The organism is Sphingomonas sp. VDB2, assembly GCF_047946695.1.
Taxonomy (GTDB): domain Bacteria; phylum Pseudomonadota; class Alphaproteobacteria; order Sphingomonadales; family Sphingomonadaceae; genus Sphingobium; species Sphingobium bisphenolicum.
Genome location: NZ_CP159615.1, coordinates 169,214 through 282,718 on the forward strand (window position 1 = coordinate 169,214; position 113,505 = coordinate 282,718).

107 protein-coding genes and 1 other annotated feature (2 of these 108 only partly in view) are annotated in these 113,505 nt (G+C 62.3%); of the genes, 58 read left to right on the forward strand and 49 right to left on the reverse strand.

The window, feature by feature from the left end; translation table 11 throughout:
• A protein-coding gene (locus ABT375_RS00865; RefSeq protein WP_261935092.1) for an SRPBCC family protein crosses the window boundary here: on the reverse strand, nucleotides 1-372 show its 5' portion. Its footprint begins 207 nt before the window's first position; 372 of the gene's 579 nt are visible here — the first part of the coding sequence; the start codon lies at nucleotides 370-372; the stop codon falls past the left edge of the window.
• A gap of 248 nt (nucleotides 373-620) precedes the next feature.
• On the opposite strand from ABT375_RS00865, the gene ABT375_RS00870 reads away from it, so the two are divergent.
• The 13 genes from ABT375_RS00870 to ABT375_RS00930 all read left to right on the forward strand — a co-directional run bounded on the left by ABT375_RS00870 (nucleotide 621) and on the right by ABT375_RS00930 (nucleotide 14,083).
• Nucleotides 621-758 carry a hypothetical protein gene (locus ABT375_RS00870; protein ID WP_416463723.1) on the forward strand — a complete coding sequence of 46 codons (138 nt, stop codon included), beginning with the start codon at nucleotides 621-623 and terminating at the stop codon, nucleotides 756-758.
• Nucleotides 759-770: 12 nt separating this feature from the next.
• Nucleotides 771-1,052, forward strand: coding sequence for a DUF2231 domain-containing protein (locus tag ABT375_RS00875; RefSeq protein ID WP_416463724.1), 282 nt, complete (start codon nucleotides 771-773; stop codon nucleotides 1,050-1,052).
• Entirely contained in the window at nucleotides 1,052-2,350 is a 1,299-nt protein-coding gene (locus tag ABT375_RS00880) for a PQQ-dependent sugar dehydrogenase (RefSeq protein ID WP_416463725.1), read from the forward strand. The genes ABT375_RS00875 and ABT375_RS00880 overlap by 1 nt, the downstream gene beginning before the upstream one ends.
• Before the next feature lie 48 nt (nucleotides 2,351-2,398).
• The gene (locus tag ABT375_RS00885) at nucleotides 2,399-3,487 is read left to right on the forward strand and encodes a catalase family protein (protein WP_416463726.1); all 1,089 of its coding nucleotides are present in this window, start codon (nucleotides 2,399-2,401) and stop codon (nucleotides 3,485-3,487) included.
• A 79-nt stretch (nucleotides 3,488-3,566) separates the two neighbouring features.
• Nucleotides 3,567-5,498 carry a methyl-accepting chemotaxis protein gene (locus ABT375_RS00890; RefSeq protein WP_416463727.1) on the forward strand — a complete coding sequence of 644 codons (1,932 nt, stop codon included), beginning with the start codon at nucleotides 3,567-3,569 and terminating at the stop codon, nucleotides 5,496-5,498.
• A gap of 2 nt (nucleotides 5,499-5,500) precedes the next feature.
• Nucleotides 5,501-6,889, forward strand: a complete 1,389-nt coding sequence (locus ABT375_RS00895) for a chemotaxis protein CheW (protein ID WP_261935087.1) — start codon at nucleotides 5,501-5,503, stop codon at nucleotides 6,887-6,889.
• Nucleotides 6,886-7,989, forward strand: coding sequence for a chemotaxis-specific protein-glutamate methyltransferase CheB (gene cheB, locus ABT375_RS00900; RefSeq protein ID WP_416463728.1), 1,104 nt, complete (start codon nucleotides 6,886-6,888; stop codon nucleotides 7,987-7,989). The genes ABT375_RS00895 and cheB overlap by 4 nt, the downstream gene beginning before the upstream one ends.
• Nucleotides 7,986-8,840, forward strand: a complete 855-nt coding sequence (locus tag ABT375_RS00905) for a CheR family methyltransferase (protein ID WP_261935085.1) — start codon at nucleotides 7,986-7,988, stop codon at nucleotides 8,838-8,840. Before cheB ends, ABT375_RS00905 begins: the two co-directional genes overlap by 4 nt.
• On the forward strand, nucleotides 8,840-10,768 hold the full coding sequence (locus ABT375_RS00910) for a chemotaxis protein CheA (protein WP_272799627.1): 1,929 nt from the start codon (nucleotides 8,840-8,842) through the stop codon (nucleotides 10,766-10,768). The genes ABT375_RS00905 and ABT375_RS00910 overlap by 1 nt, the downstream gene beginning before the upstream one ends.
• Nucleotides 10,765-11,025: a hypothetical protein gene (locus ABT375_RS00915; RefSeq protein ID WP_416463729.1), complete on the forward strand. Its 261-nt coding sequence runs from the start codon at nucleotides 10,765-10,767 to the stop codon at nucleotides 11,023-11,025. The genes ABT375_RS00910 and ABT375_RS00915 overlap by 4 nt, the downstream gene beginning before the upstream one ends.
• Nucleotides 11,026-11,088: 63 nt before the next feature.
• Entirely contained in the window at nucleotides 11,089-11,472 is a 384-nt protein-coding gene (locus ABT375_RS00920; RefSeq protein ID WP_272799626.1) for a response regulator, read from the forward strand.
• Entirely contained in the window at nucleotides 11,469-12,107 is a 639-nt protein-coding gene (locus ABT375_RS00925; protein ID WP_272799625.1) for a chemotaxis protein CheX, read from the forward strand. Before ABT375_RS00920 ends, ABT375_RS00925 begins: the two co-directional genes overlap by 4 nt.
• On the forward strand, nucleotides 12,107-14,083 hold the full coding sequence (locus tag ABT375_RS00930) for an ATP-binding protein (protein ID WP_416463731.1): 1,977 nt from the start codon (nucleotides 12,107-12,109) through the stop codon (nucleotides 14,081-14,083). The genes ABT375_RS00925 and ABT375_RS00930 overlap by 1 nt, the downstream gene beginning before the upstream one ends.
• A 49-nt stretch (nucleotides 14,084-14,132) precedes the next feature.
• Here the strand turns inward: ABT375_RS00930 and ABT375_RS00935 are convergent, their stop codons facing one another.
• From ABT375_RS00935 to ABT375_RS00975, 9 genes are all read right to left on the reverse strand, one after another.
• Complete coding sequence (locus ABT375_RS00935; RefSeq protein WP_261936758.1) at nucleotides 14,133-15,215, reverse strand: alpha/beta hydrolase family esterase; 1,083 nt, start codon at nucleotides 15,213-15,215, stop codon at nucleotides 14,133-14,135.
• A 120-nt stretch (nucleotides 15,216-15,335) separates the two neighbouring features.
• A complete protein-coding gene (locus ABT375_RS00940) occupies nucleotides 15,336-18,467 on the reverse strand; it encodes a DEAD/DEAH box helicase (protein ID WP_416464955.1) in 3,132 nt (1,043 codons plus the stop codon).
• Nucleotides 18,464-19,060, reverse strand: a complete 597-nt coding sequence (locus tag ABT375_RS00945) for a PRC-barrel domain-containing protein (RefSeq protein WP_416463732.1) — start codon at nucleotides 19,058-19,060, stop codon at nucleotides 18,464-18,466. Before ABT375_RS00945 ends, ABT375_RS00940 begins: the two co-directional genes overlap by 4 nt.
• 160 nt (nucleotides 19,061-19,220) lie before the next feature.
• Entirely contained in the window at nucleotides 19,221-20,408 is a 1,188-nt protein-coding gene (locus tag ABT375_RS00950) for a DUF2252 family protein (RefSeq protein WP_416463734.1), read from the reverse strand.
• 864 nt (nucleotides 20,409-21,272) lie between these two features.
• Nucleotides 21,273-21,665: a response regulator gene (locus ABT375_RS00955; RefSeq protein WP_416463736.1), complete on the reverse strand. Its 393-nt coding sequence runs from the start codon at nucleotides 21,663-21,665 to the stop codon at nucleotides 21,273-21,275.
• A 62-nt stretch (nucleotides 21,666-21,727) separates the two neighbouring features.
• A complete protein-coding gene (locus ABT375_RS00960; protein ID WP_261935077.1) occupies nucleotides 21,728-22,825 on the reverse strand; it encodes a PAS domain-containing protein in 1,098 nt (365 codons plus the stop codon).
• A gap of 205 nt (nucleotides 22,826-23,030) precedes the next feature.
• Nucleotides 23,031-25,715: a hybrid sensor histidine kinase/response regulator gene (locus ABT375_RS00965; protein ID WP_272800175.1), complete on the reverse strand. Its 2,685-nt coding sequence runs from the start codon at nucleotides 25,713-25,715 to the stop codon at nucleotides 23,031-23,033.
• 291 nt (nucleotides 25,716-26,006) lie between these two features.
• Nucleotides 26,007-26,174, reverse strand: coding sequence for a hypothetical protein (locus tag ABT375_RS00970; RefSeq protein ID WP_261935076.1), 168 nt, complete (start codon nucleotides 26,172-26,174; stop codon nucleotides 26,007-26,009).
• Between the two features lie 40 nt (nucleotides 26,175-26,214).
• Nucleotides 26,215-26,940 (reverse strand): Crp/Fnr family transcriptional regulator, encoded by a 726-nt coding sequence (locus tag ABT375_RS00975; protein WP_261935075.1) that lies wholly within the window; start codon nucleotides 26,938-26,940, stop codon nucleotides 26,215-26,217.
• 344 nt (nucleotides 26,941-27,284) lie between these two features.
• Between ABT375_RS00975 and xth the strand changes: the two genes are divergently transcribed.
• Nucleotides 27,285-28,094 (forward strand): exodeoxyribonuclease III, encoded by an 810-nt coding sequence (xth, locus tag ABT375_RS00980; RefSeq protein ID WP_416463738.1) that lies wholly within the window; start codon nucleotides 27,285-27,287, stop codon nucleotides 28,092-28,094.
• Entirely contained in the window at nucleotides 28,094-28,594 is a 501-nt protein-coding gene (locus ABT375_RS00985) for a cupin (protein WP_416463740.1), read from the forward strand. Before xth ends, ABT375_RS00985 begins: the two co-directional genes overlap by 1 nt.
• A gap of 66 nt (nucleotides 28,595-28,660) precedes the next feature.
• Here ABT375_RS00985 and ABT375_RS00990 read toward each other — a convergent pair whose 3' ends face one another.
• A complete protein-coding gene (locus ABT375_RS00990; protein ID WP_261935072.1) occupies nucleotides 28,661-29,026 on the reverse strand; it encodes a hypothetical protein in 366 nt (121 codons plus the stop codon).
• A complete protein-coding gene (locus tag ABT375_RS00995; protein ID WP_261935071.1) occupies nucleotides 29,019-29,579 on the reverse strand; it encodes a transcriptional regulator in 561 nt (186 codons plus the stop codon). Before ABT375_RS00995 ends, ABT375_RS00990 begins: the two co-directional genes overlap by 8 nt.
• 149 nt (nucleotides 29,580-29,728) lie before the next feature.
• On the opposite strand from ABT375_RS00995, the gene ABT375_RS01000 reads away from it, so the two are divergent.
• Nucleotides 29,729-29,935 carry a hypothetical protein gene (locus tag ABT375_RS01000; RefSeq protein WP_261935070.1) on the forward strand — a complete coding sequence of 69 codons (207 nt, stop codon included), beginning with the start codon at nucleotides 29,729-29,731 and terminating at the stop codon, nucleotides 29,933-29,935.
• Between the two features lie 77 nt (nucleotides 29,936-30,012).
• Nucleotides 30,013-30,474 (forward strand): pyridoxamine 5'-phosphate oxidase family protein, encoded by a 462-nt coding sequence (locus tag ABT375_RS01005; protein WP_272799620.1) that lies wholly within the window; start codon nucleotides 30,013-30,015, stop codon nucleotides 30,472-30,474.
• 34 nt (nucleotides 30,475-30,508) lie between these two features.
• On the opposite strand, the gene ABT375_RS01010 is transcribed toward ABT375_RS01005, so the two are convergent.
• The 7 genes from ABT375_RS01010 to ABT375_RS01040 form a co-directional block, all read right to left on the reverse strand.
• The gene (locus ABT375_RS01010; RefSeq protein ID WP_416463742.1) at nucleotides 30,509-30,772 is read right to left on the reverse strand and encodes a DksA/TraR family C4-type zinc finger protein; all 264 of its coding nucleotides are present in this window, start codon (nucleotides 30,770-30,772) and stop codon (nucleotides 30,509-30,511) included.
• Nucleotides 30,773-30,831: 59 nt separating this feature from the next.
• A complete protein-coding gene (locus ABT375_RS01015) occupies nucleotides 30,832-31,128 on the reverse strand; it encodes a hypothetical protein (protein WP_261935067.1) in 297 nt (98 codons plus the stop codon).
• Nucleotides 31,115-34,387 (reverse strand): error-prone DNA polymerase, encoded by a 3,273-nt coding sequence (locus ABT375_RS01020; RefSeq protein WP_416463744.1) that lies wholly within the window; start codon nucleotides 34,385-34,387, stop codon nucleotides 31,115-31,117. Before ABT375_RS01020 ends, ABT375_RS01015 begins: the two co-directional genes overlap by 14 nt.
• Complete coding sequence (locus ABT375_RS01025; RefSeq protein WP_416463746.1) at nucleotides 34,387-35,937, reverse strand: DUF6504 family protein; 1,551 nt, start codon at nucleotides 35,935-35,937, stop codon at nucleotides 34,387-34,389. Before ABT375_RS01025 ends, ABT375_RS01020 begins: the two co-directional genes overlap by 1 nt.
• Before the next feature lie 178 nt (nucleotides 35,938-36,115).
• Entirely contained in the window at nucleotides 36,116-36,892 is a 777-nt protein-coding gene (locus ABT375_RS01030; protein ID WP_272799618.1) for an ImuA family protein, read from the reverse strand.
• A gap of 231 nt (nucleotides 36,893-37,123) precedes the next feature.
• Nucleotides 37,124-37,549 carry a DUF1810 domain-containing protein gene (locus tag ABT375_RS01035; RefSeq protein WP_272799617.1) on the reverse strand — a complete coding sequence of 142 codons (426 nt, stop codon included), beginning with the start codon at nucleotides 37,547-37,549 and terminating at the stop codon, nucleotides 37,124-37,126.
• The gene (locus ABT375_RS01040) at nucleotides 37,546-38,163 is read right to left on the reverse strand and encodes an SOS response-associated peptidase (protein ID WP_261935063.1); all 618 of its coding nucleotides are present in this window, start codon (nucleotides 38,161-38,163) and stop codon (nucleotides 37,546-37,548) included. The genes ABT375_RS01035 and ABT375_RS01040 overlap by 4 nt, the downstream gene beginning before the upstream one ends.
• A gap of 45 nt (nucleotides 38,164-38,208) precedes the next feature.
• Here ABT375_RS01040 and ABT375_RS01045 point away from each other — a divergent pair, with 45 nt between their 5' ends.
• Complete coding sequence (locus tag ABT375_RS01045; protein WP_261935062.1) at nucleotides 38,209-38,742, forward strand: SOS response-associated peptidase family protein; 534 nt, start codon at nucleotides 38,209-38,211, stop codon at nucleotides 38,740-38,742.
• Nucleotides 38,743-38,748: 6 nt separating this feature from the next.
• Nucleotides 38,749-39,339 (forward strand): alpha-ketoglutarate-dependent dioxygenase AlkB, encoded by a 591-nt coding sequence (locus ABT375_RS01050; protein WP_261935061.1) that lies wholly within the window; start codon nucleotides 38,749-38,751, stop codon nucleotides 39,337-39,339.
• 105 nt (nucleotides 39,340-39,444) lie between these two features.
• Here the strand turns inward: ABT375_RS01050 and ABT375_RS01055 are convergent, their stop codons facing one another.
• The gene (locus ABT375_RS01055; RefSeq protein WP_416463749.1) at nucleotides 39,445-41,304 is read right to left on the reverse strand and encodes an AsmA family protein; all 1,860 of its coding nucleotides are present in this window, start codon (nucleotides 41,302-41,304) and stop codon (nucleotides 39,445-39,447) included.
• A gap of 77 nt (nucleotides 41,305-41,381) precedes the next feature.
• Complete coding sequence (locus ABT375_RS01060) at nucleotides 41,382-42,038, reverse strand: sigma-70 family RNA polymerase sigma factor (protein WP_261935059.1); 657 nt, start codon at nucleotides 42,036-42,038, stop codon at nucleotides 41,382-41,384.
• Between the two features lie 257 nt (nucleotides 42,039-42,295).
• Here ABT375_RS01060 and ABT375_RS01065 point away from each other — a divergent pair, with 257 nt between their 5' ends.
• The 7 genes from ABT375_RS01065 to ABT375_RS01095 all read left to right on the forward strand — a co-directional run bounded on the left by ABT375_RS01065 (nucleotide 42,296) and on the right by ABT375_RS01095 (nucleotide 52,098).
• Nucleotides 42,296-42,826, forward strand: coding sequence for a hemerythrin domain-containing protein (locus ABT375_RS01065; RefSeq protein WP_261935058.1), 531 nt, complete (start codon nucleotides 42,296-42,298; stop codon nucleotides 42,824-42,826).
• Between the two features lie 83 nt (nucleotides 42,827-42,909).
• Nucleotides 42,910-43,377, forward strand: a complete 468-nt coding sequence (locus ABT375_RS01070) for a hypothetical protein (protein WP_416463751.1) — start codon at nucleotides 42,910-42,912, stop codon at nucleotides 43,375-43,377.
• Nucleotides 43,378-43,851: 474 nt separating this feature from the next.
• The gene (locus ABT375_RS01075) at nucleotides 43,852-45,555 is read left to right on the forward strand and encodes an ATP-binding cassette domain-containing protein (RefSeq protein WP_416463753.1); all 1,704 of its coding nucleotides are present in this window, start codon (nucleotides 43,852-43,854) and stop codon (nucleotides 45,553-45,555) included.
• A 264-nt stretch (nucleotides 45,556-45,819) separates the two neighbouring features.
• Nucleotides 45,820-46,371 (forward strand): RNA polymerase sigma factor, encoded by a 552-nt coding sequence (locus ABT375_RS01080; RefSeq protein ID WP_416463755.1) that lies wholly within the window; start codon nucleotides 45,820-45,822, stop codon nucleotides 46,369-46,371.
• Nucleotides 46,368-47,411: a FecR family protein gene (locus tag ABT375_RS01085; RefSeq protein ID WP_416463757.1), complete on the forward strand. Its 1,044-nt coding sequence runs from the start codon at nucleotides 46,368-46,370 to the stop codon at nucleotides 47,409-47,411. Before ABT375_RS01080 ends, ABT375_RS01085 begins: the two co-directional genes overlap by 4 nt.
• 95 nt (nucleotides 47,412-47,506) lie before the next feature.
• A complete protein-coding gene (locus ABT375_RS01090) occupies nucleotides 47,507-50,059 on the forward strand; it encodes a TonB-dependent receptor domain-containing protein (protein ID WP_416463759.1) in 2,553 nt (850 codons plus the stop codon).
• Nucleotides 50,060-50,070: 11 nt separating this feature from the next.
• On the forward strand, nucleotides 50,071-52,098 hold the full coding sequence (locus ABT375_RS01095) for an Atxe2 family lasso peptide isopeptidase (RefSeq protein WP_416463761.1): 2,028 nt from the start codon (nucleotides 50,071-50,073) through the stop codon (nucleotides 52,096-52,098).
• 18 nt (nucleotides 52,099-52,116) lie between these two features.
• Here ABT375_RS01095 and ABT375_RS01100 read toward each other — a convergent pair whose 3' ends face one another.
• From ABT375_RS01100 to ABT375_RS01110, 3 genes are read right to left on the reverse strand one after another with little or no spacing between them, the layout of a single operon-like run.
• Complete coding sequence (locus ABT375_RS01100) at nucleotides 52,117-53,832, reverse strand: asparagine synthase-related protein (protein ID WP_416463763.1); 1,716 nt, start codon at nucleotides 53,830-53,832, stop codon at nucleotides 52,117-52,119.
• 1 nt (nucleotide 53,833) lies between these two features.
• The gene (locus ABT375_RS01105) at nucleotides 53,834-54,493 is read right to left on the reverse strand and encodes a lasso peptide biosynthesis B2 protein (RefSeq protein ID WP_416463764.1); all 660 of its coding nucleotides are present in this window, start codon (nucleotides 54,491-54,493) and stop codon (nucleotides 53,834-53,836) included.
• A 48-nt stretch (nucleotides 54,494-54,541) separates the two neighbouring features.
• The gene (locus tag ABT375_RS01110; protein WP_416463766.1) at nucleotides 54,542-54,685 is read right to left on the reverse strand and encodes a benenodin family lasso peptide; all 144 of its coding nucleotides are present in this window, start codon (nucleotides 54,683-54,685) and stop codon (nucleotides 54,542-54,544) included.
• Nucleotides 54,686-54,904: 219 nt separating this feature from the next.
• Here ABT375_RS01110 and ABT375_RS01115 point away from each other — a divergent pair, with 219 nt between their 5' ends.
• From ABT375_RS01115 to ABT375_RS01150, 8 genes are all read left to right on the forward strand, one after another.
• Entirely contained in the window at nucleotides 54,905-55,804 is a 900-nt protein-coding gene (locus ABT375_RS01115; protein ID WP_416463768.1) for a toprim domain-containing protein, read from the forward strand.
• A 34-nt stretch (nucleotides 55,805-55,838) separates the two neighbouring features.
• Nucleotides 55,839-56,156, forward strand: a complete 318-nt coding sequence (locus tag ABT375_RS01120) for a ParB/Srx family N-terminal domain-containing protein (protein ID WP_416463769.1) — start codon at nucleotides 55,839-55,841, stop codon at nucleotides 56,154-56,156.
• A 19-nt stretch (nucleotides 56,157-56,175) separates the two neighbouring features.
• Nucleotides 56,176-57,888, forward strand: coding sequence for a ParB/RepB/Spo0J family partition protein (locus tag ABT375_RS01125; protein WP_416463771.1), 1,713 nt, complete (start codon nucleotides 56,176-56,178; stop codon nucleotides 57,886-57,888).
• Nucleotides 57,889-58,037: 149 nt separating this feature from the next.
• On the forward strand, nucleotides 58,038-62,360 hold the full coding sequence (locus ABT375_RS01130; protein ID WP_416463772.1) for a strawberry notch-like NTP hydrolase domain-containing protein: 4,323 nt from the start codon (nucleotides 58,038-58,040) through the stop codon (nucleotides 62,358-62,360).
• Between the two features lie 181 nt (nucleotides 62,361-62,541).
• The gene (locus ABT375_RS01135; protein ID WP_416463773.1) at nucleotides 62,542-63,732 is read left to right on the forward strand and encodes a DUF932 domain-containing protein; all 1,191 of its coding nucleotides are present in this window, start codon (nucleotides 62,542-62,544) and stop codon (nucleotides 63,730-63,732) included.
• Nucleotides 63,733-63,791: 59 nt separating this feature from the next.
• Nucleotides 63,792-64,025: a hypothetical protein gene (locus tag ABT375_RS01140; protein ID WP_416463774.1), complete on the forward strand. Its 234-nt coding sequence runs from the start codon at nucleotides 63,792-63,794 to the stop codon at nucleotides 64,023-64,025.
• A 77-nt stretch (nucleotides 64,026-64,102) separates the two neighbouring features.
• The gene (locus ABT375_RS01145) at nucleotides 64,103-64,540 is read left to right on the forward strand and encodes an antitoxin Xre-like helix-turn-helix domain-containing protein (RefSeq protein ID WP_416463776.1); all 438 of its coding nucleotides are present in this window, start codon (nucleotides 64,103-64,105) and stop codon (nucleotides 64,538-64,540) included.
• The gene (locus tag ABT375_RS01150; RefSeq protein WP_416463778.1) at nucleotides 64,527-65,237 is read left to right on the forward strand and encodes an RES family NAD+ phosphorylase; all 711 of its coding nucleotides are present in this window, start codon (nucleotides 64,527-64,529) and stop codon (nucleotides 65,235-65,237) included. Before ABT375_RS01145 ends, ABT375_RS01150 begins: the two co-directional genes overlap by 14 nt.
• A 32-nt stretch (nucleotides 65,238-65,269) precedes the next feature.
• On the opposite strand, the gene ABT375_RS01155 is transcribed toward ABT375_RS01150, so the two are convergent.
• Complete coding sequence (locus ABT375_RS01155) at nucleotides 65,270-69,217, reverse strand: PIN domain-containing protein (RefSeq protein WP_416463779.1); 3,948 nt, start codon at nucleotides 69,215-69,217, stop codon at nucleotides 65,270-65,272.
• Between the two features lie 464 nt (nucleotides 69,218-69,681).
• Between ABT375_RS01155 and ABT375_RS01160 the strand changes: the two genes are divergently transcribed.
• From ABT375_RS01160 to ABT375_RS01175, 4 genes are all read left to right on the forward strand, one after another.
• Nucleotides 69,682-70,146 (forward strand): DUF736 domain-containing protein, encoded by a 465-nt coding sequence (locus ABT375_RS01160; RefSeq protein ID WP_416463781.1) that lies wholly within the window; start codon nucleotides 69,682-69,684, stop codon nucleotides 70,144-70,146.
• 85 nt (nucleotides 70,147-70,231) lie between these two features.
• On the forward strand, nucleotides 70,232-71,236 hold the full coding sequence (locus ABT375_RS01165; protein ID WP_416463783.1) for an SLOG family protein: 1,005 nt from the start codon (nucleotides 70,232-70,234) through the stop codon (nucleotides 71,234-71,236).
• Nucleotides 71,236-71,451 (forward strand): DUF6117 family protein, encoded by a 216-nt coding sequence (locus ABT375_RS01170; protein WP_416463784.1) that lies wholly within the window; start codon nucleotides 71,236-71,238, stop codon nucleotides 71,449-71,451. Before ABT375_RS01165 ends, ABT375_RS01170 begins: the two co-directional genes overlap by 1 nt.
• 94 nt (nucleotides 71,452-71,545) lie before the next feature.
• Nucleotides 71,546-71,776, forward strand: a complete 231-nt coding sequence (locus ABT375_RS01175; RefSeq protein WP_416463786.1) for a hypothetical protein — start codon at nucleotides 71,546-71,548, stop codon at nucleotides 71,774-71,776.
• A 23-nt stretch (nucleotides 71,777-71,799) separates the two neighbouring features.
• Here the strand turns inward: ABT375_RS01175 and ABT375_RS01180 are convergent, their stop codons facing one another.
• A complete protein-coding gene (locus ABT375_RS01180; protein WP_416463788.1) occupies nucleotides 71,800-72,279 on the reverse strand; it encodes an SRPBCC domain-containing protein in 480 nt (159 codons plus the stop codon).
• Between the two features lie 455 nt (nucleotides 72,280-72,734).
• Between ABT375_RS01180 and ABT375_RS01185 the strand changes: the two genes are divergently transcribed.
• Complete coding sequence (locus ABT375_RS01185; protein ID WP_416463789.1) at nucleotides 72,735-73,715, forward strand: DUF2493 domain-containing protein; 981 nt, start codon at nucleotides 72,735-72,737, stop codon at nucleotides 73,713-73,715.
• A gap of 83 nt (nucleotides 73,716-73,798) precedes the next feature.
• On the opposite strand, the gene ABT375_RS01190 is transcribed toward ABT375_RS01185, so the two are convergent.
• On the reverse strand, nucleotides 73,799-74,149 hold the full coding sequence (locus ABT375_RS01190) for a hypothetical protein (protein ID WP_416463791.1): 351 nt from the start codon (nucleotides 74,147-74,149) through the stop codon (nucleotides 73,799-73,801).
• Between the two features lie 487 nt (nucleotides 74,150-74,636).
• Here ABT375_RS01190 and ABT375_RS01195 point away from each other — a divergent pair, with 487 nt between their 5' ends.
• The 9 genes from ABT375_RS01195 (at nucleotide 74,637) to ABT375_RS01235 (ending at nucleotide 82,705) form a co-directional block, all read left to right on the forward strand.
• Nucleotides 74,637-74,891, forward strand: coding sequence for an antitoxin (locus ABT375_RS01195; RefSeq protein ID WP_416463793.1), 255 nt, complete (start codon nucleotides 74,637-74,639; stop codon nucleotides 74,889-74,891).
• A complete protein-coding gene (locus ABT375_RS01200; RefSeq protein ID WP_416463795.1) occupies nucleotides 74,888-75,211 on the forward strand; it encodes a type II toxin-antitoxin system RelE/ParE family toxin in 324 nt (107 codons plus the stop codon). Before ABT375_RS01195 ends, ABT375_RS01200 begins: the two co-directional genes overlap by 4 nt.
• Before the next feature lie 430 nt (nucleotides 75,212-75,641).
• Complete coding sequence (locus ABT375_RS01205) at nucleotides 75,642-75,890, forward strand: pilus assembly protein HicB (protein ID WP_416463797.1); 249 nt, start codon at nucleotides 75,642-75,644, stop codon at nucleotides 75,888-75,890.
• A gap of 454 nt (nucleotides 75,891-76,344) precedes the next feature.
• Nucleotides 76,345-78,324 (forward strand): pilus assembly protein, encoded by a 1,980-nt coding sequence (locus ABT375_RS01210; RefSeq protein WP_416463799.1) that lies wholly within the window; start codon nucleotides 76,345-76,347, stop codon nucleotides 78,322-78,324.
• Complete coding sequence (locus ABT375_RS01215) at nucleotides 78,321-78,938, forward strand: TadE/TadG family type IV pilus assembly protein (RefSeq protein WP_272799641.1); 618 nt, start codon at nucleotides 78,321-78,323, stop codon at nucleotides 78,936-78,938. The genes ABT375_RS01210 and ABT375_RS01215 overlap by 4 nt, the downstream gene beginning before the upstream one ends.
• Nucleotides 78,935-79,585: a TadE/TadG family type IV pilus assembly protein gene (locus tag ABT375_RS01220; RefSeq protein WP_416463801.1), complete on the forward strand. Its 651-nt coding sequence runs from the start codon at nucleotides 78,935-78,937 to the stop codon at nucleotides 79,583-79,585. The genes ABT375_RS01215 and ABT375_RS01220 overlap by 4 nt, the downstream gene beginning before the upstream one ends.
• Nucleotides 79,586-79,600: 15 nt before the next feature.
• A complete protein-coding gene (locus ABT375_RS01225) occupies nucleotides 79,601-79,879 on the forward strand; it encodes a hypothetical protein (RefSeq protein WP_261935116.1) in 279 nt (92 codons plus the stop codon).
• Between the two features lie 57 nt (nucleotides 79,880-79,936).
• Nucleotides 79,937-82,027 carry an EAL domain-containing protein gene (locus ABT375_RS01230; protein WP_416463803.1) on the forward strand — a complete coding sequence of 697 codons (2,091 nt, stop codon included), beginning with the start codon at nucleotides 79,937-79,939 and terminating at the stop codon, nucleotides 82,025-82,027.
• A 168-nt stretch (nucleotides 82,028-82,195) separates the two neighbouring features.
• Nucleotides 82,196-82,705: a transposase gene (locus tag ABT375_RS01235; RefSeq protein WP_261935114.1), complete on the forward strand. Its 510-nt coding sequence runs from the start codon at nucleotides 82,196-82,198 to the stop codon at nucleotides 82,703-82,705.
• Between the two features lie 47 nt (nucleotides 82,706-82,752).
• Here the strand turns inward: ABT375_RS01235 and ABT375_RS01240 are convergent.
• Nucleotides 82,753-83,891, reverse strand: a protein-coding gene (locus tag ABT375_RS01240) for an IS3 family transposase (RefSeq protein WP_416463805.1) whose coding sequence is annotated in 2 segments (ribosomal slippage) — nucleotides 82,753-83,633 and nucleotides 83,633-83,891 — 1,140 coding nt in all. Because the reading frame shifts where the segments join, the coding sequence is not laid out codon by codon here.
• Nucleotides 83,892-84,056: 165 nt separating this feature from the next.
• On the opposite strand from ABT375_RS01240, the gene tnpB reads away from it, so the two are divergent.
• The 3 genes from tnpB to ABT375_RS01255 all read left to right on the forward strand — a co-directional run bounded on the left by tnpB (nucleotide 84,057) and on the right by ABT375_RS01255 (nucleotide 84,853).
• A complete protein-coding gene (tnpB, locus tag ABT375_RS01245) occupies nucleotides 84,057-84,266 on the forward strand; it encodes an IS66 family insertion sequence element accessory protein TnpB (RefSeq protein WP_416463807.1) in 210 nt (69 codons plus the stop codon).
• A 125-nt stretch (nucleotides 84,267-84,391) separates the two neighbouring features.
• Nucleotides 84,392-84,694, forward strand: a complete 303-nt coding sequence (locus ABT375_RS01250; protein ID WP_416463809.1) for a hypothetical protein — start codon at nucleotides 84,392-84,394, stop codon at nucleotides 84,692-84,694.
• Nucleotides 84,695-84,730: 36 nt separating this feature from the next.
• Nucleotides 84,731-84,853, forward strand: coding sequence for a hypothetical protein (locus tag ABT375_RS01255; protein ID WP_416463810.1), 123 nt, complete (start codon nucleotides 84,731-84,733; stop codon nucleotides 84,851-84,853).
• Nucleotides 84,854-84,874: 21 nt separating this feature from the next.
• On the opposite strand, the gene ABT375_RS01260 is transcribed toward ABT375_RS01255, so the two are convergent.
• Nucleotides 84,875-85,090 carry a hypothetical protein gene (locus ABT375_RS01260; RefSeq protein ID WP_416463812.1) on the reverse strand — a complete coding sequence of 72 codons (216 nt, stop codon included), beginning with the start codon at nucleotides 85,088-85,090 and terminating at the stop codon, nucleotides 84,875-84,877.
• A gap of 208 nt (nucleotides 85,091-85,298) precedes the next feature.
• A complete protein-coding gene (locus ABT375_RS01265) occupies nucleotides 85,299-85,613 on the reverse strand; it encodes a hypothetical protein (protein ID WP_416463814.1) in 315 nt (104 codons plus the stop codon).
• A gap of 529 nt (nucleotides 85,614-86,142) precedes the next feature.
• Between ABT375_RS01265 and ABT375_RS01270 the strand changes: the two genes are divergently transcribed.
• A complete protein-coding gene (locus ABT375_RS01270; protein WP_416463816.1) occupies nucleotides 86,143-86,421 on the forward strand; it encodes a hypothetical protein in 279 nt (92 codons plus the stop codon).
• 716 nt (nucleotides 86,422-87,137) lie between these two features.
• Nucleotides 87,138-87,904, forward strand: a protein-coding gene (locus tag ABT375_RS01275; RefSeq protein WP_416463817.1) for an IS5 family transposase whose coding sequence is annotated in 2 segments (ribosomal slippage) — nucleotides 87,138-87,450 and nucleotides 87,450-87,904 — 768 coding nt in all. Because the reading frame shifts where the segments join, the coding sequence is not laid out codon by codon here.
• 520 nt (nucleotides 87,905-88,424) lie between these two features.
• Here the strand turns inward: ABT375_RS01275 and ABT375_RS01280 are convergent.
• From ABT375_RS01280 to ABT375_RS01320, 9 genes are all read right to left on the reverse strand, one after another.
• Nucleotides 88,425-89,540 (reverse strand): NAD(P)-dependent alcohol dehydrogenase, encoded by a 1,116-nt coding sequence (locus ABT375_RS01280; protein ID WP_416463819.1) that lies wholly within the window; start codon nucleotides 89,538-89,540, stop codon nucleotides 88,425-88,427.
• Between the two features lie 116 nt (nucleotides 89,541-89,656).
• Entirely contained in the window at nucleotides 89,657-90,703 is a 1,047-nt protein-coding gene (locus ABT375_RS01285) for a Rieske 2Fe-2S domain-containing protein (RefSeq protein WP_416463821.1), read from the reverse strand.
• A 10-nt stretch (nucleotides 90,704-90,713) separates the two neighbouring features.
• Nucleotides 90,714-93,155: a TonB-dependent receptor gene (locus ABT375_RS01290; protein WP_416463823.1), complete on the reverse strand. Its 2,442-nt coding sequence runs from the start codon at nucleotides 93,153-93,155 to the stop codon at nucleotides 90,714-90,716.
• A 49-nt stretch (nucleotides 93,156-93,204) separates the two neighbouring features.
• Nucleotides 93,205-94,248 carry a Rieske 2Fe-2S domain-containing protein gene (locus ABT375_RS01295; RefSeq protein WP_416463825.1) on the reverse strand — a complete coding sequence of 348 codons (1,044 nt, stop codon included), beginning with the start codon at nucleotides 94,246-94,248 and terminating at the stop codon, nucleotides 93,205-93,207.
• A 19-nt stretch (nucleotides 94,249-94,267) separates the two neighbouring features.
• Entirely contained in the window at nucleotides 94,268-95,461 is a 1,194-nt protein-coding gene (locus ABT375_RS01300; protein WP_416463827.1) for a cytochrome P450, read from the reverse strand.
• Nucleotides 95,462-95,472: 11 nt separating this feature from the next.
• A complete protein-coding gene (locus ABT375_RS01305) occupies nucleotides 95,473-97,092 on the reverse strand; it encodes an FAD-binding oxidoreductase (RefSeq protein ID WP_416463829.1) in 1,620 nt (539 codons plus the stop codon).
• Nucleotides 97,089-97,358 (reverse strand): c-type cytochrome, encoded by a 270-nt coding sequence (locus ABT375_RS01310; RefSeq protein WP_416463831.1) that lies wholly within the window; start codon nucleotides 97,356-97,358, stop codon nucleotides 97,089-97,091. The genes ABT375_RS01305 and ABT375_RS01310 overlap by 4 nt, the downstream gene beginning before the upstream one ends.
• Nucleotides 97,359-97,535: 177 nt before the next feature.
• The gene (locus tag ABT375_RS01315; protein WP_416463833.1) at nucleotides 97,536-98,204 is read right to left on the reverse strand and encodes a TetR/AcrR family transcriptional regulator; all 669 of its coding nucleotides are present in this window, start codon (nucleotides 98,202-98,204) and stop codon (nucleotides 97,536-97,538) included.
• Between the two features lie 371 nt (nucleotides 98,205-98,575).
• Nucleotides 98,576-99,484, reverse strand: coding sequence for a LysR family transcriptional regulator (locus ABT375_RS01320; RefSeq protein WP_416463835.1), 909 nt, complete (start codon nucleotides 99,482-99,484; stop codon nucleotides 98,576-98,578).
• Between the two features lie 113 nt (nucleotides 99,485-99,597).
• On the opposite strand from ABT375_RS01320, the gene ABT375_RS01325 reads away from it, so the two are divergent.
• The 3 genes from ABT375_RS01325 to ABT375_RS01335 all read left to right on the forward strand — a co-directional run bounded on the left by ABT375_RS01325 (nucleotide 99,598) and on the right by ABT375_RS01335 (nucleotide 102,311).
• A complete protein-coding gene (locus ABT375_RS01325; protein WP_416463837.1) occupies nucleotides 99,598-100,350 on the forward strand; it encodes an SDR family NAD(P)-dependent oxidoreductase in 753 nt (250 codons plus the stop codon).
• A gap of 261 nt (nucleotides 100,351-100,611) precedes the next feature.
• On the forward strand, nucleotides 100,612-101,244 hold the full coding sequence (locus ABT375_RS01330) for a hypothetical protein (RefSeq protein WP_416463838.1): 633 nt from the start codon (nucleotides 100,612-100,614) through the stop codon (nucleotides 101,242-101,244).
• Between the two features lie 20 nt (nucleotides 101,245-101,264).
• A complete protein-coding gene (locus tag ABT375_RS01335; RefSeq protein ID WP_416464956.1) occupies nucleotides 101,265-102,311 on the forward strand; it encodes a helix-turn-helix domain-containing protein in 1,047 nt (348 codons plus the stop codon).
• Nucleotides 102,312-102,614: 303 nt separating this feature from the next.
• Here the strand turns inward: ABT375_RS01335 and ABT375_RS01340 are convergent, their stop codons facing one another.
• The 3 genes from ABT375_RS01340 to ABT375_RS01350 form a co-directional block, all read right to left on the reverse strand.
• Nucleotides 102,615-104,831, reverse strand: coding sequence for a glycogen debranching N-terminal domain-containing protein (locus tag ABT375_RS01340; protein ID WP_416463840.1), 2,217 nt, complete (start codon nucleotides 104,829-104,831; stop codon nucleotides 102,615-102,617).
• An 8-nt stretch (nucleotides 104,832-104,839) separates the two neighbouring features.
• The gene (locus ABT375_RS01345) at nucleotides 104,840-105,934 is read right to left on the reverse strand and encodes a glycosyltransferase family 4 protein (RefSeq protein ID WP_416463842.1); all 1,095 of its coding nucleotides are present in this window, start codon (nucleotides 105,932-105,934) and stop codon (nucleotides 104,840-104,842) included.
• Nucleotides 105,935-106,368: 434 nt separating this feature from the next.
• Nucleotides 106,369-107,597 (reverse strand): IS3 family transposase gene (locus tag ABT375_RS01350; protein WP_416463844.1). Its coding sequence is split into 2 segments (ribosomal slippage): nucleotides 106,369-107,309 and nucleotides 107,309-107,597, totalling 1,230 coding nucleotides; the frame shifts between segments, so codons are not numbered across the junction.
• Nucleotides 107,200-107,316, reverse strand: a sequence feature (AL1L pseudoknot). (Overlaps the previous gene by 117 nt.)
• Here ABT375_RS01350 and ABT375_RS01355 point away from each other — a divergent pair.
• Entirely contained in the window at nucleotides 107,570-108,019 is a 450-nt protein-coding gene (locus ABT375_RS01355) for a response regulator (protein WP_416464957.1), read from the forward strand. The genes ABT375_RS01350 and ABT375_RS01355 overlap by 28 nt on opposite strands.
• A gap of 262 nt (nucleotides 108,020-108,281) precedes the next feature.
• Here ABT375_RS01355 and ABT375_RS01360 read toward each other — a convergent pair whose 3' ends face one another.
• The 7 genes from ABT375_RS01360 to ABT375_RS01390 all read right to left on the reverse strand — a co-directional run bounded on the left by ABT375_RS01360 (nucleotide 108,282) and on the right by ABT375_RS01390 (nucleotide 112,489).
• Nucleotides 108,282-109,187 carry an NAD(P)H-hydrate dehydratase gene (locus ABT375_RS01360; RefSeq protein WP_416463846.1) on the reverse strand — a complete coding sequence of 302 codons (906 nt, stop codon included), beginning with the start codon at nucleotides 109,185-109,187 and terminating at the stop codon, nucleotides 108,282-108,284.
• Nucleotides 109,184-109,945, reverse strand: a complete 762-nt coding sequence (locus ABT375_RS01365; RefSeq protein ID WP_416463847.1) for a histidine phosphatase family protein — start codon at nucleotides 109,943-109,945, stop codon at nucleotides 109,184-109,186. The genes ABT375_RS01360 and ABT375_RS01365 overlap by 4 nt, the downstream gene beginning before the upstream one ends.
• A 121-nt stretch (nucleotides 109,946-110,066) precedes the next feature.
• On the reverse strand, nucleotides 110,067-110,354 hold the full coding sequence (locus ABT375_RS01370) for a hypothetical protein (RefSeq protein WP_224549279.1): 288 nt from the start codon (nucleotides 110,352-110,354) through the stop codon (nucleotides 110,067-110,069).
• Nucleotides 110,355-110,675: 321 nt separating this feature from the next.
• A complete protein-coding gene (locus tag ABT375_RS01375) occupies nucleotides 110,676-111,233 on the reverse strand; it encodes a hypothetical protein (protein WP_416463848.1) in 558 nt (185 codons plus the stop codon).
• A 39-nt stretch (nucleotides 111,234-111,272) separates the two neighbouring features.
• Entirely contained in the window at nucleotides 111,273-111,875 is a 603-nt protein-coding gene (locus tag ABT375_RS01380; protein ID WP_416464958.1) for an excalibur calcium-binding domain-containing protein, read from the reverse strand.
• Nucleotides 111,876-112,103: 228 nt separating this feature from the next.
• Entirely contained in the window at nucleotides 112,104-112,292 is a 189-nt protein-coding gene (locus ABT375_RS01385) for a DUF6961 family protein (RefSeq protein WP_416463849.1), read from the reverse strand.
• Nucleotides 112,289-112,489, reverse strand: coding sequence for a DUF5818 domain-containing protein (locus tag ABT375_RS01390; protein WP_224549275.1), 201 nt, complete (start codon nucleotides 112,487-112,489; stop codon nucleotides 112,289-112,291). The genes ABT375_RS01385 and ABT375_RS01390 overlap by 4 nt, the downstream gene beginning before the upstream one ends.
• A 150-nt stretch (nucleotides 112,490-112,639) precedes the next feature.
• Here ABT375_RS01390 and ABT375_RS01395 point away from each other — a divergent pair, with 150 nt between their 5' ends.
• Nucleotides 112,640-113,505: the 5' portion of an HNH endonuclease gene (locus ABT375_RS01395; RefSeq protein ID WP_224549273.1), read on the forward strand. It continues 49 nt past the right edge of the window; only the first 866 of its 915 coding nucleotides appear in the window; its start codon is at nucleotides 112,640-112,642; the stop codon falls past the right edge of the window.

Below are 113,505 nucleotides of genomic sequence, written 5' to 3' on the forward strand. Positions count from 1 at the left end.
ATCGCGAAACTCGATCCGACCGCTATTGGGCACGTTCGCGCCGTCGTCCGATGCCCAGGCGATGAATTCGCCGTCCCGTTCGTCGGTAATGGTCGCGTCCCACTCCACCGTCTTTCCGCCCGGGGCCTTGACCACCCAATGGCTGCGCGTGGGCGACAGCGTGTCGATCCGTTCGACATTGTCCATGAAAGCGGGGAGGTTGGTGAGGTCGCGCCAATAGGCGAACAACTCGGCGCGCTGCCGGTTGATCGTGACCGACCGTCCGATGATCGTGCTGTCCCCTTCGGGCGCATGGACTTGGGCAGCGGCGTCGCGCTGGCCTTCCCTGGTCTTGGCGGTTTCCAAAGGCGCGTCGTCTGTTGCAAGGGGCATGCGCTGTCTCCGATTTTTTGGACGAACGGTGAAGGCCGCCGCGCCAAGCGGCTTTGGCCGCCAACGATCCTCATTTGAATGCAGGATATGCTGCACAACGCCGACCTGGCCCGTTGGTCCCATCATGCGAGGTGAAATCTGCTTGATAGAAGTTAGACCGCTATGTCTCCGCCTACAGTTGGCACGATGCGGCGGAACGCAGTGTCCGATTCGCGCGTATTGCGTGCATCTCCATCCAAGAGGCATCCATGGCAACCGCGCCCACCAATGTGCGTTGTGTCCGGGCTCACCCCGTTCACGGCATCCTTTCCGCCTATCCGCTCGCCTTCTTCACCGCGGCATTCGTGGCGGACATCGCCTATGCCAACAGCGCGCAAATGCAGTAGGCCAATTTCGCGGTGTGGCTGATCACCGGCGGGCTGCTGATCGGCGTTTTGGCCGCCATCGCGGGGATCGTGGATGCGCTGCTCTACAAGGGGACACGCAGCCGATCGTGGCCGCACAGCGTCGGCGTGTTGCTGATGATGATCCTCGCGCTGTTCAACGTCTTCATCCACAGCCGTGACGGATGGACGTCGGTAATGCCGACAGGCCTGATCCTGTCCGCGATTGTCTCGGGGCTGGCGCTGGTGACGAGCTGGATGGGCTATTCGCTTGAAGCGCGGCGGGAGGGCCTGTGATGTCTCCATTCATACGCACCACCTTGATGGCAGTGTCCGCCCTCGCGCTGTCGTCCTGCGGCGGCGGCGGTTCCGCCTCCGATCAGGTTGGCCCCAATCCCAAACTGCCTTCACAACAGCAGTATCTGGTTCCGCCGATGCACGTCGCCAGCCCCGAACCTTGGGGCAGCAGGGTACCGCAGGTCGCAGACGGGCTGAAAATCTCGGCCTTTGCGACCGGCTTCAAGAATGTGCGCGCGCTGTACGTGCTGCCCAATGGCGATGTGCTGGCCGTTGAGCCCAAGGCGCCGAGCGAACCGGTCAGCAGGCCAAAGGACATCCTCGTCGGTATCATCCAGAGCTTCGGGCACAGCAAGGTCACCGGCGCCGATCAGATCACGTTGCTGCGCGACGCCGATGGTGATGGGCGCGTGGAGACGCGAACCGTGCTTATCGACAAGCTCACATCGCCCTTCGGCGTGGCCTTGGTTGGCGGCGATCTCTATGTCGCCAACACCGATGCGATACTGCGCTTTCCCTATGTGACCGGCCAGATCAGGATCACCGCACCGGGCACGGTCCTGACCGAACTGCCCGGCGGCCCCATCAACCATCACTGGACCAAGAGCCTCGTCGCCAGCCCCGACGGAACGAAGCTCTATGTCGGCATCGACTCGAACAGCAACATCACCGAAGCGGGCATGGAGGCCGAAAAGGATCGTGCCCGCATCTGGGAGGTCGATCGCGCGACCGGCGCCCACCGCGACTATGCCACAGGCCTGCGCAATCCCAATGGCCTCTCCTTCAATCCGGTCAGCGGGCAGCTATGGACGGTCGTCAACGAGCGCGACGAACTGGGACCGGACCTAGTGCCCGACTATATGACCTCGGTCCGCCCCGGCGGCTTCTACGGTTGGCCGTGGAGCTATTGGGGCCGCAACGTCGATCCGCGCGTCATGCCCCGGCGGCCGGACAAGGTCGCCCGCGCGATCATGCCCGATTATAGCCTGGGTTCGCATGTAGCGCCCCTTGGCATGGCCTTCTACACCGGCTCGGGCCTGCCTGCTGGTTATCGCGGCGGCGCATTCGTCGGCGAGCATGGCAGCTGGAACCGGGGCAATCTTAACGGCTACAAGGTCGTTTGGGTGCCATTCGCGGGAGCCCGGCCCAGCGGCAAGGCGCGTGATGTAGTCACCGGTTTTGTCGCGGCTGACGGCAAGGCGTTAGGGCGGCCCGTCGGGCTCGCCGTCGACCGTGCCGGTGCGCTCCTGATCGCAGACGATCTGGGCAATGTAGTGTGGCGGGTGACCGCGCGCTGACTGCTGACCCACCCTCATCCAAATCCTGCCGTTCAAAAGGACATATCGATGCCAAGTCCCGCCATTTTCTACAGCGCCGATGTCGAAACCATCCTGCCCGACGAGGCGGAGACCCAAGCCGAACTGATCGAGACCTTCCGCTCGATTATCGAGACTGTGCATGCCGATACGGGGCACGCCTATCGCAGCGTGCATGCCAAAAGTCATGCGTTGCTGGAAGGCGAGATGGAAGTGCTGAGCGACTTACCGACCGAACTGGCGCAGGGCCTTTTCCTGACGCCGCGGCGCTATCCGGTCCTGGCGCGAATATCGACCAACGCAGGCGACATCCTGCCGGATTCGATATCCTTGGCGCGCGGCCTCGCCATCAAGGTGCTGGGCGTAGACGGCGAGCGGCTGCCTGGCAGCGAGGGCGACAGCACGCAGGATTTCGTGATGGCGAACGGCGCCAGATTTCCCGCACCAACGGCGAAAGATTTCCTCAAGAGTCTGAAGCTGCTGGCCAAAACGACCGACCGGATCGAATGGGGCAAGAAGGCGATCTCGGCGGTGTTCCGCGTGACGGAGAAAGCGCTCGAAGCGGTCGGAGGCGAAAGTGCGCTCCTGAAGTCGCTGGGCGGTTACCCTAACAGCCATCCGCTGGGCGAGCGCTATTTCAGCCAGGCGCCCATCCGCTACGGTGCCCACATCGCCAAGGTTGCCGTCGTGCCTCTGTCGGCCAACTTCAACGCGCTGTCGGATACCGAAATCGCGATAGACGGCCGCGAAAATGCCCTTCGCGAGGAAGTCGCCAAGGTCCTGGCGACGCAAGGCGGGCAATGGGAATTACGGGTCCAGCTCTGCCGCGATCTGGAAGCCAATCCCGTCGAGGACGCGTCCGTCGCATGGCCGGAAGACGATAATCCCTATGTTCCTGTCGCCATCATCACCATCCCGGCCCAGACCAGCTGGTCGGAAGACCGCGCGGCAAAGATGGACGACGGCACGTCTTTCAGCCCTTGGCACGGCATCGCCGACCATCGGCCGCTGGGTAATATCATGCGCGCGCGCAAGCCTGCCTATGCGGCATCTTCCCAGTTTCGCGGATCGCTTAACGGCTGTCCCATGCACGAGCCGGTGCCAGAACCTTCCGTCTAGCAAATCTTGCCAAGCCTGCTGGCGCAGTAAGATCGCCTGGCCTATGACCAGTGCGATCATGAAGCGCGAGACATAGTTGATGGCACTGGTAAAGAAGTCGACGCTCGGGACGCGCAAAAGACCAGCCGTTGGCGATGAGGAGTCCCCGCCGGAAGCACCGGCGGCAACCACAAGGCGGAAGCCAGTCCGTCGCGCTTCTGCCGAGCGTGCGGTGACGGTCGTCGAACGGATCGACCAGGCGACCGAAGAGTTGGCGAGCGGCCTTGCCGAGGCGTCCTCGGCCTCGACGGAATTGCAGCAGTCGATGACGCGCATCGCAAGCGGTGCCGAGGAAGCGGCAGGCGCGGCGCAGGAGTCCTTGGGATCGGTCGGTGCGCTCGGCAAAGCCTTCGAGTCCGCGCGCGAACGTGCCGAGGCGTCACAGCGCAGAGCGGAAGGCGTCCAGACCGCCTTCGGCGACGCCAGCGCGCAGATTGAGATGGCGGTCGCCGCCATCGAACTCAACGCCCGGCGCCAACTCAGCACGGTCGAGACGATCGGATCGCTGGAAGCCGCTGCCGCCAGCATCGGCGATATCGGCCAGACGGTCGCTGACATATCCGACCAGACAAGTCTCCTCGCGCTCAACGCCACCATCGAGGCCGCGCGCGCGGGCGACAGCGGCACGGGTTTTGCGGTCGTCGCCGACGAGGTGAGGGCACTGGCGGAAAGCTCCGAGGCGAGCGCCGGCGATATAAAGACGCTTGCAGTGAACATCGCCGGCGAAATCCGCCTCATCGCAGAGCGCGTGCGGAGTGCCGCTGCCACAGCTGATGCCGAGGCAAAGGCCGGTCGCGAAGTGGTCGGTCAGCTGGAGGACGCGCGTGCAGAATTGGCACTAGTCGCCGCTGGCGCGCAGGACATATTGTCCGCGGCGACGGAAATGGACATCGCGGCGCGTGAGGCCGAGCGTGGGGCCGAGCAGGTAGCGAGCGCCGCCGAAGAGCAGTCGGCGGCCGCGGCCGAGGCGCAGCAGGCGATCGAACAACAGAGCATTTCGCTCGACCAGAGCCAGCAGACGTCGGAATCGCTGGGGCGGCTGACGCAGCATCTACGCGGGTCGGGGGACACGAGTTCGGCTGCCCACGAGGTGGCCGCTGCCGCCGAAGAGCTGTCCGCGACCGTTCAGGAGCTGTCGGGCGCGTCGGGCCAGATCCTGGTCGCGATCGAGCAGATCGGGCGTGGCGCTGAGATCCAGTCTGCGGCGACCATTGAAGCCAACAGCGCCATGGGCCAGATCGAGACCGCCGCCACCCTCGCGCAAGGCCGTGCGGCTACATCCGCCGAGCGGCTAAGCGCACTTGTAGCCAAGGTGACGATCAGCCGTAAGACGGTCGAAACGCTCGCCGCAGGGGTCGACGGCTCGGTCGGCGAGACACGGAACGTGCTCGTGCTGCTCGCCAAGTTGGGAGATACCGGACGCAGGGTGGAGAAGATTACCGACGCGCTCGCCCTGATCGCCGTGCAGACGAACATGCTGGCCGTCAGCGGCTCGGTCGAAGCCACGCGTGCCGGGGAAGCCGGATCGGGCTTCTCCACGGTCGCAGCCGACATCCGCAAATTGTCGCGGGAATCCGCTCTCAATGCCGAACGGGCCAAGGACACGGTGCGGGCGATCCAGGACCAGATGGCGGCCGTGCGCCGCGACCTTGACCAGATCGTAGGTGCTGCGGAGGGAGAAGTCGTACGCGCCCGGGCCATGATCGACCGCTTCAATCAGATCTCGGCGGATCTCGACCAGTCCCAACTCGACAGCATGGGCATCTCGCAAGATGTCGATGCGATTTTGCGCTCGGTGCGCGAAGTAAAGAGCGGCACCGAACAGATCGCGACCGCCGCCGAGCTGGCCGCGGAGGCGGCGCGTGAAGCGTCGGCGGCCGCCCGTCAGCAATCGCAGGGCGCCGAGATGCTCGCCGCGGCGATCGAGGAGATCGCTTCGCTCGCCGGCGCGCTGGTGACGAAGTCGGCCTGACCATGGCGAGTGCCGTCACCAACGTCGATGAAGAAAGACTTCTGGGCTTCCGCTGCGGCGAGGATCATTTCGGCGTCGCCGCGTCGCTGGTGCGCGAAGTGGGACGCGTGCCCCGCCTGACTCGCGTGCCGCATGCGCCGGCCAGCCTGATGGGTCTCGGAAATTTCCGGGGCACGGTGTTGCCGGTGCTGTCCTTCGCCCGGCTAAGCGGGCGGCCGGTGGAGGACGAACGGCGTGTGATCCTGTTGGATACCGCCAATCCCATGGCCTTGGCGGTGAATGCGATATCGGCGCTCACCAGCGACCGACATGTCCGCAGGGTGGATGTCGAGGAACTTGCGAACAGCGACTTCTCGGCGACCACCAAGCCCCGAGCGCGGATCACCGCCGTGGAAAGCGAAACGGCAATCCCTGCCGAATCGGCGGTGCTGCTGGTCTCTTTCCTGGTCGGCGGCCAGGAATTCGCACTGCCGATCGGCGCCGTTCAGGAAATCGTGCCGCTGCCCGACAGCATCGCCACTCTGCCGCACGCTGACAGCGTCGCGCTCGGATCGATCGCCGTCCGCGATGTTCTGCTGCCGCTCTTGTCGCTGCGCGCCTTGCTCGCTTTGCCGCAAAAGGAACAAGGCGCGCGTGCGCGGATCGTCGTCGTTCGGATCGGCGCGCACCGGGTCGGTCTGGTGGTCGATGCGATGCGCGGGGTCATCCGCGTCGCCGAAAGCCAGATCGACGCGGTGCCGCCGGTTCTCGCACGCGGGGGGGCGGAGGCGCGCATCCAGGCGATATGCCGGCTCGAGCGCGGCGACCGCTTGGTGTCGGTGCTCGCACCCGAGCATCTTATCCGCGACGACATCACCGCGCGCCTGCTGGAGACCGCATCGACCGAGGACGGAATGACCAAGAGCAAGAGCGGCGACGCACAGGAACAGTTTCTGATCTTCCGCATCGGCCAAAGCGCGTTCGGCTTGCCGATCGGCACAGTGATCGAAGTCGCAGCGCTTCCGCCCAAGCTCACTCGCCTCCCCAAGGCGCCGGCCTTCGTTCAGGGCGTCATGACATTGCGCAATTCGGTCATTCCAGTGATCGACCAGACGATGCGCTTCGACGGTACGCCGGCGCAGGGTGCGCGCCGCCGCGTGATCGTCGTGCGGATCGGCGAACTGGCGGCGGGTTTCGTGGTGGATGCCGTGAGCGAGGTCCGCACTATCTCGGTCGCCGCACTCGGCCCTGCACCGAATATGGGTAGCGAAGACACGCAAGTCTTCGATCGGGTGGCGACATTGGAGGATGAGCGCATCGTCCTGATCGTCAGCCCGCAGGAACTGCTCGACCGAACCGAGCGGGCATTGCTCGCCAACTTCAACGAAGCGGCACCGGCCACGCCTTCGTGACGCGGCTACTTATCGTCGATGATTCGCCGCTAATGCGGCGACTGCTGCTAGATATATTCAGCGGCGCGGGCGGTTTCGACATCGATGTTGCCAAAAACGGCGAAGAAGCGATCGATCTGCTCCACCGGTTCAAGCCTGACGTCGTCACGCTTGACATCCATATGCCCGGCATGGACGGCCTCCAATGCCTCGACCGGATCATGGTGGAGCGGCCGACGCCGGTGGTGATGATTTCGGCACTGACCGCGGAGGGCGCCGACGAGACGCTGGAGGCGATGGCGCTCGGCGCGATCGATTTTGTCGGCAAGCCGCGTGGGCCGATCTCGATCGAGATCGAGGGCGTCACGGAACTGCTTATCGAGAAGGTGCGATCGGCAGCGCAGGCGAAAATCTCGCGGACGACCCGTCTGACGGATCGGGTGCGGCTGCGATCGGCCCTTGTGCAACCGAAGTCCAAGCCACGGACCGGCGCGGTTCCTGCCGCCAAGCCCCGCCCCATCAAGCCGCTGCCCGAACGATCAAGCGCCGATGGGCTCGTGCTCATCGGCACCTCGACAGGAGGACCCGCCGCGCTCGACGTCGTCCTGGCCGGCATTCCCGCGGACTTTCCCTGGCCCGTCGTGATCGCGCAGCATATGCCCAAAAGCTTCACGGGCGCGCTCGCCCGCCGCCTCGACCGCTTCTGCGCGCTCACGGTCATCGAAGTCACCAAATCCGAGCCGCTGCGGCCGGGTCACGCCTATATCGGCCGCGGGGACGCAGACCTGCTGATCAGCCGACGCGGCGCATCGCTGATCGCGCTGGCCGCCCCGAGCGCGTCCGAACTGCACTGGCATCCGAGCGTCGACCGGCTAGTTGAGAGCGCGATGCAATATCTCGGCCCCGAACGCCTCATTGGGGTGTTGATGACGGGCATGGGCAATGACGGAGCGCGAGAGATGGCCGAACTGGCACGCAAGGGCGGCCGCACGATCGCCGAAGCCGAGGAGACGGCCGTGGTCTGGGGCATGCCGGGCGCGCTCGTCGCGGCGGGCGGGGCGGATCATATCGAACCGCTCGACGCCATCGCGGCCAGACTGAACATGCTCGTGGGCCGGTGAGCGATATCACCCGACCGGCCGAGGCGCCGGACATCTCGATCTCGCCCGGGGAACTGCAGAAGGTCACGGCGTGGATCTATCGCTGGACCGGCATGACCTTCGGCGAGGGCAAACGCTATTATATCGAACGGCGGATCGCCGAGCGGATCGGCAAGACGGGCTGCAGGGACACCAGGGCCTATCTGCTGCTCTTGGGGAGCGATCCCAAGGAACGCCAGCTACTGACCAACGCCTTCACCATCAACGAGACCTATTTCTATCGCGAGGAGCATCAGTTCGCCGCCCTCGCCAACGAGATATTGCCGGCCATCATCACGACCAAGCGGCCGGGCGACCTGATCCGGATATGGTCGGTGCCCTGCTCGACCGGAGACGAGGCCTATTCGATCGCACTGTGGTTGCTGGAGAACTGGCCGCTGGTCGATGCCTATAATGTCGAGATAGTGGGATCGGATATCGACACAAAGGCGGTTGAAGCCGCGCTGGCCGGACGCTTCGCCGCCCGCGCCCTGCAACGTCTACCCGAAAAGCTGCTCACCGCCTATTTCGAGCCTGAGCATGGCCATCGCCGCAAGATCATCGACGACCTGCGCGAATCGGTGCGCTTCACCGCCGCCAATCTGTTCGACGCCGCGTCGCTGGCGGACCTTGGTCGGTTCGACGTCATCTTCTGCCGCAACCTGCTGATCTATTTCGATGACGCATCGCGGTTGATCGCGGCCGACAATCTGCACGACCGGCTCGTGCCGGGCGGGTATCTGTGCCTGGGCCATAGCGAGTCGATGGCGCGGATCAGCGATCGTTTCGATCTGGTTCGCCTGAGCGACGCAATCGTCTATCGTCGGGCGTGATGGACGAACTGCTCGAACAATTTCTGATCGAAGGGCGTGACCTGGTCGCCCATGCCAATGCCGCCTTTGCGCTGTTGCACGGCAAACCGGGGGAGGAGGGGGCGATCGATGCGGCCTTTCGCGCCGTCCATACGCTCAAGGGCTCGGTCGGCCTGTTCGACATGGCACCCGCCGAGCGGCTGCTCCATGCAGCCGAGGACAGGCTCTCCCTCGCGCGCAAGGGTGAGACCAGGCTGACGGCTGTAGATTTAGCCTCGCTGGTCGGGATGATTGACCAGGTCGATCGTTGGATAGACGCACTGGAACGGGATGGCACGCTGGGCCCCGACGCCTCTACCCTGGCGGAGCGGTTGTTGACCTCAGACGGCTTGGAGGTCCGCGCCGAGTCTGGCAGGGGCTGGCTCGCTGCTCTCATCAACCGTCATCGGGCGGTGATCCAAAATAGCCAGACCCCCTTGGTCGCCTTTCGCTATGCGCCGGACAGCGACGCTTTCTTCCGCGGTGAAGACCCCCTGGCGCTGGTCGCGACCCTGCCCGGCTTAGTAGCGATCGACATACTGCCGGCTACGGAAAAATGGCCGACCGCCGACGCGTTCGAGGCTTTCTCGTGCATCATCGCGATAGAAGGTCTCAGCAGCGCGACGGCCGATACTCTGCGTCCCTTCTTCCGGCTCGTACCGGACCAGTTCACACTAACGCCGTTGGAGGTCGGTCGCGAAGACGGCGCTGGCACGGTCGAACCCGCAGCGGAACCGGACACCCAGGCCGCTGGCACGATAGTTCGCGTGGACGCCCACAGGGTCGATGCGCTGGCGGACACGGTCGGCGAACTCGTGGTTGCGACCAATGCCCTAGCCATTCTCGCCGAACGGGCCGACGCCATCGACGCGCCGCTCGCGCTCGGCATCCGCGCGGCCCAGGCGGACTTGGAGCGTGCGGTCGGCGCGGCGTCGCGCGCCGTCTCGGCCGTTCGGCTGGTCTCGCTGGCGCCCGCACTGCGCCGGCTGCCCCGTCTGGTCCGCGAGATCGCGGCGAGCTTGGACAAGGATATCCACTTCGCCATGACCGGCGAGCAGACGGAGGTCGACAAGCAGATCGCCGATGGCCTGTTCGAACCGCTGCTGCATCTGGTGCGCAACGCGATCGACCATGGGATCGAGGATGCGGCCGCACGCATGCATGCCGGCAAGACACCGACCGGCAGCCTGACCCTCGCCATCGGGCGGGAGGCGGAGGACATCGTCGTAACGCTCTCCGACGACGGCGCCGGGATCGATCGCGACCGGATTCGCACTACCGCCGTGGTCCGCGGCCTCATCACGGCCGAAGTCGGCGAAGCTCTTTCCGACGCCGGCACGCTGGCGCTGATCTTTGCTCCGGGCTTCTCGACCGCGCAGACTGTCAGCGCCGTCTCGGGACGGGGCGTGGGCATGGACGCGGTACAGGTTGCCATCGACCGGTTGCGCGGCCGGATCGAGATCGACAGTGTGGTCGGCCGGGGAACGCGCTTCACCTTGCGGCTCCCGGCCAACGCGATCACCACCCGGTTGCTGGTCATCGATGTGGCAAACGACCGCTATGCCGTGCCGTTCGACCAAATCGCCGAGACCGTCCGGGTCGGCGGCGACCGGCTTGTGCCGGTAGGCACCGGCATGGCCTGCGTCCTGCGGAACCGTACCGTCCCCGTCCTCAGCCTTGCCGAAATGCTGGGCGGCACGGATAGCGGCGCGTCGCCGGTCAAACTGCTGGTGACGCGTGCGAGCGGCGATCCTGTCGCGCTGCGCGTCGACGGCTTTCACGAGCGGCTGGATGCCATGGTCCGGCCGCCGTCGGGTTTGCTGGCGGGTATGCCGCTGGTGGGCGGAACGACGACGATGGGCGACGGCGCCGTGCTGCTGGTACTCAACATGGCGGAGGTCGTGGGATGAGCGTGCGGGTCGACGGCATGACGATCCATATCGAGGGCAACAGCCCGGTCGAGGATGCCGAGCCTTTGCTAAGCGCGTTGCAGCGCATGCCGGACGCGACCGTCGATCTTTCCAGGGCGACCCGCCTGCACAGCGCCAGCGTGCAGATATTGCGCGCCTTGGCGCCGCCTACCGTTGGATCGCCCTCCGATCCATTTCAGGCCAGCTTCGTCTTCCCCCTGCTCTCGATCAGTGACGGCCGCAAAGAGTTGGTCTAACAGCATGCGTTACGCTCGGCGCGACTCTTGCGCTGTTCCGCTCTGCGCCCTTTTGGAGTTGCCATGTCCGTTACCGTCCTGATCGTCGATGACAGCAAACTCGCCCGGATCGTGGCGGGCAAGGCGCTGGCCGAGCTTCAGCCGGAATGGCAGAAACTGGAAGCATCGAGCGCCGCCGAAGCCCTGGCCGTGATCGCGGACAAGCCGGTGGATATCTGCCTCATCGACTTCAATATGGTGGACAAGGACGGCCTCGAACTGACCGAAGAATTGCGCGAGACGCGACCGGACATGCCGATCGCGCTCATCACCGCCAACATCCAGGATGAGATCATCGCCCGCGCGCGCGCGGCTAGCGCGACTTTCGTGGCGAAGCCGGTCACCAGCGAAGGGTTGCAGGGCTTTCTGTCCGGCGCCGCGCTGCGCCTGCGATCGTCGAAAGCATGACCGCTGAAAGCATCTCGCTCGACGATCTCGAGCGCGACGCGTTGACCGAGATCGTCAATATCGGCGTCAGCCGCGCGGCATCCAGCCTGCGCAAGATGATCGGCGATCAAGTCCTGCTGTCCGTGCCCTCGATCGAAGTCGTGAGCCAGCGCCGCGCGGCCCGGCTGATCAGCGAACGCGAGACATCCGAGCTGGTCGCGGTTCGGCAGGATTTCTCCGGCCCCTTCTCCGGCCGCGCCTTGCTCATCTTTCCCGAAACCAACAGCCTGGAGCTGGTGCGGGCGGTTACGGGCGGCGAGCTGACCGCGCAGGAAGTCGTCGACCTCGAGCATGAAGCGCTGGCGGAGACCGGCAACATCATCCTCAACAGCTGCCTTGCGACCATGGCCAACATGCTCAAGCGGTCGCTGACGATGACCATACCGGAAGTCCTTCGCGGTTCGGGCGCCATGCTGTTCGAGGTCAACGAAGACGGACCTTCTGAAGGGCTGGTCCTGTTTCTCTATATCGATTTTGCCGTCCGCAAGCATGACATACGCGGTTATATCGCGATGATCATGGACTTGCCGTCGCTCGGCGTCCTGAAGGAACTGCTTGCAGAGTTCATCGCCAATATCGTGGGTGACACGGACTGATGCTTGCCGGGGCGGATGCAGGAGACGATGTCCGCGCGATCCTCGCAGCCGCAGGAGCGAGCGGCACTTGGGACTGGGACGTCGTCGCCGGCGAACTGCGCATCGACGGGCGCTTTGCCGAGCTTTACGGCCTCGATCCCGCGGACGCGCAGCGTGTCTTGCCCACGCGCCTCTTCTTCAAGGCGATCCACCCCGAGGATCAGGCGCGGATCAAGATCGCGGTAACCGGCATGACCGCTGGCGCGGAACGGTTTTCGAAAGAATTCCGTGTGGTCGCGCCAAATGGCGAGACGCTGTGGATGCACGGCCGGGGCCAGGCGCATTTCGACGATCAGGATGTGCCCGTCCGTTTCACCGGGCTGCTGGTAGATGTGACCGAACGCAAGCGCACCGAGGAGCGGCTGCGCATCGCACAATCCGCCGGGGGTGTCGGTACTTTCGAATATTCCGACGGCTATGCGACCGCGACGGTGTCGGGCGAATTTTGCCGGCTGCTCGGCCTTCACCCCGCCACCACGCTGCCGGTGCGAACGATCAATTCAGTCCTCAAGAACAAGGACGAGCCCGACCTCATCCCCGAAGCACATCGCGGCGGACCACCGGAAACGCTGGACGGCAGTTTCTGCGTCGTCCGAAGCGACGATGGCGAGGAAAGGTGGATCGCCCGGCGCGGCGAGATAGTGCGCGACAAGGATAACGGCGGTTACCGCCTGATTGGCGTCATTTATGACGTGACTGCCACGAAGGCGCAGGAGGCTGCGCTCCGCGACCTCAACGAAACGCTCGAGATGCGGGTTGAGCAGGCGGTGGCGGAGCGGCAAGCGGTCGAGGATGCGCTGCGCCAGGCGCAGAAGATGGAAGCGGTCGGCAATCTCACTGGCGGCATCGCGCATGATTTCAACAATCTGCTGACGATCATCATCGGCAATATCGACACAGTTATCCGCCGGTTTGATCCGGGCGCCGATCCTCGCGCCAAGCGTGCACTCGAAAACGCGCTGAAGGGCGCGGATCGCGCCGCTGCGCTCGTGCAGCGTCTCCTCGCCTTCTCCCGTCGCCAGCCGCTCGATCCCAAGTCGATCGACATCGAGCGGCTGCTGACGGGCATGGCGGATCTGCTGACGCGCTCCATCTCGGAATCGATCGCGATCCAGATCGTGCCGACAGCTGACCTCTGGACCGTCGAGGCCGATCCCAATCAGTTGGAGAATGTCATTCTTAATCTGGCGGTCAATGCGCGCGATGCCATGCCCGATGGCGGTGCGCTGACGATCGAAGCGAGGAACGTCACGCTAGACGCCAACGCCGTGCCCGATGCCCCCGCGGGCGACTATGTCGCGATCAGCGTCGTTGACGACGGTATCGGCATGTCGCCGGAGACGGTGGAGAAGGTATTCGATCCCTTTTTCACGACGAAGGAAGTGGGCAAGGGCACGGGCCTCGGCCTCTCGATGGTCTATGGCTTCGTCAAGCAATCCGGCGGTCATATCCAGATACTGTCCACCCCTGGGTGCGGTACGACGATCACGCTGTTTCTTCAGCGCTACCTGGGTCACAGCGCAGCCCTCGCCGCCGATGTCGTGCCTGTAGACGAACAGGCGGGAGGTCACGAATCCATCCTGGTGGTGGAAGATGATGACGATGTCCGCGCCTACACCGTCGGAATATTGAGGGAACTGGGCTATCGCGTCATAGAGGCGCATGACGGTTCAACCGCGCTCAAACTGCTCGAACGCGCCGATCCCGTCATTGCTCTGCTTCTGACGGACGTCGTGATGCCGAAAATGTCGGGAAGCCAACTTGCCGACGCCGCCAAGGCATTGCAGCCCGGGTTGGGCGTCCTTTACACGTCGGGATATACGCGCGACGCGATCACGCGCGACGGCCGGCTGGAGGCCGGCGTTGACCTGCTCACGAAACCCTTCACTTACACGACGCTGGCGTCGAAGGTGCGAGACCTTCTTGATGGCCACTGAAACAAGCGGTTCGGAACTCGTGGCCAAGCTGAACTTCCGATCAAATGTTTTAACGCATCAGGCCAGCTGAACGCAGGGCGTCTTCGATGATCGCGCCGACGCCTGCTTTGGCGCGCGCCGGCTCCGGTGCTGCTTCCATGCGATGCTCCTGCCGATGCATGGGCTGCTCAGCCTGCAATAACCCCCAACTGCGGGCTATGTGACGTGTCGATGAAATGCCGACGTCCAGCATATAAGGTCCGCTCACGCCGCAAGCGTCCGGCCCGTCGGTCTTGAGTGGTGTGCCGTGCCCCATGCCACTGATCGTGTAGGATTCGATGACGCGTCGTCCCGTCGGATCCGTCCAGCAATCTCGTGCGTATCCGTCGACAACTTCGCGCGTCGCGGGCTGATCGGCAACACCGTGGATGCCGCGCCACTGAGCGACGATCCGCCCCGCGTTCGACGGATCGACCGTCTTGTCGGCGCCGCCCTGCCACACCGATACTATCGGCCAAGGTCCGTCGTGGGCCGACGCATCGCGTACCAGCGTCGCAAGGCGTGCGTCGGCCGGGTAGCCCGCCCCACGCATGCGCGCGAACGCATCAGGGATCGAATGGGCCGCGCCGAAGGGAAGGCCCGCAATGATCGCGCCGCCGGCAAAGACTTCGGGATAGCCAGCCAGCATGATCGAGGCCATGGCGCCACCGGCCGAAAGGCCGGTCACGAACACGCGCGAGGGATCAATGTCGTGCCGGGCGGTCATCGCGGCGACCATGTGCCGGATCGAGGATGCCTCGCCCCCGTCGCGCCGTGCATCGGCCGACGAGAACCAATTGAAGCACAAGTTGGGATTGTTGGCACGCGTCTGTTCGGGGAACAGCAACGCGAACCCGTGATCGTCGGCCACGTGCGACCAACCCGACCCATGGTCATAGCCGGCAGCGTCCTGGGTGCATCCGTGAAGCACCACGACCAGCGCCGGGTCCCGCGCGAGATGCTCCGGGACATATATGCGCGCGTGCAACGCGCCCGGGTTGCTGCCGAAGTCGGTGAGATCGGTCAGCCGGTCCTGCCGTCCTGGCATCATGTTGGGGAGGTTCTTGGACCTTAGTTTCGCCAATTGCGCGATCGTCTTACTCAAATGGGCCATTTTGTGCCTCCAGCGCAGGCGGAAGCCATTGCAAACAGGGAACGCCTCATCGCTCGGATTCGTTGCTGCACTGCACAATGAATCGTCTTGATCGGGATCAAGTGGCGCGCTGTTCACCGATCAGGCCATCATTGCAAGCGCGTCCAGCAAGGATTGCACGCGCGGGATGCGCTCGTCGTCCTGCGTCGGCTGCTGCAGCAGCAGGCGGCCGTTCTTCTCGACCAGGCCCAATGCTCTCAGATCTCCCGTTCGATCGCAGCGAAGGGTAAGCGCGATGGCGGCGGGACCGGCATCGATCCGCGCGATAGACAGGGTGCGTGCCGCCACGCGAATCCGGGCCCGCATCAGCAGCATGGCGGCCTCCTGGGGGAGAGGGCCGAACCTGTCGATCAATTCGTCCTCGAAGGCATCCATTCCGTCATCGTCCATGATGCGCGACAGACGGACATAGAGTGCGAGCCTAACATCTGCTTCGGGAATCCAGCCCTGCGGCAAGCCACCGCCGGAGCCGAGATGAAGGTCCGGCGTCCAGCGCTCCACCGCCTCACCGCGCGCCTGGCGCAGCGCGGCGCCGAGCAAATGCTGATAGAGGTCGATGCCGATGAGTTTGATATGTCCTGCCTGGTTTTCGCCCAGCAGGTCGCCCGCGCCGCGAATGTCGAGGTCCTGCGCACTGATGTCGAACCCCGCACCCAGACGATCGAACGTCGCCAAGGTACGAAGTCGCTTCAATGTCCGCTCACCGATCGCCTCCTCGCTTTGCGTCAGAAGGATCACCTGTCCGCGCCGATTGCCGCGGCCCACCCGGCCGCGCAGCTGGTGCAATTGCGCAAGGCCGAAGCGGTCGGCGCGCCAGACGATCATCGTATTGGCGCGCGGCACGTCCAGTCCGGCTTCGATGATGTTCGTCGCCAGCAATATGTCGCCCTGTCCCTGCCCGAACCCGACCATGACCGCGTCGATCTCCGTCGCCGGCATCTTGCCATGGGCCTCGACCAGAGCGAGGTCGGGTACGACGCGACGGAGCTTTTCGGACAGTGTCGCCATATCCTCGATACGCGGCACCACTACGAAGCTTTGCCCGCCGCGCCCTTTTTCGCGGAGCAATGCGGTGCGGATGCGCCCGTCCTCATATTGGTCGAGGCTGGTACGGATCGGCTGGCGGCGGGCGGGCGGCGTGGCGATGACCGATATCTGCTGCAAGCCGATAAGCGCCATCTGCAAGGTGCGCGGGATTGGCGTTGCGCTGAGCGTCAGCAGATGCACATCGCCCGCGCCGCGCAGCTTCACCTTGTCGGCGGCGCCGAAGCGCTGCTCCTCGTCGACCACGACTAGGCCGAGCTTCGTATAGGTCACGCCCTTGGCCATGACCGCGCCGGTGCCGATCACGATGTGCACAGACCCGTCGGCAAGCCCCGCTTTGACGGCCTTCTTTTCCGCCGCGCTGGACAGGCGCGACAGGCCCGCGACCTGAATGCCCGATCCTTCGAACCGCCGCTGGAAATTTTCGATATGCTGGCGAACGAGCACCGTGGTGGGCGCGGCGATCACCACCTGATAGCCGGCGAGCGCGGCCAGGGCTGCGGCGCGCAGCGCGACCTCCGTCTTTCCGTAGCCCACGTCGCCCACGACCAGGCGATCCATCGGCTTCCCGCTTGTCAGGTCGTCGCGGACGGCCGCGATGGCGCGCGCCTGGTCCGCCGTTTCGTTGAAGGGGAAGCCGTTCGCAAAGCGTTCATAGACTGCCGGATCGGGCGCCATGATCGGTGCGGTGAGGCTCGCACGCGCCTCCGCCAGCGCTGCGAGGGCCTTGGCGCTTTCCGCGATGGCTGCGTCGATCGCGCCCCGCCGCTTGAGCCAGGATGCGCCGTCGAGCCTGTCGAACGTCACGGCGTTGGCATCCGCACCATAGCGCCAAATCTTTTCGGCATCGTCGATCGTGACCAGCCGGCGCGCGCCGCCGGCATATTCCAGCGCGATCATCTCCGCGCCATTGTCCGCTTTGCCCTGGGTCGGGGCGGGTGCGAGCCCGAGCACGCGCCCCACGCCATGATCCTCATGCACCACGACGTCGCCGACGCGAATCTCCGCGCCGCTGCTCGCCCAGGGATTGGCGGTCGCGATGGCGTCGTCGTCCATGACGGCGCGGCTGCCAATCAGATCCGCAGCGGCGATTAGGATCAGCTGTTCGTCGACGAATCCGGCATCGACCGGCATCGTGATACTCGCGCCGCTTCCGGCTTTCAGGTCTTCGATACTGGTCCAGTCGGTGACTTCGGAAAGGTCGAGCGCGAGGCGTTTGCCGACCCGCGTGCGCAGGAAGCGCAGATCGCGCCGACTGCCCGCGAGCAGCAATGCGCGCCCTTCGGCCAGGAGCGGCTTGGCGAAGCGGGCCAACGCGGTGAGCGGCGAGGCTGCTTGCGCAAAACGCGGAACCGCCTTGATCGCATCGTCAAAGGACATGCTGCGCCAGGATTTGCAGGCGCGTGACCAGGCCGCGTCATCCATCGCGTCGATCGTCTTGCCGTTGCGTGCCACCGCATCGGTAGCGAGCTGGATGAACCTTTGCCGCCGCCGATCCGCCTTGTCCGATTGGGCAAGCACGCCCGGCGTCAGATGATCCAGGATCGTGACGGCCTCCCAGACAGGCGGCTCGGCGGCGCGCCCGATCTCGAGCGCCTCCATCTCCGCGATCGTTCGCTGGGTCACCGGATCATAGGCGCGAACCGCGCTGACCTTACCGTCCAGCAGGTCGATACGCGCCGGCAGGCCGGCATCCGCAGGGAATAGGTCGATAACATCGCCCCGGATCGCCATTTCGCCTGGTTCGTCGACACGATCGTCGGCGAAATAGCCGAGATCGACCAGCGCGGCCCTGAAGGCTTCCGTGTCGACAGGATCGCCAACGCGCACCGTCGGCGGCGCACGATCGAACGCCTGGGGCGCGGCATAGCGACGCGCTGCCGCCTCGCCGCTCAATATGCAGGCGACCGGGCGCCGTTCCTTGTCCTGCTGCGTAAGCCGCAACGCGCGCAACGCCGCCGCTCGCCTGCCGGCATTGGCGGGGGAGGCGGGAACGGGGTCACCGGGGAGAGCATCGCTCGATGCGACATGAATGACGGGGTTTTCGGGCCGGAGGCAGCGCACAGCAGCGGTGAGCGCTTCGGCCTGTTGCTCGTCATCGGCGAGGAAAAGGATGTCGTCCTCGGCGAGGGTCCGGGCGATCTGCATCGCGGTGAAGGCGAGGTTCATGCGGCGCGCCCCGTCGCTCGCGGCGGGACGGCGTCGGGCCAATCTCCGCTTTCCAGCGGTGCAAGCGCCGCGAAGGCGACGGCGTTCAAGTCGACCCTGATCGCGTCGCAGCTGAAACGGATCGCGTCGCGCGGGACGGCGCGCAGATCTTCTCCAAGCGCACCGGTCTTGGCTGTCGCAACCACGATGTAACTCACCTCGCCGGAACGGCATTCGATCAGCGCTTCGACCGCCTTGCCCATGGCTGTGCCGTCGGCATCGACGACGGGCAGGCCCGCAATCCCGGTCGCCGTGAACAGGGTCGGGACCGACGATTTGCGGCTCTTGACCTCCGCCGATTTGCCGCCATCCTCATAAGCGCGCTGCCGTCCGAGCCACCGCCAGATGCCGACGAGGTTGACGAAAGTCAGAAAGCCGTTGGCCGTGATGAGGTTGGTCTGACTCGAACCGATGCCGACAAGCGTCCAGCAGATTGACCCTAAGGTGAAGACGACAAAGCCCCATCCGGTAATTCTGGCGCCCAGATTGGCGGCGGTCATCATCGCAGCGATCATCGTTGCGGCGGGCGCGATCCATCCGGCAAGTTCGTTCAAGGCGCGTCCTTTCGTGGTGCCATGTGGCCCGATGCGGTCCCAGGTGGGAAGAAAAGCTCTGACGCTCGTGATCGGCACCGGAAATTTTTCCAAACTGATCCGCGTCAATATGATTTACCGGTGACGCACCGTTTCGCGCGGCTGGGGCGCCCGTTCGGGTTCAGGCCGCCTGAGCGAGCGCGTAACGACGACAATGTTCCAGATAGCCGGCCTCGTGGCTGGCGGTCAGATGGACGACGCTGTCCCAAAGCCAGGTGGGCGCGTCGATCTCCGCGCTCGAGCGCTGGGCGATGGCCTTGGACCAGTGCGCGCGATCGCTACGATCCATCTGGCGGGCATGCGCGACGCCGACGATATAGGCGAGATAGCGCGCAGCACGGGTCGCTTCGCCGCTCGAAAACTGGTCGATCTCCAGCTTGAGATCCTGCGGCATCAGTTCGCGCAGCACCATCGGCCGGTCGAGCACCTGCGTGGCCAGCATGCGCTCGCCAAGGTTGGGCGCGAGCGCCTGCGCGCCTGCGACCACCCGCGCCGCATGGTCGGACGGCATGGCCTTGGCATCGCTCGACGGCGCAATGGCGGCGACCGCTTCCTTCAGATCGATCAAGGCATATTCCGCAGGCGACTTTTTCGTGCCGCCGATCGCAAGCAGCGCCGCGTAGCGAAGGTTTCCGAGCGAGCTGCAACCCTTTTTCCAATAGGCAGCATCGACCAGGCGCGCGCGATCGTCCGCGTCGCGTCCGCTGAGCGAAAGGATCATGGCCGTCACCGCAGACGATTCGAACAGCGCCTCGAGCGCCGACTGCTCATCATCATCCAACTTCCAAAACTTCTTGCCCAACGGAAGCCTCGGTTCCACATCGTCGAGCCGCTCATCGGCGAGGTGGCGCCAGCGGCGTCCCAACGCCCGTCGGCGTACCGCGCGCACGACATTGGGCTCAAGCGCGCGATCGTCGTCCCGGTCGGCCATTGCGTGGGAATAGCCTTCCACCATCTCCTCAATCATCCGCGCTGTCGTGACGCCAAGAAGGTCTGATCCGCGTGCAGCCGTCGCCAGGCTGAGGCCGAGCCGGATGAGATCATGCGCCGGATTGCCGATCACGCTTTGATCGAGGTCGCGGATCTGGATATCGACCTTGCCACCGGCATTGCCCACGGGTCCCAGATTGCCGAGATGACAATCTCCGCAAATCCAGATCGCGGGTCCTTCGGGCAGATGCCGGGCCAAGCCAGCCTCCGCCAGCCAGTCGTAGAATTTGGCGGTGTTGCCGCGCACATAGGCGTGGGTAGACCGCGCCATCTTCAGCGCACGGCTTTGTTCGAGTTCGCGCAGACGGTTGTCGCTCATCCGGTTCATTGCTGTTCCATTGCCAGAATATGGCAGAGAAACGCGCCGAAAGAGGAAAATGGCTCATCGCCTAAGCGCTGATTGGTCAATTCCGAACAAATTTAGTTGAGGAATAAAAGTTTCACGACGATTTTTTCAAAATCAGTTATTTCAAATGAAAAAATGCGCATCTTGCAGCACTCTTCGTTTAGACAGCAAATAATTTCAATATCAAAGTAACATTATTGATTTTTAGCGCGATCGTCATTGTTTGGTCTACGACAGTGTTCGCGCAATGCCCCATGTCGACTAATGCGGTGCCGCCACCCAAGCCCGCCATATCAGCCGATATTCGATATCCAATCGGGACGTCCGCTCGCCCTTGAATCCCTCATACGGCAGCATAAGCGCAATTGCTGGCGAAATTCTCGCGGGGGTCATGTCTAAGAACCGTTACGCCTTCGATCAGAAGTGCCGCGTCGCCGCGATCAAGGGCGCAGTCGCTGTCGAATTCTAGAGACCGATGCGCGGCTGTCGATTAATATCCTGCCTGATGCCGTTTATTCGTCTTTTGCGTGCATCCAGTTGACCTTGAAGACGGCCAAGGAAGCAGACTTTCCCGCCAATCGGCCATTTTTCGAATCTAACGAGAACGAGCAGATCACCGATACTGATCATGTGCAGTCCGTCGTTGATTCCTATCAAGATGGGGTTCGGCACAGCCGTTGACGATTTCGGCGCCCGCTATGCGGGGCTGGGCCTTCTAGCCAAGTTTCAAACCGACTATATCAAGCTTGACATGGATCTATTTCGTGGTTGGAACGCGAGCATGCTCCGCCGGCTGATCACCCGCAACCTGTGTTCGAAGACGTTGAACCCAGCCTGTCAAGTGGCCCATCTCGCTGCAAAGGCTGGTGACGCGAGAAAGCTCGAAGGTTGCGGCGAGGTGGGCGGAGGGTCGCATACGCCCTCCTCGATATAGCGCAATGCCGACTGCAGCCCGCTTCGGGAAAAGGGCTTTGGGATGACGCCATGTCCACCCGCGAAGTCATCGGGGATCTTTTTGGGATTGGCGGTGACGAAAATGATGAAGGTTTCAGGCCACCGCCTCGTAATCAGCCGGGCCACGTCGAGGCCGCTGGTTTGTCTGGCAAGCTGGACGTCCACGAAGGCGAGGTGCGGGGCAAGCGTATCGGACAGCGCCTGGACGTCAAACAGCGACGCCGCTTCCGCGACGACATGATGCCCGACATCTTCGATCATCGCCTCGATATCCATGACGAGCAGGGCTTCGTCCTCGACGATCAGGACGGAAAGCGGCGGTTGGGGACGATGCAAGATTAGTTCTCCACGGGAAAAATGATGCGCACTTGCGTTCCCGGATTGGCCGATATCCACTCGGCACGAGCCCCCACTTGCCGCGAAAGACGCTTTATCAGGACTTGGCCCAAGCCATCGACGGTGCCCACGGCAGACATGCCCGGCCCGTCATCCTCAATAATGATAATCGCCTCACCCTCGGATTTTCGCGCCGATATGCTGAGCGTTCCCGGCCTTCCATCGGCAAAACCGTGCTTGATCGCATTCGTCACAATCTCGTTGAGGACAAGACCAAGCGCCGCCGCATTGCCTGATGGGATTTCGATCGGTTCTATGTCCGTTGCGGTCCTGATGTCATCGCGGCCGCTTGAACCGACTACGTCCGCGACCAGGTTCTCGGTGAAGGCGCCGACGTCGAATTTCGACACATCGTCCGACTGATAGAGGCGGCGGTGTACGGTAGCGAGAGCATCGATCCGCTCGAGCATCGCCTCGATCTTCGCCGTAATCGTCGGATCGTTGATGGTGCGGGCCTGCAAACGCAGCAGGGAGCCGATCATGGTGAGGTTATTCTTCACGCGATGATCGACCTCATGCAGCAAGAGCGTCTTGGCTTCGAGCGCTTCATTGAGCTCTGCCGTTCGGCGTTCGACCTCCCGTTCGATCTCGTCATGCCGCCGGTGAATTTCCGTCTGCGCGTCGACACGCGCGGAAACATCGAGCTGGGAGGCGAAGAAAAACTGGATATTCCCGGCATCGTCGCGCACCGGGCTAAGGTACAAAGCGTTCCAGAAGGTCGAGCCGTCCTTGCGATAATTCAGGAGGTCGATCTCGATATTGGCGCCCTGGTCAATTGCGCTTTTTATTCGTGCGACAGACTGTCGGTCCGTACCTGGCCCTTGGAGAAAACGGCAATTGCGGCCGACGATTTCTTCCCGTTCGTAGCCGGTCAGGGCCTGAAACGCCTTATTGCAGAAGATGATGGGATTATCGGCCTGTGCGGGATCGGTGATGACCATCGGCATGCGCGTAGCGCGAACGGCGGCCGCGAAAGGGTCGCCCCGGCCCAGGTCATGCTTGATCGCCTCGGTCAAATGCCAGTCGTCGCGCTGCTCCACCCCATCTCCTTCCTGCGACAAAAGGCCGCGCTGCTAAAAGAGTAACCTAGGTTTTTCCCGAACGTTCCTATCGTTTCGGCTTGCAGCCAAAACATCCTAATCGGGTGAAGTATCGCCATCACCTGAACCCGGCGCAGCGCTGCCTTTCATCGATGATTGACAGATGGCACAGCCTTGCCATTTGGCGCTCTAGTTGCGCTGCTCGTTATGCTTCCCCGCCCGAGCCTGCCGACTTGTCGCCTTCATCGATCAGATCGCGAACCTTGTTCGCGATCGCTTCAATGCCAAAGGGCTTGGTGATGACATGCATGTCCTGACCCAAGAGGCCATTGCCGACCACGGCATTTTCGGCATAGCCCGTGATGAACAATATCTTCAGTCTGGGACGGTGCACCCGGCCGGCGTCGGCGACCTGGCGACCGTTCATTCCGCCAGGCAATCCGACGTCGGTGATCAGAAGATCGATCCGCAGGTCGGATTGCAGCACCTTGAGCCCACTGGGGCCGTCCGCCGCTTCGATGACATGATAACCTCCGTCGGTAAGGACATCGACGATGAGCGAGCGAACCGAGGCCTCGTCGTCGATCACGAGCACCGTTTCGCCATGGCCGCCAAGTTCAATTTGCGTCGGCTCCGGCTCCGGCGTTTCTGTGACAGCGCCCATATAGCGGGGCAAATAGAGGCACATGGTCGTGCCGGCGCCGACCTCGGAATAGATCCGGACCTGTCCCCCGGACTGGCGCACGAACCCATAGATCATCGAAAGGCCCAGGCCCGTACCTTCGCCGAGGGGCTTGGTCGTGAAGAAGGGATCGAAAGCGCGAGCGATCACCTCAGGCGTCATGCCCGTTCCGGTGTCGCTTACGCACAACGACACATATTGGCCGGGCGGCAGTTCGCGATCGCGCGCCATACGTTCATCGAGCCATTTGTTGGCCGTTTCGATCGTCAGCCGGCCACCGTCCGGCATGGCGTCCCGGGCGTTTATGCACAGATTGAGAAGAGCATTTTCGAGCTGATAGCGATCGACCAATGTCGTCCACAGCCCGCCGGACCCGACTACCTCGATCTCCGCCGATGGGCCCACGGTACGGCGCAGCAGATCCTCCAGCCCTGCGACCAGCTGATTGATATTGACGGGCGTGGGATCGAGCGTCTGCCGCCGCGAAAAAGCGAGCAGCCGCTGCGTCAGGGCAGCGGCCCGTTTTGCCGCACCTTGTGCCGTCTCAAGGTGGCGGCTTAGCGCCTCCAGTCGGCCCTGCGAAATGCGCAGTTCCAGCAGTTCGAGATTGCCAAGGATTCCCGCCAGCAGATTGTTGAAGTCATGCGCGATGCCGCCGGTCAGCTGCCCGACCGCTTCCATCTTCTGACTCTGGCGCAAGGCCTCTTCGGCAGAGGCCAGCGCCTCGGCCGCTTCGGTCTCGGTCGTGATATCGCGTCCGAACAAATAGAGCATCCCACCCTCAGGCACCGTGGTCCATGCGAAGCGATGTTCGCTACCGTCCCGCGCCCGAAAAACGCTTTGTGATTCGACGACCTTTGCGTCGGGTTGGGCAAGCCTTCCCAATCTTCTCTTCGCGGCGTCCTGCTCCTCGGCAACATATTCCAGAATATTGCGGCCGACCGTATCGGCCTCGGTCCATCCAAGCACCTTCGTCCAGGACGGATTGACGGCGTTGATGATGCCTTCGGTCGTCGTCACGACCTTGACGATCGGGGAGATCGCCCAGATTCGTTCCCGGTCGCGGGCAAGCTGGCGTTCCCGGGTGATGTCGCGCGCGACCGCGTGGATCCGGCCTGAATCCGGCACCGCATTCCAGTCGAGCAATCGATAGTTGCCGTCCCGACAGCGATAGCGGTTCTCGAAGGACAGGGTGGTGATGCCTTGCGCCAGCTTCTCAACCTCGGCCGCCGTGCTGGGCAGATCTTCGGGATGGACAAACTCGGCCAGCACGTGGCCGATCATCTCGTCTTCCTGCCAACCCAGGAGCCGGGTGGCCGAGGGGTTGACCGATCGGATGATGCCGTCAAAATCGCAAACCAGCATGAGGTCCTGGCTCAGCGACCAGAGGCGATCGCGATCGCGCCGTTGCGCCGAGAGCGCGTCGATCGTGGCCAGCGCGCCTGCGATCTGAACGGCGATCAAGCTCGCAAAATCCCGGGTGACATCGTCGAGGATGCGGTAGGGATTGAGGCCAAGCACCAGGGCACCGATGGCTTCTGGCTCCCCTGGCTGCTCGACCGCAAGCATCAAAGCTTCGCGTGGGGGGATCTGCCATGGTCCGGTCGGCAAATCAGGCTTCAAGTTTTCAAAGGCGATCACCTTTTGCTTCTCGCCTCTTTCAATGTCGGCAACGGGCCAAAACGCTGTGTCGTCGGACCCGGGATAAGGTCTGTCGGTCAATTCGAATAAGGTCAGATCGGCGAACGGAAAGTCCCGGCCATCGTGAGCAAAAACATCATGAACTGCTTGCGTCACATCCGATCGGCGTTGCGCCTTGAGCAACGCCGCGGCCAGATCATTCAGCTGTTTGATCCGTCGTTCGCTGATGACCCTGTCGGTTTCCTCGCTGACAACGCACATCAGTCCCTCGACAGCGCCGGCGCTGCCGATCAACGGGCTATAGGAGAATGTATGGTAGGTTTCCTCCAGATAGCCGTTGCGCTCGAGGAGCAGCAGTAACTGCTCGTCCCAGGTCGCGACGCCATCGTTCATGACGGAGAATATGCGGTCTTTGACGTCCTCGAACACTTCCTTCCAAACCTGCGACATGGGCTGGCCGAGCGCGGTCGGATGCTTGGAACCGAGCGTTGGAATATAGGCGTCATTATAGAAGAAAGTGAGGTCCTCTCCCCAGCCGAGCCACATGTCGAAACGCGACAGAAGCATGAGCCGGAGCGACGCCTTCAGTCCGTCTGGCCATTGATCTGGCGGTCCTAATCGCGTGGCTTCCCAATCATGCGCACGCATGAAGGCGCTCATCTTGGACTCGCCAGGAAAGATGTCGGAGAGGCAGCCTGTCATATTCCCCCTACTGCTTGTCACAAGACTGCAGCTAAGCGGTAATGACTTCAGTCGCCTTAGGTTCCTGCCGATGGGACACTGGACGCTTGAGGTCTGTCGGATCGACCTGATCCGACGCAACGCTATTGCCGCCGGGCTGGGAAGACCATTGGCCGCTTATTCGACCTGTGAGCGCGCCTCCATTGCGGCGCGTAATAATTCCCGCGCCGTGATTTCCGCAGCGTCCGGGGTTAGGGCGATGGCAATCCCGTCGGGCCCGTCCAGCAGGACCTGCCCTTTTTCCGCTACGGCTTTTCCGGCGTCAGAATAAGGCTGCTGGGTCATGTCGATCTCCACCTGATAAGGAGCGAACGACACGGACCCATCAGTGTTCCGTCAAAGAATCATCGATGAAAAGATAGTCGGCGTTGAATTCGGTGAGCCGATAGAGCGCGGGTGGGTCAATAAAAGTCACTTGATGGGCTCGCACCGTCAGCAGGTCGCGCTCGCGCAATTCCCTCAGCATGCGGTTGACGTGGACGGAAGTCAGACCGCAGGCTTCGCCGAGATCAGCTTGGGTCACGGGAAGGTGGAATTGCCTGCCATCACTCATCCCAACGGCGCGCAGCTTCATCTCGATTTCGCAGAAGAAATGGCCAAGCCGCTGGATCGCATCGAGGCGGCCGAGCCGAAATATCCACTCGCGGTGCATCGCCGCGTCCAACAAGGTGCTGAACCATAGCAATTTCGCCATGCCGGGTCGCTCCGCCATGATTTCGTCTAGTCTGTTGTGGGGTACCTGGGCGATGGTGCAGGCGGTCATGGTCGCGACATCATGATCCAGGCGTTTGAGCGGATAAGCATGGAGGTCGACAAAGTCGCCCGGCACATGAACGGCGATCAACTGCCTGTACCCCTCACGGTCGTCCTTGTAGCGACACATAAAGCCATCGACGAGGTAGGTGCTCATAGATACCGGATCGCCCTCGCGTATCAGCATATGACGAGGAGAAAGCGCGCTCATTGGACCTGCCGCCTGCTCCAGGGCAGCGAGATCCGCGTCTGTCAGCTGATTGCGGCGGCGACCGAGAAGAAACTTATCGAACGTCATTAGCGCCCCCCAAGAAAACGGCGTAGCACGCAATTCATAGGGGTCTGGTTGCCCGCAGCAAGGACGTTTATCTCCGACGCCGCAGGTTATCCGGCACCATCTACGAACCGTATCACGGTCCGGCAAAAGGTATCGTTGCGGCCCGTATCTTCGAGCGGCCGGAACGAGTTATGCTCTCTTGCACTTTTCCTCGCCATGAAGAGTGTCACTTCGGATGGTGGAAGCCCGAACCGTCGGTGCGGTAGGACGGCGGCGACCTTTGTACACAGGTCGGAATCGCAAAGGCGCGCGACGGCGCAGCCTTCGCTCGGTTTGTGCTGGGTAATCCCAACCGCGCCCGTCTCGTGAAGATCGCGACCTTTAATGTGAACGGGGTCAACGGGCGGCTTCCGGTGCTGCTGCGATGGCTCGAACTGGCGCAACCGGATATAGTCTGCCTCCAGGAGCTGAAAGCGCCCGACGAACGATTTCCGGAGAGGGCGATCCGGGACCTTGGCTATGAAGCAATATGGCACGGGCAGAAGAGCTGGAACGGCGTCGCGATCCTGAGCCGTGTCGGTGAGATTCATGAGACCCGCCGGGCTCTTCCGGGCGATCCCGACGACAGCCATAGCCGCTACATCGAGGCGGCGGTCAATGGCGTGCTGATCGCAGGCCTGTACCTCCCTAACGGCAATCCGCGTCCCGGGCCCAAGTTCGATTACAAGCTTCGCTGGTTCGATCGGTTGCACGACCATCTCTCCGAGTTGGTCGGATTAGATGCGCCGGTCGTCATCGCCGGCGACTTCAATGTCATGCCGACCGATCTCGATGTCTATGCGCCCGGGCGCTGGCGCGACGATGCCTTGTTCGCGCCGGAGGTCAGAGCCGCCTATGCGCGCCTCTTGGAGCAAGGCTGGACTGACGCGCTGCGCGCGCTGCATCCCGGCGAGCCGATCTACAGCTTCTGGAAATATTGGCGGGATTCCTTTCAGCGCGATGCGGGCCTGCGGATCGATCATATCCTGCTCAACAAGCCGGCGGCGGCGCGACTGGTGGCAGCCGAAGTCGATCGGCGTCCGCGTGCTTGGCAGAAGACCAGCGATCACGCGCCCGTCTGGATCGAGCTTGCCGACAGGCCAAAGCGGACACGCAGGCCCAAGGGAGATGCATAATGGAGATCGCGACCTTCCTGCTTGCCGAGAATGACTGGGTGCCCAACAATGCCCGCCTTCCGGTCATCCTCTATCGTGGCGTCGAGAACGGGCCGTGCGAGACGATCGCCAAGGCGTTCGAGGACCGGTTTGCCCTCAATGGCTGGCCGCCCAAATGGCGCGATACGATCTTCGGCTATCACCATTATCATTCGACGTCGCATGAGGCGCTCGGAGTCGCCGCGGGGAATGCGACCCTCGAGTTGGGAGGGCCTGGCGGCCGGACGGTCGAAGTAACCGCGGGAGATGTGCTGCTCCTTCCGGTCGGTACCGGTCACCGCCGCATCAGTCAGAGCAAGGACTTCCTCGTGGTCGGCGCCTATCCCGACGGGGAGGACTGGGACATTTGTCGCTCGGCTCCGGACAATGCAGCGAGACGCCGCATTGCAACGCTGAAGGTCCCCGAGCGCGATCCGATTGCGGGTGGGGAGGGGCCGATGACAACCGCCTGGCCGTGCTGATCCGGACAATCGACTTCAATGACCCTGTGGGGAGGTAGGTCTGGAGGATAGGGAGACAGGCGCCGATCAATCTCGTTCCGGTTCGCCCTGATCGCCGTCGAGAGCGGCATACCAATGCGCATAGGGCGTCGTTCGGGCCATATGACGATTGAGGTCGGGCGCGCCATCCGTCCACCAGACCGGTCCTCGCTCGCCTAGCGCCCGTTTTGCCTCATCCACTGCAGCGTGCGCGGCATCTCCCGCCTCTTCGTCCCCCGAGCGCTTGGCAGCGCCCACCTTTCGCCGTGCCGCCATGAGGGCGCGGACGAAGGTCGCGCGCCTGTCCTCGCCGAGATCCGGGTTGGACATGCGCCAGAGCCGTCCGCGCACGACGAAATAGCGCCCGTCCGGCGTAACGGGATGGTGGCCAACGCGTCTGGCCGGATCAGCCATGCGGAATTCTCGAAGCGAGAGAAGCCTGAGCGGCTGCGCGAACCGCGAGCCAGCGATCCCGTTCAGCCACGGCATCCGGCAGGGCCCGGTGTGCTGGCACATGATCGTCGCGCACCTCGGTCAACGCCAGAATGTTCGCGACTTCGCGTTCGATGGCCGCGCCGGGACGGTGAGGAGCAAGGATTTCACGCGCGGTCTCATGGAGCAGGTCGTCGCTATCCTGAAGCCGTAGTGCGTGGCGCGGCAGGCCTGCGGCTCGCAGCAATGCGCTCAGCCATTTGCCATCCCAGGACGGTGCACTCGCGTAGAGCGCGTGACCGCTGAGCGCGACGAGCATCTGCTGGGCGACCACCCCGTGGCTCGTGCCTTCGGCGAGGAGTGTCTCCCGTTCGATGCCGTGGATCGCTTGCGCGCTTTCGTCCCAGTCGGTCCAGCCTGCGGCCGGTTTGATGAGATAGGACGTGGTGCGCCCGTCTTCGAACACCCAGGCGACCTCGATCGGATAGCTGTGTTTGCCAAGCGACGAGGCTTCGAGGTCTAGAAAGACGATCATCGTCTCAAAACCACTGCGCGGGCCAGCACGTTCCGGAGCCGCGGATCGGGTTCGCCGGGCAGAAGCGCGGCGTGGGGAGATTCCAATGAATTTACGTTGGGACGAAGCCGATGACGACATGGCGCGTTGGGCAGCTGAAGGAGACTGTCATGGCCCCCGAAGACGAAAATGACCGCCCGTTTCCCGCGCCCGAGCAGGACGAGGGAAATCCGCCCGAGCCGGAAAAAGGCTCGCCCGTCCCGAGTGACCTCGAACTGGAGGAGTTGGACAAGGAGATCGAGGCGGAAGGCAATCCCGCCGATGACGAAAACGAGAATGGTCTTGCGGCCGAGACCAATGTCGAGCCTGGAAGCTAGATCAGCATTCATAGTGACGAAGATCGGCAGCGGGCGCACCGACCGATTTCAACAACCTTAGTTTCGAGGAGCACGATATGTCAGAAAGAACAGTAAGAGACCTCGCCGAGAAGATGAAGGATATCGACTTCGCAATGCTCTCGACCCACAGTCCGGGCGGCACCATCGGGTCGCGGCCGATGAGCAATAATCGCGACGTCGACTATGACGGCGATAGCTGGTTCTTCACAACCGACGATACCCAGATGGTTGCGGACATCGCCAGCGACCCCAAGGTCGGCCTGAGTTTTCAGGGAAAAGCCGGCATGCTGGGGCTTCGGCCCTTCTTCATCGCCATCGAAGGGCAGGCGGAGCTGATCCGCGACAAGGCCAGCTTCGAGGCGCACTGGACCAAGGATCTTGATCGCTGGTTCAAGCAGGGCGCCGATACGCCAGGTCTCGTGCTGATCAAGGTCCACGCCACCAGCGCACATTATTGGGACGGCGAGGAGGAAGGCGAAGTCCTGATCGACCGCAGCGCGTTCGTCGGCGGACCCTGATCATCTGACGGTGCCACGGACCCGTTGCGGGCCATTACCGTAACTGGCTGTCCTTGCTGCCGCGGCGATTGATGCCCGAATAGGTGGGGCGTTTGTCGCGTCCTTCCTGACAAGCAACGCAGGTACGTGCGCCAGGCAGGGCGCGGCGTCGGTCTTGCGGAATGGGCTCGCCACAATCCTCGCAATCCACGAGGCCCGGCCCCGAGGGCAGGCGCGCTCGTGCGCTCGCCAGAGCGTCCTTCACGCTGTCGTCGATCTGATCCTGAACCGCGCCATCGGGCGCCCAGCCATTGGCCATGTTTGCAACTCTCGCGAAACTCCTGCTCACCGCCGATATAGGGCGCGGGCACTCTCATTTCATCGGGTGCCGTCAGGGCGGGGCACTCCTGCCATGCCACCATTGGTCCTGAGCTGGCGCACGATCCCGTTATAGGAGGCATGCAATCCCTGGCTTCGGCCGATCTCGTCGTCCGATCCCGCACATTCCCAGAATGTCACCAGCCATTCGTCGGCGCAAAGGCCGCGCAGTACCCACAGGGCAAGGGCGACGCCGCGCGTCTGCGCCTTGCGCTTGTCCGCCGCCGCCTCGCGCAGCACGTTAAGTGCGCGTTCGACCGTGCCGCCGGTCCGCGCGTTCGCGTCAATGGAAGTCATGGCTGCGGATACGCACGATCTCTTCTCGTTCGGCGGCCGTACCGAATGGCGCCGACGCCAATGTTCGGCCGCGCGGTATGCCCGGATCGCGCGGGTCGGGTCCGCCCCCATGGGTCGCACCATCGCCGCGTCCCGGCATGACGCTGAAATCCATGCGTCCGATGGAGCGCAGCATATCGTCATGATCGGTGATGCGGTCGCAGATGATATGGATGACCTCGCCTTCCTTCTGGAGGCGCCCCCGCATCGCGATCATCGAGGCGGACATGACCTGGCGGCGGTAGATCTCGAAGCGGTCAGGCCAGAGGATGCCTTGCGCCACCCCCGTCTCATCCTCGATCGTTACGAACAGAACGCCCTTGGCCGAGCCCGGCCGCTGGCGGACAAGGATCACGCCGGCGACCTCGACATTGCGGCCTTCGCGCACGGTCGTAAGATCCGCGCATCTGACGATACGCATCTCGTCCAGTCGGGCGCGCAGGAATTGCAGCGGATGGCCGCGCAGCGAGAGCTGCAACGCCCGATAATCCTCGACCACCTCACGGCCCGCCGTCATCTTGGCAAGCGTCACGTCCGGTTCCAGGCCTTCGGGCGAGAAGCCTTGCTCCCGCGCGTCGGCCGCCGCGAACAGCGGCAGCGGCGCTTCGCCCAGGCCTTTGACCTTCCAAAGCCCCTGGCGCCGGTCATCGGCAAGGCATTGGAAAGCATCGGCCTCGGCCAGCCGCTCGATCGCGGCGCGCGGCACGCCGGCCCGGCGCCACACCTCCTCGATGCTCTCATAGGGAGCGGGGCCGCGCGCCGCGACGATCGCCGCGCCATGGATGTTGGCAAGGCCGCGCACCTGCCGGAGGCCGAGACGGACCGCCTTGTATCGGCCTCTAGTCTCCTCGAGCGAGCAGTCCCAATGGCTGTGATTGATCGAGACGGGCCTGACTTCGACGCCATGGTTGCGCGCATCGCGCACGATCTGCGCGGGCGCATAGAAGCCCATGGGCTGGGCGTTCAGAAGCGCAGCGCAGAAGACGTCGGGATGATGATGTTTCATCCAGCAGGACGCGTAAGCGATCTTGGCGAAGGAGGCCGCGTGGCTTTCGGGAAAGCCGTAGGAGCCAAACCCCTCGATCTGCTTGAACGTGCGCTCGGCAAAGTCCTTGGGATAGCCGCGCGCGACCATTCCGCCCACGAGCTTGTCGTAGAAGTGGCTGACGCCGCCGGTGAGCTTGAAAGTTGCCATGGCGCGGCGAAGCTGGTCGGCCTCCTGCGGGCTGAACCCCGCGCCCACGATCGCGACCTTCATCGCCTGCTCCTGGAACAGCGGCACGCCCAATGTCTTTTCGAGCACGGCGCGCAGTTCCGGCTTGGGATATTCGGGATTTTCCTTCCCCTCGCGCCGGCGAAGATAGGGATGGACCATGTCGCCCTGGATCGGCCCGGGGCGCACGATCGCGACTTCGATCACGAGATCGTAAAATTCCCGCGGCTTCATGCGCGGCAGCATCGACATCTGCGCGCGGCTCTCGATCTGGAAGGTGCCGAGCGTGTCGGCCTTCTGGATCATGGCGTAAACGTCGGGGTCATCGTCCTGGAGATCCGCCATCGTGACGCGGATGCCCTTGTCCTGTTCCAGAAGGTTGAACGCGCGGTTCATGCAGCCGAGCATGCCAAGCCCCAGCACATCGACCTTCATGAACTTCAAGGCGTCGATATCGTCCTTGTCCCATTCGATGATTTGCCGGTCTTCCATCCGCGCGGGCTCGATCGGCACGAGATCGTCGAGCCGATTCTGCGTCAGTACGAAGCCGCCGGGATGCTGCGAGAGATGGCGTGGCGTGCCGATCAGCTGGCGCGCCAGGTCCAGGGTGAGCTTCAGGCGATGATCCTCGGCGTTGAGATTGAGGCTCTCGATCTGCTCTTGCGGAATGCCATCCATGCTCCAACCCCAGACCAGACCCGTCAGCATCTTGGTCAAGTCGCGCGGGAGCCCGAGCGCCTTGCCGACCTCGGCGACGGCGCCGCGCGTGCGATAGCGGGTGACGACGGCGGTCAGGGCCGAGTGGTCGCGACCATAGGTCTCGTAAATCCACTGGATGATCTCCTCGCGGCGCTCATGCTCGAAATCGACGTCGACATCGGGCGGTTCGCGCCGCTCGCCCGAGACGAACCGTTCGAACAGCAGCTCATGCTGGATCGGATCGATCGACGTGACGCCCAGCAGATAGCACACGCAACTATTGGCAGCCGATCCACGCCCCTGGCACAGGATACCGCGTCGCCGGCTCTCGGCGACGATCGCATTGACCGTCAGGAAATAGGGCGCATAGCCGAGCCGTTCGATGAGGCCGAGCTCATGGTCGATCTGGTCGCGATAGCGCTTGGGGACGCCGTCGGGGAATTTGACCTCGGCCGCCTGTCTCGTAAGCGCAGCGAGAGCCTGCTGCGCGGTTCGCCCTTCCATCACCTCCTCATAGGGATATTGATATTGGATTTCGCCAAGATCGAAGGTGCATTGCGCAGCGATGGCGGCGCTGGCTGCGATCGCGTCGGGGAAAGCGGCGAAACGGCGTTCCATCTCCGCGGGCGATTTCAAGTCACGATCCATGAACCGCTCGCGGCGGAAACCCAGCTCGTCGATGGTGCACTTCTCGCGGATCGCGCTCATCACGTCCTGCAGCGGACGTCGTTCGGCGCTGTGATAGAGGATGTCGCCGGTCGCAACCGACCGTACGCCGCTTACGCGCGCAAGGACATCGAGCCGGTGCAGCCTCTCGGCATCGTCCGGACGACGGCGCAGCGACAGCGCGCAAAAGCCACGCGGCCCGAATATATCGCACAGGTCGCGAAGATGGCTGCCCGTGATGTCGCCGGGCATATCGGGTACCAGGATGCCGACCATATCTTCAGAATGGGCAGCGACGTCCGCCCATTCGAGCAGGCATTTGCCCTTGCCGCCGCGTTTCTTGCCGATCGAGAGGAGCCGCGTCAGCCGCGACCAGGCCGGGCGCGATCGAGGATAGAGGAGCAGCGCGCGACCATCGACCAGATCGACCCGGCTCCCCGCGATCATCCGGACCCCGGTCGCCTTCTGGCCATCCCATCCGCGCACGACGCCCGCGACCGTTCCCCAATCCGCCAGGCCCATCGCGGAATGTCCACGAAGCGCCGCGGCGGCGAACAGCTCCTCGGGCGAGGACGCGCCGCGCAGGAACGAGAAATGGCTCGTCACCTGAAGTTCGACATAGGACGTTTGCGGCGCTGCCATCAGCCGAACATTCCGTGCATATACCAGCTGAGGTCGCCGGTCTCAGCCTCGACGCCGTCGCCGCGGCGAAACAGCCAGAAGCGCGCGCCGCCTTCCGCCTCCACCCGAAAATAATCGCGCACCGCCCACATTTCCTGAGGCGATCGCCACCACTCGCCATGGATGCGCTCGGGCCCGTCGCCGGCGACGACGCGGTAGCTTTGACCGCGCCAGACAAAGCGGCGCGGCGGATGATCGGGCAGGAGCGCAACGACATTGGCAAGCGGCTCGGGGCGCTTGAGCAACCGCACCGGGCGTTTCCAGCCCGGCCATCCGGTGGGCGTGGCGAGCGGCGACACGCGCCGCATCGCCCGTTCGGGCACGTCGCTCTCGCGCGATGAGAGTCGGAACAGCGCCGACACGCCCGCGCGCGTGCCGAGCTGGTCGACGAGCGGCGCTATGTCGCGGGTCTTGCCCGAGCTCTCGAGAAGCGCGCCCACGGCCTGGGCGCCGAGCGGCTCATGATAGGGAACGGCAAGGTGCATCGCCTCGATGCCAAGGCCGGGGTCGAGTTCGCTGATCTTAAGCGCGAACATGCGCTTCAAATGCCGCTCGTCGCGCGTCGCCCGGGAGGCGCCGATGCCAAGGCGTTGCGCTTCGCCGTCGACCCGGTTGGCGATGAGCAGAACCGCACGTGCGCCAAGCCCGCGCGTGCGGAGCAGGACCACGAGATCGTCGACAAGGTCGGTGATCACCTGGGCGATGCTTTCGGGCGTGCCGATAGGTTCGAGCAGATGGCGTGTCACCCGCGGCGCCTCGGCGGGCACGACCGGGACGATTGGCTCGGCGAGACTGCCTCTTGCCTGGTCGAGGCGATCGACCGTCGCAAGACCAAGCCGGCGCGCGAGCGGGCCGCGCGGCATAGGATAGAGATCGGCGATGCGCTCCAACCCGAAACGGGCCGCCGCGACCAGGGCTTCGGGTTCGAGCCGGAGCGCGGCGAGCGGAAGGTCGGCGATCGCCTGGGCCTCTTCGCCGGGCGCCAGCAAGGTTATCGGGCGGCCGCCGAACCGCGCCAGCGCATGCGCGGCGCCGGGCGTCCCAGCAACCGCGATCCGGGCCGTGAAACCCAGGCGCTTCAAGAAAGCGAGCAGCCGCCGGCAGAAATGATCTTCGCCCCCGAACAGGTGCGTCGTGCCGCTGAGATCGAACCACAGCCCGTCGAGCCCCGATACGCTCGCCGTCGGCGTCCATTGCCGCGCCGCGTGAAGGGCAAGCCGGTCGAGCCAGGCGCGATCGGCGTCCGGCTCGGCGTCGCGGACGTCGAGATCGGCAACCAGCGCACGGGCATGAGCGGCAGCCATGCCGGGCAGCAGGCCAAGTTCGAGCGCGCGCGGGGAGGCGGCCGTGATGATATCTTTCTGACCGCTCCGGGTGACGAGCACGGTCGGCGTGCCCCACCATGCCGCCCAACTCGGCGCAGCGGCCAGCGTGCCGCTGTGCCCGTCGTCTGATCGCATCGCTTTGAAGGGATGTTCTGCATGCTCACTGCGCCTGCCCATCTCGCGCATTGTCGGCCTTTGATGGGCCGGCAAGGCCTCCATGTCGGACCGCGATGGCCGACGTCCCAGCGCGCCGTCCCGCGCCCAGCGCGCGCCGGGGCGCCAGCCGCCACCGCGCGGGACGGAGCAGGCGCCCGGATCATCGTCGATCGGCTCTGGAAAGCGCAGCGCGTTCGCCGGCGGCGCCTCAGGCAGCGTTGCTGGCCGCTCGTTCCCGCGCAATCGCTCGATCGGCAATTGCGGCAGGAAGAGCGAGGCGACCCTTTGCATCGCAGGCCTCCAGCTCGAGAGAAAAGGGATCGCCGTTCCGCTGCCGGACAAGCTCGACCTGCCAGCGCGGCCGCCCAACGCCTGGCCAGGACAGGCGCTCGGACGCGAGGCAGCCGATCCGCCAGCGCGTCATGGCCGAGGAGGGCAGGGAGAGCGGACAGCGGTCGCGCGATCGATGCCGCCGATAGAGCAGCATCGGTGTCTGTCCGTCGGAAGCGGCGAGCTGCAGCCGGCGCGTCGCGGTCATGTCGGCGGCCTTCACCTCCGCGATCACGCAGGCCATGGCGCCATAACGCAGAGCATCTTCGGCCATCGCCAGCACCACGCTGTCCTTGTGGCCTTGCGCATAGAGGATCTGGCCGGGATCAAGCCCCACTTGCTCGAGACCCGGCGCATAGAGATCGAACGCCGTCATGGCCCAGAAGACGTCGCTCGTCGCCTTGGCGGCAAAGCGTGCCGCTATGCCGGCCGCGAAAAGGGTGGCGGCCGCGTCATCGCTCAATGTTGCCGAGGCAGCGGCGATCTCATGGAGACCGGTACCGTCAAGTCCGCCATCGGCGAGTCGTGCGTCTATTTGAGGCAGACCAAAGTCCAGCGCAGGCCCACGCGCAGCCCGCGCCCGCACCAGATCCGCGCGCAGCGCGGACAGGTCGGCCTGGGATGACGGCGTAGCGGAGGGCAGGGCGATAGACATGAAGGGCACGACTCAAATGTTCCCTTTATGTTCCACCTCTCATCGCTTGGGGTCAAGTGGGGCCCGGGCTATTTTGGTAAGCGAACAAAAGCGGTGGAACCAGCCGCTGTCCAACTGGTTTAGCCGATGCTGGACGCGACGCCCCCCGTTCGTCGCGCCGGCTCCCATAGAGGCCTTGTCGGTTTGAACCGGCGAGGCCTTTTTGCTGTTCGACCTGGAATGGCTTCAGCATTACTGCTCGAGGAGCCTTAGCGTAGCGTCGTCGCGCTCGCCGTCATACCATCGCTCGATCGCGGCAGCCAAAAGCGGGCTAGGGCGAGCCTGCTCGAACAGCGTCAGAGAGGAGCGCAACTTCATGGCGTCCACCAACCCCATCACCGCCACGGGATCTCTGGTCGACAGCCCCTGCAGCGCCTCCACGCAGGCGCGATAGCGCGCACCGAGCACCGGGTGAGCGTCATAGGCCCGTGCTTCGCCGAGCGAGACGATGCCGTAAAATTGAGCAATCGGACTGCGGCCAAGCGCCTTGAGCTGTGGAAAGATGAACCACATCCAATGCGATCGCTTCGACCCGGCGCGCAATTCGGCGAGGGCTCGGGGATAGACCTCTTCCTGGGCCGCAACGAAACGGTCGAGGCCTTCCTTTTGGCCAGTCATAGCAGCGATGCCTGTGCGGGCGGCGCGCCATGCACCTGTGTGACGGGAAGGCTGCCCTTGGGCAGCCAATGCAGAATATCTTTGGCCGGCACCGCAGGGTCGAGCCAGTCAGCCCATTGATCCCGTCGCAGGGGGATGATCTGCCGATGATGATAGGGCGAGACGTCGGGACCCGCATCCATCGTCAGCATCGTGAAGGCCTCGCCGGCCGCGTCGGCGCGCCAGATGCCCGCGATGCAGAACCAGTCATGATCCTTCATCGTGAACAGCCATTTATCCAGCCGCTTCTGCTTGGGATCGGCGGGATCGGTGAACTCATAGAAGCCGTCGGCGAGGATGAGGCAGCGATGCGAGGCAAAGGTTCGACCCTCGGAGCGGAAATTATAGACCGGGCGGCCGTTCTGGCCGGGCCAGCTCCAGCGCCGACTGACGAGTTCCCCTATTCCGCGCTCCCCCTCGACCGACCGGACGATGGGGCCCATGTCGGTGATCTTCACATCCTCGCGCGCGGCGACGTTGGGCGCTCCTTCCGGCATCTTGATCTTAATCTTGAGATCCGCAAAGTCTTCGACGATCGATGCGATATCTATGAGCAGGCGATAGTCGTTACACATGTTGGTGGTCCTTGTCCGCCCTTGTCCGAAACGCTTGTTCCTTGTATGTTCCTTTTCATGGACTCGAAAGCCACCCCCTTTGATACCGAGGCGCCGCTCGACGATCGCCGGGCCATCATCCGGCGACACCCCGAGGATCCAAGCGAAATCGAGATGGTGGAGGCGACATGGGGTTCAAACCCCCAGTTCGCCGATGGAGTTTCTTATCGGTTCGCGCGCGCGGAAGGACGGCGCTTTCCTGCCCAGCGTTGCCTGATCCCGGCTTCGGAATTCCATATCCGCAACGACGAGCGCCGGTTTCGCGTGACGCTCGACGGCGGCAATTTCTTCTATCTCGCCGGCATATGGGAGCCGGCGATCGGCGAGTGGCCGCTCAGCTACCGCGTCATCACGGTGGACGCGAACCCGGAAGTGATGCGCTATCAGGAACGGCAGGGCGCCATCATTCATCGCCGGCAGGTCATGCAATGGCTGGATTTCACGGTTCCCGAGATCGATTTGCTGCAAACGCCGCCTGCCCGCAGTTTCCTGATCGAAGAGATCAATCCCAAGCCGGTGCAAACGTCTCTGGCGCTCTGATCCATCATGTCGATGCTTCCACTCTTTTCCGGTAATGATCAGGCCGAGTTGTTCGGCGCGGCTGTGCTGCCGGGCTTCGCCAGCGCCGACGCCTTCCTATCCGTTGCCGAGGAACGCGCGCTGATCGCTCGCATCGACCATACGGACCTTTCGCCCTTCCGTTTCCAGCAATGGACGGGAAAGCGGCTCACCCATAGCTATGGCTGGAGCTATGATTTCGAAAATGGCCGCTTCGCGCCTGCCGATCCGATACCGGACTGGTTGTTGCCGATCAAAGCGCGCGCCGAGGCGTTCGCAGGGCTCGCGCCGGGGGAACTCGTGCAAGCTTTGTTGATCCGCTATGATCCCGGCGCCGGCATTGGCTGGCACAAGGACAGGCCGGTGTTCGAGCATGTCGTGGGCATTTCGCTTGGAATGCCTGCGACGATGCGGTTTCGCCGACGGGCGGATGGTGCTTTCAAGCGTTCCAATGCGTCGTTGGCGCCGCGGACCATCTATCATCTCTCCGGAGCGGCGCGGCACGCTTGGGAACATAGCATCGTTGAGATGGCCGAAACCCGATGGTCGATAACATTTCGGAGCCTGGCGCTGAAATGAGCCGATAAAGCCTCTATCGGTTCATCCGCCGTCCAGCCCGCGTCGCGCATCGCACCTCGTCACCTGTGTGCCGTCACGACTGCCCGCTTGTTCAACAAAGCCCGATCATGGGCCGGGCATTGGCATGACGCGTCGAAACAAGGCAGTGCAATCCGCATCGATCGCTTTTGGGCCATGGTCGCCGGCAATGGCGCGGCCAATCGCTTTGATGATCGTCCCCGGCGATTTTGCCTTCTTTGGTATCAAGATCCTGGGTTCGCGGATCGTGCCGGCAAGGCTGATCGTCCCGTCATACCGAAGTGCGGCCTTTCCCTTGGGCGCGCCGGTCAGGCGAATGTCCAGACGTTCGTCGGGAAAGGCAATGTTGCCGCCGCCGCGGGTCTGGCTGATGGCGGTGTCGGCAATCAGGCGATCGACGATGCCCTGGCCATGGCGCATGTCGAGCCGCAGGACAGCGCAACGCAGCTGCGATCGCCCGTCATGGTCACCCAGCAGTCCCTTGCCGATGTCGAAGCCCATCAGGGCTGCGACCTTCTCGGGCAGGGGGCCGGACCGCGCGGCCATGCCGATATGGCCATCCGACATGCCGACCGCCTCGCGGATGGTGTCGCCAACGCCGGTCAGCCTTACGCTGGCATCGACGCGGCCGTCGATGTCGCGGCTTCCTCCACCTGCCAGCGCGGCGATCCGGCTGTCCTGCAGGTCGAGCGAGAGACGGACAGTCGGTTTTTTCTGACCCGCGCGCTGATCGACGGTGGCATTGCCCACGATCACGCCTTTCGTCAGACCGATACGCAACGGATCGATCGTAAGAATGCGGTTGTCGAGCGTCAGGACGCCGGTAATGTTGGCGATGGACGATGGGCGCCGACCGCCCAAGACCTGATCGACCCGGACGGCAATGCGGCCGTCCGTCTTGTCGATCTTGGCGATATTGACCCGGGTATTGGGGACGAGCCGCAGACCTTGGGCGCGCTCGAGGTCCTGCGCCCTGGCATTGCCGCTGTCGCTGGCGAGATCCTCGAAATCAAGCCGGCTGAAATGGACTGCGCCGTCGAGCTTCGTGCGGCCATCGGCCTTCGTTGCGGTCAGATGTCCGTCGAGCACGCTCTGCCCGATTGTGCCCCACAGCGTCTTGATCGTCCAGCGGTCGTCGCGGTGAAGCACCTCCGCCCGAAGATCGACGTCCCGCGTGCCAAACAGACCGGCCTCGATGATCCGGTCCACCCGCTTAAGGTCATCGGCCTGGGCGCGAAGAGAGAAGGCCATGTCGTTCGTCCGTAGGGGCCCCGCCATAGTGCCGCGCGCCCGAAGGCGCAGCGCGCTGCCGTCGATCCGTGCTTCGAACGGCCAGCGGCGCCCCTGTGTCATGGGCGCGCCCTTCAGCGCCACGGTAACGGGCGCGCCATCGATGGTTCCGCTGCCACGGGCGGTCAGGCCGGTCGCCGGATCGATGGTTATGGCGAGCAACAGGCTGCGCTTCTGGATGGCGTCCCGGTACCGCAGCGTCGCGTCGGAGACCTGTGCGATCGACATGCCCCGTGACGAGCGTCCGTCGCTATCGTCTGGCTTGCGCCAGTTCTCTCGGCCTTCGGCGTTGCGGATCAGGTCAAGCTTAACCCCCGTCGCCGACAGAAGGTCAGCATCGACCCGTCCGATCAGCAGCGACAGCGGGTATAGTCGTATCCGGACAAGGCGCGCCGAAGCCATGGTGCCGGCTCCGGCCCATCCGGGTTGCGCTACGGTGACGTCGGTCACATGAACGACCGGACGGAACGAGAAAATCTCTTCCCGCGCCAGCATACCGATCCGCACCGGGCTGCCGATCTTCGCGCTCATATGGTGCTCGATGCTGTCCTTGAACCAGGCCAGGGGAAATGCCGCGACCATCAGCAGAAGGACAATGGCGAGCCCAGCGGCCGCAGCGAAAAAGATTCGCGCACGGCGCGGCAGGGTAGAGATCATCGCTTTGGGACGAGCGGTGCGACATTATGTTCCGCAAGACACGGGCAGGCGGAAACTTATCCGCTGCAACCCGCCGGTCAGGCCGCGAGCGCCATCAGACCCTGGGCTGAAGGGCGCGCGCTTTGCTGATGCTGGATTTGGTCGAGATATGAGAAAATGCTGACGACAGCGTCCTGCGCATCATCGAAATCGCTACGTTTCATGTCCAGAATGCCACCGCTCAGGATTTGCTCGAGCGCTGCCCTGGCGCGCGCTACACGGCTCTTCACCGTGCCGATGGCAACGCCGGTGATCTGCGCGGTCTCTTCATAGGAAATGCCGCCTGCGCCGACCAGGATTAGAGCTTCGCGCTGTGGTTCGGGGAGCTGTGTGAGCGCGCGCATCAGGTCGCGCAACTCGACACAGCTGTCCTGCGATGCAGGCGCGGCCAGCAGGCGGTCCGCGACCAGTTCGTCCCAGTCGCCAGTGAAGCGGTAGCGCCGTGTCAGGCTGAAATAATGGTTGCGCAGGATCGTGAAGGACCAGGCGCGAAAATTTGTGTCGGCGGCATAGCGGGTACGCGCTGCCCAGCTCTTCAGCATCGTTTCCTGCACCAGATCGTCGGCCAGGTCCGGATTGCCGCACAGGCTGCGTGCGAAGGCGCGTAGTTGCGGGAGGACCTTGGTCAGTTCCTTCTTGAACGCCTCATCGGAAAGGCGGACCGGCTCGCGCTCGACAGGCATCGCGTCAGACATGAATATTCCCTTTTTTGCCGGTATGTGCATAAGAACATTTCGGATGAGTATCGGTTCCGTCGAGGCGAGGCCCAGGCAAGCCGGGGCAGGGCGGGATTGAAGGAACCTGCTCGAGACGTTCGCACCGACAGGCTTCGCGAAGGCTGGAGCTTAAAAGCCTGTGAGAATCATCCGCAAAAGTACCCGAACCTTCATTGGCGCGTTGTGCGGGAAGAGGCAGGGTGATCTTGCCTTGGCTCCAACGTAAGGGCATGATCATGGCCGACAAGACTGTAGACGCCATTGCGCTCCTCAAAGCTGATCATCGCGCCGTCGAGGCGTTGTTCGAGAAGTTCGAAGCGACCAATTCTAAGTCGAAGCAGAAGGCTGTCGCGACCGAAATCTGCACCGAACTCGTCATTCATACGATGATCGAGGAGGAGCTTTTCTATCCTGCGCTCAAGGGCAAGATCGAAGCAGACCTTCTTGATGAGTCTTATGTGGAGCATGACGGCGCCAAGCTGCTCATCGGGCAGATCGTCGCCGGCGAACCCGAGGAGGACTTCTACGAAGCCAAGGTGACAGTCCTTTCCGAAGAGATCAAGCATCACGTCAAGGAAGAGGAGAGGCCGAAGGAGGGCATGTTCGCTCAGGCTCGCGCCACGGACGTCGACCTCGTGGCCCTTGGCGCGGCCATGGCCGCGCGCAAGGAGGAGCTTAAGGCACAGTTCAAGGGCAACGGCCTTCCGACGCCGACCGCGCGCACACTAAAGCCCGTGAAAATCGCGCTGGGCGAACCCGTCGCCTGATCGCACATCGCGCAGCGGCCGCGCTCAAGGCGGCTGCTGTGCGAGCAAGCATGACTATGCGCGAAGGGCCATTGGAGACCCATATGATCGATCCCTTTACCGCCTGGTCGCGCATGATGGCGGCAGGCATCGATATGCAGGCTACCTGGATGCGCGGCGCCGAAACGCTTCAAGCATCGCATTCTGTCATCGGGGCGCGAACTGGCATGATGCGCGACGCGGCGCTTTTCCCCTTCAAGACCGACTATGAAGAATTAGGCCGAATGGTGCCTGAAAAGGTCGAGGCCTTTGCAAGCAGTGCGCAAACGGTGATGCGCGAGACGTTGGCGATGCAGGGCGCCTGGGCCACCCAAATGCAGCGGATCGGTTTGATGATGGTATCTGGCCGCATGCCGACCTTCGCTGAAACCACGACATTGGCGACGCAAACCGCAAATTATTCCCTTGGCGTTATGACAGCAAGCGCCCGGCTCGGCAAAGGTGCACTCTCGCCCGTGCATCGCGCCGCAACCGGCAATGCGAGGCGGCTGGGCAAAACGAAAAAGAAATGAGCTGCGCTGCGATCTAAAGGGAAGCGGCGCCGCCGCGCGCATGGAGCTGGACATTCTCTTAGGCGCTCCGGCGCCAGAGGCTTTTTTCTGACCATAGGTCAGTCATAGGTAAGTGGTGATGAGACGATTCCGTCAACCAGCCGCTCTAGGGCTTGATGAGGTGGCGGTGGGCTGGTCCTCCTGGCAGCGGAGCCCCAGCAATGATCCTAGGCTGATCCATCGGCCAACTCCGCTCACGACAATATTGTCCCTGACGCAACCATATCGACGGGTGATCCAAAGGCGGAGACGTGCAGCCCATCCCGTCGGGTGACGTCGCCTCTGCGAGATGGTCCGGATTTCGGAGCTGTTCCGCTGGTTCGGCCGGATCGCCGATGCGATTGAGGGAAGGTTTCCAAGACCGTTCATGGCGGTGCATCGTCGTCCGGAGAATCTGCGATAGGGGCGTTCAAGATTCTGTCCCGCCTCGTGCGGATGATGTTCGACACGCAGCTGAGCGTGCGGAAAGAGGCCATGCTGGTAATCGCCGGCGAAAGCCTTACGATCCTTCTGTCCGTTGCAGCTCCCTATCTTCTCAAGCTTGCCGTCGATCTGCTCAGCCAAACCAGGGATCATTCCGCACGGCTGATCTGCATCCTCCTCCTCTTCGCCCTCGCGACCGGTGTAACCGGAGCACTGGCTGGCGTGCGGCATCATGCCACGACGCGCATCGTCGAGGCGCTTGCCGGCCATATCACAGTTGCCACGTTACGTGGTCAGGTGCCGCGCCTGGCAAATACCGGCGACGATGGCGGTCCGCTTTTCGGGCAGATCGAGCGGTTGCCCTACAATCTTCAGCTGCTCATCGACGGGATATTATGGCAGGTCGTCCCGCTCGCTGTGCAGATGATCATCTCGCTTTGCGTCATCACGGCCTTTGTGCCCTGGCCCTATGCGCTAGCGATCGGCCTGATCATAAGCGCTTATATGGCGGCATCGATCATCGGGGCGGATCGATACCATGAGCAGGCCGAAGCGACGAACGAGACGGCTGGGAGGCTGACGGCGCTCGTGGGTGACATCCTGCGCTATCCGTCCAGAGCAGCGTTCAACGGCAATGTGCCTGGAGAACTGACGAGCGTCGTGCATCTTTCCAACAGGCGCCTGCGCGAGGCCAGCAGAGGCGCGCGATCGCTCGTGACAATGACTATCGTCCAGTCGTCCTTGCTGGTCCTGGGCCTTGCCGCGTTGCTCGTTCTCGCGGCGCTCGACGTTCTTCAGCATCGGTTGAGCCTCGGGGATTTCGTGCTGCTGCACGCCTTCATTCTCCGCCTCACGCTGCCCCTGGGGGGCTTTGGTTTCTTGGTGCATCAGGCCGGACGCTCCTATGCGCAGACACGCGACATCCTCCTCCTACGGGAGCCGGTCAGGCTCGAGACCTCCTCGTCCGTGCCAAGGCCGGGACCAGCGGCTGTCCATCTTGAAGGCCTAAGCTTTCGCTATGGGGACGGGCCGCTCATCATCAAGAAAGTGAGCGGCTCGATCGTCGCCGGTGGTCTTACCGTGCTTGTCGGCCCCAACGGTTCTGGCAAATCGACCCTTGCGCGTTTGATGGCGGGGCTGCTCGATCCGACCGAGGGCAGGGTCTGGGTCGGTCAGGAGTGCCTCTCAAATATTTCGCCCGAGCTGCGCCATCGGCATATCCTCTATGTTCCGCAACAGATTGGGCTATTCAACCGTCCGTTGCGCGACAATGGTCTTTACCCGCCGACGAGGCTCGACGACGCGCAACTGCTCGATCGCCTCCAGGCTTTGCGCTTCTACGCCGACGAGCGCGTGCCCGACCTCGATCTTACGGTCGGCGATCGGGGTCAGGCCTTGTCAGGCGGACAGATTCAAAAGCTCGAAATAGCACGGCTCACGGGCGTGGAAACGCCGGCCATCATTCTCGATGAGACCAGCTCGGACCTAGACCCGGCGAGCGAACTCGCCGTCATCGAGATGCTGCGGGATGAAAGGCCGGAGAGTACGCTGGTCCTTGTCACGCATCGCCGCGTTATCGCCGAAAAGGCGGATCAGGTCCTTTTCATGTCTACTGGCACACTTCTCTTTTCAGGCACGCATGCGGCGCTCATGAAAAAGTCTCCCTATTGTGCATATTGGGCAGGAAGCGATGCGTCACCGCGGCGTCGCAAATAGGGCGGGCGGGCGTCGCGGCGTTGCGAAGACGACGACGCAGCGCATTGACAAGACGTGACGAACAGGCAAAGAATCGCGTCATTCACTATGGCTTTCCGCCGGAAGGCCCGCCGGTACCGCGGGATGTGGTCATCTCCAGACCTGGCACCATTCATCGGAACAGGTCCAGCTGTCGCTGGACCGTTGCTAGTGCCCGGGCCTTTTGCCTCATGTCCGTTTCGCAGTGTCTCAGCGCCATTTCTCGTGCGCCTGGCGGTTTCGCGTATGCCTCCCGGTGATGACCGCGATGTCGCGAAGGCAGATCAGGACAAGGGAACGAGGCGCCATATTCTCGAAAGGCTATTCCGCTCGGAAGCACCCGGTCTTACGCGCTTCGTTCGCAGCCGCATCGGCAAGGAGGAAGAGGTGCACGATCTGGTGCAGGAAGCGTTCGTCTCTCTGGCGGCGGCCAGGCCGCACGTGCTTCTGGAACGCCCTGAAGCCTATCTGCAGCGCATCGCGCGTAACCTTGTCTTCGACCGCTATCGGCGCGCAGGGCGTATGCGGCGCCCGACACTTGTCCCGGTCGACGAGGCGTTAAGCGTGGCGGTTCCCCCGCAGCAGGAATGGGCGATCGAAGCCGATGATGCGAGGAGCCGCTACGTTGCCGTCCTCGACACCTTGCCGCCGCGCACGCGCGAGATATTCCTCCTGAACAGGGTGGATGGCCTGACCTATGCGGACATCGCCATGCGCCTCGACCTGACGGTCAAGACGATCGAATATCATATGAGCCGTGCGCTCACACAGCTTCATCAGGCATTTTACGGGCAATGAACGACGAACCCACCGAGCCGTCCGATGATGCTGCCGCCAATCCGCTTCTGGAGGAAGCGATCGGCTGGTGTCTTCGCATGCATGGCGACGATGCGCAGGTGCATAGGGCCGCCTTCGAGGCCTGGCTCGCCCTGGGCGGCGTACACCGCCAGATATACAGCGAGGTCAGCGAACTCTACGGCTTCGGCGAGACCCTGCGCGACATGAAGATCGATTGCGCGAACGAGAGCATGACCGCGGAGGAGCGCCCCGGCCGCCGCTCGCATCCGCGTGCATGGGGAGTGACCGGCGCCGCCATCGTTGCGCTCGCAGCAGGCGGTCTCTTTGTCCAGCAGGTCCGGCACGAACAGGCGATCAGCGACCCGCGCGCCCACCAGATCGACGGGGCCGGGCAACTCCAGACCGCTCTTGGCGAGATCCGAACGGTCCGATTGGATGATGGCGTCATAGTGACGCTGGATACCGACAGCCTGGTCACCCTGGCGGATGATGGTCAAACCCGAAAATTGCGACTTGAGCGTGGAAGGGCACGATTTGCGGTCGCGCGCGACAGCGCGCCTCTGGTCGTCGCCGCCGGCATGGGCACGATCACCGCTCTGGGAACGATTTTCGATGTCGATCTGTCGTCCTATAAGGCGGTGAAGGTCTCGGCTGTGCAAGGCGCGGTCGATGTCCGGGCGAGCGACAAATGGTGGGCTTTGCGGTCGACCCGCATGTTGCGGGTCACAGCAGGGCATTGGTGGCGCTATGGCCCCGGCGAAACCATGGCGATCACAAAAATGGCGCGCACGGAGGTTACTGCGAACGCATGGCCCAGTGGTCTCATGGCCTTCGACGGCGTTCCGCTTTCGCAGATAATAGGGCAGGCCAATCGCTACGGCGTGACAAAGATCGTGCTGACGGACGCGGCGCTTGGAACGCGCCGCTTTCACGGAACGCTGCGTCTCAACGACACTCGCAAGCTCGCCGCCGTCCTGGCGCATGCTCTTTCCCTGCGTATTGACGAGGAGCCGGGCACGATTCGGCTGTCCGCGCAATAAATCTGCAACAGCCCCTAGGGTAGAGTTCGACTTTAGCGATGTCCCCGACAGAGACCCGGGAGCGACCGGGCCTAATAGATATTGGGGGACTTTTCATGCCTATGGCCCGTAATTGGGTGGCAAGTAGCCTGCTTGCCATCGCGATCGTTCACACCCTTCCGATCGTCGATGCGCGCGAGGACAGCGGCGCGTCTGCGCTCTACAATCTTCCGGCGCAGCCGCTTGCCAGCACGCTGCTTGCAATCGGCCAATTGTCCGGACAGCAGATCGTCTTTCCCGGCGACGCGATGACCGGGCTCAAGGCGCCCCGGATAGAGGGGCGGCTCGATGTGGAGACCGCGCTCGCCCGCGCGCTTGCGGGAACCGGGTTCAGGGTCGAGATCGCCGGTGATGCGATCTATATCCGGTTGCCATCGCGTGGCGCGATTGGGGAAAGGGACGAGCGAAGCGACAGCGCCATCATCGTGACGGGCTCGCATATCCGAGGCGCTGCTTCGGCCTCGCCGGTCTACCGCTACGATACCGCGACCGCGCGCGACCAGGGCGTGACCGATATGCGCGGACTGGCGGCCGCCATCCCTCAGAATTTTACCGGGGGCCAGAACCCGGGGATCGGCTATGGCGCGGAAGGCGCAGGCAGCACGAACATCAATTCCTCGACCGCGCTCAACCTGCGCGGCCTTGGACCCGGTTCGACCCTCACCCTGCTTAATGGCCATCGTATGGCCTATAATCTGAGCAATCAGTCCGTCGATTTCTCGAGCATTCCCTTTGCCGCCGTGGATCGCGTCGAAATCATGCCGGACGGCGCCTCGGCACTATACGGTTCCGACGCGATTGGTGGCGTCGCGAACGTCATCCTCAAAAATGATTTCCGCGGGTTTTCCGCCAATGCAGTGATCGGTGCCGCCACGGACGGAGGCTATGTCACTCAGAGCTACAATCTCGTAGGCGGCACGGCCTGGCAATCGGGCAGTCTGATGCTCACGGGCAATTACGACCGAAGCACCGACATCGTCGCGGGCGACCGTAGCTTCACCGCAGGCGCCAATCCCTATCTCACCCTCTATCCGCCGCTACGCTCGCACGCCGTCGTCGGCAGCGCCCATCAGGACATCGGACCCAATCTTACCCTCGCGATCGATGCGCTCTATTCCGCCAGGAAAGCATCCCGCGATACGCCCTATACCGATGTTGGCCCTGTGGAGCTGGACGGTTTCGTGTCGACGAGCGCGAGCCGCAATTTCAGCATCGCGCCTTCGGTCAGGCTGCGCCTCTCGGGATGGACGTTCGACCTCATCGGCACCTACGGCACGAGCCATCTCACCAGCGGCGACCAGAGCTATCCAGGCCCTTACCGGGAGGTGAAGCTCGGCAATGAGACGATCTCGGCGGAATTTTCCGCAGAAGGCACGCTTCTCGCGTTGCCCGCAGGCGACCTGGGTCTGGCATTTGGCGGCGGGTTTCGGACTGACGAATTTGTCTATCATCTGCCGAGCAATCCGCTGCGTGCGCGCCAGGACAATTATTTCGGATATGCCGAGGTCAGCATCCCCCTGACCTCGCCGACTCAGGCCATTCCGGCGTTCTACCGGACCTCGCTGTCAGCCGCCATTCGGTATGAGGACTATCCCGGCATGGGGCGGCTCGCGACACCCAAGGTCGGCTTCATCTGGTCGCCGACGGCCGATCTGGACGTGAAGCTGGGTTGGGGCCGTTCGTTCAAGGCGCCCACGCTTTATCAGCGCTTCAATCCTACCATCGCCTATCTCTTTCCCGGCGACCTTTACGGGTCACGCGAAGCCCCGGAAGGCCAAACCATCATCAGCGTGCAGGGCGGCAAGAATGATCTGCGGCCCGAGAAGGCGGACAGCTTCACCGCCGGCCTCGTCGTTCACCCGCGTGCCGTCCCCGAGCTCGATCTCGCGATCAGCCTGTTCAAGGTGACTTACCGCAACCGGGTCGTCGCGCCGATCCCTTCGACGAGCAAGGCTCTCATCGATCCGGTCTATGCCGACTTCGTGACCTTCATGCCGAGCGCCGCCGATATCGCATCGACCATCGCCATGTCGCCGATGGGGCTCAGCAATCAGACCGGCACCAGCGATCCCTTCGATCCGGCCAGCGTCTTCGCAATCGTCGACAGCCGCACCCAGAATGTCGCCCGCGACAAGATAAAGGGTGTCGATGTCTCGCTGGCCTATCAGGTGAAGACGCACGGCACCGGCACGTTCAATTTCCATGCGAACGCCACATACCTGCGCTCTTCGCGCGTGTTGATTGATGGCCTTCCCGAGATCGTGCTCGCAGGCAAGGTCTTCAATCCGCCCCATCTCAAACTGCGCGGCGGCGTCGGCTGGGCGCTCGACGGCGTCATGGTGAACGGCGTCGCGAACTATATCGGCGGCGTGACGGACAATCGTCGGCTCGCGACGACAAAGATCCGCGGCCTGACCAGCATCGATCTCTCCGCCAAGGTCCGTGCCGGCAGCGTGGACAATGGGGTCGATGTCCAGCTCTCCGTCCTCAATATCTTCAACGCGAAGCCGGCGATCATTCGGGGATCGAGCCTGGAAGCACCCTTTGATACGACCAACTATCCCTCGATCGGGCGCTATGTCAGTCTGTCGTTCACCAAGGGCTTCTGAACATGGTGGGCATGCTGCTCGGCCTGTCGCTTGCGGCAGCGTCTCTTCCAGCCCACCCCGGAAGCGACCCCTGCGCCCATGCCTCCGCAGCCGCCAGCGCCTCTGAGCGGGGAAGGCACGCGACGATCGCCGATCTGATGTGCCTTCGCGACATCGGAGGACAAGGCGATGACGAGCCGCCATTTTCTCTCTCGCCGGACGGGACGAAGCTGGCCGTTGCGTTGCGGCAGACCGATCCTGATCGAAATGACTATCGCCAATCCGTGCTGGTCATCGACATCAAAAGCGGAAAGGTAGGCAACTCAATCGTCGTGCGTGGCGGGGTGGCGCTCTGCCGGTTCGATCTGCCGACTATCCCGGATTTCGGCGGCGGCGTGATCGCGACAAATCTGCCACGTTGGTCGCCAGATGGGCTGTGGCTCGCCTATCTGGAGCGCCGCGACGGTATCATGCAGGTTGTGCGGGCCAAGGCATCCGGCGGCGAGTCCGTGGCGGTCACCCAGTCAAAGGTCGATGTCCGGAGCTTCAGCTGGAGCGCGGATGGTAGCGAGATCCTGTTTTCGTCGCGACTCGACAATATTGCCGCCGCCAGGGTCCTGGTCGAGGAGGGGGCAAGGGGGTTTCGGTTCGACGAACGCTGGATACCGGAATGGCGACCGATGCCTTTTCCAGCGCCGTCGCCCGATCGTCATTTCGCGATAGCGATCGGATCAGGCGCTATTCGGGACGATCGGCCTGCTACGGTCGAGGCTGTCGGCGACGTGCCTGTGGACGAGGCAACGAGTCCCGCTGGCAATGTGGCAAGGATCGCATTTCTGGAAGCAGGCGTCATCAATGGTCCGAAGAGTATCACGGTTTCGACCCGAAGCGGCGTCAAATGGGAATGCCGCGACGCGAGCTGCGCGTTGGCGACGCGCCTCTGGTGGCGTGACGAGCGGCATCTGATCTTCGCGCGCCGCGCGGGATGGGGCAATAATCTGACCGAATTGGTGAGCTGGGACATCCTCACGGATCGCAAGCGCCTCCTTATGCGGACAAGCGATCTGCTTGCCGGTTGCCGGCCGGCGCCCGTAGGTCTTGTTTGCGTGATCGAGGGCTCCCGGGCGCCCCGACGGCTTTTCGTCATCGACTATGCAACCGGTGCCCGCAGGCTCCTGTTCGATCCCAACCCGCAATGGGCCGATCTCGATCTGGGTCGCGTGCGGCGTCTCTTCTGGCAGAATGACCGAGGCCTCAAGACATTCGGCGATCTTGTCCTGCCTCCTGGCAGGGCGCGGGCAGCGGGGCTGCCGCTTGTCGTCGTCGGCTACCGCTCGCGCGGCTTCCTGCGCGGCGGATCGGGCGATCTCTTTCCGATATTCCCGCTCGCGGCCAAGGGATTTGCCGTGCTCGTCTATGAGCGGCCGGAACAGGTAGGCAATCTCGCGCCTGTCGCGAGCCAGGCGGAGTCGGATCGGCTGGATCTTGAAGGATGGGCGGACAAGAAGAGCGGTGCCTCCTCCATCATGACGGCCGTCTCGATGCTCGTGCGCGACGGGATCGTCGACCGCAAGCGCATCGGACTGACCGGTTTTAGCGATGGCGTCGACAAGGGGACCTACACGCTCATCCACAATGATATTTTCAGGGCCGTCGCGCTGGCGGGATGTTGCAGCGACCCGGTTATGGTCAACGCATCGATCGGTCCCTATCTTGCCCGCCAGATGATCGTTGCGGGGTATCCTGCCTATCGGGATCGGGGCAGCGAGCGGGTAAGCGACTATTCCCTGGCGGCCAACGCCGACCGCATAGATGTGCCCATCCTGATGCAGGTGGGAGACCGCGAATATCTGCGCAGCCTCGAAGTCGAGGCTGCGTTTCGACAGGCCGGCAGGCCGCTCAGCCTCTACGTCTTCCCCGATGAATATCATAATCTGTGGCAACCCGCCCATCGCCAGGCCGCCTATTCCAGAAATCTGGCCTGGTTCGACTATCATCTCCTGCATGACGGCAAAGGGCCTATGCCCGAATGGATCAGGCCGATGGCCGGGGCCGACTAGCGGCGCTCCGAGCGCGCGTCATGCGGCATGGGATCGGCACCAGATCTCCGCGTCGGCGAGCTCCAAGATCCTGAGATATTCCAAGTCCCGCACCGGCGGAGGCCGCTCGCAGTAGCGGCGAATGGCGTCCGCATCGACGATGCCATGCTCGCTGAGCATGCCGTCGCAGAGAAACCGCGAAATCTCGTCGCGATGCATCTCGAAATAGCAGCTGTGCATCGCCATGGGCGAGCCCTTGCTCCGCCGCGTGGCGATCATCGGCGGCAGCGCCGGCGCGGCCATGCGCGCGATCGATCGGTCCTTGCCGTCCGCGCACCAGAGCCAGCTGGGAATGGCAAGGCAGGTCTCCACGATTGGTGCCAGCAGAAGAGGCCAGATATGGGCAGGTCCCGACGCGCGCGGCATGCGCTCGAGATAGACATGGCTGGCGAGGAGCGACGCGACATGCGCCGCGGACCCTGACGCCGCGCCTGCCGGAGCGGTCAGCCAAGGGTGGAGGTTGCCTGGCTTATTCCTGTCGGCGATCGCCGGGGACAGAAAGGCTGGCTGCCGCGGCCAAGGGGCGGCTTTTGCTCTGCGCCAGCGGCGCGTCGAGACTTTGGCCCCATGGCGGAGAAGGTCGATATAGGATGCGGACGTGAGTTTCCTCAGATCGCGCATCGTTTCGAGGACCGCCCTGAACCCAGCGCCGCCGTCGATCCTGTCACCCAGCGCATAGGCGGCGGCGCCAGCATGGAAGATATTGTCGCCGCCAAAGCCGCCTAGAATGGCGTCATGACCGCCAAGGAAGGCCTCGTCGGCGATCCTCGCGTTCATCAGACCCGCGATCGTGCGGTGCGTGAGCCGCGGCAGGGGCATATCGGTCCGACAGTTGATCGCGAAATTGGCGGCGGCATAGGGCGCCTCCGTCAGTGGTGCCGCGCAGGCTTCGGCGACCACCCGCGCATAGGATCGCTCGTCACCGAGCGGGTCCGATGGCGTATAGAAGGTCAGGTGACGCGCGCCGGCTGTATGGAGGCTCATCTGCGTCGCGACGATCGAAGAATCGAGGCCGCCCGATACGGTGATGAGCGACCGGGGAAAGCGATCCGCGATCGCCTCATGGACCAAGGCGAAGGATTGGCGCAGGCGTTCGACCGCTTCCGGGCGCTGCCCGATCGGTGCCCCGGCATGGTCCCAGGGGCTCCAGGCCACTTCCGTTCGAAGGCGGCTTCCGCTGATCACCAGTATTTCGCCGGCAAGGAGTTCGCGCACGCCGGCAAGGGCGGTACGGGCCGAGAAGTGATTGGGGAAGAGGAGCTCGTCGGCGACCTCATCCCAGTCGATGTCGAAGGTCTGGCGATCGGCGGCGCGCAATAAATCCAGATCCGATGCGATGATCCAGCCGGCGCCATCGGCCCGATAGAAGCAGGGCAACTGTCCGGAAGGGTCGCGGACGATGCTGATCTCGCCGCCGGGCCCGGCTCGAAACCCGACAAACATGCCCCAGGCGCTTTCCAGCAAGGCCTTCGCGTTGGCTGGCCGCGCACGGGAAGCGTCATAGGGAAAGGCGATGCCGAGAATCGCATAGCCGTCTTCGTCGGCCGGCGCGAACGCCAACTGGTCGTTGATGAACAGCGAGAGGGTCTCGGTCGCGAGGGCGGCCCTGAACCCCATGGGCGCGCCCGGCGGGGGACGGGATCGCGCCTCGTCGCCGCGCGTGGATCGGACGAAGCAGAGGTAGCGACCGCTCATGTCAGACGATCAGGATGGGCGTGAAGGGGCGAACCGTGTCAAGATCGCCATTGACGAGCAAACCTTCGACCTCGACCCAGCAGTGCGCCGAAAAAGGCGCTGTACGAACGCCGATGACCAGCGTTGCCGGAACCTGTCGGCGCAGCATTGCCATCATGAGGCCGATCGCCATGGACATGCACCTGTCCTTGATCGGAAAGAGGGGCGCGATGCGGTCAAAGGCGCTCGCAATGAGGGCCGCGTCGTCGAGTCGCATCCTCCTGCCTGCAAGGCATCGCTTCTTGCGTTCGATCCGTTCGATGATGTGGTGCAGCGATGCGAACCGAAGCCACAGAGCTGATATCGCCCGATAGCGAAAGGCGCTCGTCAATCTCGGGAGACTTGGCCAACCCTGCGCTGGCGCCAACTGCCCTCCCAAAGGAGCAATGTTTGCGCGCGGGGGCGTAGCCGGTCGATCGCTTTGCACTGGTCCAACAGGATCGAGAATGAAGGAAAGTCGCTCGCGGGCGAGCGCGTCTTCGCCGCCCTGTTCAACAAGCGTGCGGAAGGCCGAATGCAGTGGCCTTGGCACGGCAAAATAGCGATCCTGCTTCAAATCGAGCAGGATGATGTCGTCCTGGCAGGCGGTATAGACGAGGCCCGTCCGCAGCTGAAAAGCCATCGACACTCTCCCCTAACCGGGCGCGCGCGAACGCGCGCCCGGCGACCCTCACTCGGCGTCGAGAGCGGGCGGCTTCTGCCGGAGGGAGCCGGGATCGTCCTGGCCGCCCGTCATGCTGTTGCCCTTGGTGACGGCCGTCGCCGCGCCCAGGTCGATGAGCTCGTCGCTCAGCTGCTCATGCTTGTGCGTCATGTGTCGCTCCTTGATTAGCCGCCGAATCGCGGCTCCCAAAGCATCGCGCCGCAGCGCCTCCAGGCAAAATGGAGAAGGTCCGGATGTCGGACAATAGGGGGCACGATTCGCCGGATTTATAAGCGTTTCCCGTTCCTTGAGTCCGGCTTTTGTGAGCGTACTCGAATGGAGGGAAAGGGGGAGAGACTGGGTGCCATTGGCATCAAGGATCATTTTTCCATGAACAATCCACTGCTTGAGCGGGCAGCAGCCGAGCTCGCTAACCGACTTGGCGGCATCTGGCGGCCCCATGGCGCGATGTGCCGCTGTCCCGCGCATGGCGATAGGGTTCCCAGTCTCTCGGTCCGGGTCGGACATAGCAGCCTGCTCTTCAAATGCTTCGCCGGCTGCAGCAACCAGGATGTGCTTCGCGCCATCCGCCGCCTGCGCCTCGCCGTGCCGGTCGATCCTTCGCCTTCCTCGCGCGTCGATGCGCCGCCCGACAACCGGACGGCGGATCTGGCAAGGTCGCTCTGGAATGACGCGCGCATGCTCGCCGGCTCTCCAGGAGAGACCTATCTGCGCGCGCGAAACATCCACACGCTTCCCGATGGCCTGCGATGGCATCCCCGTACGCCGCTTGGCCGTGGCACCGCCGTTCGCTACCGGTCCGCGGTCCTGGCAGCGCTCGAGGATCGCGGCAGGATAGTCGCTGTCCAGCGGTTGTTCCTCGAACCCGGCGGTACGGGATTGGCTCGCGACTTGATTAGGCCCAAGCGCACGCTTGGCCGACCTCTGGGCGGCGCCGTTCGCCTGCGACCGGCGGGCTCGTGGCTCGGCCTTGCGGAGGGCGTGGAGAGCGCGGAGTCGGCCGCCATCCTGCTGGGCATTCCGGTCTGGGCAGCGCTCGGGAGCGAGCGGCTCCATCAACTCGACCTTCCCGACGCCGTCGAAAGGCTCGTCCTCCTGCCGGACAATGACATGGCGGGACGCAGAGCAGAGCGACTCACGCGACAGGCCTACCAGCGCGCTTCTCTGAAAATCGAGACGATCTGGCCCTGGTGGGGTCTCAACGACTGGAACGATGTGCTCGAAAGGAAGGAGGAGGGGGTGGGGAGCCGGGTGCGGGGTGCGGCCTGACGGTCAGGCCGCCCCGCCTTTCGGAGACATTGTGATGACCAAACCCACCATCGACTATGTGCTGGCGCGCGACTGCTTCAAGTCGCCCGACAATGTGCGAACCCATAGCGACGCGGCGGCCGACGCGGAGCTCAAGGCCAATATCGCGGCGAACGGCTATCTTCTTGAAAACCTCATCGGCGTGCGCGTCACCCGGGGCGCCGCAAAGGGCAGGGTCGAGATATATGGCGGCGGCCGTCGGCTCGAGGCGACGCTCGCCAATATCGAGGACGGCGCGCTCGATCAGGATTTCATGGTCCCGGTCCTCATCGCGAAAAATGCGCGCGACGCGATCGAGATGAGTTCTTGCTGAAAATTATTTCCAGCTGCCCATGAACCCGGCCGACGAATGTTGCGCCTTCCAGGCCATCATCGAGCGGGAAAAGAAGAGTCCGGCCGACCTTGCCCGCCGCTTCGGCAAGAGCGAGACGTTCGTGCTCGGCCGCCTGCGGCTCGCTAACCTTGCCCCGTCCATCTTTGCCGCGTTGCGTGCCGGCGAGATCGGCATGGAGGTCGCCAAGGCCTATGGCTCGACCGCCGATCAGGACAGCCAAGCGCGTATCTTCGAGCAATTGGGATCGAGCTATCAGAAGAACAATGTCAACGAGATACGGCGCCTTCTTGCAAGCGGTTCCTATCGCGGCGCCGATCCCAAGGCACTGCTTGTCGGGCGCGATGCCTATGTCGCGGCCGGCGGCAGGCTGGACGTCGACCTCTTCTCCAGCGCCGCGACCGAGATCTGGCTGGACGGGGGTCTGGTCGAGGAGCTCGCCGAGCAGGCTCTTTCTACGGCGGCCGAGGCCATTCGCGAGCGCGAAGGCTTTGCGCAGATCCGGGTGGTCCCCTCGACCATGATTCCCTGGGCGCAGACCTACGCGCTCGACGAAATCGAACCGGAACCGCTCGATCTGCCGGTCGATGTCCTGGCGCGGCAGGTCGCGATCGAGGCCGAGCTCGAGGAGATCGAACGGGAAGCGGAAGGCGAGGAGGACTATAGCCCCGAACAGGCCGGCCGGATCGAGACGCTGGAGGCCGAGCGCGACGCTCTGGTCCCGACCGAAAGAGCGTTCACGCCGGCGCAGAAGGCCGGCGCTATCGCTTTCCTTCTCATCGACGAGACCGGTGCGCCCAAACTTCACACCAGCGTCTATGCGCTAGAGGAGGACCAGCCCGCAGTGGACGACGAGGCCATCGGCATCGACGAGGATGGCGAGGATGATGACGACGTGGACGGCGACGACCGTGGCGACGAGGCGGATGACGCCGAGGAGCCTCGGTCCTACAGCATGCGGCTGCGCGACGAGCTCGCCATGATGAAGACCGAGTTGCTCGCAGTCCATATCGCGAGCGATCCGCTCTTCGCGCTCGATCTTGGCACCTTCATCATGGCCGACGATGCCTGCCACCTCGGCTGGAGCGGCATGCCGTCCGAGCTTCGCGCAAAGGCCGCGACCCCCCGGGTGCACGGTTTTGCGAGCGAGTCGGCCGCGGCGCTGGCCTGGGCGAAGCTCGACGAGGCGCTCGACCGCAGCTGGGTGGGTCTTGCGACGATCGAGTCGCGTTACGACGCTTTCTGTGCGCTTGGTGACGAGGCCCGCGCGGCCTGGCTCGGCTGGGCGATCGCGCGGACGATCATCGCGGTTCCCGATGGCCAGAGCGGCAGCGGCTTCCTCGACCATCTGGGCAAGGCGCTCGCGATCGACGTGGCGGCATGGTGGCGTCCAACTGCGCGCAATTTCTTCGATCGGCTGACCAAGCCCGGGATCCTCGATCTCTTCTACGAGATTGGCGGCCTCGAGCTCAAGAACCGCTACGCCGGGTCGCGCAAGTTCGACTTGGCGCACGCGGCGGAGAAGCTGTTCGCGGGCGACGTCATTGCCGAGGCGGACGTCAAGGCGCGCGCGCTCGCCTGGCTTCCCGACCCCATGCGCTTGCCGGTCGAGGAAGCGGCAGCGCCGGCCGAGGCGCCTGCGCATAGCGATGACGAAGCGCTGGCGGCGGTCGCGCCCGGCACTTCGGATGAGAGCCTTCCCGAGGCAGCCTGATCTGACCCGAGGGCCGGGGACCGACAAGGCGTCATGTCGGTCCCCGCGCTTTTTTGCGGGCGTGCGTTTCGCTCGCCGCTCCCACTGGAGAAGAGGGGGGAAGGGGTGGGCGAGGGCCAGGAGCCCTCCATCGCAGCCCGGAGACCCTTATGAACATGCCACTTTTTGCTGAACCTGCCGGCGCTCAGCCGGCTGGCTCTAAAACGCTCGCTCTGTTTGCTGCCGCGCAGGCGATCGCCGAGCACCTCTCCCATGGCGGGATCGTCGATCGTCGTCTGCTGGGCTCCTTGCTGCGCCGGCATGTCGGCGGCTCGGACGCGAGCGGAGACTGGACGATGCGCGAAGCCTATGACGCGCTTGAGATCGCGCAGGTCCTGCTTATCCGCGACCCGCAGAGCGGCCTTGTCCAATGGGACGACCCGGCGGCTGCCTTCGCCGCCCGGGAGGAACTGAGCGCGCTTCTTCCAACGCAGCATTATCGCAGCGAGCGCCAGATCGCGCTTCAGCAATTCTCGACGCCGCTTGGTCTTGCCTGGGCGGTCGCCTGCGCGGCCGATATCCGCGCCCGCGATCTCGTTCTCGAGCCCTCGGCCGGCACCGGCATGCTCGCCGTGCATGCCCTCGCGCGGGGCGCTGGGCTGCTCCTCAATGAACGCGATCCCGACCGGGCGGCGCTACTCGCCCTGGCCCTGGGCCAGCCGGTCAGTTGCCATGATGCCGAGTTTATCGACGATCTCATTGCGGACAGGCGACGGCCAAGCCTCGTCCTCATCAACCCGCCCTTCTCCCGATCGGAAAGCCGGGGAGTCGACCGGTACGCCGGCGCGCGCCATCTCGAAAGCGCCTTGTGGCGCCTCGGCCAAGACGGCCGGTGCGTCGCGATCATGCCCCCCAGCTTCGCCCGGGACGGTAGCGGCGCCCAGGGCTATGAGATGGTCGCCCGCACCGTGATGCCGCGATGGGAACTCGCAATCGCGGGGAAGCCCTATGCCAAGCACGGGACCTCGGTCTCGGTGCGGATCTTGGTCTACGACAAGGGCTGGACCGGCCCAACGGCGCGCCATGTCGCCACGAGCCTGGCCGAGATGTCGGCACTGCTTGAGACCGTCCCGCCGCGCCTCGACGGAAGCCCTTCGCTGCCGCCCGAGCCCGCTCTTGTTTCAGCGCCGATCGTTTCTGCGCGCATGCCCGCACGCAAGCGCCTCAGCCTCTTCCCGCGCTTCGCTGGTACCAGGCCCGCAGCGCCATTGCCCGCCGTGGCGGCTACGACGGACGAGCCGGCGCCGCTCTGCTATGAAACGTTGGCCGAGCCGCCCGCTGCTGGCGACGCCATCGGCATCTATGTGCCCTGGCGCCTCTTGCGCATGCGCTTCGAGCCCGCGCGACCTCATCCCGACTGCCTCGTCGAATCGATGGCGATGGCCTCGATCCTCCCGCCCGTGCCCGCCTATCGCCCGATGCTGCCCGACCGCACAGTCGCGACCCTGTCCGATGCCCAGCTCGAGACGGTCGTTTTCGCAGGCCAGGCGTTCGAGCGGGATTTGCCGGGCCGTTTTCGTCCGAACGATGCCGGGACGCTGCTCCATCCGGACAGCGAGGGCGCGGTCTATCGGGCCGGCTTCATGGTCGGCGACGGCACGGGCGTCGGAAAGGGACGCCAGATCGCCGCCTGCATCATGGATCAGTGGAGCCGCGGTCAGCACAAGGCGGTGTGGATTTCCAAAAGCGCCAGTCTGCTGGAGGACGCGCGGCGCGACTGGGCCGCGATCGGCGGCCTTGGCATCGATGTGCAGCCGCTCGACACGGTGCCGCTCGGCAAGTCCGTCGCGATGGACAGTGCGATCCTCTTCCTGACCTTCGCGACGCTCCGCTCGCAGCGCGACGACAGCCAGTCGCGCCTGCAGCAGATCCTGGCCTGGCTCGGGCCCGATTTCGACGGGCTCATCGTCTTCGACGAGGCGCATGAGATGGCGAACGCGGCGGGGACCGCCACCAAGTTTGGCGGCCAGAAGGGATCCGAGCAGGGTCTTGCCGGCGTGCGGCTCCAGAACCTGCTTCCGCGCGCCCGTATCCTCTACAACAGCGCGACCGGCGCCACCGATCCCGCCAATCTCTGCTATGCGGCCAGGCTCGGCCTATGGGGCAGCGCTGCCTTCGAGACGCGCGAGGCGTTCATGGCGGCGATCGGCGACGGCGGCATCGCGGCGATGGAAATCGTGGCGCGAGACCTCAAAGCCATGGGCTTCTACACCGCCCGCGCGCTCACCTTCCAGGGCGTGGACTATGACCCGCTCGAACATGTGCTCACTCCCGAGCAGATCGATACCTACGACGCCTATGCCGACGCCTGGGCGCTCATTCACCGCGATCTCGACAAGGCGCTTGCCGCTACCGCCATCGTCGATGGCATGACGGGCGAGTCGCTCAACGCCCAGGCCAAGGGCGCGGCGCTCTCGCGCTTCGAAAGCGCTAAGCAGCGCTTCTTCGCCCAGCTTCTCATCTCTATGAAGCTCCCCACGGTCATCCAGGCGATCGAGGCCGACATCGCGCAGGGGCGGCATCCCGTGGTGCAGCTGGTCACGACCAGCGAGGCGATGCTCGATCGTCATCTGGCGGGGCTGTCGGCGCAGGACCGCGCGGACCTCGACATCGAACTCAGCCCGCGCGAGCTCATGATCCAATATCTGACCGCTGCCTTCCCGACCCGGCAGATGCGGATCTTTAAGGATCCGGGCGGTGATCTGCGCTCTGAACCGATGCAGGACGAGGCCGGCAATGCCGTCCATTGCGCCAAGGCCGTGCGTGCCCGCGACGACCTTGTCGAACAGCTCTGCGCCATGCCGCCGATTCCGAGCGCGCTCGACGCCCTCGTCGCCCATTTCGGTGCCGACCGGCTGGCGGAAGTCACCGGGCGGACGCGGCGCATCGTGATCGATGGCGCCGGCCGCCAACGGCTCGATCGACGCACGGCGCGGAGCAATATCGCCGAAGCCCAGGCCTTCATGGACGGGGCCAAGAGCGTCCTCGTCTTCTCGGATGCCGGCGGCACGGGGCGAAGCTATCATGCCGACCGCGGCTGCGCGTCGGCGAACCGTCGGCGCGTCCATTATCTCCTGGAGCCAGGCTGGCGCGCCGCAGCAGCCATCCAGGGCCTGGGTCGAACCAACCGCACCAACCAGATGACCGCCCCCATCTTCCGGCCGGTCACGACCGATTGCCGGGGAGAGCGGCGCTTCATCAGCACGATCGCCCGTCGGCTCGATAGCCTGGGCGCCCTGACTCGCGGCCAGCGGCAGACGGGCGGGCAGAATCTGTTCGATCCGATGGACAATCTGGAGAGCGATCACGCCCGCGACGCGCTGCAGCAATGGTATTCGCTGCTCTATCGCGGCAAACTCAAGAGCGTGACCCTGGGGCGGTTCGTCGAGATGACCGGCCTCAAGCTTGTCAGCGACGATGGCGGCGCGCTGCTCGATGATCTCCCGCCGATCCAGCGCTGGCTCAACCGCCTGCTGGCGCTCCGGATCGCCACGCAAAATGCCATATTTGAGGAATATATGGCGCTCATCCAGGCCCGGATCGACGCGGCGCGCGAGCGCGGCACGCTCGATGTCGGCGTCGAGACGATTCTGGTCGAGCAGATCGTGTCCGTCGAGCAGCAACGCCTGCGCCGGGATCCCGACACGGGCGCGGAAACCTGGCTCCAGCGTCTGGAGCTGCACCGGCGACGGCGGCCCGCGGACCTGGCCGCCCTGCTCGAGCAGTGGGGCAGTTCGCGCCGTATCGCCTTCCTGCGCAATGCCCGTTCGGGCCGGGTCGCGCTTCGACTCCCGTCATGGTCCATTCTCGACAATGACGGCGAAGAGATCGAGGTCTGGGAGCTCGCGCGCCCATCAGGTTCGGAGCGCATGCCGGCCTCGCGCCTGTCCGAAAGCGCCTGGGAGCCCTTCGCCCAAGAGGCGTTTCGGGACGCCTGGACCGCCGAGGCGAAAGAGATTGCCGAGCGGATCGACGTCGAAACCATCAGCATCGCGACTGGGCTTCTACTCCCCGTGTGGAATCGCCTTCCCGACGACGATCTGCGGGTCTGGCGCATCGCGGACGGCCAAGGGCAGTCGGTGCTCGGCCGCATCATCTCGCCCGCTGGCCTTGCAAAGATCGCAAACGGCTTTGGAATCGACATGAAGGTGGCGCTCTCGCCCGCGGAGCTCGTCCTTGCCGCGCGCGGCGCGGACGGCGTCGCCATACCGGCCATGGCAGGGGCGAGGTTGCACCGCGTTCACGTGAACGACGAGGCCCGGCTGGAGATCAAGAGCTATCCCGTGCTCAAGCTGGCGCGGCTCAAGGCTTTGGGCTGCTTCACCGAGATCATCCAGTTTCGAACGCGCCTCTTCGTGCCGATGAACAAAGCGGCCGAGATATTGGGAGCGATCGAGAAAGCCCTTTCCGACGGGAGCGGACTGGCAGCGTGATGCGCCGTGCCGTCAGAAATCCGGCCCGGCGCAGTCCCACTGTGTCGCTGTCTCTCTTGAGGGTTCTCCGGCTTCACGGCCCTGAAAAACCGTCGGCGTTCGGCGACAGGAGGGGTGGGGGAAGGAGGGCGTGAGGTCGCCGGCCGGCGATCTTGCCCTCTTGGTCCAAGGAGTATTTCCGATGAACATGCTCGCACCAGCATCCCGCGCCGTAGCGGGAGGCTTCAAGGTCGATATCAGCCGCGGCCAGAATGTCGGCCGCGTCTCGTCCGAATGGTTCAGCCGGCCCGCGGATGAGCGCTTCCTCTCGCTCGAGACGCTCTACGACCATGTCCTTCGGCGCAGGGACGTGGCGAACACGCGCGTCGTCGAGAGTCGGGCCATCCGCGTCGAGGCGCGAACCGACGACGTATCGTCGCTGAGACTGTTGGCGCCGGGAGCCGAGGGACCCGTCGCACCCACGCACTGGTCCTTTGGCCAGCTCTGCAGCCTGGTCGGCGCGCCGGCGGGCTATCTGCGCGACCTCCCCGCGGCCCTTGCCGGCATAAACCTTCAGCATGGGCTCATCGAGCATCGCGCCGAGCATGTGAAGCTGCTCGAGACCCATGACGGACGCACCGAGCTGCGGGCCGTCACCGGTCCCGATTATGGTCGCATCTGGGATTGCGAGCTGGTCGAGGCAGTCATGCGCTTCGCAGGCAATGGCGTTGGCGATACGCGCTGGAAGGTGCCCGGCGTCCTCGACTGGGGCTCGATGATTTACAACCCCTATGTCGACGTCAGCGCCGAGACGACGACGCTCTATGCCTCGGACCGGGACGTCTTCCTCTTCCTGGTCGACGACACCCATCCGATCGAGGCCGGTCGGCTGCCCAATGGCGATCCGGACCTCTATTTCAGGGGCTTCTATTGCTGGAACAGCGAGGTGGGCTCGAAGGCCCTCGGCATCGCGACCTTCTATCTGCGTGCGGTCTGCATGAACCGGAACCTGTGGGGCGTCGAGAATTTCGAGGAGATCAATATCCGCCACTCGAAGTTCGCGGCGAACAGGTTCGCCGCCCAAGCCGCGCCGGCGCTCACGCATTTTGCAGACTCCTCTCCACAAGATTTCGTGCGGGGCATTTCCGCGGCCAAGGACCGGATCGTGGCGCGCAAGGATGAGGACCGGGAGGACTTCCTGCGACGCCAGGGCTTTTCGAAGGCCGATACGGGCAGGATCATCGCCACTGTTCTTGCCGAGGAAGGACATCCGCCCGCCTCCATCTATGACTTCGTGCAGGGCGTCACCGCGCTCGCGCGGAGCCGCCCCAATCAGGACGCCCGCCTCGAGCTTGAAGGCAAAGCCAGGCGCCTCCTCCAGAAGGCCGGCTGATCAGAACGGGCGTCGGCCCGAGGCCGGCGCCACTCTCTTTTCAAACAAGGAGCCGAGCGATGACCGATCATCTGCAATCAAAGCCGCGCGCCTATAGCGCCTGTGTCGATTTCCTGAGTGATGGATGGCTTTATGCCCGGGAAGTTTACCAGGTCGAGGCAGGCGACGAATTTGAGGCGGAACGTCTGGCACGCAGACGCGCGCAGGACAGCGTCTATTTCAACCTGCGTATTCCCGACCTTGCAATGTCCGTAGCCATCGATCCAACGGATCTGGACACTGAAGCCGCCTGAACTGCCTTGATGCCGGGTGGCCACCGTCTTGACATACCGCGTCATGTGAGGCATATATTAGCATCAGGAGACGCGACATGACTAATGTTGTTCAGTTTCGAGAGCCGACGCCGGATGCAAGCCAGGTTCAAACATTTGCGGCAGAAGCAGATCGCGCAAGGCTGACGGGCCCGGCAGTGAAAGCCGTTCTGCGCGCCGTCGAGGCCTGGGAAGGCAGTAATGCAGAGGGCGCGGCGCTTCTAGGCGTGTCGGAGAGCACCTGGGATCGCATGAAGGCTGGTCGGTGGGAGGGCGTCCTCAGTCAAGATCAGCTGACGCGGGCATCGGCGTTGATCGGCCTCTTCAAGGGTCTGCATCTCCTGTTCGCCGACAGCATGGCGGACCGCTGGCCCAAGCTTCCCAATCGCGGCCCTGTTTTCGATCGGTTGACCCCTGTCCAAGCGATGATCGCAGGGGGTATACCGCGCATGCTGGAAACCCGGCTTTATGTAGACGCTCTGCGTGGCGGGCTCTGAGGAAGGCGCGCTGGATGGCGTGCCACTGGTTCGGGAAGCCTTTCCGCGCACGGTACGCCTCGTCTCGAGCGCTCGGCTGCGAGCCGCGGTCATGGACTCGCTTGCCGACGACGAAGACGAGCTCGCCGCCCTGGCCGAAATCGAGGGCGCAACCAGCGGTCGCCGGATTGCGCAGGAGCGGGGGACCGGCGCCTTGAGCGCAGCGGAGCTCGTGCATGGTGTTCCCCATGCCCGGTTCATCAATGCAAGCTTCGCCTACGCCAAGCCGCGCGAGCCCAACCGCTTCAACCCCGCCGAACGGGGTGCATGGTATGCGGCCATGGCGGTCGAGACCTGCATTGCCGAGGTCGGTCACCACCTGACCAAAGCTCTTGCCGATGCCGGAGACTTCAACGCCGTGGTCGAATATGGGGAGATGCTGGCAAGCATGTCGGGTGTTTTCGTCGACCTGCGCGGCATGCCAAATCATCCTGGCCTCGATCCCGACCCTTTCATCGGTTACCCTGCAGGAAACGCTCTTGCCGCCGGCGCGCGCGTCATGGGTTATAACGGCATCATCTATCCTTCCGTGCGTCATATCGGCGGGCTTTGCGTCGCGGCGTTATGGCCCAATGTCGTCCAGTCTGTGGTTCAGGGCGAGCTCCATCGGCTGATTTGGAGTGGCACAGCGGAATTTGTAGCGGAGCGCGTCACCTAAGCGATGCGACGAAGCCACGCGGGTCACGGCCGTTATGCAATTGTTTTCAAGCCGGCCGCCTGAAGGGCATCCCAGAAATGTGTGATGAATTTGGCTGCTTTCATTGCGCCGTCCAGTGCGAGACTTTTGACCGGGTTTAGACCAGTTGTCTCCAAAAGCCGGGCCGGAAGAAGCTCGCGGTTGAAGGCTCGTATCTGAATGAATTGCGCAGCGTCTCTGGCGGATCGCATGAGAGCGCGGACCTGATCCGAACGGCCGAGCTCGCCCGCAGCCTCAATCAGCAGGTTGGAAAAGACGATTGCCTGGGTGATACCGGCGATCTGGCTGCTATTAAGGAGCAGTTCGGCCATGACCATCGCGGCGTTGGCCTGATCGAGCGTTTCGCTCGTAAGGAGCCGGGCATAGTCGCGCAGGCGATCATTGGGCGCCCATGCGCTGTCCTGCAGTTCGCCTACGACATCAGCGGCATTGAACTGAACGAACGTGTAGTTTGCGTCGAAGAGGGCGCCAAGGATCTGCCGATATTCCGCATGGGTGATCGCGCGAGCGCGATGGCCCACCTGACCTAGCACCTGCGTCCAGCTGACCTGTGCGCCGGCCGCTTGGGCGATGACACGGAAACCCAGATCATCGGTCAGGAGCGCGCGTTTCGGCGCCAGTGCAGCGATCACGCTGTCATGATAGGCAGGGTCAAGGTCGCCGATCAGTTCGGCCACCCCCTCGGGCATCGCCTGATCGGACTCGGCGGCCACAAGAGGCAGGGCCTCGGCCAGTTCGAGGGCGGACCGAGCGTCAACGATCTGCTGTTGGGCGGCTTCCGGCGTTAGCTCAATGAAAAAGTAACGCTCCCCATCATAGCCGAACGTGCCCGATTTGCGCCCCCGATGGCCTTCGCGCTCTTCGACGAGCTGCCGCAGCGCATCGATCGTGGACTGCACGATGGCGAGACGGTCGGAGAGTTTGGCGATCACCGCACCCAGACCCATGCGTGCCCAGGCGTAGACAGAAAGGGGATCCACGACCGCGACGCCCGCCCCTGCACCCCTGCATCCGGCCTCGAACTCGCCCTGCGCACCTTGAGCGACTTTAAGCCCAAGGCTGTTCTTTTGTCTGAAATTCTCCCAGATCTCGAAAATGTCTGCCCCGCTAAACCGCGCGAACATGGGGATCGGAATGACGCCGTCGCGATAGAGGTTTTCGAGCTGCTGTCCCTCCGCGGCGCGGTTGCGGGCCATCGCAAACATTTCCTCGAACCGGTCATCGCCCTTGCTGTCGTCGATCGTGAACGAGCCGAACGCAGGGTTGTCGGGGAATAGGGTCGGGAACTGCCTCATGGTTCGACGGAAGGCGAACAGAAAAGGAGTCTGGATCTCGGCTACCCGAAAGCTTTGCGGGCCAACGCCCAGCTTCGTAAACTCGATGCTGTCACCGACCCGCAGCCCGAGCAGCCGCTTTGCAAAGGTCTCGTCGGGCGAGAGCTCGTCCCGTTCGACTGCCGGAACGGGGCCAGTCTCGATGATCCTATGGAGCTCGTCACCGGTCGCGTCATTGATGAGGACCACGCCTGCGCCTGCCTCGATCGCCTCGGGCGGTGCCATTGTCACACTGCTGGAGCGCCCGCCCACGATCAGACCCAAGGCGTAAGCAAGGTGGATCCTTGGCTGACCATAGCCAGTCCGCAGGGCGCGATAGCCTAGCGACAGCGCCTTGGCCGCATGACCAAGATAGCGATCAACGAGCTGCGCGAGGGCGATGAGCTCGATCGGTGTGCCCTCGATATCTTGGGACACGCGGTCCAGCCAGTCGCGCATCTGATCGGCGCGGCCGAGGCGAACGAGCAGTTGGATCCAGATGAGCCTGTTGCGTAGCACGTCATGCTGCGCGACAGCGCTTTCCACGAGTTTGAGCGCCGGCTTTAACAGCCCGGCGCGCTCGTAGATGGCGACGCCGACGGCGAGATAGCCGTCCGAGGCGCGCAGCGCGGTCGGGAGCGTTTCGAACAGCCTGCGCGCCTCGGCCCGCCTGTCAGCGAGGTTGAGCGCTTGGAGCCGGCGTCGCAGCGCATAATTACCTTCCGCCCCGTGCACGACCGCATAAAGATCCGCGGCCATGGCATAATTGCCCTGCGCATAAAGGGTCTCGGCTGCGTGCATGCGCTCGCGCAGGCTGAGTTCGCCCTGCGCAAGCGAACCGATCTCGCTCGCCAGCTGCGCGCGCAGTGGATCCTGCGGCTCCAGGCCATCGAACAGGACAGAGCGTACGACGATCGAGCCTGGTCGCTTCGCGATGGCATTGGCAATGAGGGCGGCGGGGTCGGCGCTTCCTAGCATCGCGGCATGGACCTGCATCGCCTCGATCAGCTCGGCCCGTTCGGTCATCGCGGGCTGCCCGACATCGGCCGTCTGCATACGCCCAGCCCAGAGGACCGCGCCAGCGGCGTCCTTCAGCTGAAGCGCGGCATGGGTTCGCAATAAAAGTGCGTCGAAGGTCAAGGTGTCCCGCGGCAGCGCATCAAGCGTTGCGGCGACCCCGCGCCAGTCGTCATTGGCTGCCGATCTGCGAGCCGCAAAGAGACCGAGCGGCGGATAATGAGGCATGGCGCCGAGCGCCTCGTCGAGGATTTGGTCGGCTTCCGCTTCGCGCCCGATGATCCCGAGAAGGCTGATCAAGTTGGCCGACACATGCCGGCCCTGGATACTGGAGTCTTGGTCCAGAAGCGTCTTCCACGCTGCCTTCAGGAGGCCGACCGCGCGCTCGACATCCGCCTGGAGATGCGCAGGCACATCATGGGTGATCCCCAGGCCTTCGAGCGCGGAGAGTGGTTGGACCAGCGCTTCAGCCAGTGTCGCCATGACGCGCCAGTCCTCTGGCGCGATTGCAAGAGCCGCCTGCGCATGGGCCAGGTGGCGGTCGACATCGCCGATCCCGCCCGACCGCAGTGCCAGGTGCAACTGAATGTCGAGCGTTTCGAGAAGTGCGGGTGGGAGCGCCTCTTCGATTTCTGCCATGGGCCGATCGAGCGGCATCGTGTCGATCCAGATGCCCGCATTGCGGGCGGATGTCCGGTCGTCCTGGAAGGCGGCGCTGGCGATCGGCTCGGCCTCCTCGCGCTTTCCCTCCAAAAGAAGCGCCATGGCCTTGGTCGCCCGGGCGTTCGGGAAATCCGGGTACGCCTCGAAGGCCGCATGGAACAACGGGATCGCGCGGTCTTCTTCGTCCAACGCATAATGGGCGTTTCCAAGGCTCGCCAGCATGCGATAGCGCGCGAGCGGGCTGGCGGTTGCGTCATGCTCTGCCCTTATCCGCTCAAGCGCCCGGATGGCGGCGCGCGGCGATCCGTCACTGACGAGTTTGCCGATCTCCGCGACCTGAGTGGCTAGGGGATCGTCAGCGCCGGTCACATCGCGCGATTCCGTGAGCATCCGCGTGGCGCTGCGTATCAGCATCTGCATCTGAGCGAAGCCCGCGGCATTCTGCTCGGCGCCGGCGGCGATCTGGCCCATCACATCGACGGGCGCTAGATCCCGATAATATTTGAGCAGGACATCAGGATCGTCTGCGACGAAGCTGCGTAACGTCGTCCAGCCCGTGACGCGCACTTCGAACAGGCCAAGCCGGCCATGCTCAAGACTGATCTGCCGCGCGATCCCCTGAATCGCCTGATCGTTTGGCGCGGTGGTCGCAAGGATGAAGACGTCGAGCGGTGGCTGGAACGTCCTTGCTTTGGCGACCTCGTTTCGCAGCTCCGTCTCAGTGACTACTGCACGTAGGTCGCCATCCTTTCCCTTGCACTGGACGCCAGTATATTTCTGCTCGACCCGGTCGGTGCCATAAACATCAACGCCCGCCTGCGGCTGTCCCTGGCGTCCATGGAGCTGGGCGTCGTTCGTCTTCCACAATCTCCGGTAGATATCGAAGGTCAGGTTTTCAAATTCCTGCCAATTTTTGGGGGCTGGCAATTCTCGCGATATGACGGACATCGGCCTAGCATATATGTTCCCGCTTTGATCTGGAAGGGCGGATTGCCGTTGCATGCAGCCAATGTGTCGATGGGTTCTGCAAACGGGCAAAGCGCTGCCAATAGGGAGGAAGGGAAAGGGGTTGACGGCTGCCCGCTGGCGCGGGCACCGCGGCTCTATCTCCGCTGCGCTCCGACCAAGCTCCGGCTGCGCCGGATCTCGGCCCTGACGGGTGACGATCCGCTGCCGGAGCGCAGCGCGGCGTGGGGCGAAGCGAACCTGTGGGTTGCCGACGCAAGGTGGGCGCGGGCGTGACGGGTGGATCGACGTCATGCCTGCTGGGCAGGGGCTTCGCTAGTGGCGGGATGCCCCGATCCCATGCCACGTCGCGCGTACGTCGAGCGCTCCGTAGCAGAGGAGAGAGGGACCTTTTGGGGGTGTCGATTTGGAATGGTCCAGAGCGACATTCGTCAAAGGAAAGTCTCATGAACATTGGTGAATTCAAGCAAGTCAACGGCCGTCTGCTGGGCTGGATCGCAACGCGCAACATGGACCTGCCGCGGCTCGGCCTGCGCAAGGTCGAGAGCAGCAACGAGCGCGCGCCCGTTTTCGAGATCCTCGCGCTCAATGTCGGCAATCGCTGGGTGCAGGTTGGCGCGCTCTGGGAGGCCTTCGCCAAAAATACGACCGGCGAGGCCTTTCTCCAGGGGTCTATCGATGACCCGAGCCTGCCCGAGCCGCTGCCGATCGCGCTGTTCGGCGATGATGCCGAAGGCTTCCGCGTCGCCTGGCGGCGTCAGCAGCCGCGCGACATGTTCGCGCCGGTCAGCCGCGGCGCGCGGCGCGAGGATGCGATGGGCGGCGAAGGGGGCTTTGGCGCCAGCACGGCGGGCGACGATGGCGGGCTCGTCGGAGCTGGCGGGGCGTTCGAGGACCAGTTCCCCGACTGACACGCGGAGCCACCACTGAACCGGGCCGGGGGAAGCATGGGCTTCCTCCGGCCTTTTTCTGTTTCCGATCGTAGGAGCCAGGGCCATGACCCGCACCCATTCGCAAAGCGTCCACCGGTTCGCCGACTTGAAGACACTCTATGCCGAAATGACCGCCACCCCCGAATTCCAGGCCGTGTTCGGCGAGCCCATGGGGCTCACCATCATGGCCCCGGGCGAGATGCCCATGGAACTCGACATGCCCGACCCGCTCGCCGTCCAGGCCGATTGCGGCGGGGTGGTCGCCTGCCTGTTCGATCTTCTCAACGATACGAGGCTCGAGGCGCTGGCGCCCGATATCGCTTGGGGGTTCGTGAACTCCTTCCATTTCGTCGCGGGCAAGCTTGCGCGGCGCGAGGACGCGCTCGCCCAGGAACTGGGCGAGATGGCGCGCGTGCCCGACATGAGCGAGGTCTACATCCGCGAACTGGAGGAGAAGCAGCTTCTCTGCCAGAGCGTCGCCGAGCAGCGCGAGGCGCTGGAGGTCATGTGCGACTTTGCCGCCGACATGTATCGCGCCGTGTCGGGCATGCCCTGGTCGCCCGCGCGCGGGAGCCGGACATCGAACCGCGCGGCCTCGCAGGTCGACGCCCTCGACTTCCTGCGCGCGCGCCAGCTCGCGGCGCGCGAGCGGCACCTGCCGCAGGGACCGATCGTCGTCTTCTCAGGGCCCGCCCAGTGGCACGACACCGACATCCTCTTCGCCAAGCTCGACGAGATCCGGGCCCGCGTGCCGCATATGACATTGGTCACCACCGGCCAACGGACAGGCGCCGACGCGATCGCCGCCGCATGGGCGGGCCGGCCCGGCGTCAAGGTGCCTTTGGTCTCCTTCCGGCTCTACGGATCGGGCGCAAAGAAGGCATTCGACCGCAATCGCAAGCTGCTCGAACTTCGGCCCGTGGAGGCGGTGCTGTGCGAAGGCTCGGGCATCCAGGCGAACCTCTATCAGGCGCTTCGCCAGGAGGGCGTGCCCATCCATGCCTTCCGCAAGGGCGACCAGACGCCCGATGTCGGGCTGCGGCGCGGCATGGCGAGAGGGAGGGCGTGATGGCCATTCCCGAGCCCTTCAGGCGCAATTTCGACACGCTGCTGCGCGCGGCCGAGGAGGGCGACCTTGCCCTCCTTGAATGCACCGACGCGGTGACCGGCGCGCCGCGCTATGTCCTTTGCGCGGTCGGGCGCGAGGCGGGTGCCTATGTGATGACGCCGTTCGGGCATCTGCACGACGGCAATCCGTTCGAGGCCTATGTCCCGCCTGCCTGAGCCGCCGGCAGAGCCGGCTCCGCCACGCCGGTCTCCTCCGGAGATCGGCGCTTATCTTGTCCTCAGCACCGCGCATATCCCCCTGGAGACCGCGTTGCTGCTCAACCGCTGGGCCGAGCTTGCCGCCGAGCCCCAACCGCTGGTCGTCGCCTCGACCTGCTATGGCTGGTTTCTGTCCGCTGCCGCCGTGGAGGGAAGGGCCGCGCAGGCCATTCCGCCCGAGATCGCAGGGATCCAGCGCTTTGCCCGATCGCTCGGATGCCATTATGTCCTGCTCGATTGCGACGGCGAGGAGGTCGAGGAGCTTCCAACCTTCAGCTGGTAGCAGCCCAATCGAATCGGTCGGGTCTATTCCGTGAGGCGGGCGAGATTGCGCAGGCTCGACGCCATGCCTTGCGCATGGTCGTGCGGAGTGATGCCTTGCGGAACGTCATGGGCGCAGACGATGACCTTGGTCCCGTCCCGGTCCTTTTCGAAGCTGGTAATGAGCGTCATGACGCCGCCGAACATCGGATCGTCGCTGAGGAATCGCACCTTCTCGACTACCCGTTCCTCGGCGATCATTTCTGCGAACACGACCTCCACCTCGTCCTCGCCCGGAAGGGTCTTGCCCTGGTTCGCGGCATCCTCGCCATGGTAGCGAAGCCGCATGCGATAGCCCCCGCCGACCTGTGGCCGGAAGTCCCGTATCTCCGCATCCATAGCCTCCGGGGCGCGCCAGCCGGCCATTGTCTCGGCGTCGAGAAACGCACGATACAAGGTCCTGGCGCTCGCCAGAATGACGCGCGAGGCGCGGTCGATCCGCTGCTCTTTCCGCTCTTCACCCAATGCTCATCAATCCCATTCGCGCGTAGCCGTTGGCTGTCCCCAACCTTGCTTCCAGACAGGGTCCCGCCTGCACCAACCAGGCATAAGGACGCAACGGGTAATCCGACCGAACCAGCGCTTCTCCCGATAGCGAAGCTCGAAGGGCACCATTAGGGTGTCTGGCGGAAACGCTGTGCCTCCCACTTTGCCCTGCGAGGGGCATCGAGCCCCCCGCAGGGCAGCTCTTCCTCTCTCTCAAGTCCTTTAAGTGTGGCACGGGACCGCGTCGGCCTCAAGGACGGCGGGGCCCCACCATTTTCCTTGGCGGGTCGAGCGTCTGTGCGCCTGCGCGGCGCGAGCGGCCGCCAAGGAAAATCGTGACCCCCACCGCCGCTTCGCGGTCGCTGCGCGATCCTTGACCCCGCCGCTCGGAGCCCGTGCAGGGGAGATAACCTCTTTCAACAAGGAGGTTACCGATGACCGAATATATAGACACGCCCACCCGCTTCACCGACGTCGCCGACTTCTTCCTGGACGAGACGCGCATGCCGGCCGACAGTTACGCCGCCGCCTTTGCCGAGACCGCGGATCAGGTCCGCCTCGCACCGGCCGAGGAGGCGTCGGGCGCCGACATGCCCGATCCGCTGCAGGCAGAACTGGGCGTTGAACTCCTCGTCACGACGCTTTTCGACATGCTGCGGGATACGCGACTGGAACCCTTGGCCGACCGCCTCGCCTGGGGCATTGTCCACAGCTTCCATAAGGTGGCCGACCAACTCGATGGCGAAGCCGACCGGGCGGCGCAGCAGGTGGGGCGCCTCATCCGCGAACAGGACGGGAGCGAGATCGCCGCGACCAGCCTGGAGGAGGCGCAAACGCTCTGCCATGGCCTCGACGAGGCGCGAGAGGCGGTCGCGTGCATGCGCGATCATGCCGCCGCGATGTTCCATAGCGAGACCGGCCGGCCCTGGTCGGCGCCGCGGGCGACGCTGGTATCGGGAAAGCGCACCGCCTCGGTGGTGGCCGCTACCGACTTCCTTGCCGCCCGCCGGAGCCGACGCATCGAGGCTCATGCCCCGACGGGACCGGTGGTGCTCTTCTCTGGCGGACAGGAGTGGGAGGATCATGCGCAGCTCTGGGCGCGGCTCGACATGGTGCGGGCAAGGATACCAGCGATGGTGTTGGCGACGACGGCGCAGGAAAAGGGATGCGACGCCATCGCTGCTTCCTGGGCGGCCTCGCGCAAGGTGACGCTGGTGCCCTTCGATCTTGGCAAATGGCGAAAGCTCGGCAAACGGGCCGGGTTCGCGCGCAACGAGGCGCTGATCGGCCTGAAACCGGTCGAAGCGATCATCTGCGAGGGCAACGGGCTACAGTCCCATCTGGCGCGTCTCGTCCGCGACGCCGCCGTGCCGCGGCACTTCTTCGTGAAGGCCGGGCAGAATATCAGGCGCTGAACGGGCAAGCCGGCGAGGGAGCGGTCTCCCCCGCCGGCTTTTTTGTTGAGAGGGAAGAGGTCGCCGGGCTCAGGGAAGCCAGCCTAGTGGCTGGCCCCGTCGCCCGGCGATGCGGCGCCCGGAGAGGGCGCCGGCCTCCTGCGCGCGGCTCCGCCGTGCTCGTCGCTGGGACGCCGTTCCGGCGGGTCGTTGGATGGGGCGGGGACTGGCGAAATGGCTCTCAAGGTGCTGACTGCCTGGCTTCCGCCGATCCGGATTGCCTGGGTCAGGAGTTCGCGAAACTCGCGTTCGCTAAGCTCTTCCACGGCAATATCCGCCGTGAGCGTGCCATAATGTTCGCGCAGTGCGCGGCGCACTGACGCTGCTTCCTGGGCAAGCTTGTGCTGGTCGGCTGCGAGCTTTGCCAGACGCTCACGGTCATTCATCTTGGGCATATATGTCTCCTTGAAAAAGGAGGCCTGCCCGCCGCGAATTATTATTCCCGATCGGTTGACCGATCGCAATCCCGATTGATAGCCAGCTGACGCCGGCGAAAGGCTAAAAGAGCCCCTGCCGGGGAAGGGCCGCCCGTGCCCGGGCAAGGGGACGCAGCGCGCAGGAGCGCTGCGAGGGGACGACGCACGCCCAGGGCGTTTGTAATGCACCGTACGCACCCGTGCTGCCAATAAATGGCGTAAAATCAATATGTTGCGAGCAGTTCTTAAAACGCTCCAGGACACATTTTGTGTCCTGGGGATCAATTTTGCAAGCGATTTTTATCTCCTACAGCGAGCGGTTTGGAGGAATGGAAAGCCCGTTATCGCCCGTATGACGGAGGTAGAAGAGGCTGATATTGATCCTTCTTCCGCATGCGCGAATGTCATTAGCACAAACCCACATTTGTGCTAATGTGCGCGATGTTCATTTGCGAAGGGTAATCCCATGAGCCGCCTGACAATAGATATAACTGATCAGCAGCATCAAAGTCTGAAAGCGCTGGCTGCTCTGCAAGGCAAAACGATCAAGCAGTATGCAATCGAAAAGCTGTTCCCTACCGTCGGCGGGCAGGATGATGCCTGGCTGGAACTTAAGGCTTTGATGGCCCAACGCATCGAAGCCGGCCTGGCGGGGGATGTCTCCACCAAGGACATCGGCACTATCCTGGACGAGGAATTTAACGGGATAGGCCGCCTTTGACCGCTGCCTATATTCTCTCATCGGCGGCAGAAACGGACCTTCGAACTATCATCCGCTATACGCGAGCGGAATGGGGAGATGTGCAAGCCCGGATATATCTGAAGAAGCTGACCCGCGGGCTCGAGCGGGTGGCGACGGGGCAGGGCGCATTCAGAAACATGAGCGCGCTTTATCCTAATCTGCGGGTGATCCGATGCGAGCATCATTACATCTTCTGCCTGCCGCGTGACGCGGCGCCCGCGCTTATTGTCGCGATCTTTCATGAACGAATGGATTTGATGGTGAGGCTGGCGGACAGACTTGCGTCTGACGAAAACTGACAGGCATTTCGAGCCTATCGATATCCTGCCAGTGAGTAACAGGGAGAAAATGATCGATAGAAACGGGTTCTATCGATCATGGGGAATTTGAGATCAGCTCAGTGTCGATAGCATTTCGTGAAGTTTTATGATGGGGCATGCTTCCCGCGTTGACCGGGTGGGCGATGCGTCCTGCAATGCCGACAAACTATCAAATTGGACTGTTACTGATGACTTCAAAATATAGCCGTGCGTGCTGCATGTCGCTGCAGCCTTTTGCGTCGAAAGGAAGTCGCATGCTCATCCCGGTTCGGGAATGCGCAGTTCAAGCCGGGGCAGATGCGATCGTCACAATGAACGTCCGGGACTTCATGCCAGCACGAGAACTGTGTCGAGGCGACGTCATTGAGTCCGGTGAGTTGTTTTTACGCCTCGAACGAGGAGAGATGAAATGAGCAATTTTCCTCTGCAGTTGCCAGATCATGTTATGGCTGAAGCCAAGCATCTAGCGGAGTTGGATGGCATTTCGCTCAACCAGTTCCTGTCGTTGCTGATTGCGGAGCGGGTTGGGGAATTGAGGGCAATCGCAGGCATCCGGCTCCGCGCCAAACGCGCTGATCCGGCGGGTGCGCTAGCAATCCTCGCGCAGGTGCCAGATCGGCCTCCGCTAGAGGATGACGAGTTGCCTGGAACACATTGAAGAAGTGATGGTCACCACGAAGGCGAGGGGCTGCGTGCGCACGGGCAGTTCGCCAGTTGTGTTTCATGAGGCATATCTACAGGATTTATAACTCATATACTGCGATAAAATGAGCTATAAATCCATTTTTTTATTATCTTTCAAATCGTTGATAGTTTCAGGCGCTTGCGTCGTCATACGAGAAAAGCTGGGACTTTATGGTCAGTCAGCTTTAGAGCGCCGAGATGGCGATAGCGGACATCAAATCAATCTTCATTCCACAATGGCGCAACCGTGCCGGTTCCACCAAGACAATTAGCTTCGATAACGTAACAAAAAACTTGGTTGAGATAGATGCGCTGTGAGATTGAGGCCTTTCCAGCAGAAGGCGCTAACCTGGATTAAACAAAAAAGTCATAGACTTAATTCGATCTAAACCTTGATCCGTTATGGATGCATCTTCTGGAGGGCATTCATGGGTTTTCTTAAACGCTTGCGCGACAACGAAGCGGGCAACGTTCTCGTGATGGTCGCTGCTGGATTTATTCCCTTGCTGGGCTTTATTGGCGGGGGCGTCGATATGGCGCGCATATATCTCGTCAAAACGCGGCTTCAGCACGCCTGCGACGCGGGAGCGCTGGCGGGGCGCAAGCAGATGGCTGGCGGTGCTTGGAACGCTAATGGCGACAAGGCGCGCACCACGGCCGAAGGCATCTTCAACATCAACTACGTGCCAGGCTCCTACGGGTCGAGCACCCTGTCCAAAAACTTCATCGAAAATCAGGGCAAGGTGACGGGTACAGCTTCAGTCACCATCCCGATGACGATTATGGTGATATTCGGTCAATCCACCAAAACGATTGCGGTCACATGCGACGCGGAAATGCGTATACCCAACACGGATGTGATGTTCGTTCTCGACACGACGGGGTCGATGGCATCGATCAATGCAAGCGACAGCGACACCAAGATCAATGGCCTGAAAAAGGCGGTCAAATGCTTCTATGAAGCCTTGGCGAAGGTCGATACCTCCGCTGACTGCGGGAGTAATCCGACCGGCAGCCGCAACAATGACGTGCAATTGCGCTTCGGCTTCGTCCCTTATTCGTCGAACGTGAATGTCGGACGCCTGCTGCGCAACGACTGGATGGTCGATAGCGCGCTCTATCAGTCGCGCAAGGCGAAGATGGCGGGAGGGGTTGATGTAGACGGCTATAAGGAGGGCAAGGCTGAAGTCGTTTCTGCAGAACAAATCCCTTACAACATGAACTGGAGCGCTTGGGAGAATTTCGGAAGCGCCAGTGGTACGAGCTGCGCGGGAAAAATACCAGCCGATTCAACCGAAATGACCGGGACTGAAAGCGCGCCCTACAATGAAAGCGTAAGCGGGAGCGGTGCCAGCCGGGTGGTCAGCTGGTCCACCAATCAGGATGGCCGCTATTACAACTATCAAGGCGTGATGGTCAGCGGGAAGTGCCAGTTACAGCGGCGCTATATCAGCGGCTATTTGAAGCGAAATTATCAACGTACCGATACCACCGGCTTCAAGGAATATGAATATGATCAACTGACGTTCAACGTGTCCGGCCTAAAAGCTGGAGGAAGTAGCTGGAGCACCGGCATTACAGCGCCTGTTGGCGCATTCGGCCAGACTGCTACGATCGGTTGGGACGGCTGCATCGAGGAACGCCAGACATATCAGAACAGCGATGACGATCCGACCGGCGAGTTCAGCCCGATCCCCGCCGGCGCCCTCGATATGAACATTGATCTTGTCCCTAATGGGTCGGATGCCAGCAAATGGCGTCCGCTCCTGCCGGATCTTGTATGGGGCCGCTATGATAGCGCCGGCAATTGGACGACTGCAAAGGTCAAGACGAGTTCGGACCTTAGTCGAAACTACACCTACGCCTGTCCCACGTCGGCATCGAAGCTCAAGGTCTATTCCTCCGCTAACGCGTTCGAATCCTACGTGAACACGCTATACCCGAACGGCAACACCTACCATGATATTGGCCTACTTTGGGGGGCGCGGCTTATGTCCCCGACCGGTCTGTTCGAATCGGAAAATGCGTTCACACCCACCGGCGGTGAGATCGAACGCCATCTGGTATTTATGACCGACGGCGACACGGTTACGAGTAATCAAGGCTATACCGCCCATGGAATTGGCTGGTGGGACAGGCGACAGACGCGTAGCAATGCAGGGCCGAGTTCCAATGTCCTCACCTCTGTTGTCAACGAACGCACCAAGGCTCTGTGCTCGGCTATCAAATCGAAGAATATCACCTTGTGGGTAATCTCCTTCGGGTCGGGTGTCAGTTCCGGGGCACAGGCGTTGCTTCAGTCCTGTGCGTCGCCAAACCGTTTCTATGTAGCTGCTAACAGCGCCACGCTAATTTCCAACTTTCAGCAGATTGCGGATGAAATATCTCAGTTGAGGCTGACGAAATGATCGCTCTTCAAGGCCATGGTTGCAGATTGATTAAAGAAGAGGCGGGCGCCACGATCGTCGAGTTCGGCCTGATTGCTACCGTATTCGTGACAACGTTGCTCGGCTTCATGGACCTTGGGCACAGCTTGTACGTGCAGTCCGTGTTGCAGGGCACTGTGCAGAAAAGCGCGCGGGACGCCACGCTTGAAAGCGGAAAAGTAGACGTTCAGCAGCAGCTTCTGGACGCGGCCGTGCGTGAACGGGTCCAGCTTCTGGCCGCTAATTCGACCGTTACCTTTACGCGTCGCTACTTCCGCGACTTTACCAAGGCAGCACAGGCGACAGCCGAAGCGTTTCAGGACATTAATGCTAACGGGCTCTGCGACAATGATGAACCCTTCCAGGACAACAATCGCAACACGGTTTGGGATCGAGATGGGGGCGACAACGGGCAGGGCGGGGCCAAAGATGATGTGGTCTATACCGTGACGATGACCTATCCGCGTCTCTTGCCGATCGCGAAGCTGGTAGGACTTTCGGAGAATGTGACCGTTGAAGCCCGGACAGTGCTGGAAAACCAGCCGTTCGGAGAGCAAGGCGCATATGGAAGCCCGATTGTGGGGCATTGCGCATGAATATCGCTGCGCTCTTCAGGCGCCTCGCGTGTGAATCCAAGGCTGTTGCCGTAGTGGAGTTCGGCCTCGCCTTGCCGCTGATGACGGCTATCGCTTTTACCGGAGCGGAACTTACAAATTTCGTCACCACTAAGATGCGGATCAGCCAGCTTGCATTGCACGTGGCGGATAATGCGGCCCGCATCGGCACCGGCACTGTTCTCGCAAACAAGCAGATCACTGAGGCGCAGATCAACGATCTTCTGACCGGCGCAAACCTTCAGGGCGGCCGTCTTGATCTTTACGGCAAAGGCCGGGTCATCCTGAGCAGCATCGAACCCGTGGCCAATCCTAACCCGACCAACCGATATCGGATCAGGTGGCAACGGTGCCGCGGCAGCAAAAATTGGCCATCTTCCTATGGGCGGTCCGGCGATAGCAACCTGACCGGGATCACCGTGGGTGGGCAAACCGCAACTGCGCCTGATGATGGCGCGCTTATGTTCGTAGAGATAGCCTACGACTATCAGCCTCTTATAGCGCGTCTCTTCATTCCACAGAATCAAATCACCGCCGTCGCTGCCATGACCGTGCGCGATCAGAGAGATTATGGCGGTGGCTCAAACGGCATATACAACAACGAAAATGTCGTTCCATCGACATGCTGAAAGATAGGCGAAACCATGGATAAGTTCATCTATGTGGCATTGGGGGTGGGTGTGCTAATCATCGCAGCGGTCGACCAGTCGACCAGCACAGGGCAAGCCACGTCGCCAGCCTTAGTTGCCAATACTGCCGCGGCTCAGTCTCCTTCATCAGCTATCAACGAGTCCGGTGCATCGTACAACGCCGATACGAGTCCCCGTGTGACCTTTTCCGTACTCCCGCCATCCAATCCGATTCCCCGCGCTGACGCCTTGGGCGGTAAGGTGATCGACGATCGGTTTCAGCCGGATGGCTAAGCGGGCATTCTTTCGTGGCCGTTGGCGCACTCCTGATCAGGGAGCGTGCGCGTGCGCTTGAGCCGTTTCATCGGCGCTGGAGACGCCGGGCTGGCGGAAAGCCAGGCGGCGCGCTTGCTCGCCAAATATGAAGAAAAGGGCAAAGGGTGGTTCTGGGCGACGCATAGAGACGGCTCTCTTTCCTATCTCAGCGCGAAGATAAGTAGCACCATGGCAACTTTTGGCGTCTATCCGGCTAACCTGTCTGATCTGGTTGATAGCGACACCAGTCTCGCGGAGGAAGCGTCGGAGCGAAGCCTCAGCTTCTATATCGCATCTCGCATCCCGTTCGACGGGCTGGTCCTGAAGGCTAAGGGGGACGACGATCTTTGGTGGTCGCTCACCGGCGGACCCTATCATGACGAAGCTGGTCGATATTGTGGGTTTGTCGGCTTTGCGGTCGATCTCACCGATCAGAAGAATTCCGAAATCAAACTTCTGCAACTGGCCCGCTTCGATTCCCTCACCAGTCTTGCGAACCGGGAGACGATGCGGCAGGCGCTGGAAAATAGCCTCGTCTCGTGCGCTCATCGCAAACAACGATGTGCCACGATGATATTGGATCTCGACCGGTTCAAACTCGTCAACGACACATTCGGCCACCTCATGGGTGACCAATTGCTGAAGGCCGTTTCAGAGCGTTTGGTAAATACCGTCGCTGGAAGAGGGCAAGTCGGTCGTCTTGGCGGCGACGAGTTTCAGTTAGTATTTGCCGATATCTGCGAAGAAGATATTCTTTCGACTATCGCGGCAGATATCATTTACACCCTGTCCCAACCCTACATCATCAAAACACAGTTGATCACGATCGGTACCTCTATCGGGATTGCTACCTCAGATTACGACCACCGGTCTGCTATTGATTTGATCCGAGATGCAGACCTTGCTCTTTATGCCGCAAAAGCGGCGGGTAAAGGCACCTATCGGTTTTTTGCTTCGGAAATGCACGAGCAGGCGCTGCTGCGGCAGCAGATCGAAGAGGACATGCAAAGGGCTTTGGAAAGAGGCGAGTTTCATCTCGCTTATCAGCCTGTAATTGATACACAATCTAATGCTTTGGCGGGGTTCGAGGCGCTGGTTCGCTGGACCCACTCCGTGCGCGGGGTCATGTCTCCTGCGGTATTTATTCCGATCGCCGAAGAATCCGGCCTCATTAATGAGTTAGGCGAATGGGTATTGCGCACCGCTTGCATCGAAGCCGCGAAATGGCCCAGTTCGGTAAGCGTTGCTGTCAATATTTCTCCCGTTCAATTTTCAAGTCAGGCACTCCCGACATTGGTGACCAGCGCGCTGGCTTATGCAGGCTTGCCCGCAGACAGGCTGGAGCTTGAAATTACGGAAGGCGCATTACTCAACGACACCGCGAAAACGCGCGCTGCCATCGCGACCTTGAAAGGGCTAGGCGTCAAGATTGCGCTGGATGATTTTGGCACAGGCTATTCCAGCCTTGGGTACCTTAAGACGATCCCCTTTGACAAAATCAAGATTGATCAGTCTTTCATCAAGGGGGCAACCCTCCGGGGAAGCAACAATATTCCTATCATTAAGGCCATTGTCGGCCTGGCTAATGATCTTGGCATGATTACAACGGCAGAAGGGGTGGAAACCGAGGATCAGCTGGCCCTCGTCCGCGAACTGGGATGCACGCTAATCCAAGGCTATATATATGGTCGTCCGATGGACGCCTACTCTGCGATGAACCGCGCTCAAGGTAATGGCTCTGCCGCCAGCGGTCACCGCAATGATCGGGCCGAGCGCCGTCGCCTTATACGAGCGGGGCAAATAACGGCGCGTGCTACAAGCGAAGCAGTTCGGCTGCGTAATATCTCATGTACTGGGGCCATGGTGGAAACCAGCCTGCCATTGCAGATCGGCGAAGTGGTATCGCTAGAGATTGGTCTTTTAGAACCTCTCGATGCGGATGTACGCTGGATCAAAGATGGACGGGCTGGCTTAAAATTCATGGAGCCTATCGACATTGAGGAAATATTACTCTCCAAGTCCAAGGCCTCGTTTAAAGCGTTCGTTCCCGAATACCTCTCTAAAGACAGCAGTGACTTATATGCTGATAAGGTGCGGCTTGACCCAAGAACTCTAAATAGACGATAGCGAGTTGTCTGCAGCCTTTATCTTCTTGCGCGTGGCCACTTTCCTTTGAAAATTCACTCAACGGAGGCTTTGGGCTGCGGCTGCCGGAAAAGAGGAAGGTCTGCACTTAAGGAGCAAAGGCTGGGTAAGTGGGGCGGCGGCCCCACCTTGCGGACGTAAAGTGTAGCCGTGAGTCTGCACCTCCTGATCAGGATGGAGGACGCTGGTGCTTTGACGATGCCATGTGACGATGCTTGCACCAGTAACGTTCAGCGGTTCGAGGTTTTCACCGGAGCCGGCCGGCGGCGGGACTGGGCGCCCGAAGTGAAGGCCGCGATCATCGCAGAGAGCTATTCCAAGCAGGAGACGGTCTGCGCCGTTGCCCGTCGGCGCTGCCTTAGCCCATCGCAGCTGTTCACCTGGCGGCGGCAGCTGCGCCAGCAGATGGAGGCCCGCGGCGTTGCGCTGCCAGTTGCCCCCACGATGGCGTCCGCGTTCGTCCCCGCGATTATCGAGGAGCGGTTGTTGATCAAACCTGCTCCCGCGAAGCGCCCGCGGAAGCAGGCGCGTGCAAAGGGCAGCGCGGTCGAGCTGGAGGTCGACAGAGGTGGCCGGGTGGGTCTGAACAGCGATCGGCATTGGATAAGTGGATCATCTGCCGGTTGTTTGCTCGCACTGCCGATATGGGGCGTCATATAGGGAGGGCGTAGCCCGACCGGAGTGACGCCCCATATCGGCGGGCATATTCATGCTGCCATCGCCACGGGCAGGTTGTCAAAATATGCTTGGTCCGGGGTCTTGGCGCCAAGGCTCGAGTGCGGCCTCTTCGCGTTGTAAAAGCTTAGATAACGACCGATCGATCCCCGGGCTTCGCTGACTGCGGCGTAGGCGCGGAGATAAACCTCCTCGTATTTCACCGAGCGCCACAGGCGCTCGACCACCACATTGTCGCGCCATGCGCCCCGCCCGTCCATGCTGATGGCAATTTCCTCCCGGTGCAGCACGCTGGTGAAGGCAAGCGAAGTGAACTGACTGCCTTGGTCGGTGTTGAAAATCTCCGGTTTCCCGAAGCGCGCGAGCGCTTCCTCCAATGCCTCGACGCAGAAGTCGGCCTCCATCGTGATCGACACCCGCCAAGCCAGGACCTTCCGGCTGAACCAGTCAACGATGGCCACCAGATAGACGAACCCCTTCGCCATCGGGATGTAGCTGATGTCGGTCGCCCAGACCGGGTTGGGCCGCACAATCGGCAGTTTGCGCAATAGGTAGGGGTAAATCTTGTGCCCTGGTGTCGGCTTCGATGTGTTCGGGCGACGGTAAATCGCTTCGATCGCCATCTTCTTCATCAGCGTGGCGACATGCTGGCGGCCGATCTCGATGCCTTCCTGCCGCAGCAGATCGCGCAGCATCCGACTACCCGCGAATGGAAATTCCAGGTGCAATTCGTCGATGCGCCGCATGACTGTCAGATCAGCCGCCGAAACCGGCTTGGGCAGATAATAGACGCTGCCCCGGCTGATCCCAAGCGTCCGGGCCTGCCGCGCGAGCGGCAAGCTGTGCGAACGATCGATCACCGCTTTGCGTTCGGCAACAGACCCGCCTTGCCGAGCGCGCCTGACAAAAAATCGTTCACCAGCGTCAGTTCGCCAATCTTGGCGTGCAGCGTCTTTACGTCGATCACCGGCTCGGCAGTGTCGTTCCGCGTCTCGCTGCCGAACACACCAGCGGCCCCTTCCAGAAGCTGCCCGCGCCATTGCGTGATCTGGTTGGGATGCACGTCAAACTGCTGCGCCAACTCGGCCAGCGTCTTCTCGCCCTTCACGGCAGCCAATGCCACCTTCGCCTTAAATGCCGGGCTGTGGTTCCGGCGGGGTCGTTTGCTCATCTCTGCTCCTGTCTCGCGGCCATACTGGCCGCCGTCAGGCAGAAAATCCACTTATCCCACTGTCCAATTTTGCCAGGCCACCTCTGACAGCGCGGCAGTGAAGATCGGCCGTGGCACCGTTGCCGGCCTCATCGCCGCAGTAATTGAAGCCCTTATGGCGACCCGATGATCGGACCAGGAGTTGGCACCAGCGTGATGGTAGCGACGCGCCCGGTGGATTTTCGCAAAGGGCCGGACGCCTTGGCCGCGTTGGTGAGCGCCGATCATGGCGGCGATGCATTTTCCGGCGTGATTTACGTTTTCCGGGCCAAGCGTGCCGATCGGGTCAAGCTGATCTGGTGGGACGGGATGGTCGCGCCGATCGCGCGGGCATAAACGAAGCCGCGCAGTTTCTTGGCCACCACGCGCGCGCGCTGGTAACTGGCTGGGTCTCAAGGCCCGGCGTGCCGAGGATGCGCGGGACGAAGCCCAGCTGCGACGCGGCGGTCAGAAGCGCCTGCATGCCGCTGCGCGAGCCATCGACGCCGACCGTGCCGATGACATTGCTGGCAGTTTCGGCTTCATCCTCGTCCTCTGCCACGCGCACGAAGACGATGACCGGGCGGGTGATGGCAGCGATGGCGCGCAGCGAGCGGACGAGCGTTCACGACGCCGGCCTGGCCGATGGCGGTCTCGGCATCCGAGATCAGCACCGGCGTATCGAACGGGAAGATATCTGCGTCGGCGTCGGACGCGGTGGCGATGAGGCCTATGACCGCGGTACTGACCACTGTCAGCGTGCGCGCCGTTCAACACTTCGGTAACGCTGATGCCATGCTTGAACGTCGTGTTAGCCATGGATGGACCTTTCTCTTGGCGATGAGGGGCAGGACGATGCGGGAGAGGCTGGCGTTGCTGGCTGCGCCCTTACGTCGGGCGTCGATCGCCAGCGCAGCCGAACCGGCGCGCTCGCCCGCGACTAGGCTGACGCGGGTCACGCGGATTCAATCCTCCCAGCAGGCGAGCGCCAGGACGGCGGCGAACAGGGGCAGGATGTTCGGCCCGGTCATGGGCTTGTCGATCAGGGTGGGGACGAGCGAGCCATAGTCGCGGCGGCCGACCAGCGTGCCGATCTCGGTCGAGAGGATGTCGCTGACCGACTGGCGGATATCTCCGTCGCCGTCGATCACGATGCCGCTGCTGCGGTGCATCGCGCTCATGGCTGGGCCTTGCCCGACAGGCTGCCGCCCGACTGGACCTTGTCATGAATATGATCGCGCGGGATGATGTCGTCCGCCTTCGCTCGCCGGTGGCGCTGATGTCGCCATCCACCCGCACCGGTCCCTTGATCTCAATGCCGGCGCTCGCTTCCACGCGCACGGTCCCGCGTTCCGGCAGGATAGCGGTCAGGAGGTGGTCGGCTTGGTCTTAGCCGATGACCGCGTCGTCATCATATTGGATCAGGTTGACATTGGGATAGGTCGAGGGCGGCGGATAGACGTTCGAATAGAGGCCGACAATGACCAGGCCATTGGCTAGGTCGCCTTCGGGCGCGAGCAACAGACATTGTCCGCCCTCGCCAGCAGCGCACCCTGCCGGCGCGCTGGGCGATTCAAGGCAGGTCGCCGGTGAGGATGTCGCCGCTGCGCACGGTGCACGTCGCATTGGCGGATCGACGGAGGCGATCGTGCCAAGGCGCAGCACTTCGCCGGCGGGGGCTTCGGGATCGAGAGAACAGGCCATGGCCGCGACCATGACGGCAAGTGGCTGGGGGCACTTGGGGACGGATATGGAGTAGCCGCCTGTCCATATGGAGGGGGCCATGCACCAGGGGACAGCTTGAACAGGGAGTTGGCGACTGCCAATGTTCGCGGAAGGAAACTCAGGCCTCGCGCGTTGATTATGAGCGTCGCACGAGTTCAAGAGTGAGGAGATCGATGAACCAGGAGGAGTTGATCGCCAGAATGCGGGGGCGCGTCGCCCTTTGTCGGAGGCTGGCTATCCTGACGACGGATCACCATACCGCTGACGCCCTGATTGCGATGGCGAATGAGGGCGAGACGGACGTTGAGCGCCTTCTTGCGGCCACAGCGGAAAAGGCGACAGGCGAGCCATTCAGCTTGGTGCCTTCAACAGGCAGAGCGTGGAACGAATATTCGACGTCCAACTGATCCAGTCCTCGGAACGCTTGATCGATTACTGAAATATTGCCCGTCCGGAACAGAAAGTTTCGCCTCTCGTTTCCTCCTGCACCATAATCGAGGAGGATGTGATGGCCGATCATCGTTATGACGACCGGGTGGTCGTTAAAAGGAGCGGAGCAGGACGAACGATTGCAATTGTGCTCATCGTCGCACTGGCAATTGTCGGCGTACTGTTCGCGACTGGATTTTGGTCAGCTGATGTGAAGGAAGGCGACATGCCGGAAGTCAGCGTGAAGGGCGGAGCGCTTCCCAAGGTCGATGTGGACAGCAAGGAAGTTGTCGTCGGCACCAAGAAGGAAGAGATCGACGTCCCGACCGTCGGCGTGAAGGATAATGGCGAGGAATAATCCAGGGTCTATGGAACAGGTTGCGGGGTAATCCGTTTTTTCAGCATCGGATGAAACCCCTGTCCCCCGCGATCATCCGCACCCGCAGGCCCCGTCAGAAATGGCGGGGCCGTTTTTGTGGACATCGCATTGATGGGTGCGCTGCGAGGCTACAGCCCCATTTCCCCTGACATAATTCCTACTAGGTCGTGAACCCATAAATCGCATCACTCGAACGTGGCGGATCGTTATTGATGATCGCGCAAGAGGGGCTATTCATTGGGCATGATATCGCGCATCGCCTATTGCCTCATATTCGCAATGCTTGCGGGCTCGTGCAGTCCGAGTTTTCCTGAGCCATCCGCCCAAGACCCTAGCCCTATTCTCGGTTGTTACGTCGCCCCAGATGCCCCGTGGTTTGTCATCGATGCTTCTACCGTGAAATTTGCCGGTGACGGAAAGGGTGTGTCCTATCGTTACGAACTGCCAAAAGTCGGAACAGTGCTTCGTGTGCCAATGGACGCGGCCATCGTTGATGGCCGTTTGATTTTTACGCCTTCGGAAGACCGCTTCTATCGTGTGTTACATACGAGCGCGGGACCAGTGGTTCGCGTTGCCTTCGGAAAGGAAGGCCTCCTTCGCGACTATCAACACAAATCTCTCGATGAATGCACGGGATAACGCGAAAATCCGTTTGGTGGATTACATCTTGCCCCTGAATCTGATTCAGCATCGGCATGAGCCGATATGATCTGACCGATTTCGAATGGCGCGTGATCGAGCCGCTGTTGCCCAATAAATCCAGAGGAGTGCCGCGCGTCGATGATCGGCGCGTTCTGAACGGCATCTTTTGGGTGCTGCGGTCCGGTGCGCCGTGGCGCGACTTGCCCGAGCGCTATGGGCCGCGCACGACATGCTACAATCGCTTCGTGCGATGGGGGAAGGCTGGTGTCTGGGACCGGATGATGGACGCCGTCACCGCTGCCCATGACGGCGACATCCAAATGATCGACAGCACCTCCGTTCGCGTCCACCAACAGGCCGCGACGGCAAAAAGGGGGATCGAGATCATTGTCTCGGTCGTTCCCGAGGTGGACTTACGACCAAAATCCACGCGGTCGTCGATGCGCAGGGGCTCCCGATCCGTCTCGGCCTGACCGCTGGCCAAGCTCATGACGGGCAGGTCGCGGACACGCTGCTCGACCATCTTGGCCCCCACACCATCGTGCTGGCGGACAAGGCTTATGACGCTGACCGCATCCGCGCTCTGATTGAGGAACAGGGCGCAACGCCCAATATCCCGCCCAAAAGCAACCGCCGCTGGAAACCCTGCTTCAGCAAGCGCCTCTACCGCGAGCGCAACCTGATCGAGCGGTTCTTCTCCAAATTGAAGCACTTCCGCCGCGTCGCCACTCGATACGACAAGCTCGCGGCCAACTTCCTTGCAATGGTCCAGCTTGCCTCAATGCGGCTGTGGCTCAGGGCTTATGAGTCTACGGCCTAATTGAGCCGCATGGAACGGATGAGTTTATCGGCGGATGCCTGATACATTGTGGCAAGTTGGCTGTGAGCGCGAATCGCCCCTTCATGATCCCCACGCGCAAGTGCCGCTTTAGCTTTCAGCTTCCTGTTGGGATCGCTGCAAGAGATAATCGAGATCTTCCACCTGGCCCATCGCTGCCTCCTGCGGTCTTCGGGTGGATCATATTTTAGAGGAGCATCGATATTAATGTCGGCGAGACGGTACGACCATGACAAACATATCGAGAGGATCAATCCAAACGACCCCGGCGCAAGGCGGGGCAAACGCAGGGGGCGTTTAGAGAGCGCCCATTGCCGAAGGAGGAGCGTGCAAACAAATTCCTCTAAAATTGTTACCAGAAGATTAATTTGTCTTCGATTGGAGCTTGTCTCTGACGGGCAACCTGACTGTCCGCAGCTGGATGCCAGAAATCGGCTCGTGACCGTCTTGGAAGGGTCGTCTCACACACAAATTAGCCATGGGTTCGATCTGACCGTGAGGGTCATTCTTCGGCTATTCTGAGGACTGGTTTGACGACCGTCCCATTTTCGCTTGCGATAATGGCTTCGTTGATCTCATCAAACTCAAAATGTCCAATCAACCGATCGAACGGGAAGCGACCCGCGCGATAATGGTCCATCAATTCGGGTAGAAAAGTTTGCAGGTCGCTGTCGCCGCCCAATATGCCCATGATCCTGCGCCCGCCGCCCATCAACGCCGATTCGTTGAACGTCAGCGTGTCGGCAGGGTCGGATGCGCCGACAAGGCCGGCAATGCCCATCGGCGCCAACAGCGACACTGCCTGCTCGATCAATTTGTTTACGCCGGTCGTGTCGAACGCGTAGCCTAGACCCGTCGGGCACAGTTCGCGGATGCGCGAAACGACATCGTCGCGGCCGTTGATCACATGCGTCGCGCCAAGCTCGCGCGCCAGGTCGAGGCGCATGTCATGGATGTCGATGGCGATGATCGGACTCGCGCCGGCAATCTTTGCGGCCATGATCGCCGCCATACCGACAGTGCCGGCGCCCCAGATCGCGATGGGAAGGCCGGCCCGCACCTTCATCGCCCGCAATATGGCGCCTGCGCCCGTCATCAGTCCGCAGCCGATGGGAGCAAGAATATCGAGCGGCACGCTGTCCATCGTGTCGGGCACGCGGACAACGTTGCGTTGATGCGCGATGGCATGGGTGGCGAATGCGGACTGGCCGAAGAAATTGCCGTTCATGGGCGCGCCGTCCTGGAACAGCGTGGCGCTGCCATCGGCGCGGACGCCGGACCAGTTATGCGGGAAAAATTCGTAGCAATAGGTGGGCGCGTCGACGGCACAACTGGGGCAATGACCGCAGGAGTTGAAGCTCATCACCACGCGGTCGCCAGGTCGCACGATCGACACTGCGCTGCCGACCTCTTCGACAATCCCGGCGCCTTCATGACCCAGTACGATCGGCAGCGGCACCGGGAGTTGGGCGTCGCGCACCGCGAGATCCGTATGACATATGCCGCAGGCGACGATCCGTACCCGAATCTCATCAGGCCTGAGCGCGTCGAGCGTGATGTCTTCGATAGCGAAAGGCTGGCTATTGCCGCGGCAAATTGCGGCCTTGGCTGATATCATGACAAATCCTCTTCTCGATCGCATTCAAAGCGTGTTGCCCGAATCATGGCCGCTAAGGTCAAATGATGTAAGGTAATTTTTTGAAATTTTTTGGCTGGCCGCCAGATGGGTCCCGATCATGCAAGCACCTGTGGGGCGGTGTCCTGGCTCTTCATCAGCCGCTGGAACAGAGTGATGGCGCGGTCGGCGGTGGCGGGCATGGGCAGGCGTGTAGGATCGGCGTCGATGATCCGCTGCTGTGCCTCGATCATCAGCTTGTCCTCGCGAAAGGCCTGTGTCGCAGTATCGATCATCAACTGTGCGATGGCCTCGTCCCCGAACCGTGATCCCGGCCCCCAGCTATAATAATAGCGCGACGTTCGCTCCCCGGTCGGGACCACCGCCTGACTGGTGAAATTGTCGAACAGGACCATATGCGCCTCGGCCGGCGCTTCGCCGTTGCATGCCTGCGCGGTCCCGGCCGGATACATAGCGGTGTAGAGCAGGAACACGCCGGGCAGCACGAAATCATAGCTGGTCCATATATCGACCCGATCATGCTGCGCCGCCTCGCCAAGCGGCGGGATGGGCGGCGATCCCTCGATCCAGCGCGACGATCGGACGCCTTCGGCGATACGTTCTATTTTGGGGCGGTTACGTGACCAGGCCTCGTCCGCGCCGAAGCTGCCAGCATGGACATAGGTCAGGTGGGTGAGATCGAGAAGATTGTCGTTGATAAGCTGATAGTTAGCATCATAATCGAGCTGCCCTGTCTTCAATATCCATGCCGGATCGTCCAGCGCCTTGGAGGGCGCAATGCGCAATGGATCGGCGCGATCTGGATCGCCCATCCAGACCCATACCCAATCATTCTTCTCACACACCGGATAGGCGCGAACGCAGGTACGCGGCGGCACCATGTCCTGCCCTGGTATCTCGTGGCACTGGCCCTCCGCGCCGAATAGGAAGCCATGATAGAGGCAGCGGATCGCGTCTCCCTCGACCCGGCCCATCGACAAAGGCGCGAGCCGATGGGCACAGCGATCCTCCAGCGCTATCGGCGCGCCATCCTCGCGCCGATAGAGGACGACCGGCTCACCCAGCAGCATGCGCTGCACAGGTGCGCGGCCGATGTCATGGCTCCAGCCGGCGACATACCAGCAGTTGTGGACGAGATTGGACATGATCCGCCGCTCAATATTTGATGCTGATTGTGGCGTAATATTCGCGCGGTCGCGAATAGGTGACGGTTGTGGCCCCCACCGCATCGACCTGCGTGCCGGTGACGATGTAGCGCTCGTCTGTCAGGTTTAACACGCCCAGCTTGAACTCCAGCAGTTCGTCGGCGCGGGTCCAGCGCAACGAGGCGTTGGCGATATTTTGGGGCCGGGCGATCAGGGCTGGCGTGTTGACGGCGTCGCGCGCCATGCGGCTCTTGTAGCTGTAATCGCCATGCACGGTGACCTTCCCGTCCGCAGCATCGAACAGATCGACGTCCGCACCGATGAAGGCGGTCCATTTGGGCGTATTCACGAAATGATCGTCGGTGCCGAAAGTGACGCCGGGATCAAGGTCCGTATAGCGCGCGTCGATATAGCCGATGCTGCCATTCAGGCGGATTTCGGGGATTGGCCGGGCGACCATTTCCAGTTCGACGCCGTCGATCTTCGCCTTACCGGCATTCTGGATGAAGGGGGAGATGCCGCGTACCACGGTAATCTGGAGATTCTTGTAATCGGTATGGAAGGCGGCGAGGTTGAGTTGCAGGCGGTGGTCGAGAAACTGCGTCTTGGCGCCGATTTCATAGGTGTCCGCCCGTTCGGGATCGAAGCGTGGCGCGACATTGCCGGGCGTCGGGATCGACAGGCGCGTGGTATAGCCGCCCGATTTGAACCCCTGCGCGAAGGAGCCGTAGAGCATGATATCGCGCGTGACCTTATATTCCGCGCCTAGTCGCACCGAGAAATTGTCATAGCTGTCGCGCCGCTCGCCGAGCGGATAGAGGCGGGTCGGGTCGGTCGGATCGGGCAACTGGTCGGGTGTGAACAGACCAAGCTTTAGCAGCGACAGGTTGAGATCGGACTGGCCCGCCGAGAAGCTCTTCTTGTCTTTGGTGTAGCGCGCGCCCAGCGTCAGGCTGAACTGGTCGGTCAGATTGATATTATTGTGCGTGTAGACGGCATAGGATTTATTGTCGTTCCGGTAGGGGCCGTAAAATTGCCCTAGCCCCTCGGACAGATAGGCATTTTCCAGATTCTGGTTCTTTTCGCGGAAATAATAAAGGCCGAAGACGGATTTCAGGCGTTCGTCGAACGCATCTATGTTGAACTGCAATTCCTGCGAGAATTGCTTTTCGCGCAGCCGCGCCAGAGTGGAGGCAATCATCATCGGCGCGCCATCGATGTCGTTGGCCAGATCCGCCCTGACCTCACGATAGCCGGTGATCGATTTCAGCGCGACATGGTCGGTCAGTTCGACGTCAACCTGTCCTGTCAGGCCCCAGGTCTTCACCAGCGAACGGTTGGCGCCATTGGCATAGGTCGTATCGATATCTTCGGTGATATATTGATCGCCGAATGTCAGGCGCGGGAGTGTGTTGGTAAAATTATATCCCGCCAGTCCCGGCAGTGCCGCGCGACCCGGTACCCCGCCGCCGCGCGGCCCGCAGATCGGCGCGAGGAAGGCAAGCGGTCCACCCGTGCCGAATAGCACCGGTGGCGCACTGACGCATGTATTATAGACGGCGGCATAGGTCGGCGCGGCGGCCATCGCATTGGTGTCGGTCGCGACCAGCGATACGGCGCCCGCTTCCTCATCCGCTTTGGAATAATCGGCGGCGATGCGCAGCGTCAGGTCATCGCTCGGTTGCCATTTCAGCTTGCCACGGAAAGTATAGGTTTCCGTCCCGCCACGGCGGTTCGATGTGTTCCGTGGAATGATGTTCAGATTATATTCGTCCGTAACGCCGGTGTCGCCGGGGAAGGGAATGATCTTCTGATAGCCTTTCTGGCTTTTGGTCGTGAAACTGATCTGCGAGAAGAGCGTGTCGCCTAATGGAATGTCCACTGTGCCGCGCAGGTCGAAACGGTCGCGACTGCCATAGGTGGTTTCGGCTCGCACACCGAACTTGTTTGCAGGATCGCGAGTCACGACGGAGATGGCGCCGCCGATCGTGTTGCGCCCGAACAAGGTGCCCTGCGGCCCTTTCAGCACTTCGATCCGTTCCACATCGAGCAGGTCGACATTGGCGCCGATCGAACGGGCGAGGATGACGCCGTCGAGATAGATGCCGACGCCCGGCTCCAGACTGGACGACACGTCATTCTGGCCGATGCCGCGAATGAAACCGGTCAGGATTTGAGAAGAGGAAAAGATCGGCGCGCTCGAATCCAGTTGCACATTGGGCGCGAGTTTCGACAGGTCGGCGACCGAGCTGATATTCTGGTTCTTCAGCCCTTCGGCGGTGACGGCGGTGATCGCGATCGGCACGTCCTGTACATTTTCCGCGCGCTTCTGCGCAGTGACGATGATTTCGGCGATGCCTGCGCTGTTTTCCTGCGCTTGCGCAGGCACGGCCGCCAGCAGCGGCAGCGCCACGGACGCCAGGATGGTGGAGGTCGATAATATGCTCTTCATGGTCCTACTCCCCTGCAATTTTCTTCTTGGATATTGGCAGTCTGGAAATTCAGTCGGCCTGGCTTTCCAGGTCCATCATGCGCTGAAGGATGCGGCGGCCTTCCACTGTCGTCGTGTCGCTGCGTATCATCAGTTCGGGCGGCAAATTCTCACTGCGCCCGATGATTTTTTCTATTTCCTCGGTGGCAAAGATATCTTCGTCCAGCACCGGCCAAAGCGCCTGTTTCAGCGCATCGACCTGCGGTTCGCTGGTGCCGCCCAGCGCGAAGAAATAGTTGGTGTCGTGCCGGGTAGCGGGCGTAACAGCATGGAACACCTTGGCGCTGTTGATGCATTCGCCGCCTCGCTCGCCATGGTCGGCGACGACGAAAGTGTCGTCCAGTCCGGCATGGAAGCCCGGAGCGAAGAAGGTCATGGCCGATACTCGATCCACCTTCCCGTCATAGCGACCCGCTGCCGCCATCAGCGGCGGGCAATCAGCGCCCTGCATGAAGCGGCGACTGCGGATCGTGCGATCGTCCACTTGCCGCTCTTCCGGCGTGCTGGCATTTTCGCTGGTGCCGATGCTGGTGCCATGGAGATAGCCCAGATGGGTAAGGTCCAGCAGATTGTCGTTGAGCAACTGGTAGCGACCCTTGACCGACACGAAACGGAAGGGCTTGTAGATATAGCCCGGCGCGCCAAAGCCCATATCCGCTTCACTCGGCAACAGGCTCTCGTCCGCCTTGTCCGGATCGCCCGACCAGATGAAGGCCCATAGCCCGCGTTCGACCAGCGGATAGGACGAGATGCGATAGACGGACGGGACGTTGGACTGACTGGGCACCTTGCTGCATCGCCCGTCCGGGCCGAAGGTGAAGCCATGATAGCCGCACTGGATCGAATCTCCGATCCGGGTAGATTCCCCCAACGGAAAATAGCGGTGCGGACAGCGGCCGCCGACCGCGACGGCGGTGCCGTCCTGCTTGCGATAGAGGACGACCGGTTCGCCCAATATCCAGCGGGAGAGCAGGCTGGCACCGATCTCTTCGCTGAAGGCAGCGACATACCAGGCGTTGCGCGGGGCGAAACTGCCTTGTTTGAACGGGTACATTGGTGGTTTCCCCCTTGTCTCAGGCCGGGACCGCGCGGGCGGCCAGCCGCCGGAATGCGCGGGATATATTGTTGAGCGCCCGATCGGGTGGGCCAACAATCTCGAAGCGTGCGACGCGCTGCGCCAGCGCGGTGAAGACGGCGGTGAGTTCCATCCGCGCCAATCCTTGTCCCGCGCAGCCGTGCGGGCCATGGCCAAAGCCCAGATTCTGCTTTTCGCGCCGGTCGATGCGGAAAGCGTCGGGTCGATCGAACTGGCGCTGGTCTCGATTGGCGCTGGCATAGGAGACGATGACCCGCGCGCCCTGCGGCAGGATCGTGCCGTCGGACAGCGCAACCTCGCCCGTCGTTACCCGCGCGAAATTCTGGAGCGGGGTTTCCATCCGTACGATCTCGTTTGCCGCGCCCATGGCGAGGCGCGGATCGACGCGCAGCTTGTCCCATTCGTCCGGATTCCGGGCAAAGAACCAGATGCCCGCCGCCATCGCGCTGATCGTGGTTTCGAACGCGGCGACGACATAGCCAGCCAGCATACCGATCGCCGTGTCGCGGCTAATGTCGCCGCGATGGGCCGCTGCGATCAGCTTGTCGGCAAAACCATCGGGCGTGACCCGGTTCTGATCGTAAATGTCCGCCAGCAGCGCCATCATCTCCTGCAAGCGGGTCAGGCCCGTTTCCATCCGCGCATTGGCCGGGCCGGCCGCATTCCACGATCCTTCGGCAAGGCGCAGCAGTTGCGAGCGGACATCCTCCGGCCAGCCGATCAGGTCCATCACCACGCCGACCGGCAGGTCATGTGCGAGGTCCGTCACCGCATCGAAATCGCCCATCGCGACGATCCGCTCGGCCAGCGCACTGGCACGGCTGGCGATCGTGTCGGCCACCGGCTTGAGCGCGACCGGCCCAAGCGCCTCCATGATGAGCCGCCGCCGGTCGGTATGGATGGGTGGGTCTTGGCAGATCAGCGCCTCATCCCAGGCGGCGTTGATGATCGGGTTGAGGCCGATGCCCTGATCCGACGAGAAACTGCGCCAGTCGTTAAGCGCCGCGCGCACATCGGCATAGCGGCCGATGAAATAGACGCCGCTTCGCTCTAGCCATACCGCCGATCCCTGATCGCGCAGCGCGCGGTAGGTCGGGTACGGGTCCAGCAACGTCGAATCGTCAAACAGGTCGATGGCGCTGGTCGGCGGCGGACCGACAGAAGTTTTCATGTCCATAGCGCTCACCTTATCCCCTGCTTGCCAGGTGACAGGATGTGATTGGGGTCCAGTGCCTGCTTGATCCGTGCGTTAAGGTCGCGGTTCGCCTCGCCATATTGCTGCGCCACCAGATCCATGGTGTTGACGCCGGTGCGATAGCTGGCCCAGCCGCGTTCGCCGAATCGGGTGATCATTTCCCGGATGCAGCCGTCCGCCTTCTTCTCCTCGTCCGGGTCGGACTTGTCGTAAAGGATGAAGACCAGGTGATGCAGTTCGCGCCCGCCGATTGCATAGGCGACCGAATAGTCCAGGCCGTATTTCCCCAATATCTCTTGCGCGAGTTCGGTCTGCTGGCTCGTCTCTGCGCCCTTGGCCGGGGCGACCGGGGCAAAGCAGCACATACCGCCGCCGCGCCAGCGCATGATGCCCTTTTCCTCCAGCGTCATCTGGCCGCTCATCAGATTCTTGTGATGTTCGAACCAGAGGTTGCCACCCATTTCCTTCTCGGTAAGCACTTCGCCGCCCGACGCCTCGAAGGCGCGGCGCACGATCGGTTCCACTGCGGCGATGATCTCGTCCGTTCCGTAAAGCGCGAAATAGGTGTTCCACATGCCCAGGCCCTTGGCCTTGGCGAAGTCGCGGATCACCGTGTCGGGCACCGATTCCGGCTTGTCCCAAATCTCCTCGCGGCGATGGAACATGGCCAGCTGATAGGCCGCGCCCATCATCAGCACCACATTGGGGATGAGGTTGCTCATGCGGAACGGGCGCATGGCGTCTACGATCTTGGCGACATCCGCCATCTCGCCATGACGCACCATGAACGGCTTGAACGCGGGCGGCTTGGGCATTAGCCAGAACCCCAATTTGGTCACGACGCCGAAATTGGACTGGGTGAAGATGCCGTCGACATAGGGGCCATAGCCCCATTTGAATGCCTGCCATGTGGTCGAATTCTTGACCGATCCCATGCCGGTGCGCACGATCGTACCGTCGGCCAGCACCACTTCCATGCCGCACTGCATGAAGAAATGATCGCCATAGGGAGTGTAGCCGACGCCGCGTTCCAGCGTGTTGCCCAGCGGCGATACGATCGGTCCCACGGTCGGCACGTCGATCCAGTAAGGCAGGTCATGTTCGACCAGATAGTTGTGCATATCCTGATAGGTGACGCCCGGTTCGACTAGCGCGGTGCCCAGGTCCGCATCGATCGCGATGATCTTGTTCATGCGCTTGAGATCGAGGATCATCTGACCGCTACTGGCAGGCGTGGCGCAACCATAGCCCATATTCTTGCCGGTGGAGACGGTCCAGAGCGGTAGCTTATACTTGTTCGCCACCTTCAACACCGCCTGAACTTCCTCGACGGAAGCTGGGGCGACCGCGCCGCTCGGGACATGTTCGTGGCGGGGGTCGGGGGTGAAGCTTTTAAGATAGGGCAGGGTGGTGTCGGCGTCCGCGAACACCCAGTCGGCGCCGACCACGGCTCGCAGTTCGGCGACCGCCGCGGCAAAAACACCCTTGTCGAGTTGCGCCGGCAACATGCGCGCGCCGTCAAGCGGGGAGGCGTGTGCCCCGGCGGCATAGGCCGCCGCGCCAGCAGCACCGGTGCGCAGAAGGTCGCGTCTGCTGAAACCGCTCATTGTTCATGCTCCCTGGGATCAGCCTTGGAAGCGTTGATCCATTGGGCGAGCCCCTTCAGCTCTGCATCGGAAATCTCGGTCTGGCGGAAAGCAGGCATGGCGGCGGGGCCGGTGCGGACGAACTGGACGACCGCTTCGGGTGGCAGCGCCCGTCCGCGGATCACCGGTGCGACATGTTGCCCGTGGCAATAGCCGCAGGTTGAGGCGTAGATTTTTTCCGGCGATCGCGGCTTGGGCGCCGCGCTGATGACAGGGCTACAAGCCACCGCCATCAATCCCGCCAAAACGCAAATCACCCCTGCCCGTACGCCATGATGGCGCCGGAGCCTTTTCCAGCCAGGCATCCCACTCTCCCAAACCGCCGGGGTACGCCCGGTCATGCATCAATATGAATCAGACAAACTGTCAGATTGATGGTGGGAATATCACAATCTTACAAAGTGTCAACTTTGATATTCGATGCCCTCGGTAGCAACCAGAATGGGGAGGGGCCGGCTGGAAATCTCGGTCGCATCGGAGCGGCTGACGCCTAGGCTCATCAGGATGCTCTGCACGATCTGAACCGGATATTCGGGGCTGTGGTGTTCGCGCAACATGGACGAGATGGCGGCTATGGTGGTGCCCAGGATAGAATCGCGACCGATTGCGCTACATGGAACAGTCAGCAGTCCAGCCTGTAGCCCTTCCACCACAGTCAATTCGGCCTGGCGGAATGTCTCGGCGCCAAAGATCACGCCATTGGCACTCAGGTTGATCATCGACCAGCCCCAGCGGGCGTCTTCTGCTACTTTGTTAAGATAAAAACGGATCGCCGCTGCGGCTTTCTCGCGCGGATCTGACAGGAGCGATACGGTCCGGGTCACCGCCGTCAGAAAATCATGCGTGACCTCATAGGTCACGGCTTCGCGAAGTTCGGGCATGCCGGTGAAATGATCGTAGAAGGTAGCGCGGGTGATCTCTGCTCGTTTGGCGATTTCTTCGATCCGTGCATAGAGACCGCTTTCGTCGCCGAACACGTCAAAAGCTGCGGCGACGATCTTGGCACGTGTTTTGGCCCGCCGAACTCTGCCTACCTCCAGGCGCCGCTCCTGATCCGTGACGGCTTTCGTCATGTCTGTCCCTAATGCCATAGTTTTCGTCCATAGGTTGGGTGGCACAGCGATGCAATTTTCATGAGGGGCGGGTTGAAGAGCCCGCAGCGGTAACGTAGCGCCAATCTCACGGCGGATGAGTCGCTATTGTTCACGATTATTCGCGTTCACGAGCGGAGGTGAAAACAGGAGGTCGTCAGCGAGGGGGCTAAAGAGACCGCCCCGGTGGCGCGATCTCACGTCGAGCGACATGTCGACAGAAGCTACTTTATCTGCGTCTAGGTTCGGGCTTGATCGAAAGCCGCCGGAATACCGGACAGTCGGCACTTGAGCAGCAAAATCTGTTTGCTTAACGTCCTATTTGGGTCGGAGTTGCTGGCCTAAGGTAATCGTCAAAGTACGTGTGCTCCTATATCGCGCGGGAAATCGGCCGCCAGATGATCGATTAATGCTCGAACGGCTGGCGGGAGACCCCTGCGCGTTGTAAAGACTAGATGTACGATCCCTTGTAGGCCGCGCCAGTCGGGCAGGATATGGAGCAGCCTGCCGGCAAGGAGGGCCTCGCGACAGACACGATCGGGCAGTATCGCTACTCCTAGACCGTCCATGGCGGCGTTGCGCACGGCGGCCACGTCGGTGCAGCCCATGCGCGGCTCTATCCGGACGACATGCTTGCGTCCGTCCAATGCTTCCAGATGCCATTCGAGGTCGTCCGCTGCATCATGGGTCGCCAGTGCCGGGAGAAAAGCCAGTTGCTCGATGCTGCTCACCTGGTTTGCCACCTGCGGGCTGGCGACGAGGATACGGGTCGATGTCCCCAGTGACCGCATCGTCAGCGCGGCGTCGCTGGCTAGGCTAGCGCGCACGCGCAAGGCGAGGTCGATCCGTTCCTCGATCAGATCGACAGCGCGATCCGTCGCCACGAGTTGGAGCTTCACCTTGGGATAACAGGCAAGGAAGGAAGCGATCAGGCCGGATATCGTCTCGACCATACCTGTCGGGCAGCTGAAGCGGATGCGGCCATGCGGTTCGGCCCGCGCCTGCATCACCAGCGCCTCCGCCTGTTCCGCCTCCGCCAATATGGCGCGGCATCGCTCGTAAAAGGCCTGACCGGTGTCGGTCACGCGAAAGCGTCGGCTCGATCGCTCGATCAGCCGCAGGCCAAGGCGTTCCTCCAGTCCCGTGATGCGTCGGCTGAGTTTCGACTTGGGTTCGCGCAGGGCGCGGCCCGCCGCCGCAAAGCCGCCATGAGGCACCACCTCCGCAAAATAGGCATAGTCGTTAAGATCCACCCGCATCATCGTTCCTCCATCGGAACGTTAAGTGCCATATTTGCCATCTACAAGCATCATCGTTCTCAGCGCATCTACAAAGGACACCCGGCGCCTCGCTGGGGGTTCAAAGGAGGCAGACGATGACTAAAAAATTCGACAACAAGGTTGTGGTGGTTACCGGCGGCACCAGCGGCATCGGCCTTGCCACTGCCAAGGCATTCGCGGCGGAAGGCGCGTCGGTGTTCATTACCGGCCGCCGCCAGGACGTGCTGGATGCGGCGGTGAAGCAAATTAGCGGTCGGGTAACAGGTGTGCGCGGCGACATGGCGCAACTGCCCGACATCGACCGGCTCTACGATGCCGTCCAGCAGCGACACAGCCAGATCGACGTGGTCTTCGCCAATGCGGGCGGCGGCGAGATGGCGCCCCTCGGTTCGATCACCGAGGAGCATTATCAGGCCACCTTCGACACCAATGTGAAGGGCGTCCTGTTTACGGTGCAGAAGGCGCTGCCGCTGTTGAAGGACGGTGCCTCGGTCATCCTGACCAGTTCGACCACCAGCGTTTCAGGCACGCCCGCGTTCAGCGTCTACTCGGCGACCAAAGCAGCGGTCCGCAACTTTGCGCGTAACTGGATCCTCGACCTCAAAGACCGGCATATTCGGGTGAATGCGGTTAGCCCCGGCGTGACAGATACTGCGGGCCTCGACCACCTGTTCGGCGGCGGCGATCAGGCCGAGGGCACGAAGGATTATCTGGCTAGCCTGATTCCCGCTGGCCGCGTCGGCCAACCAGAGGAAATTGCGAAGGCGGTGCTGTTCCTCGCCTCCGACGATGCCAGCTTCGTCAACGGCGTCGAACTGTTCGTCGATGGCGGGCAGGTTCAAATCTGAACGTGGGTATCTAGAGGCCGGATGGCATGCTCCGCGCAGCAAACCATCCGGCTTTCGATCAACTGGAGCGGGATATGAAACCGGACTGACCGCACCTGGGGATGATAGATCACCCACCGGACGTCTGTGATGGGTCGAAGGCTTAGTGATCGTGACCGAAGGCCCAATTTGACTCCAGTGCACAGAGCAGCATGCGTGAGATAGCTTGCGTTTAATTTTCTTTCCCTCTAGAGAGGGGCTGAAACTTAAACGGAGCTACAAATGCCGTCGTTTGCAACCGCTATAGTTGAGGGTGAGCGCCCCGTCGCCGATCGGTTGAACGATTTTGGCCTGGTGCCCGAGCAAATTGAGGCCGTTGGAGTGGCTGCGCGCACTTGGGCAGATGACGCAAGTCCCTTGATGCCTATTAACGCTCCCGGAACGTTGGCGTATATTTATGGTGTTATGGAACTGCGGCAGCAGATTCTCGACGGCATTTGGTCCGCGGACCGGACGTGCGGCATCGAAGCAGTGGTCAATCGCGATCTCAAGATGCGCATCGGTTTCCAGAATGTAGACCGTGCCTGCGATCCCGACTTTCCACCTACCCCGCGGTCCGCGAAAGGCAGCGCTTCCGAGAGCCTCTGCGGCCCTACGTTGTTTGAGCACGCGGGCATTGATGCGGGGCCTCTAACAGGGGTGAAGGCGGATGGCATCCCAACTTACTACGTGATGGTTGGTGAGGACGGTAGCCTAGAGCTTTCTCATCCTGTGATCAGCAACGGTTCCTACAAGCATTTCCACGAGCGTATCTTTATCGTCTCTCCGAACCGCGATTGGGCCGATGATATCAATCCAGATAACGCTCCCCTCGACGACTTCGATATCGAAATCCGCTTCAAAGATACCGCATGACTTTCTCCTCACATCGCCTCATGGTCGCACGGCAAAGGCGGAAGCTGTCTGGGAAGGACTTGGCTGATCGTGCCGGTCTAACCCCGGTTACCATTTCCAAGGCAGAGAATGGACATCAAGTCGAAGCGGCGACGGCGGAGAAGATCGCCGACGCGCTAGAATACCCGCTTGACTTCTTTTTCCTGGATGCGCCTGAGATCGTAGAAGCTGATACAGTCAGTTTTCGAAGTCTGAAGAAGATGAGTGCTGCGGAACGGGACGCCTCGCTCGCAGCTGGTGTTCTCGGTATCGAACTTTACGAATGGATCGACAATCGCTTCGATTTGCCTGCAACTGATCTTATCGATCTCAATAAGGAACGAAGCCGTCCGGAAAGTGCAGCACGTCTGCTGAGGCAGCATTGGGGCTTGGGTGACCGGCCCATTGGGAACGTACTTAAGCTGCTGGAATCCAAGGGGGTCCGTGTGCTCTCCCTTTCTGAGAACACGCAGAATGTGGATGCCTATTCCTTCTGGCGTAGCGATCGTGCCTATATCTTTCTAAATCAGGAAAAGACCGCCGAACGGTCTATTTTCGATAGTGCGCATGAGCTCGGCCACCTAGTCCTGCATCATCACGCCGGTGCGCGAAATGACAAGGGCGCGGAATTTCAAGCTGACCAATTCGCCTCGGCGTTTCTCATGCCCGAGCATGATATCAAAAACGAGTTGTCCAACGTTGTCTCTCCGCAGCAGATTATTCGCGCAAAGAAGCGTTGGAAGGTGTCAGCGATGGCGCTAGCTTACAGACTGCACAGCCTCAAGCTGCTGACCGATTGGAACTACCGGGCATTTTGTATCGAGCTTGGGAAGCTCGGATATCGAAGCGGGGAGCCAGGAGGGGTAGAGCGAGAAAGATCAACCGTCTTGGCAAAAGTTCTTGCTGCCTTGTGGACCAAACGGCTTACCAAAGCGGAGATTGCAAAAGACCTAGCCGTGCCGCTCGAAGAAATTGAAACTTTGATTTTCAGACTGGCCGGGCCGGAGCCATCTTCGACCTCGAACGTCAGCCTTTCGCTTGTTTCTTAATCACTCAAAGCAGGGTTTGGATCGGCGCATAAGGATCATTATAGAGCCAGTTATCAAAAGCCGCCGGTCCGCACCTAGGCGTCCCAAATTCGGCGCTGAGTGACCGACAAGGGTCGGAGGCAGAGATAACGGCCGGTGCCTTGTGCGTCTATGAATATGGCGAAGGCGGCGGTGGGTTAGCCGCGGCTTGATAGCAGAGATAGTATCCCGGCCTTGACGGGCACCAATCCTCCAGTACGCGCACCTCTCCGCGTCAGCGGATTTGTTCAATCCCGTGAATGCAGACAGCACTCAAGATGACCATCAAGCAATCGTCATAATCCGAGCGCCGCCGCCATGCTTCAAGGGTTTCACCACGACCTGATCGCCTAAGCGATCAAACATGATATCGACCTTGTCCAGACCGATGCCCAAATCCCTGATCGTGAGGCTCTGGAGGAAATGCGGCAGCGTCGGTCTCTGAAAGGATATCTGCGCCGCCGGGACATCGAATCTCAGCCCCAGGCTGGATTGGATAAGCGCCAGCGGCGCCGCAGCCGACCAGGCCTGCGGGCTGCAAGCCACCGGATAAAAGGTCGGCCCCTGCGACCGGCGGCGCGGGAAGCCGCAGAAAAGTTCCGGAAGGCGCATCATGTCGACATAGGTGGCGGCGGCAAACAGGCCTTCGAATATTTGCGCGGCCTCGCGCTGATATCCGTACCGCGCGAAGCCGCCTGCGATCAGCGCATTGTCGTGAGGCCAGATCGAGCCATTGTGATAGCTCATCGGATTATAGCGCTTTTCGGTCGAGGCGATGGTGCGCACACCCCAGCCTGAAAAGGAGGCGGGCGCCATCAGCGTGCGGACGACGGCCTCTACCCGCTCCTCACGCGCGAGCCCGGTGTATAGGACATGGCCGGCGTTGGAGGACCGCACGCGGCAGGGCTGCTTGTCGCCGTCGAGAGCGAGGACATAAGTGCCCAGCGCCGCGTCGAAGAAGGCGGCATCGAACCGATCGCGCAGCCGCGCCGTGCGATCGCGATAGTCGGCTGCGCGCGCATGGTCGCCGATCGCGCCGAACAGCGCCGCGGCCGCCTGCCACGCGCCATAGACATAGGCCTGCACCTCGGCGAGGGCGATCGGCCCGCGCGCGAGCGTGCCATCGGCGTGGAAGATGGAATCATGGCTGTCCTTCCAGCCCTGATTTTGCAGGCCCTTGTCGGTCAGGCGACCATATTCGACGAAGCCGTCGCCATCGCGATCGCCGTGGGTGTCGATCCAAGCGAGCGCCGCTTCGATATGGGGCAATATGGTCGTCAGGAAGGCGGCGTCGCCGGTCCGCTCCAGATAGGCGCCCGCCAGCATCACGAACAGAGGCGTGGAATCGATGCTGCCATAATAATGGCGGAACGGCACCTCGCCCAGTTCCGCCATTTCGCCTTGGCGCACCTCGTGCAATATCTTGCCAGGTTCGGCGTCGGCCGCCGGGTCGAAGCTGGTGGCCTGATGCGCGGCGAGATAGCCGAGCACGCCGCGGCTGATGGCTGGATCCATCCAGAGGGTTTCGAGCGCGGTGATGATGGCGTCGCGCCCGAACACCGTGCTGAACCAGGGAATGCCCGCATAAGGATAGGGACCATATTCGGTGTCGGTCGACAGCATCGAAATGTCCGCGACCGACCGGCGGGCGACCTCGTTGAACAGGTCGTTGGACGAATGCAGCGTCGCGCCGCGCCTGCGCGCCGCCCGCAGCGCCTCCATCGCCTCGCGCAGGGACTTGAGGAACTGCTTTGGGAGCGCCGCCGCTGCCTCGGACCGTTCGCAGCAGATGCGGGTAAACAATGCGCAGCGCTGGCCCGGCGGCACGGTCACGTCGAACCGCGCATGGCTGTCGGTCAGTTCATCCGGCATCGGATCGAAATGCAGGTGCGTCTGCCGTTCGTGATCGTCGCGTCCCACATAGCCGAGCAGGACATCGGACGAACCGACCTGCGGGTCGCGCATCGTTCCGCGGCGCAGGCGCGTCATGCCGCGTATTTCGAACAGATCGGCGAAGTCCGCCGCGAAGCTGAGGTCGATGCTGACCTGGCGCGTTTCCGTGTCGAAGTTGCGGATGGTGACGCGCTCATACAAAGCGTCTTTCCACAGGAAACGGGTACGACGCAGGTGGATAAGGTCATGTTCCACCGCCACCCGGCCGTCGTCCCCGAAGAAATCGGGATTGGCGAGATCGCAGGTCAGCATCGCATTGTCATCGCGCAGCGCGGAACTGAGCAGGATCGGCCGCATCGCATTGACGGTGAGATAGAGGTGGGAGAGATGACGGGTATCACGATGATAGAGCCCCTCCGGACTGCCGGGTCCGGAAATCGCGTCGCCGCTATGATCGAACACGGCAAAACTTTCGCCATGTTTAAGCGTGCGCGGCCTGCGCTCATGGAGCGACGCAGTCGCCGGGATGAAGAACTGGGTCTGCGCCTGGGACAGCGCCTGTCCTCCGGCGATACCTGGAATGTCGGCCTGGGACTGGCTCGGGGTCATGGCCTCTCCTATGCGACGATCTGCAGTTCCGCTTCGACACCCCGCTGGCGCCGCAACCGCGCCGCGTCGGTACGGGCGCCGGGCAGATCATGGTACAAGGCGACATAGTCTGCGGCCATCCGCTGCGCCGTGAAACGTGCGTCGAACGCGTCGCGTACCCGGCACCGGTCGAGATCGCGCAGCGCCGCTACGGCGGCTATCGCTTCGTCCTCGCTCTCGACGATAAAACCGGACACGCCATGCTCGATCACTTCGGGGACCGATCCGCAGCGGAAGGCGATCACCGGCGTGGCGCAGGCCATCGCCTCGATCATCACCAGCCCGAAAGGCTCGGGCCAGTCGATCGGAAAGAGCAGCGCGGCCGCTTCACCCAGGAAATGCGCCTTCTGCTGCTCGTTGATTTCGCCGATAAATTCCACATCGGGATATTGGTCCACCAGCGGAGCGATCTTCCGTTCCCAATAGCCGCGATCGACGCTATCGATCTTGGCAGCGATCTTGAGCTTCAGGCCCGAGCGCGCGGCGATGCGGATCGCGCGATCCGGCCGCTTTTCCGGCGAGATGCGCCCGAGAAAGGCGAGATAATCCTCGCCCGCGCCCAAACGTGGCGCCAGCCGGTCGGCAGGCAGGCCATGATAGATGGTTCCGCCCCAATTGACCGGCGGCATCGGCAGGCGCTGATGATCGGAGATCGACACCAAGCTGTGGTTGGCGAAGGTGCGGTAGAAGGGCGGCAGGTCGGGCAGGTCGAGCCGGCCGTGCAGCGTGGTCACGGTGCGCCCGATGAAATCCTGCACCATCGGCAGGTGCAGCATATCGATATGGAAATGCAGAGCGTCGAACTCGTCGGCACGGCGACGGACCTGCTCCAGCATCATCATATGATAGGGGATGGTATCGACCACAGCCGGGTTGAGGCGCAACGCCATGTTCGTGATCGGCACCAGTTCGGCGCTGGTCTGCGAATCTCCGCTGGCGAACAGGGTCACCTCATGACCCTGGCGAACCAGTTCTTCGGTCAGATAGGACACGATACGCTCGGTGCCGCCATAGAGTTTGGGCGGCACACTTTCAGCTAAAGGAGCGATTTGCGCGATCTTCATGCAGGCGGTCCTCTCAAAGGAGTGGAGCCCTCCGTCCCCCATCTGCGGCAGGCTGCACGGCTACAAGCATTCAAACGCGGGGGAGTTTCATGAACGAAAATATTCCGTCCTAATTCTGGACCACCTTTCTGGGGAATAATTGTAAATGGTTGCGCAAGCCGCCATTTTCTGCCGTTGGAAAGCGAAGCGGCTGGTCTGCACTTGAGGAACGGAAAACAGCTGCGGAACGGCCAATAAGGGTGTGCGCCGTCCAAAGGCGGCACTTCCTAGTGGGTGAAGGCCCACCCGGCGATGCTCCAGCCGCACGCAACCGGGGCAGGCATGGAGGTGACGAGATGTCTGAAGCCCCCGGATGATGGTCACATATTTGACCGTGCGAGGCCGTAACGTGAGTGTGAACCGTACCGGGTTTACCGGAGGCTATTTGGTTTAAGTTACGCAGCCATGGAGACGTCGTCCAGCATGGCATAATATTGTGCTTCGGCCTCAGCCGATGGGATATTGCCGATGGGCTCCAGCAGGCGTCTGTTGTTAAACCAGTCCACCCATTCGAGCGTGGCATATTCGACGGCTTCAAAGGACCGCCATGGTCCTCGCCGATGTATCACCTCGGCCTTATAAAGGCCGTTGATCGTCTCAGCCAAAGCATTGTCATAGCTGTCGCCGACGCTGCCAACCGATGGCTCGATCCCGGCTTCGGCAAGCCGCTCCGAGTATCGGATCGACACGTATTGCGATCCGCGGTCGCTGTGATGGATGAGACCACCCCGATGGACAGGACGTCGTTCGTGGATAGCCTGTTCCAGTGCGTCCAGCACGAAGCCGGCATGCGCAGTCCTGCTGACCCGCCAGCCCACAATGTAGCGAGCATAGACATCGATCACGAAGGCGACATAAACGAAGCCCGCCCACGTCGCGACGTAGGTGAAGTCCGACACCCAGAGCATGTTCGGCGCCGGTGCATGGAACTGCCGGTTCACATGATCGAGCGGGCACGGCGCAGCCTTGTCGCTGATCGTGGTGCGCACGGGCTTGCCCCGGATCACCCCCTGTAAACCCAGATCGCGCATCAGACGCGCGATAGTGCAACGGGCAACAGCAAAGCCCTCGCGGTTCATCTGCCGCCAGACCTTGCGCACGCCGTACACCCCGAAATTCTCGGCAAAGACCCGGACCACCTCTGGCTTCAGATCCTGATCGCGCCGGACACGATCTGACAGTCGCTCCGGATCACGTCGCTGTGCGACGCGCTCATGATAGGTGGATGGGGCAATTGGCAGAACCCTGCAAATCGGCTCGACCCCATATTCCGCGCGATGCTCGTCTATGAAGGCCGTCATCGTTTGAACGGGCGGTCGAGCTCCGCCTGGGCAAAATATGCGCTCGCCTTGCGCAATATCTCATTGGCCTGACGCAACTCCCGGTTCTCACGCTCCAGCGCCTTCAGGCGATCAGCCATCTCGGTAGGCACGCCAGCGCGCTTGCCGCTGTCCACCTCCGCCTTCTTTACCCACTCGTTCAGCGTGTGCGCCGAGCACCCGATCTTCTCGGCGATAGAAATCATCGCTGCCCAGCGAGAGGGATGATCTGCTTCGTGATCCAGCACCATGCGCACCGCCCGTGCGCGAACCTCAGGTGCAAACTTGTTCGTCGTTTTGCTCATATCGGCTCCACTTACTCAGAAGTTGGAGCCTCCGGCAAACCCGGTACGGTTCACACCGAGGCCAGCATCCTTATCGTGGAGGATATGATCAGGTCGGCGAATTCGCCTCCCAATCGCTGGGCGATCTGGGCTTCACGACCCGCCGTGCCGCCAACGCGCGGGAGGCGCTCGTCATACTGGAGCGCGAGCATCACGACATTGATATCCTCTTCTCCGACGTGATCATGCCTGGGATCGATGGCGTGGAACTGGCCAGACAGGTTCGCGAACGCTGGCCGGACCTGATAATCGTGCTGACAAGTGGGTATAGTCACGTGCTGGCCGATGATGCGCGGCACGGGTTCGCTCTGTTGCACAAACCCTATTCCGTCGACGAACTGTCCCGGGTCCTGCGGGATGCCCGCTGGGCAAATAGCCGCTGAGTGCCAAGAACAGGCGAAATCCGCCCCTGAGGCTGTCGCTGATGGGACGCTCACCATTTATGAACTGCCGGATAGCCCGCTCATCGATCCTGAGACGCCGCGCAAATACTGCCGTTTCAGCAAACAGCGCTACACAGTCTGCGAGGTGCTCCTGTCGATTTTGCATGCACCGCTGTCTTGCGAGGGGAACGATGTAAGGGAAAGCGGCCCCTCCGCTCCTGGGAAGTGAAATCCGGCGTTTGAATGGCGGCAAAGGGTCGCTTTAGTGAGCCTGATCAACATTTTTGTTGAGTATCGCGCCGTCTATAAGTCGAGGTATCATCGGCAGCAGTTCACGTGCCAGAAAGCCCACCGTCGCCATTTCATGTGACAGGGCTGCACCCGTTCGACCGTGAATGCAGGCCCCCCATCCAGCAGCGGTCAACGGGGCTGCACCCCGTGCTGCCAGCCCGCCTATAATTCCCGCAAGCACATCCCCGGATCCGCCGGTGGCGAGGCCGACAGAGCCGCCCCGATGGATCGCAATTTCGCCTGACGGGGCTGCAAGAATGCTCTCCTTGCCTTTTAGCAAGATGATGGCGTTGAACCGTTGTGCGATGTCGCGGGCCACGCCCTCCGGATCGGCCTTCACCGCTTCGATCTCCAGCCCGGAAAGATGCGCCATTTCGCCATGATGGGGCGTCAATATGACATGCCCGTGATGCGCCGCGATCAGTCCTTCCAAACATTGCGCCGACGTCAGCGCCGCCGCGTCCAGCAAGATGGTACGCGAGCCGTCCGGCGCACTGAGGAGGTCAGCCACTAGCTGGTCGGTGCGCTCGCCAATGCTCATGCCAGGGCCTAGAATCAGGGCGTCGCAGCGCAGGAGCTTTTCGCGAAGCACCTCCGCCGCCTCCGCGGCAATCTCGCCCTTCTCATCGGAAGGCAGGGCAATCATGGCCGCTTCGGGGATCAGCACACCCAGAGCCATCGCCACAGTCTTGACCGTTGCGAGCTGCAGTTTGCCCGCACCCGCACGCAGCGCTGCCTCGCCAGTCAGCCGCAGCGCGCCGGGCACGAACTCCGCCCCGCCAACCACCAGCACGCGACCTCGGCTGTCCTTATTGCATACGGTGTCCAAGCCGGGTAGAGGATGGGCTGCAAGCCAAGTATCGTCGATTTCGGTCACCCGCGCGCGCCCGCGATGCGGTCTGGAGCTTTGGTGACGGGCGTCGCTTCCTTCTCCATCGCTGCGGTGACATTGTAACGCTGCAGGACCAGCTTTCCCGCCGCCTCATCGAAACGGTAATCGGTGATGGCGCAATTCGCCACATCGCCTTTGGCGTCGATGGCAAGTATCTCCTGCTCACGCAGATTCTCGATAATGTAGCGCAAGCATAACACGACGACCTGGTGCGAAAAGATCATCACGCGCTTGCCCGCATAATGCAGCGAAATGGTGTCCATTACAGAGCGTAGGCGCAAGATAACGTCGCACCAACTCTCCCCTCCCGGCGAGCGATGATAGAATTTGCCAAGCAGTTGCCGGAATGCCGCCTGTTCCGGCTGGAGGTGGCGGATGCCTGTGCTGGTTAGGCCATCCAGTATCCCGAATTCCTTTTCTCGCAGACGCTCGTCGAAGCAGATCGGCTTATCTCGGGGGGCGCCGCCCTGCGCGCGGAAAATGTCCGCGGTCTGGCAAGCGCGAAGATAGGGTGAGGACAGGATGACTTCCGGTCTGTCCTCTTCAGGTTGCACGGCGAACCAATGCCCTAGCGCCGACGCCTGTTCACGCCCCAGATCGCTCAGCGGCACATCAGCATCGCGGATGGACAGGGGGATGCGGTCCTCCTCCGCCTCATGTGCTGCATCGCGCGCGACATTCCCGGCGCTTTGCCCGTGGCGCACGATGATGAGCTGGCTTGGCCAGCGGCCGGGTCCGCTCAACGCTTCCTCCTTCAAAACAGGCAATTTAAAGGAAGTGTTTGTCTGCGCCGCAAGTTCCACCAGAAGGCACTGATCGGTACTCAGCTGATAAAGGCGAGACTCAGATCACCAACGATGTTGCTTATTTGCTTTTGTTGGAGGTGCTGCTTTGTGACTTCGCCGCGCTCTTGGCAGCTTCCTCAGCGGTGAAGGGATGACTGTCGGGAACGCCAGGCACAACTTCTTCGCCCTTGTTTGTCCAGCGTCCATCAGTGGTCTTGGCGGTCCGGGTCACGTTGCGGGAGTCGGCTGGCTCATATTCACCGGTCTTGGCCGTTGGTTCCTTATCCCCGCTCCAGCGTCCGTCCTTGGTATTGGCCGCGCCGGTCACGTTCCGAGAATCCTCAGGTTCATATTCACCACCGCTCATGGCTAAACTCCAATCAGAATTGCGACCTCTCACAGCCAGCGTGGTGGAAACGGTACGCAAGACGCCATGGTTCCTCTCGGTCATCGGGAGATATCGGTTCAGCGACTATTCCCGGTTGAGCCCGCCATTTGTGGCTGATCCTGGTGCTGGTGGGTATGTCCGCTTTCCGCTGTGCGATAAGGGACAACCGGACGGTCTGCACCTGAGAAGCTCAAACGGGCGCTGAATGACTGACATGGGTCGTTCGAGGCTGAATATAGATGCCGCAGCTCAGATCACCAGCTGATCACGGACCGCTTCTGCTGGCTGATTGGTGCAGCGTCATGGCTTGGCCAAAAATGGATCCTGCGGGTCCAGTTTTGCGGCCTCATAGGCACAAGTTCGCAACTGTTCGACGGCGCGTGACGAGCCATCGAGTTTGATGGCTGAAACCACTGTGCCTTGAGGAGTCAGCACCGCCATGAAGCCGGAGCTGGCAAAGTCAGCCAGGAAATCTTTGTAAGTAGGGGATGCGCTGAGAACCCGTTGCGCATCCACCTCATGGACGTCGAACGGCATCACATGTTTGATGGTAAAAGGCCGTTCAGGTTCGCTGCCAAATACGACCACCAGCGACTTCACCTCGCCCGCCCGAAGCGATGTGGCGTGCTTGTTGGTGATCATCACGCTGGTGCCGACGCGCGGCTTATATCCAATGGTGACATATTCGTCAAAAGCCGTGGGAAATCCCAGGTCGCACATCTCCTCGCCGGGATAGGCGAAAACGCGCCAGCCCTCGTCACCGGACCAATATGGCGTGAGGTCTGAATCGATCCGCGCGGTGCTGTCCTGCGTAGCAGCGAGCAGAGCAATGGCGGCAATGGCTGCGAAAGCTGGCATAACCGTCAAATCCGATTGAATTGTGAGAGCGCCGACCGCTCAACAGATGCTTTCGCAAGGCACCCCATCGCCATCACCATCCAACCGACCAACCCCGCACTCGTTGAGATAATGATAGGCTTCCTCGCAGCTGCTCATCTGTCGGCATAGATGTTTGCTTCCACAGCTTGGTCTCTCATCGCGCGACCCTAGATCTTCCAACGCGCGGCTTGAGACCAATGCAGCTGGCTCGGGGGCACGCTCAGGGGGCGCCTCGACGGGCGTATCCAAAGCTTCTCCTGGGGAGGCCACAGCATCAGATGACATCAGCGCTACTGGGGCAGGGTCAGTGGCAGGCTTAGGGCCTTCTGCGGAACATCGGCCGAGCGCAAACAGAAAGGCACCAATGGCGATGAAGCCGATCAGACTGTCATTTTTCTCCCCCGCATGGACGTGCGCTATGCCATGCAATCCTTTACACGCCGTATCGCTTGTTGCCACTGCGCGTGATGCAATAACGTCCTCCTCTTGGACCGACGCAGACTTTGCCGCCGTTACATGGGCATTCGCCATCATCTGTCGTGCCGCGGCCAAATAAAGGCGTGGACGCGCCGCTGCCGGTACGGCGCCGTGCCTTGCGACTGCGGCGCTTGGCATCGCCATCGCTTTCAAGTCCAGTGATTGCTAGCGCAAAAATGCCAGCCAAAAACGCGCGTCGATGCATCTCGTCCCTCTCCCGATAGCAAGATCAATCGACAGCAAAGTTGATTGCAAGTCAAATAGACTTGGATTAAAGATGCATAACTTTGATCTTGGGAGAGAGGTTGCTGCCTTCTACGGCTTTCATGCCGCGGTGGTGCCGCCCTGTAGCATGATGATGGCTATGCGAACTCAGACAGCATGCCTGCCCGCGACCAGATCATCGAGCCGATGAGCCAGCGCCTGCCACAGGGCAACGCCACCATCCTCGCCATGATGTGCCAATCTCGCGATCCGGCCGGCGACTTCGGATGACGCTTTGTTGCCATGCTGACGCAGCATCATAAGGGCCATGCCCCAAAGCTCTTCGTCTCGAGTCATGCGGGTTCGATTTTCTGCACAGCGAGCAAATCGAAGCCGTCGCGGACGCCGATCACCCTTACGCGTGTGCCGAAGAGATGTTTGTGGCGTTTGGTGATGTCTAACCGCCATTCGCCACCGCCTGGCGTACGCAGGATGGGGTAGAATCCGTTTTCGAGAAGGATCCCGGTCAGATCATGTTCGCTTCCGCGTGGCATTGAGCGTGATCATAATCCTGTTCGGTGCTGGAGGTCTATATCGCTATGGCCATTCACTTTGCTCGACAGCCATAAGCAACCGACCGAAGGCTGGCATTTGGCCGAGCTGCATTGTATTTCGCTTTTGAAGGCGGTGAGGGCCATGAGACTGTGAAGGGTGTCTTCGAGATCAGCGGGGCGTCACGCTATGACGATCTTATCGCTGAGCGCTATCACTTCCCACGAATTTATCTGCGGGCTGCGCAAACCTGCATCGGCGACTGGATCATCTACCGTGAGACGGGGTCGGGTGGTGGCCGTAAAGCCTATGTCGCAGCGGGTCATGTCGACCGAATTGACGCGGACCCGGCCGCGCCTGGCCTTTACTATGCGCGGATTAGCCAGTTCGTCGAATTTGACCGCCCGGTTGCCTATCGCGATGCGACAGGTCGGTTCGCTGAACAGATGCTGCGGGATCTTTCGAACCCGGCGGAGGCAGGGCGTGCGCTGCGCGGACGGTCAGTCAGAGCGCTAAGCGGCAGCGATTTCACCGCGATCGTCAGCGATGGGCTGACGGACACGCTGTCGGAGCGCCTTGCCATTCGGCTGGAACTAGACGCCGCGCATCTTGATCCGATGACGCAAGCTTTGTTGCATGAACCTCCGTCTGAGCGCCGGATCGAACAGATCCTCATCAACAAGAAGATCCGCAGTGCAGCCTTTCGAGGACATGTGCTTGACGCCTATGACAATCGCTGTGCGGTGACGGGGCTTAGGATGATCAACGGCGGGGGCAAGGCAGAAGCGCAGGCAGCGCATATCTGGTCGGTCGCCGACGGAGGACCCGATGAGGTGCAGAATGGGATAGCCTTGTCGGCAACGGCTCATTGGCTGTTCGACCGGCATCTCATCAGCCTGGATGAGCAGTTCGGTCTACTCGTGTCGCATAATAAGGTGCCGGCCGAGCTTAGCCGCCTCTTCCCGACTTCCGGCATGCCTATTCACTTGCCTGCCAATCCCAAATTCCGGCCCCGGCC

What these genes read in the sequence shown, in the direction of transcription:
- ABT375_RS00870 (WP_416463723.1), top strand. Translation starts at nt 621, where the DNA reads ATGGCAACCGCGCCCACCAATGTGCGTTGTGTCCGGGCTCACCCCGTT.
- ABT375_RS00880 (WP_416463725.1), top strand. Translation starts at nt 1,052, where the DNA reads ATGTCTCCATTCATACGCACCACCTTGATGGCAGTGTCCGCCCTCGCG.
- ABT375_RS00885 (WP_416463726.1), top strand. Translation starts at nt 2,399, where the DNA reads ATGCCAAGTCCCGCCATTTTCTACAGCGCCGATGTCGAAACCATCCTG.
- ABT375_RS00890 (WP_416463727.1), top strand. Translation starts at nt 3,567, where the DNA reads ATGGCACTGGTAAAGAAGTCGACGCTCGGGACGCGCAAAAGACCAGCC.
- ABT375_RS00895 (WP_261935087.1), top strand. Translation starts at nt 5,501, where the DNA reads ATGGCGAGTGCCGTCACCAACGTCGATGAAGAAAGACTTCTGGGCTTC.
- ABT375_RS00910 (WP_272799627.1), top strand. Translation starts at nt 8,840, where the DNA reads ATGGACGAACTGCTCGAACAATTTCTGATCGAAGGGCGTGACCTGGTC.
- ABT375_RS00915 (WP_416463729.1), top strand. Translation starts at nt 10,765, where the DNA reads ATGAGCGTGCGGGTCGACGGCATGACGATCCATATCGAGGGCAACAGC.
- ABT375_RS00920 (WP_272799626.1), top strand. Translation starts at nt 11,089, where the DNA reads ATGTCCGTTACCGTCCTGATCGTCGATGACAGCAAACTCGCCCGGATC.
- ABT375_RS00925 (WP_272799625.1), top strand. Translation starts at nt 11,469, where the DNA reads ATGACCGCTGAAAGCATCTCGCTCGACGATCTCGAGCGCGACGCGTTG.
- ABT375_RS00930 (WP_416463731.1), top strand. Translation starts at nt 12,107, where the DNA reads ATGCTTGCCGGGGCGGATGCAGGAGACGATGTCCGCGCGATCCTCGCA.
- ABT375_RS00935 (WP_261936758.1), bottom strand. Translation starts at nt 15,215, where the DNA reads ATGGCCCATTTGAGTAAGACGATCGCGCAATTGGCGAAACTAAGGTCC.
- ABT375_RS00940 (WP_416464955.1), bottom strand. Translation starts at nt 18,467, where the DNA reads ATGAACCTCGCCTTCACCGCGATGCAGATCGCCCGGACCCTCGCCGAG.
- ABT375_RS00950 (WP_416463734.1), bottom strand. Translation starts at nt 20,408, where the DNA reads ATGAGCGACAACCGTCTGCGCGAACTCGAACAAAGCCGTGCGCTGAAG.
- ABT375_RS00955 (WP_416463736.1), bottom strand. Translation starts at nt 21,665, where the DNA reads ATGGATATCGAGGCGATGATCGAAGATGTCGGGCATCATGTCGTCGCG.
- ABT375_RS00965 (WP_272800175.1), bottom strand. Translation starts at nt 25,715, where the DNA reads ATGCTTCTGTCGCGTTTCGACATGTGGCTCGGCTGGGGAGAGGACCTC.
- ABT375_RS00970 (WP_261935076.1), bottom strand. Translation starts at nt 26,174, where the DNA reads ATGACCCAGCAGCCTTATTCTGACGCCGGAAAAGCCGTAGCGGAAAAA.
- ABT375_RS00975 (WP_261935075.1), bottom strand. Translation starts at nt 26,940, where the DNA reads ATGACGTTCGATAAGTTTCTTCTCGGTCGCCGCCGCAATCAGCTGACA.
- ABT375_RS00985 (WP_416463740.1), top strand. Translation starts at nt 28,094, where the DNA reads ATGGAGATCGCGACCTTCCTGCTTGCCGAGAATGACTGGGTGCCCAAC.
- ABT375_RS00990 (WP_261935072.1), bottom strand. Translation starts at nt 29,026, where the DNA reads ATGGCTGATCCGGCCAGACGCGTTGGCCACCATCCCGTTACGCCGGAC.
- ABT375_RS00995 (WP_261935071.1), bottom strand. Translation starts at nt 29,579, where the DNA reads ATGATCGTCTTTCTAGACCTCGAAGCCTCGTCGCTTGGCAAACACAGC.
- ABT375_RS01000 (WP_261935070.1), top strand. Translation starts at nt 29,729, where the DNA reads ATGGCCCCCGAAGACGAAAATGACCGCCCGTTTCCCGCGCCCGAGCAG.
- ABT375_RS01005 (WP_272799620.1), top strand. Translation starts at nt 30,013, where the DNA reads ATGTCAGAAAGAACAGTAAGAGACCTCGCCGAGAAGATGAAGGATATC.
- ABT375_RS01010 (WP_416463742.1), bottom strand. Translation starts at nt 30,772, where the DNA reads ATGGCCAATGGCTGGGCGCCCGATGGCGCGGTTCAGGATCAGATCGAC.
- ABT375_RS01015 (WP_261935067.1), bottom strand. Translation starts at nt 31,128, where the DNA reads ATGACTTCCATTGACGCGAACGCGCGGACCGGCGGCACGGTCGAACGC.
- ABT375_RS01020 (WP_416463744.1), bottom strand. Translation starts at nt 34,387, where the DNA reads ATGGCAGCGCCGCAAACGTCCTATGTCGAACTTCAGGTGACGAGCCAT.
- ABT375_RS01025 (WP_416463746.1), bottom strand. Translation starts at nt 35,937, where the DNA reads ATGCGCGAGATGGGCAGGCGCAGTGAGCATGCAGAACATCCCTTCAAA.
- ABT375_RS01030 (WP_272799618.1), bottom strand. Translation starts at nt 36,892, where the DNA reads ATGTCTATCGCCCTGCCCTCCGCTACGCCGTCATCCCAGGCCGACCTG.
- ABT375_RS01035 (WP_272799617.1), bottom strand. Translation starts at nt 37,549, where the DNA reads ATGACTGGCCAAAAGGAAGGCCTCGACCGTTTCGTTGCGGCCCAGGAA.
- ABT375_RS01040 (WP_261935063.1), bottom strand. Translation starts at nt 38,163, where the DNA reads ATGTGTAACGACTATCGCCTGCTCATAGATATCGCATCGATCGTCGAA.
- ABT375_RS01045 (WP_261935062.1), top strand. Translation starts at nt 38,209, where the DNA reads ATGTTCCTTTTCATGGACTCGAAAGCCACCCCCTTTGATACCGAGGCG.
- ABT375_RS01050 (WP_261935061.1), top strand. Translation starts at nt 38,749, where the DNA reads ATGTCGATGCTTCCACTCTTTTCCGGTAATGATCAGGCCGAGTTGTTC.
- ABT375_RS01055 (WP_416463749.1), bottom strand. Translation starts at nt 41,304, where the DNA reads ATGATCTCTACCCTGCCGCGCCGTGCGCGAATCTTTTTCGCTGCGGCC.
- ABT375_RS01060 (WP_261935059.1), bottom strand. Translation starts at nt 42,038, where the DNA reads ATGTCTGACGCGATGCCTGTCGAGCGCGAGCCGGTCCGCCTTTCCGAT.
- ABT375_RS01065 (WP_261935058.1), top strand. Translation starts at nt 42,296, where the DNA reads ATGGCCGACAAGACTGTAGACGCCATTGCGCTCCTCAAAGCTGATCAT.
- ABT375_RS01070 (WP_416463751.1), top strand. Translation starts at nt 42,910, where the DNA reads ATGATCGATCCCTTTACCGCCTGGTCGCGCATGATGGCGGCAGGCATC.
- ABT375_RS01075 (WP_416463753.1), top strand. Translation starts at nt 43,852, where the DNA reads ATGATGTTCGACACGCAGCTGAGCGTGCGGAAAGAGGCCATGCTGGTA.
- ABT375_RS01080 (WP_416463755.1), top strand. Translation starts at nt 45,820, where the DNA reads ATGCCTCCCGGTGATGACCGCGATGTCGCGAAGGCAGATCAGGACAAG.
- ABT375_RS01085 (WP_416463757.1), top strand. Translation starts at nt 46,368, where the DNA reads ATGAACGACGAACCCACCGAGCCGTCCGATGATGCTGCCGCCAATCCG.
- ABT375_RS01090 (WP_416463759.1), top strand. Translation starts at nt 47,507, where the DNA reads ATGCCTATGGCCCGTAATTGGGTGGCAAGTAGCCTGCTTGCCATCGCG.
- ABT375_RS01095 (WP_416463761.1), top strand. Translation starts at nt 50,071, where the DNA reads ATGCTGCTCGGCCTGTCGCTTGCGGCAGCGTCTCTTCCAGCCCACCCC.
- ABT375_RS01100 (WP_416463763.1), bottom strand. Translation starts at nt 53,832, where the DNA reads ATGAGCGGTCGCTACCTCTGCTTCGTCCGATCCACGCGCGGCGACGAG.
- ABT375_RS01105 (WP_416463764.1), bottom strand. Translation starts at nt 54,493, where the DNA reads ATGGCTTTTCAGCTGCGGACGGGCCTCGTCTATACCGCCTGCCAGGAC.
- ABT375_RS01110 (WP_416463766.1), bottom strand. Translation starts at nt 54,685, where the DNA reads ATGACGCACAAGCATGAGCAGCTGAGCGACGAGCTCATCGACCTGGGC.
- ABT375_RS01115 (WP_416463768.1), top strand. Translation starts at nt 54,905, where the DNA reads ATGAACAATCCACTGCTTGAGCGGGCAGCAGCCGAGCTCGCTAACCGA.
- ABT375_RS01120 (WP_416463769.1), top strand. Translation starts at nt 55,839, where the DNA reads ATGACCAAACCCACCATCGACTATGTGCTGGCGCGCGACTGCTTCAAG.
- ABT375_RS01125 (WP_416463771.1), top strand. Translation starts at nt 56,176, where the DNA reads ATGAACCCGGCCGACGAATGTTGCGCCTTCCAGGCCATCATCGAGCGG.
- ABT375_RS01130 (WP_416463772.1), top strand. Translation starts at nt 58,038, where the DNA reads ATGAACATGCCACTTTTTGCTGAACCTGCCGGCGCTCAGCCGGCTGGC.
- ABT375_RS01135 (WP_416463773.1), top strand. Translation starts at nt 62,542, where the DNA reads ATGAACATGCTCGCACCAGCATCCCGCGCCGTAGCGGGAGGCTTCAAG.
- ABT375_RS01140 (WP_416463774.1), top strand. Translation starts at nt 63,792, where the DNA reads ATGACCGATCATCTGCAATCAAAGCCGCGCGCCTATAGCGCCTGTGTC.
- ABT375_RS01145 (WP_416463776.1), top strand. Translation starts at nt 64,103, where the DNA reads ATGACTAATGTTGTTCAGTTTCGAGAGCCGACGCCGGATGCAAGCCAG.
- ABT375_RS01155 (WP_416463779.1), bottom strand. Translation starts at nt 69,217, where the DNA reads ATGTCCGTCATATCGCGAGAATTGCCAGCCCCCAAAAATTGGCAGGAA.
- ABT375_RS01160 (WP_416463781.1), top strand. Translation starts at nt 69,682, where the DNA reads ATGAACATTGGTGAATTCAAGCAAGTCAACGGCCGTCTGCTGGGCTGG.
- ABT375_RS01165 (WP_416463783.1), top strand. Translation starts at nt 70,232, where the DNA reads ATGACCCGCACCCATTCGCAAAGCGTCCACCGGTTCGCCGACTTGAAG.
- ABT375_RS01170 (WP_416463784.1), top strand. Translation starts at nt 71,236, where the DNA reads ATGGCCATTCCCGAGCCCTTCAGGCGCAATTTCGACACGCTGCTGCGC.
- ABT375_RS01185 (WP_416463789.1), top strand. Translation starts at nt 72,735, where the DNA reads ATGACCGAATATATAGACACGCCCACCCGCTTCACCGACGTCGCCGAC.
- ABT375_RS01190 (WP_416463791.1), bottom strand. Translation starts at nt 74,149, where the DNA reads ATGCCCAAGATGAATGACCGTGAGCGTCTGGCAAAGCTCGCAGCCGAC.
- ABT375_RS01195 (WP_416463793.1), top strand. Translation starts at nt 74,637, where the DNA reads ATGAGCCGCCTGACAATAGATATAACTGATCAGCAGCATCAAAGTCTG.
- ABT375_RS01205 (WP_416463797.1), top strand. Translation starts at nt 75,642, where the DNA reads ATGAGCAATTTTCCTCTGCAGTTGCCAGATCATGTTATGGCTGAAGCC.
- ABT375_RS01210 (WP_416463799.1), top strand. Translation starts at nt 76,345, where the DNA reads ATGGGTTTTCTTAAACGCTTGCGCGACAACGAAGCGGGCAACGTTCTC.
- ABT375_RS01215 (WP_272799641.1), top strand. Translation starts at nt 78,321, where the DNA reads ATGATCGCTCTTCAAGGCCATGGTTGCAGATTGATTAAAGAAGAGGCG.
- ABT375_RS01220 (WP_416463801.1), top strand. Translation starts at nt 78,935, where the DNA reads ATGAATATCGCTGCGCTCTTCAGGCGCCTCGCGTGTGAATCCAAGGCT.
- ABT375_RS01225 (WP_261935116.1), top strand. Translation starts at nt 79,601, where the DNA reads ATGGATAAGTTCATCTATGTGGCATTGGGGGTGGGTGTGCTAATCATC.
- tnpB (WP_416463807.1), top strand. Translation starts at nt 84,057, where the DNA reads ATGATCGGACCAGGAGTTGGCACCAGCGTGATGGTAGCGACGCGCCCG.
- ABT375_RS01250 (WP_416463809.1), top strand. Translation starts at nt 84,392, where the DNA reads ATGCCGCTGCGCGAGCCATCGACGCCGACCGTGCCGATGACATTGCTG.
- ABT375_RS01255 (WP_416463810.1), top strand. Translation starts at nt 84,731, where the DNA reads ATGGACCTTTCTCTTGGCGATGAGGGGCAGGACGATGCGGGAGAGGCT.
- ABT375_RS01260 (WP_416463812.1), bottom strand. Translation starts at nt 85,090, where the DNA reads ATGAGCGCGATGCACCGCAGCAGCGGCATCGTGATCGACGGCGACGGA.
- ABT375_RS01265 (WP_416463814.1), bottom strand. Translation starts at nt 85,613, where the DNA reads ATGGCCTGTTCTCTCGATCCCGAAGCCCCCGCCGGCGAAGTGCTGCGC.
- ABT375_RS01270 (WP_416463816.1), top strand. Translation starts at nt 86,143, where the DNA reads ATGGCCGATCATCGTTATGACGACCGGGTGGTCGTTAAAAGGAGCGGA.
- ABT375_RS01280 (WP_416463819.1), bottom strand. Translation starts at nt 89,540, where the DNA reads ATGATATCAGCCAAGGCCGCAATTTGCCGCGGCAATAGCCAGCCTTTC.
- ABT375_RS01285 (WP_416463821.1), bottom strand. Translation starts at nt 90,703, where the DNA reads ATGTCCAATCTCGTCCACAACTGCTGGTATGTCGCCGGCTGGAGCCAT.
- ABT375_RS01290 (WP_416463823.1), bottom strand. Translation starts at nt 93,155, where the DNA reads ATGAAGAGCATATTATCGACCTCCACCATCCTGGCGTCCGTGGCGCTG.
- ABT375_RS01295 (WP_416463825.1), bottom strand. Translation starts at nt 94,248, where the DNA reads ATGTACCCGTTCAAACAAGGCAGTTTCGCCCCGCGCAACGCCTGGTAT.
- ABT375_RS01300 (WP_416463827.1), bottom strand. Translation starts at nt 95,461, where the DNA reads ATGAAAACTTCTGTCGGTCCGCCGCCGACCAGCGCCATCGACCTGTTT.
- ABT375_RS01305 (WP_416463829.1), bottom strand. Translation starts at nt 97,092, where the DNA reads ATGAGCGGTTTCAGCAGACGCGACCTTCTGCGCACCGGTGCTGCTGGC.
- ABT375_RS01315 (WP_416463833.1), bottom strand. Translation starts at nt 98,204, where the DNA reads ATGACGAAAGCCGTCACGGATCAGGAGCGGCGCCTGGAGGTAGGCAGA.
- ABT375_RS01320 (WP_416463835.1), bottom strand. Translation starts at nt 99,484, where the DNA reads ATGATGCGGGTGGATCTTAACGACTATGCCTATTTTGCGGAGGTGGTG.
- ABT375_RS01325 (WP_416463837.1), top strand. Translation starts at nt 99,598, where the DNA reads ATGACTAAAAAATTCGACAACAAGGTTGTGGTGGTTACCGGCGGCACC.
- ABT375_RS01330 (WP_416463838.1), top strand. Translation starts at nt 100,612, where the DNA reads ATGCCGTCGTTTGCAACCGCTATAGTTGAGGGTGAGCGCCCCGTCGCC.
- ABT375_RS01335 (WP_416464956.1), top strand. Translation starts at nt 101,265, where the DNA reads ATGGTCGCACGGCAAAGGCGGAAGCTGTCTGGGAAGGACTTGGCTGAT.
- ABT375_RS01340 (WP_416463840.1), bottom strand. Translation starts at nt 104,831, where the DNA reads ATGACCCCGAGCCAGTCCCAGGCCGACATTCCAGGTATCGCCGGAGGA.
- ABT375_RS01345 (WP_416463842.1), bottom strand. Translation starts at nt 105,934, where the DNA reads ATGAAGATCGCGCAAATCGCTCCTTTAGCTGAAAGTGTGCCGCCCAAA.
- ABT375_RS01370 (WP_224549279.1), bottom strand. Translation starts at nt 110,354, where the DNA reads ATGAGCGGTGGTGAATATGAACCTGAGGATTCTCGGAACGTGACCGGC.
- ABT375_RS01375 (WP_416463848.1), bottom strand. Translation starts at nt 111,233, where the DNA reads ATGCCAGCTTTCGCAGCCATTGCCGCCATTGCTCTGCTCGCTGCTACG.
- ABT375_RS01380 (WP_416464958.1), bottom strand. Translation starts at nt 111,875, where the DNA reads ATGGCGATGCCAAGCGCCGCAGTCGCAAGGCACGGCGCCGTACCGGCA.
- ABT375_RS01385 (WP_416463849.1), bottom strand. Translation starts at nt 112,292, where the DNA reads ATGACTCGAGACGAAGAGCTTTGGGGCATGGCCCTTATGATGCTGCGT.
- ABT375_RS01390 (WP_224549275.1), bottom strand. Translation starts at nt 112,489, where the DNA reads ATGCCACGCGGAAGCGAACATGATCTGACCGGGATCCTTCTCGAAAAC.